Origin of the sequence: Aeromonas sp. R6-2 (assembly GCF_040908155.1) — a bacterium.
GTDB lineage: Bacteria > Pseudomonadota > Gammaproteobacteria > Enterobacterales > Aeromonadaceae > Aeromonas > Aeromonas schubertii.
In genome coordinates, this window is record NZ_JBFODE010000055.1 from 1 (window position 1) to 110642 (window position 110642).

Genomic DNA, 110642 nt, shown 5'->3' on the forward strand with positions numbered 1-110642 from the left:
GGGAATATCCCTAAGCGGGTGGCGGAGTTGGAGAAACAAGCGGGGCAGTTTGTGTTACCCGATAGGATGGAGCGAAGTTACCCCCGCTGCGTGAAGCCAAGACCACAGAAGTACAGCGTAAAAAAATCCAATAAAAACAATGCCAGTCAGTCTTAACTGACTGGCATTAGAGCCTGGCTCCCCTCTTTTTTATGTGGCGTCACAGATACTTCTTGGCGCCCTCTCGGGCGCCTGTTATTCTCCGCGCCATCAAGGGGAGTAACTTCTTTGCCGGTCTATCGTCAATTCGATGTGCTTAGCACATCCGGTAACCGGGCGGACACGAGTCCGTAAGTGAGACCTTGCCGAAAGGCGAGGTCTATCTGCTCCAAATGCAAACCCACGCCTTTCGGACGTGGGTTTTGTCGTTTTGGAGGACTGAAAAATGGAACAAATGTGGTTGTGGGGCGGCTTCTTCGCCATCGTCCTGATCCTCTTGTGGGTGGATATTCGCTTCGTCGGGGGTGGCAAGGCGCACAAGGTTTCCCTGAAAGAGGCCGGCATCTGGTCGCTGGTGTGGTTTGCCGTGGCCATGCTGTTCAACCTTGCCATCTGGTGGTGGTATCAACGCAACGGGGGAGAGGCCGTCGCTCATCAGAAGGCGGTGGAGTTCTTCACCGGCTACCTCATCGAGAAGGCGCTGGCGGTCGATAACGTCTTCGTCTGGTTGATGCTGTTTGGCTATTTCGCCATCCCGGCCGAGCTGCAGCGCCGTGTGCTGCTCTACGGTGTGCTGGGGGCTATCGTCATGCGTGCCGGTATGGTGTTTGCCGGCAGCTGGCTTATCAGCCAGTTCCACTGGATCCTCTATCTGTTCGGGGCCTTCCTGCTGCTGACCGGTGCCAAGATGTTGTGGGCGGCGGACAAGGAGCCGGATCTCGAGAACAACGCCCTGCTCGGCTGGATGCGCCGCCGCTTCAAGGTGACCGAGACCCTGGAGGGAGAGAAGTTCTTCGTGATGCGTGACGGGGTGCGCTACGCCACGCCACTGCTGCTTATCCTGGTGCTGGTGGAGGTGAGCGATCTCATCTTCGCGGTGGACAGCATCCCGGCCATCTTCGCGGTGACGACCGATCCCTTCATCGTGCTCACCTCGAATATCTTTGCCATCATGGGGCTGCGGGCCATGTATTTCCTGCTGGCCGGCGTGGCCGAGCGCTTCGCCCTGCTCAAATATGGCCTGGCACTGATCCTGATGTTTATCGGGGTGAAGATGTTGCTGCTCGATGTCTTCAAGATCCCGACCGGCATTGCGCTGGGAGTGGTGGCCGCCATTCTGGCGCTCTCCATGGGGCTGAGCCTCTGGGTGACGCGCAAGCAGAAGACGGCCACAGCCGAGTAATGAGAAGGGCTCCCGCGGGAGCCCTTGTTGCATCAGCGCTTGATGATACGCGGATTGGTGTAGCCCCAGATGGTGTACATGTCCGCCAGGAGGGCGCCGTTGTACTCCTCGAGATCGGACTGCTTCACCTCGGCGTTGCCCTGGCGGCCAAACAGCACCACCTCGTCACCCGGTTTGACCCCCTTGATGTCGGTCACGTCCACCATGATGGTGTTCATGGATGTCTTGCCCACCACGGGGGCCTTCTGGCCATTCACCAGCACATAGGCCTTGTTGCTCAGCGCCCGGCGGTAGCCGTCGGAGTAGCCCAGCGGCAGGTTGGCGAGCCAGGAGTCGCGTGCCAGGGTGAAGGTGCGGTCATAGCCGACGCTATTTCCCTTCGGGTAGTGATTGACCGAGGCGACCCGGGTCTTGAAGGCCATCACTTTCTTGTATTCGGTGTAGGAGGGAATGGTGTCGCCATAGATGATGCCGCCCGGGCGGACCATGTCCAGATAGGCCTCGGGCACCTCCAGGGTGGTAAAGGAGTTGGCACAGTGCAGGGTCAACTTGCTGCGATCCAGACGAGCGGCCTCGATGAGCCACTGGGTGTCGAGCTGAAACTGGGCGAAGCCCATCTTCACGTCCTCTTTCTCCTCTACCGGGAAGTGGGTCATGATGCCGACCACCTGCAGCCCCTTGAGCTTCATCAGGTCGAGTGCGTCGCGCTTGGCGTCGGAGAGGCGCAGATCCAGGCCGTTGCGGCTCATGCCGGCGGAGTTGAGCCCCAGATGGTACGCAATGGTGGTGTGGTGACGCAGGGCAATCTCCGACATCAGACGGGCGCTCTCCAGGCTGCCGACCAGCTCCTCCATCTTGTAGGGGAGGGCGGCTTCCACCTCTTGCGGGGTGGCGGCGCGCACCCGCATCAGACGGCCTTCGAAGCCCTTCTCACGGGCGACGCGAGCCTCTTCGTTGCTGGCGATGCCGATGCAAGGAATGCCGGCCTTGATCACGGAGGGGACCAGCAGATCGATGCCGTGGCCGTAGGCGTCGGCCTTCATGATGGCGCAGATCTGCGGGCCCTTGTCGCCCAGGCGATCCTTCAGGGTCTGGATGTTGTGCTCGAAGGCGGCAACATCCACCTCGAGCCAGGCGTTGGCGGCGGCAAACTCCTGGCCGTTGCGATGGTCGCTGTCGAGGGGGAGGTAGGGGGCGGCCATGGTGGGGGCGGCAAGAGTGCCGAGGATCAGGCTGGCCAGCAGCGTCTTCTTGTTCATTATTGTTCCTGTTATTGTCGTTGAGGTGGATGCATCACCGGAGTCATCAAGAGGCTAGCCGAAGTGCGGGCCCTGTGTATGCCCGAGGCCAGCTCAACGCTGGGACCCCAGTGAGGAGCTAAGTGTAACTGCCTAAAAGAAAAGAGAAAATGAAGCAGATCAGGTTTTCAATAGAGGCTGTTTATCACGGTCTGGCTCGGCTTCCTCCTCCGCTGATCTTCTTGTTCAGCCTGGGTGTGATGTTCCTGTCCGGTGGCGTGGGCCGCGACCGCGGCATCCCCTGGCTGCTGCTGGTTGTCGGCCTCTTCTCGGTGGGCCTGTTGATCGCACTCTGGGCCTTGTTGGGCCTCAGGTTGCACCACACTACGCTCGACCCCATTCATCCGGAACAGAGTCGTACTCTGGTCACCACCGGGGTCTATCGCCTTAGCCGCAACCCCATGTACCTCTCTTTGCTGCTGTGGTTATTGGCCTGGGGCTGCTGGCTACAAGGGGGATGGTGGGGTGTGCTGCCGTTTTGGCTGTGGATGGACAAGGTGCAGATCCCCAGAGAGGAGCGTGCACTAGGGGCACGCTTCGGTCACGATTACCGCGACTATTGCCGCCGGGTCCGCCGCTGGTGTTAAAAGGGGAGTAAAAACAGCAGCTCGGCCAGATCCGGCTGCCACTGCCACTCCTTGAGCCGGACGCGCCCTCCCAGCACCACAACCCCCTCCTGTTGCAGTCGCCCCACCTGCTCTTCGTGTGCGGCTGAGCCGATGGGTAGCGAGATGCGGCCACTGGCCCCCACTATTCTGTGCCAGGGAAGCTCGCGTTCACTGCTTTTGAGCACCCTGCCGACCAAGCGGGCCCGCCCGGGAAGGCCGGCGAGATCGGCCACCTGCCCATAGGTGGCGACCCGACCCACCGGGATCAGGGTGATGAGGGTTTCGATGCGCTGCGCGGGTGTCATGGGGTGGCTCCGGCCAAAAGCCCATTGTGATCTGCGTTGCCGGGAGAGACAAGAGAAGGGGAGAGTATCGCCTCTCCCCCGGAGCCGCTTAGCCGAAGGTGCGGGTCAGCTCCTTGAGCTGGTTGGTGCGCCCCAGCAGGGAGGTGCTGCTTTGGGTGACCTCCTCTATCTTCAGGCTGTTGTCGTGGGAGAGAGAGGAGATTTGATTGACGTTGCGGCTGATCTCCTCGACGACGGTCTGTTGCTCCATGGCGGCGGCCGAGATCTGGGTGGAGAAGTCCGAGATCTTGTCGATCTCCTCCAGCATCCGGTGCAGATTGTCAGAGCCGGCCCGGGTGGTTGTCAGGCAGTGGGCGGTCTGCTCCAGATTGCGGTGCATCACATCGCGCCACTCGTTGAGGGTCTTCTGGATATGGCCGATGCTCTCCTGGATCTGCTCGGTGGCGCCGTGGGTCCGGGTCGAGAGGCTGCGTACCTCGTCGGCCACCACCGCAAAGCCACGCCCCTGCTCTCCGGCACGGGCCGCCTCGATGGCGGCGTTGAGGGCGAGCAGATTGGTCTGATCGGCGATGCCCTGGATCTCGCTCATCACATGGCCGATGCGGTCGGCCTCATTGGCCAGGGCGACGGCCGAGTCGAAGGCATCCTTGGCCTGAGTGGCCAGCTTGTCCATCTCTTGACCCACCTCACCCAACTGCCCATCCGTCTGTTGGCAGTGACGGCGAGCCTCGTCTATCTGGGAGCTGGTCTCCTGGATATTGCGGGTGATCTCGTTGGCGGTGCTCGCCATTTCCGTGATGGCGGTGGCTACCTGCTGGATCTGCTGGTCCTGATCCGTGATGGCCTGGCTCGCGAGTCGGGCCGAGCCGGTCAGATCATCGGCCAGTCCTTTGAGGGAGTAGGTGGCATCGTCGACGCGGCCCAAGACGGTGCGGATGCGGGCCTGCCACAACTTGATATGGAAGTCGGCGATGCTGTGAGGGGAGTTACCCGAGAAGATAAGGCGGCTGACGCTGTCATATTCTCGGCTCAGGCTCTGCAAGAAGCGTGGGATGGTGATGAGGGAGTCACGCATTAGCACAATGCCGGCCACGAGGGGCAGCAAGACCCAGAGTGCGGTGAGGGGGCCTGCCAGCCAGAAGAGGGCCCCTGCCGAGGCGGCCATGAGGCCCTTCGCCAGCCAGGGGGAGAGGGTTTTCAGCAGGCCGGCCCCACGTTTTGTCTGACGCTCCTGACGCTTGAGATCTCCATAGAGGCGGGTTGCGATCGCCTTGCTCTCGGGGGTGGTTCGGCAGCGCACCGACTGGAAGCCGCAGATAGTGCCGTTTTCATAGATGGGGGTGACATAGGCATCCACCCAGTAGTAGCGACCATCCTTGCAACGGTTCTTGACCAGCCCGCGCCAGGGCTCTCCTGCCTTGAGATGGTGCCACAGGTCGCCGAATGCGGCCTTTGGCATATCCGGGTGGCGTACCATGTTGTGGGGCTTACCGATCAACTCCTCCCGGGTGTAGCCGGCAACCCGGCAGAAGTGATCGTTGGCGTAGGTGATGATGCCGCGCAGATCCGTGGTGGATACCAACTGTTCGTCGTCGGCAAAATCCACCTCTTGATCCACCAGTGAGCTGTGTCCAATGCTCATGTTTGTCTCCCTGATTATCCCGTTTGTTGTTAAGGCCGTCGGTACCCGCTCCATGGGGTCAAACGGCTCGAGGATCAGTGTAGACAAACTGGAGAAAGTGATAGATTTGACAGTTGCTCAACCAAAAGTGTGGCCGAGCCCGGCCAGTTGCCCAGCCCGCCGCTGCAGCTCTTGCCCTGTGTCGCGTACCTCGCCGAGCTTGGCGCTGTTGAGGCTGCTGTGGTGGGAGACCTGTTGCAGCGCCTCGCACATCTGCTCGATCACGCTCTGTTGTTCGGCCGTATTGACACTGATATGACCGGCGCTGCGGTTGACCTCCGCCAGTGAATGTTGCACCTCCTCCAGGGTATCGGCCCCCTCCCGGGTGAGCTCGGCGCAGTGACGGGTCTGGGCCAGATTGGCCTGCATCAGACCCTGCCAATGGAGCAGTGTCTGCTGAATACCTTCCATGCGCTGCTGGATCTGTACGGTGGCATCCTGGCTTCGCTTGGAGAGTGCCCTCACCTCCTCAGCCACTACCGAGAAGCCGCGTCCGTGCTCCCCGGCGCGGGCGGCCTCGATAGCGGCGTTGAGGGCAAGCAGGTTGGTCTGCTCGGCAACGGCGCCGATGGCTCCCATGATGTCATCGATGCGGCGTGACTCCTCGCTCAGGCGCTGGGCCATCTGGTGTGCCTCCTGCGCTTGATCGGCCAGGGCCTCGACTGCCTGGCGTGTCTGGCGCAGGGTCTGGGTTGCCTGCTCACTGCGCCGGGTAATCCCCTCAATCTGGGTGGCGCAGTGGTGGATATGGCGTGTCACCTCGGTGGCACCACTGCCGAGCTGGTTCATGGCCGCTGCCAGTTGGCGGGTCTGATCCTCCTGTTGGCGCATCGCCTGGCTGGCCGCTTCGCTGGAGTGATCGAGCCGCTCTGCCAGTCGGTGCAGGCTGGCGGTGGCATCGTCGACGCGTCCCAGCACGGTGCGGATCCGCGCCTGCAGCATCTTGATATGAAAGTCGGCCACGGCCCCGGGTCGTTTTCCCGAGTAGATGAGGCGGGTCAGGCTGTCATATTCCCGGGCCAGATGGCGCAGGTAGCGTGGCAGGGCGAAGAGCTCGTGTCGGCAGAAGATGGCGACCAGCAGCAGAGGGAGGAGCAGATAGGGCAGGGCATCGATCCCTTCGTGAAAGGTACCCAGCGCCAGACTGGTCAGCAGCAGGAGCGGGAGTAGCCAGGGGCGAAGCCGCTGCAGTGAGAGGGGAGGACGCCGCCCATCCCGCTCCATGGCGAGCAGCAGGCGATAGCTCTGCTCGGCCTTTTGCACCAGCTCCGGTTCCGGTTTGCTGCGCACCGATTGATAGCCGACCACCTGGCCTTCCTCCATCAGGGGGGTCACATAGGCATCGACCCAGTAGTAGCGGCCATCCTTGCAGCGGTTTTTGACCACGCCACGCCAGGGCTTGCCCTGCTTGAGCTGTTGCCAGAGATCCCCGAAGGCGGCCCTGGGCATATCGGGATGGCGCACCAGATTATGGGGCTGACCGACCAGCTCCTGGGGGGCATAGCCGGCGATCTGGCAGAAGGCATCGTTGGCATAGGTGATGTTACCGGCAAGGTCCGTGGTAGAGACCAGTTGCTGACTGGCATCGAAGGTGACCTCTTGGTCGAGCAGGGGGGCGGCGCGCAGCATGAACCGATTGAGAACCATTTTGTGATGGAAATGGGGCGGGATTGTGCCAAAAGTTGTCGCAAAGTGGCATTGCATGTAGCGGCAATGTTGTCATTATTTTTGTGATTATGTGACGGCCATGACAAAAAAGGCGGCCAGAGGCCGCCAACAGGAAAGGACAACATCAGGTCCGAAGCGGGCGATAGCCAACCCCCAGTCGGTCGAGCATCTTCAACTGGCCCGGCAGCCGGGCACACAGCGCCTGCCAGGAGCGTTGTGGCATCATGCTCCAGGCCACCTCAGCCGCGGCAAGCAGGCGGGGGTAGAGCATGTAGTCCAACCGCTCCCGGGAGGTGATGTGCTCGCTCCACAGGGGGCTCAAAATGCCGAGTATGTTGTCATGGGCATGGAAATCGGTAGGTGCGGGATCGCAGCCATAGAGGGTGCGCAGATCCAGGGTGCCGGCCCAATAGAGACCCGGTTCGTCGATCTCTTCGCTCCAGGCCAGATCCAGGTAGAGGTACTGTGCCGGGGCCATGACGACCGGATAGCCTGCCGAGGCCGCCTCCAGGCCAGCCTGAAACGAGGTCCAGGCGCAGACGGTGGCCTGCTGGCTCACCTTATCCCCGTGCAGGATCTCCTCCCACCCCATCATCTGTTTCCCCTTGCCGGCCAGGTAGCGTTGGCAGTGGCGCAGCAGGTGTCCCTGTAACTCCCTGGTATCCAGATACCCTTGGTCGCGCATCAGGGCATGGCAGGCCGGGCTGTCGCGCCACACCCCTTCCGGCACCTCGTCTCCCCCCATGTGGATCCAGGGGCCGGGGAAGAGCTCGCACACCTCGTCGAGCACGGCCTCGAGGAAGGTGTAAGTGCCGGGGAGCGCCGGGTTGAGCACATTGTCCTCAAAAAACTGGACCGAGCGGTAGCGGGAGCCGTCGGCGGGCTCGGTCAGCAGCTCGGGCAGCGCCTTGATAGCCGCATGGCAGTGGCCCGGGATGTCGATCTCGGGGATCACGGTGATCCCGAGCGTCGCCGCATGGGCCACCACTTCCCGTACCTCGCTCTGGGTGTAATAACCCCCGTAAGGGCCCGGACCGCCGCTCAGTTGGGGGGGGATCGGCAGATCGTGGCCGCGCCAGGCTCCCACCTCGGTCAGGGCCGGAAAAGCTTGGATCTCCAGGCGCCACCCCTCGTCATCGGTCAGATGCCAGTGAAAGCGGTTGAACTTGTAGAGCGCCATCTGGCCGAGCAGCCGCTTGATGGTCTCTACCCCGTGGAAATGGCGGGCGCAGTCGAGAAAGAGGCCGCGAAAACCAAAGCGCGGCGCATCTTCCACCTCGATGCAGGGCAGTGACTCTCCGTGTTGCAACACCCATTGGGCCAGGCTCATCAGGCCGTGACGCCAGCCCAGGCTCGAGGCGGCGACAATGTCGATACCGGCCGGAGTGATACGCAGGCGATAAGCCTCCTCGGCCATGGGCTCGAGGCTGAGCCGGATCAGGGGGTCATGATCCTGACGCAGGGAGAGGCCGGTCTGCTCGTTGAAGGGGCGCAGCAGAGCGGTGACCGGCTCCGGGGCCGCCACATGGGCCTGTTTGGGCAGGCGAAACTCCCCGTCGAGCAGCCGCCAGTGGCGGGGGGCGGGCACCAGGCCGGCCTGCTCCTCGGCGGGATCCAGGTCCGGTATGGTGCGTGTGGTGGGAGGGAGCCTCAACTCCCGCTGGCCTATGGTCAGGGGCAACATGGCCGAGTGTGAGTCGGCGCCGCAGTAGCCGAGATAGCACCCTTGCGGCAGATCGGAGAGGCGCTGGAGGGGGGCATCCGGGCAGCAAAACTCGACGCTGAGGCTGTTCGGGGCGAGGGCGATCACCTTGTAGCTGCCCACCTGGCGCTGCAAGGTACCCCCTTGCACACTGTCTGGCGCCAGGTAGCGGGCCAGGCAGAAGTGGAGCGTGGCGTCCAGCGGAGGACGCTCGGTCAGGGTCATGCGTAGCCAGATATCGCGCCCCTCCCGGCGAATCACATCCAGATCGATCAGGGGTGCAGACATGGCAGCTCCTTGTTGTTGATAAAGAGAAGAGCCCCCTCCAGGGCATCGGCCCGGGGGGGAACCAGCAGGTCCGGGCAGCTCCGGGCGAGACGCGGGGCCATGGCCTGCCCTATGCCTCCGAGCAGGGCAATGGCGGGGGCTCCCAGCCGCTGCATGCCGCGCAGCAGGGTCGTCAGGGTGGCCAGCAACTCCTCCTCCAGCCCCTGAGCCAGTTCGTCTCCATCCCGTGCGGCTTCGATGACCCAGGGGGCAAAGCGGCCATAGTCGGCAGGAATGGCCTGGCTTGCCCAATGCACGGCCTCTACCTGATCGCGACCGAAGTGATCCATGATGCGCACCGCCAGCAGGCTGGGCGGTAATATGCCGTCGTGGCTGAGCAGGGCACTTTGCAGGGCCCGCAGGCCGAGCCAGGCACCGCTGCCGAGATCCGAGATGGGGAAGCCGCGACCCGAGCAGGTCCTGATTTCCCCCTTGTGATAGATGAGTCCCACTGAGCCGGTCCCTGCGATAAGGATGGCTCCCTCTTGGCCTCCGAAGGCGCCGAGGCAGGCACCGAAGGCATCGGAGGTGAGGCGCACCTCGGCAAAGGGGAGTGGCTCGGCCAGGAAGGCGCGGTAGCAGTGGGGCAGTTCGGCCGAGGCCAGCGCCAATCCGGCATGGAGGCGCCCGTAGTCATGCGGGCCCAGGCCCGCCTCGGCCAATGCGCCGTCGATGGCGGCCATGACAGCCCCCTTAGCGGACTCGATACCGAGTTCCAGATTGCTGCCGCTGGCTCGCCCCTCACCGAGCAGTCGTCCGGTCACATCGCGCAGGCGAGCCCGGGTGTGGGTGCCACCGCCATCGACCCCGATGAAGAGCTTACTCATGAGGCACCCCCTGCAGGGTGATCGCCAGAGCAAACCAGGCGGCGTGAGGGATCCACTGCTCACCCCAGCGCCAGTTCTGATCCAGCCGCTCCCGGTAGGGCTCGGGAATGAAGGCGATATCCGCCTCGTCGTCAAACCCTGAGGTGATACCGTTGCAGATCCCCCCGGCGGCGTTGGGCCAACCGGCGGTATAGGCCGGGTTGTTGATGCCGTGGCCGTCCAGCATGCAGGCATTGAACGGGTTGGCGCCGAGGATCCAGTCGAGCTGACGCTGGCCGTGCGCCTCGAGACGTGCCGCCAGTTGCGGCAGCAGGGGACGGGCGGCGAAGGCGAGGGCCGCGAGCGAGGCGAGCCGCGCGTTCTCCCCCTGCCACCAGTAGCCCGACTCGTTGCGATGGGGCATGAAGAAGGCGAGGCGGGCCTGCTCATCGACCCCCTTCACATACTGGCGAGCTAGGGCAAAGGGGTTGCCCGGCGCCGCACACCAGGCCAGCTCGCTCATGAGCGAGCGCTCAATGGTGCGCAGTGCCCCCTGCAGGCGCTCGTGTTCCGGCTCTATGCCGAGGTATTCGATAAGTGCCAGTGCCGGCAATCCCGCTTCCACCGCGTGGTAGTAGGGGCGCGAGCCATCGTCGTTGGCGCTCCAGTAGTGGCCCCCGTCCGGATGGGGCCGCAGGCGCCGCTCCAGCCGGGTAGCCCAGTGACGGGCCTCTCCCAGCCAGTCGCCGCCGAGGGTGCGGGTCAGCTCGACGGCGGCCAGCAGGGCGCAGTACTCGTCGATGATGTTCTCCCGCCCGTCATCGAGATAGTGGAGGTTCATCTCGCGCAGATGGCGATAGCCGAGCTCGGCTGCGGCGGCGTAGTGGGCATTGGCAAACTCCCCCGGCTCACTCTCGCGGGCGGCCCGGGCAAGGGCGGCGATGGCCATGCCGCCCCCCTGGCGAAAGCCCGCCTGCCAGTTGGTCGACTTGTGCCCCTGTTGGGTGGCGTAGGCGCACAGCTCCCGCTGCTCGGGGTCTTTGCTCCACTTGTCGAACAGGGTCATGTAGAAAAAGCCCGACTCGTGTTGCATGCGGCAGAGAAAATCGGCCCCGTGCAGCGCCTCGTCCGTGAGGCGCTTGCACAGGTGCTGACTGTCGATATCCCCTTGGCGCGCCAGCAGGGCACGGCACTTGAGCAGGGACCAGACCACCAGGGGGGTCTGCTGGGGATTCATGTAGTTGGCGTAGGAGAGGTGGCTCAAGTACTTGCTCACATCACCACTGGCGTCATACCAGCCGCCGTGCACGTCGCGGCGCTCTTCACTGCCCAGAATGCGGGCCGCGCGATCGGCGCGCTCGAAGCGGCCGCTGCAGCGCTGCCCCTTGAAGTAGTGGATAAGATCCGAGAGGCAGCGGCGGCGCAGCAACTGCTCACCGACCCGAAAGCGGGTCGAGCGGAGTATGCCGTGGCGGGTGACCGCCTCGAGGCGATACTCCCCCGGCGCGCCGAGGGCCGAGAAGTCTCCTTGCCAGAAGAAGCGTCCCTGCCACCCCGGGACGGTGCCTGCCGGCTCCAGAGGCACCTCGAGGACCACGGCGTCGTCATCGAGACGGCGCACCCGCAGGGTGCCCTCGAGAGGGGCATCGCTCGCCTTTTGCAGCAGTGCCCGTTTGAGAGCACTGCACTCATAGCCAAGCTGGTTGATCAGCAGCTCCATGGGGCCCTCACTCGAACAGATAGCAGCGTACGAAGTGGTTGTCGGCGAGTCGGGTCACCGGCGGCAGGGCCGTCCTGCAGCGCGGCTGGGCCGAGTTGCAGCGTCCGGCGAAGGGGCAGCCGCACGATTCGGGCGTCCACAGCGGGATCTCTCCCTTGCGCCCCCCCTCCAGGGCCGAGTGGATACTCTTCTCGGGGTCGGGTACCGCCGAAATAAGCAGCTGGGTATAGGGGTGTTGGGGGTGGTGCAAAATTTCGTCCACCTCGCCCCACTCCACCATGTGACCCACGTACATCACCGCCAGGTCCTCGGCTACATAGCGGGCGGTGGCGATGTCGTGAGTGATGTAGAGCATGGAGATGCCGAGCTCGTTCTTCATCTGCTCCATCAGGTTGAGGATGCCGATGCGGATGGAGACGTCGAGCATGGAGGTGGGCTCGTCGGCCAGCACCACCTCGGCCTCCACCGCCAGGTTGCGGGCGATGTTGACCCGCTGGCGCTGACCGCCGGAGAGCTGGTGGGGATACTTGGCGGCGGTCGCCTTGGCCGGGGTCAGCCCCACTTTTTCCAGCAGACCATGGACCATGTCAGGCAACTCTTTCTTGTCGACGACTTTGCTGTGGAGCAGCAGGGGGCGGGCGATGTGGTGGTAGATGGTATGGGTGGGGTTGAGCGAACCGAACGGGTCCTGCCACACCATCTGCACGCTCTGGCGGTAGTCGAGCAGGGCGGTGCCCTTGTTGAACTCTTCCAGATCGCGTCCCCGGTAGAGGATGCGGCCGCTGCTCGCCTTGTACATCTTGGCAATGATCTTGGCCACCGTGCTCTTGCCCGAGCCCGATTCGCCCACCACCGCCAGAGCCCGCCCCTTGGAGAGGGTGAAGCTGATGTCGGAAAGCGCCCGCATCTTGTCGCTCTTCAGGGCGTTGGAGTTGATGGGGAAGTCCTTGTAGAGGTGCTGCACCTCGATGATGGCTTCCTGTCTGTGTGCAATCGTCATGGCTTACATCCTCAAGCGCCAGCGGCCCGACTGAAGTGAATGATCTGATCCTCTGCCTGGGGGTGGAGGTGGCAGGCGGCGAGCTGTCCCGGCCGCACCTCGTGCAGGGCCGTGTACTCCTGCTTGCAGCGGTCGTGTACCCGGTTGCAGCGCGCCTGGAAACGGCAGCCGACCGGCACCTCCAGCAGGTTGAGCGGGGTCCCCGGGATCCCCTCCAGCACGGTTTTCGGGCCATGCAGGGGAGGGAAGGAGTTACCCAGCCCCCGGGTGTAGGGGTGCAGCGGCGCAGTCAGGATCGCCTTGGCCGGGGCCACCTCCACCAGCTCGCCGGCGTACATGATGCCGATGCGATCGCAAAACTCGACCATGAGCGAGAGATCGTGAGTGATGAAGAGGATAGAGAAGTTGAACTTCTCTTTGAGCGCATAGACCTTCTGCAGGATCTCCCGCTGCACCACCACGTCCAGGGCCGTGGTCGGCTCGTCCATGACAAGCAGCTCGGGGTTGAGGGCGAGCGCGATGGCGATCACCAGGCGCTGGCGCATGCCGCCGGAGAACTGGTGCGGATAGTCGAGCAGCCGGCTCGGGTGGATGTCGACGATCTCGAGCAGCTCCTGGGCACGCTTGATGGCCTCATAGCGGGTCATTCCCGGGTTGTGGGCCAGCAGCACGTCGCAGAACTGTTCCTCCATACGCAGCACCGGGTTGAGCGCGTTCATGGCGGACTGGAACACCACCGACACCTGTTGCCAGCGGTAGTCGCGCAGGCGGCGCTCGCCGTAGTGCAGTATGTCTTCCCCCTTGAACAGGATCTGGCCACCACTGATGTAGGCGGGCGGCTTGTGCAGCCGGGCTACCGAGAAGGCGACGGTGGACTTGCCGCAGCCCGACTCGCCGGCGAGGCCGAAGATTTCGCCGCGCTGGATATCAAAGCTGACCGAGTTGACGGCGCGCACGTCGCCGCTCTCTGTGATGTAGTCGACGCAGAGGTTTCGCACCGACAGCAGGGGTTGGGGGCTCATGCGGTCTTCTCCTCGGTCAGGACTGGGGTGGGGGCAGCCAGCTTCTTCCAGCGGGCCAGCCCCTTGTGAGAGCGCAGCTGCGGGTTGGCTATCTCGTCGATGGCGAAGTTGAGCAGGGCAAGGCCGGCACCGAGCGTTGCAATGGCGAAGCAGGGGGCCAGGATCTCCCACCAGGCGCCGACCAGGATGGCGCTCGAGGTCTGGGCGTTGTAGAGCATGATGCCCCAGCTCACCACAGTGGGGTCACCCAGGCCCAGGAACTCCAGGGTCGCCTCGGTGACGATGGCGTAGATGATGGAGCCGATGAAGCTCACCCCTATGATGGAGATGAGATTGGGCAGGATCTCTACCAGTATGATGCGCCAGGCCGGCTCGCCCAGCACCTCGGCGGCGATGACGAACTCCTTCTCGCGCAGGGCCAGGGTCTGGGCGCGGATGACGCGCGCCCCATAGGCCCAGGAGGTGAGCCCTATGATGAGGGCGATGACCCAGGGGGAGGCCTCCCCGATAAAGCTGGCGAGCACCAGTAGCAGGGGGAGGTTGGGGATCACCAGCACCACGTTCATCAGGAAGGTGAGGCACTCGTCCACCAGACCGCCGAAGTAGCCGGCGGTGATGCCGATGGCGACGGCGAGAGCACACACCAACAGGCCGGCGCTAAAACCCACCATGAGCGAGATGCGGGCACCGTTGGTGAACTGGGCCCAGATATCGTGCCCCATGCGGGTGCTGCCCATCACATGCTCGGCGCTGGGGGGCTGGTGGGGGCGGGCGACTCGCTTGGTGGGCTCATGGGTGGCGAGCAGCGGGGCGAACAGAGCCATCAGCACGAAGGTGAGAACGATGATGAGGCCGCAGGTCGCCTTCTTGTTGCCGAGCAGGATCTTGACGATGGCAGGCATACGCATCTTATTTGCCTCCTTTGCGCAGACGCGGATCGAGGAAGACGTAGAGCACGTCGGCGAGGAAGTTAAAGGTCAGCATGGTGATGGTCATGATGAGCAGTTGCCCCTGGATGAGGGGGTAGTCGCGCGCCAGGATCCCCTGATAGAGGGTGAGGCCCAGGCCGGGGTAGTTGAACACCACCTCGGTGATGAGGGAGCCGCCGATGACGTAGCCGAGTGCCATGGAGAGGGCGGTGACGCTCGGCAAGATGGCGTTGCGCGCCCCGTAGTTGAAGATGACCCGGGTGGTGGAGAGCCCCTTGGCCTTGGCCATGGTGATGTAGTCCTCACCGAGCAGGTTGATCATGTTGTTGCGCATGGTGATGAGAAAACCGCCTATCTGCACCAGCGCCAGGGTCCCCACCGGCATGATGGCGTGGGTCAGGACGCTCTTGATGTGCTCCCATCCCCAGTCGGCCGGGATCTCCGGGCTGTAGGCGTAGCCGATAGGCAGCCACTCCAGGCTTACCCCGAACAGGAAGAGGGCCATCAGGGAGACCACCACGGGGGGGATCGCCTGCATCACCAGGGTGAGTGGGGAGAGCACGCTGTCCATGCGACCGCCCCGATACCAGGCGGCGAAGATGCCGATGACAGAGCCGATGGCAAAGCTCAGCACGGTGGAGGTACCGACCAGAAACAGGGTCCAGCCCAGGGCGCGGCCCAATACGTCGGCTACCGGCTGCGGGTAGAAGCGCACCGAGGTACCAAGGTCCCAGGTGAAGACGCTCTTCACATAAGTCAGAAACTGGGTGCCGATGGGGCCATCCACGAAGCCGAAGGTGGCCTTGAGGGCCTCGAGAGCGGCAGGCTCCATCATGGCGCCGGCGCGGGCAAACATGACCGAGACAGGATCGCCGGGCATGGCGCGAGGCAGCAGAAAGTTGATGATGGCGGCCACCAGGAAGGCGACCAGGTAGAAGGAGAAACGTCTTAGTACGAAGCCCATGATGACACCTTTTTACAACCGATCCCCTGGCGGCCGGCAACAGCAACCCAACCCATGGGGATGGGGAGAGGCCGGAGAGGGGAAGAGGCCCCCCGCAGGGGGCCGGGTGTGGTTTAGCTGTTGGGTTTGAGCGACAGGACGTGCAGCAGGCGCTCGGGGGTGTCCGGGTGGACTTGCGGCTTGGCAACCGGGTTGTCGGCACTGAACCAGCCGCTGAAGCGCTTGGTGCTGTACTCATACCAGGTCGGGTTGTTGAACACAGGGATGATGGTCTGGTTGGCGCCGACCTTCTCCTGGATGGCGAACATGATCTCCTTCTGCTTGGCGGCGTCGGCCGTCTGGGTGAAGGCGTCGATCAGCTTGTCCAGCTCCGGATCCTGATAGCGGCTGGCGGCGAAGCGGTTGCCACGCTCACCCATGTTGCGGGAGTGGAAGGCGGTCTCGAAGTACTTGTGCGGGTTGGCACCGGCAAAGTAACCCTGCAGGGCCGCGTCGAAGTCGCCGGTTACCAGGGCTTCGGTCCAGACGGTCGCCTCCGGGGTAGAGGTCTTGGCATTGATGCCAAGGGCCTGCAGACCCTCCACACCGATCTGTACCGTGTTGACCCAGTCGGTCCAGCCGTTTGGCACCAGCACCTTGAATTCGATCTTCTTGCAGCTCGGGGTGTCGAGGAACTTGTCGCCGTCACAGTCCTTGTAGCCCGCTTCCTTCAGCAGCGCCTTGGCCCCTTCCAGATCGAACTTGTTGAACTTGCCGTACTGCTTCTCCACATCCGGATTGTCCCAGGTCTCGAAGGCCCGGCCCAGGCCCGACGGATATTCGTTAATGGTCGGGTAACCGTAGCCGGCGATGTCCACCATGGACTGGCGGTCCATGGCCATGGAGAAGGCCCGGCGGAAGTTAACGTCGTTAAAGGCCTCGTGGTTGCCCGGGTGCTTGGTCTTGAAGTTGACGTTGAAGGCCACGGTGCCGGAAGCGGGGAACCAGTACTTGTTGTTCTTGGGATCGTTGCCCACGTAGAGGCGCTCGATGTCCGGCACGAAGGAGCCGAACCAGTCGACATCGCCCTTCATCACGGCGGCCAGCACTTGGTCGTTGGTGGCCATCTGGGGCATGCGCAGACAATCGATGGAGAGGCTGGCGTTATCCCAGTAGTGGGGGTTGCGGCACTGGGTATAGAGCTGGGCCGAGAAGTTCTCCACCTCGGTGAAGGGGCCGGTACCGACCGGCTTGTCGTTGGTGAAGGCCACCGGATCTTTCACCGATTTCCACTGGTGCTCCGGCACTATGGGCACCAACACCAGATCGTTGACCACGTTGGTGTTCACTTCGCTCAGGGTGAACTTCACCTTGTTGGGAGCCAGCTTCTCGACGCCGGTGATCTGGGTCCAGATGGAGCGTTCATCCAGGGCCTTGTTGGCCTTGACCAGGTTGAAGGAGAAGAGCACATCGTCGGCATCAAACTTCTCGCCGTCGGACCACTTTACCCCGTCGCGCAGGTCAAAGGTGACCGACTTGAGGTCATCGCCGAAGGTGTAGTTGGTCGCCAGACGGAAGACAGGTTTGCCCCCTTGCATGTCATTGAAGATGACCAAGGGTTCGTAGATGAAGTGACGGGTGGTGTGCAGCAGACCGGCCTGCAGGAAGGGGTTGAAGTTCTTCACCCAGGCCGTTTCCTGCTGGGCCACCAGGGTCAGCACGGTTTTATTGTCGGCCGCCATGGCGGTGCCGGCAGTACCGGCCACCATCAGGGTACCCAGCATGACCGAGGCAGAGAGTTTGGACAGTTTGGCAAGCATAGTTATTCCTTTCTTCTTTTATTCCTTGTTGGGGTGAGCACCGAGCCTCGCATGCTGGTGAGGTCGGCCCTCTGTCGTTGGTGTGGTCTTGCGCCACATTTGCTATCCAACGTCTCTAGCAAAGCAGAGGTGAGGGCAGAACCCAAGTGGCGAGATCGTCGTTTTCGTAAAAAACACCATCGCTTCGTCAAATTCGTCAAATAATCTTTTTATTCTTTTAAAATCATGATGTTAAATTAATTCATTTGGCGTAATAAGCGTCGGTAAAAAGCCGGTTTTTACAAAAATGTGACAAGGGTCCTGCGGTCGGAAGGGGGCTTTCCCGGGGCTTGTTTTTTCCGTGAAAAAAAAGAGCCCCCCAAGGGCTCAGGGACGTCGTCCGGCGAGCTGGCGCAACTCCTGACTGCACTGATGCAGCCGCTGGCGGGAGGCCTCATCGAGGGGGCAGTGATGGAGTACATACTCGGCGGTGGCCACCACCGTCTTCCAGCGTGGCGTCTGGGGCAGGGTATCCAGATGCAGGTACTTGTCGAGGGTGCGGGTCTGGGGGCTCGACTTGTCGAGATAGACGCGCCACAGCTTGCTCTTCTCGGCCAGCGCCACCTTGCCCTTGCCGGTGGCGCTCTGCCATGCCTCCAGTGAGAGCTGCATGGTATCGACCAGGGTGCGGCGCAGGGGGTCGTCATCCTGCTGGCGGATCAGGGTGTCGGCCAGGGTGCGGAACTCGCCGCCGAGGCGACTGAGCTCACCCAGCAGGTGCGGATCTTCGATGATGGCCTGGCGCGACAGGGTGCGCAGGGCATTCTCCAGAGCCAGCACCCGCTCCGGGGTGGCCGTCTCCTGGGGCAGCAGGCAGAGGGCAAACGCCTCCTGCCCCTGGAACCGGGTCGCCACAAGATGTGCTGTCACTGGCGTCGCTTGCCCGGCCAGGGAGAGAGTGAGGGTCTGCTCCCCCTCCTCAAGCTCGGGAACAGGGGTGACCAGCAGCTCCCCCAGAGGCAGGGGGTCGGGCAGTGTATCAGGCAGGCCGAGCAGCTCGCTGGCAGCCCGGGAGGCGAAGAGCACTATGCCGTCCGGGTTGACGAACAAGAGCGGGTCGCGTCCCTGGGTGAGCAGGCTTAGCAGTTGACGCTGGTCCTCCTGCAGGGCCTGCTGCAGGGAGAGCCGGCGCTCGACTTCGCGTTTGAGCAGATCGTTCTCCACCAGGGTGTCGCGTCCACGCTTGGCGTCGAGCAGGGCGTTGACCCGGGCCAGCAGCTCCTCCCGGGCGAAGGGCTTGACCAGATAGTCATTGGCCCCGGCGCTGAACCCCTCTTCGATATCCTTGGGGGCGCCGAGGGCGGTGAGCAGCAGCACCGGCAGGCGATCCCGGGGGATCTGCTCACGCAGGCGGCGGCAGACATCAAAACCCGACAGGGTCGGCATCATGACATCGAGCAGCAGCAGATCCACCGGCTCCTCCTCGAGGCGGCGCAGGGCGTCGTGGCCATCTCCGCTGGTCAGGATGCGATAACCGCAGGGGGCGAGCAAATGCTGCAATATGTGCAGGTTGATGGGCTCATCATCGACCACAAGCAGGCAAGGGGCATCCTCGGGGAGGGGGGCCGCTTCGTAGTCGGGGAGCGGCGCCGGTTGGTGGCGCAGCAGCTGATGCTCCATGGGGCGGGCATCCGGCGTCGCCGGGCTGGCGCCGGCGCGGGCCAGGGGAAGGGTGAAGGAGAAGGTCGAACCCACGTCCCGCTCGCTGGTGACCTCCAGGCTTCCCCCCATCAATTGCACCAGCTGGCGGGTGATGGTCAATCCCAGACCCGATCCTTGTTTCACACCCTCCAACTGTACCAGGGGTTCGAAGATGTGCTCCAGATGCTCCTGTCCTATGCCTATCCCAGTGTCTGTGATGCGAAAACGCAGCCGATCCCCCTCGATGGCGGCGCTTAGCACCACCTTGCCCTCCGGGGTGTACTTGATGGCATTGCCCACCAGATTCCAGAGTACCTGCTCCAGGCGCTGCTCGTCCGCCATGACGGCGGGGAGATCCGCTGGCGTCAGGTCCACCAGACGCAGGGGTTTGGCCTGCACCAGATGGTGGCAGAGGTCGAGCACCAACCGGATCACCCCCTTGGAGGAGACCGGGGTGGTATGGATATCGAGCTGGCCATGGCGCATGCGGTGGTAGTCGAGCAGATCGTCAACCAGGCGGGCCAGGCTGTCGGCGCTCTTGATGATGAGGTTGAGCTGATCCTGCTGGCGTTCGCTCAGGGCGTCCTGTCGGGTGAGCATGGCTTCTGCCATGCCTCTGATGCCGTGAATCGGGGTGCGCAGCTCGTGGGAGGTGTTGGCCAGCAGCTCGTCTTTGAGCCGGTCGGCCTGCTGCAGGCTTAAGTTCTGGTGATGCGTCAGCTCGACCTGCTCCTGCAGCGCCTCCGTCTGGCGGGCAATCAGGGCCAGCTTCTCCCGAAGGGAGGATTGCATATGGGCGAAGGCTAGGGAGAGGGTGGCTATCTCGTCATCTCCTCTGGGTGGGGAGATGGGATGATCCAGATCCCCGTTGGCTACCCGTTCTGCCGCCTGGGCCAACTCCCGCAAGGGGGCCGTGATGGTGCCCGAGAGCCAGCGGGAGAGGAAGATGGCGAGTATGATGGAGCCCAGAGCCAGGGTAATGGTGAAGGTTTCGAGCTGGCGGATCCGGGCATAGGCCTCCCGGGTCGAGATCTCGGCGATCAACGCCCATTCGGAGCCAAACACCCTGACCGGAGTGTAGGCGGCCAGCACCTCGTCTCCCAGGTAGGAGGTAAAGAGTCCAACCCCCTGCTCTCCCGCCAGGGTTCGCTCTACCAGCGGCGTGTTCATGGGGCGCGCAGCCGGGGAGAAACTCTGGGCCACGCTGTAACGGGGATCGAGCCAGGCATCGGCACGCATGCGCCGATCCGGCCCCACCAGTATGGTCTCGCCGGTCTCCCCGAGCCCCTCACGCTCCCCCATGATCTCGCTGATCTTGTCGGTGCGCAGCTCGAAGATGACCACGCCACGCACATAGTCGTATTGCATCACGGGCGCGGCCAGATAGGCGACGACCTCGCCGCTCAGGGGATTGAGACCGAAGTCGCTGAATTCAAAGATCTGTTGGGGAGAGAGCCCCCCGTCCAGGCTGCGTTTGACCCGGCGAAAGGTACTGGCCAGGGCGCTGGTTTGATAGGGGCCCGAGAGCAGGTTGGTGGCAAAATTGGGGCGCTTGGTCACCGAATAGACCACGTCACCGCTGAGATCGACCAGATAGATGTCCGAGTAGTGGCTGCTGCGTACTATGTCCGCATAACCCCGGTGGAAGCGCTGATGGACCCGGCCGTACATCTCGTCGGCGAGGATAAGGGCGCTGATCTCCGGCAAGGCGGGGAGTTCGGGATCGGGTTTTTGCAACTTGTCCCAACTGCCGGCCTGATAGCGCTGGGCTGCCCGTTGGCGTGCCTCTTCCGGGGTGGTGCCGAGTTTTTCAAAGGCGCCGGTAAAGCCGTAGAAGCGCCCTATGCTGTTGCCGGCAAAGTCCTGGCGGGCGAAGGTGACGATCTGCTCCTTGAGATTGCCAAAATAGTCCTCGAGTTGGGATTTCTTGATGTTGCGAGCCGAGACCAGATGGTTGGAGGTCTGCTCGGTGAGATCCTTGCCGTGAGAGTGCAGAAAAAGCATGGAAACGGCCAGGAATGGCACCATCCCCAGCAGGAAGAAGACCAACATCAGTCGAGGCCGAAGGCCGGTTGCGCGCGAAATCCCTGTCATGCCAACGATTGCATTGAGTCGATTTTGAATATCTAGCCACATCTTGACCAAAAATGTCGGTTTTTCAATGTACTTAAGCCTAAATCGCCCGCCGGCTCACAAACAGGAGTGCTCTTTTTGGACGCTTTGCGTGAAGTGTGAGCAAACGAGTCGAAAGGGAAGGATTCGAGCTAAAAAACACTTGTCTCATCCCGTCGCACCCGTATAATGCGCCTCGTTGTCAGGCAGCTGTCTGCACAAGGCGGGAATAGCTCAGTTGGTAGAGCACGACCTTGCCAAGGTCGGGGTCGCGAGTTCGAGTCTCGTTTCCCGCTCCAAACTCTCTTCGAGAGCATGGCGCGTTAACAAAGCGGTTATGTAGCGGATTGCAAATCCGTTTAGTCCGGTTCGACTCCGGAACGCGCCTCCATTTTTCAACAAAAAGCCCGCTCATCGAGCGGGCTTTTTGTTTTATTCCTGCTATTGCAGTGTCATATCACATGCCTTCTCCCGCCACTGTTTCAACAGATGGTGGCTCACCTCGTCGAATGTCCGGCGATCCTTGACCCGGGTTGCCGTTGCCATCAACTCCTCGATGTCGGCCATCCGGCTCTTGAGCACCCCACATTGCCACATGGTGCCATTGATGGGGACTCTGTCACTCAGTTGAACCAGGTCGTCGTGATTGGTTCGCCAGTCTTGAGCTTCGGGCCACAGCAGCAGACCGGCGATCAGGATCAGTACAAGCTCGCTCAGATGCATGACTCCTCCCTGTGTCAGAAAGCAGGACACCTTAACTGTGGCCAGCATGTGGTGAGAGGGCAATGTGTGTTTTTTATGTAATTAAATTGTGTTTTTGACTTTCCTTTTTTGATTTACAACTCAGTAAATAGGGTTTTTTACGATTTTATGTAGTAAAAGAACATTGATGGCGCTATGCTAACTCAAGTGGTCCAACCAGTGAGGTGTAGAGTCATGTTCCAGCCTTTTACTCTGACCCGGATCGTACTGCGTCGCTGCTTCGTACTGCTTATCGGGTTGTTGGCATTTCCTGTCATGCTGTTTCGTCGTGACAGGGCTCGTTTTTATAGTTATCTCCATCGTGTTTGGTGCAAAACCAGCAGCAAACCGGTCTGGCTTAAACAGAGCGAGCGTGCCGAGCGCATCTTCTACTGATGTGCCGCCCATACAAACAATCCCGCCATGGCGGGATTGTTTGTATGTACAGCGCAGGAAAACGTGAGGCCCGGCAGATGCGGGCCTCGTTTCGAATAAAGCTGACAGTCGTTACGCTGCCAGCGGGGCGGGGAGCAGGAAGTCCGAGCGTTGTCTGCGGTGACGCTGGCGTTTCTCGGCACTGAGCTTCAACCGGCGTCGTTGATTCCAACCACTCTTGATTTTGCTGCTCACCAGGCTTGCTCGTCTGCGTCTTGGCATCCTGACCTCCTAGTGGTGCAGGGCCTGAATTCTGGTGGAACTGCTTGATTTAAAAAGTGAACCCTTCAGGCCATGGGTCGATACTAACAGAAGAAGGCGAGGAGTAAACAGCTTAGCCCGAGAGGGCCGTCAGCAGCGTATTGGCAGCGGAAGTCGATTTGACGGGTTCGGCCGCCAGTGCCTCATCCTGATCCAGCAGGCTCTCCCGCTGCCTGAGCTTCTGCTGCTCGTTGTCGAGCCAGAGCAGGCTCTGGTAGTACTGGCGCACGTTGTTGACGTAGTTACGTGCCTCACCGCCGCGGGCGTAGCCATAGCGCACCTTGCGGTGCCAGCGGGACTCTTGCAACAAGGGCAGCACATCCTTGACGTCGCTCCAGCTGTCGGGGTTTTTACCCCGCATCTTGGCCAGCCGACGAGCGTCCATCATGTGTCCGTAGCCTATGTTGTAGGCGGTCAGTGCAAACCAGAACTTCTCATCCTCGGGGACCGAGTCCGGTACCTGTTCGATAAGCTGGTGCAGGTAGCGGGCACCTCCGGCGATGCTCTCTTCGGGATGGGTTCGATCCTTGACTCCCAGAGACCTGGCGGTATTTTCGGTCAGCATCATCATGCCACGCACCCCGGTGTAGGAGCGGGCATCCGGGTTCCAGTGAGACTCCTGATAGCTGAGGGCCGCGAGCAGACGCCAGTCGAGCTTGCCGGCATGAGCCTTGAAGAGCGACTGATACTTGGGCAGCAGTGTCTTGGCACGCTTCAAGAAGGTGCGAGTGTCGACGAAGTCGAAGTTCTGCACGTGGCCGAAGTACTTCTCGTCGAGCTGGGCTATGGTGCCGTCGAGAAAGCGCTGGCCAAAGAAGTCGATGACGCTGGCGTAGAGAGTGTCATCGGGCAGCTTGGCCATGGCCCATCCCACCTGATAATCGTTCTCCAGGGTCAGCCCCTCGGCGAGATCGGGATAATAGCGCTGGATCCGCGCCAGTATAGTGTCGTGGACTATGGTGTAGTCGATCTTGCCCTCGGCGACCTGGCGCAGCAGCTCCTCGTGGTCGGCAGTTCGGCTCACTTCCCAGGTGAGATTGGGGTAGCGAGCCTTGAGCTGGCGCAGCTGCTCTTCGCTGGCCGAGCCGGCGGCAATCACCAGCCTGCCCTTGAGATCGGCAAAACTCTTGGGTTTGGCCGTGCCCTGGCGATAGACCAGCTTGGGTGACACCTGATAGTACCCCGGACCGAAGCGCATCCCCTTGCGACGCTCGGGGGTGATGGCGATGGCCCCGGCGGCCAGATCCAGGTCCCCGTGACGGAGCCCCTGCTCGATGGCACTGGCAGAGTCCATGGGACGCATGTCGAGCCTGACGCCCAGCCAGTCGGCATAGGCTTTGGCCAGCTCGTAGTCATACCCCTGAGCGATATTGTCACGTTGATAGTAGGAGGTGGGCCCGTAGACGGTGCCGACTCTCAGCTCCCCTCGGGCGCGGATCTGCTCCAGCTGGCTGGTGGGTTGGCTGAGGTTGCAGCCAGTCAGCAGCAGGGCAATCGACAGAATGAACCATTTGGCTAGTAGTCTCAAACAGACCTCTCTGGTTGTCTAAAAAATCAGCACTAGTCAAAAAAGAAGCACCTTTATACCAGAGAGTGTGCGCCCTGTCACATCGACGGAGGGGTGAAAAACGTTTGTCCGTGGTCGGGCCCCTCCCTATAATACGCGCGTCTTCAACCCCCCACTCTTGATACAAGGTGAGAAAGGCCATATGGAAATCTTGCGCGGTGCTCCCGCTCTGTCTGAGTTTCGTGTCCAGAAATTGATGCAAACCCTGGCAGAACGAGGAGTCGAGATAACGGGCATCTATGCCGAATTCATGCACTTTGCCGAGCTTGTCGACCCCCTCTCACCGGATGAGCGAGCGACCCTGGACCGGCTTCTGCGCTACGGTCCCACCATCCCCGAACATGCTCCCCAAGGTCATCTCTTCCTCGTTACTCCCCGCCCCGGCACCATCTCCCCCTGGTCTTCCAAGGCCACTGACATCGCCCACAACTGCGGCCTGACCAAGGTCAAACGCCTCGAGCGCGGCGTCGCCTATTATGTCGATGGGCAGGTGACCGATGCCAACCGGAGCCAGATCGCCGCTTTGTTGCACGATCGCATGATGGAGACAGTCTTTGACGCGATGGAGGCCGCTTCGGCTCTGTTCGCTCATCATGAGCCCCGCCCCTTCACCCAGGTGGATGTGCTGGGCGGTGGTCGCGCTGCCCTGGCGCAGGCCAACCTGAGTCTGGGCCTGGCCCTGGCCGAGGATGAAATCGACTATCTGGTGGCGAACTTCCAGCGTCTGGGTCGCAACCCGAACGACATCGAGCTCTACATGTTCGCCCAGGCGAACTCCGAGCACTGCCGCCACAAGATCTTCAATGCCGACTGGATCATCGACGGGGAGGCCCAGCCCAAGTCCCTGTTCAAGATGATCAAGAACACCTTCGAGCAGACCCCGGACTATGTGCTCTCCGCCTACAAGGACAATGCCGCCGTGATGGAGGGCAGCCAGGGGGGCCGCTTCTTCCCGAGCTCGGCCAGCGGCGAGTATGACTATCACCAGGAGCAGGTCGATATCCTGATGAAGGTGGAGACGCATAATCACCCGACCGCCATCTCCCCCTTCCCGGGGGCGGCGACCGGCTCCGGCGGCGAGATCCGCGACGAAGGCGCCACCGGTCGCGGTGCCAAGCCTAAGGCGGGCCTGGTGGGCTTTAGCGTCTCCAACTTGCGTATCCCCGGCTTCGAGCAGCCCTGGGAGCAAGACTTTGGCAAGCCGTCACGTATCGTCAGCGCTTTTGACATCATGCAGGATGGGCCGCTCGGCGGCGCTGCCTTTAACAACGAGTTCGGTCGCCCGGCCATCCTCGGTTACTTCCGTACCTTCGAAGAGGAGGTGGAGAGCCACAACGGCCGCGAGGTGCGTGGCTATCACAAGCCCATCATGCTGGCCGGCGGTATCGGTAACATCCGTACCGATCATGTCCAGAAGGGGGAGTTCCCGGCGGGATCCGCCCTCATCGTACTGGGTGGCCCGGCCATGAACATCGGTCTCGGTGGCGGCGCGGCGTCGAGCATGACCTCGGGCCAGTCGGCCGAGGATCTCGATTTTGCCTCGGTGCAGCGCGACAACCCGGAGATGGAGCGCCGCTGCCAGGAGGTGATCGACCGCTGCTGGCAGCTCGGTGACGATAACCCCATTCTCTTTATCCACGACGTCGGTGCCGGTGGCCTCTCCAACGCCATGCCGGAGCTGGTGAGTGACGGGGGGCGCGGTGGTCGTTTTGACCTGCGTGCCATTCCGAACGACGAGCCGGGCATGAGCCCCCTCGAGATCTGGTGCAACGAGTCCCAGGAGCGCTACGTGTTGGCGGTCGCCCAGGACAAACTGCCCCTGTTCAAGGCCTTGTGCGAGCGCGAGCGTGCCCCCTATGCGGTGATCGGTACCGCCACCGAGGAGCCGCACCTGACCCTGTCGGACAGCCACTTTGACAACCAGCCTATCGATCTGCCGCTCGACGTGCTGCTCGGCAAACCGCCCAAGATGCTGCGTGATGTGACGACTCAGCAGGCTGACGGGCAAGCCCTGCGCCTCGACGGCGTCACCCTGGGTGAGGCGGCCCTGCGGGTGCTGCGCTTGCCGACCGTGGCCGAGAAGAGCTTCCTCATTACCATTGGCGATCGCAGCGTGACCGGTCTGGTTAACCGCGACCAGATGGTCGGTCCCTGGCAGATCCCGGTGGCCGATTGCGCCGTCACCGCCGCCACCTACGACAGCTACCATGGTGAAGCCATGTCCATGGGCGAGCGCACCCCGCTGGCCCTGCTTTCCCATGCCGCCTCTGCGCGCATGGCGGTGGCCGAGGCCCTGACCAATATCGCCCCGACCAACATCGGTAGCCTCAAGCGCATCAAGCTCTCCGCCAACTGGATGGCGGCCGCCGGTCACCCGGGGGAGGACGCCGGCCTTTACGAGGCGGTCAAGGCGGTGGGCGAGGAGCTCTGCCCGGCCCTGGGACTGACCATCCCGGTTGGCAAGGACTCCATGTCCATGAAGACTCGCTGGCAACAAGATGGCGAGGAGCGCAGCAACACGGCGCCCCTCTCCCTGGTGATCTCCGCCTTCGCCCGGGTCGAGGATGTGCGCAAGACCGTCACCCCCCAGCTGCGCAACGATCTGGGCGAGAGCGATCTCATCCTCATCGATCTCGGCAACGGCAAGCAGCGCCTCGGGGGGTCGGCTCTGGCCCAGGTCTATCGCCAGCTTGGGCAGAGTGCCCCGGATCTCGATAACCCGGTGCTGCTCAAGGGTTTCTTCAACGCCATCCAGGCTCTGGTTTCCGATGGCCGCCTGCTGGCCTACCACGATCGCTCCGACGGCGGCCTGCTGGTGACCCTGCTGGAGATGGCTTTCGCCGGTCACTGCGGCCTCAACATCGAGCTCGACCGCGTCGGTGGCGAGGTGCTGCCGGCCCTGTTCAACGAGGAGCTGGGGGCCGTCATCCAGGTGCGCCGCGAGGACAAGGAGGCGGTGATGACCCTGCTGGCCGGTCATGGCCTGGCCACCTGTGCTCACGTCATCGGTACCGTCACTGTGGGGGATGACATAGTGCTGCGCCGCGCCGGCGATGAGCTGTGGCGCGAGAGTCGCACCCACCTGCGTACCCTGTGGGGCGAGACCAGCTGGCAGATGCAGCGCCTGCGCGACAACCCCGAGTGCGCCGACAGCGAGCATGCCGCCCGCCAGGACGCCACCGACCCGGGCCTACAGGCCACGCTGACCTACAATCCGTCCGATGACGTGGCCGCCCCCTACATAGCCCGAGGGGCCTCACCCCGTCTGGCGGTGTTGCGCGAGCAGGGGGTCAACTCCCACGTGGAGATGGCGGCGGCGTTTGACCGCGCCGGCTTCATCGCGGTCGACGTGCACATGAGCGACATCCTCGGTGGTCGCATCACCCTGGATGGCTTCCAGGCCCTGGTGGCCTGTGGCGGCTTCTCCTACGGCGACGTGCTGGGAGCGGGCGAGGGTTGGGCCAAGTCTATCCTGTTCAACGACGCCGCCCGCGAGCAGTTCCAGCGCTTCTTCGAGCGTGGTGACACTCTGTCGCTTGGGGTGTGCAACGGTTGCCAGATGATGTCCAACCTGCGCGAGCTGATCCCCGGCGCCGATCTGTGGCCACGCTTCGTGCGCAACCGCTCCGAGCGCTTCGAGGCACGTTTCAGCCTGGTCGAGGTGCAGGACTCGCCGTCCGCCTTCTTCGCCGGTATGAGCGGCTCTGTGATGCCGATCGCCGTCTCCCACGGGGAAGGGCGGGTCGAGCTGCGTGACGAGGCGCATCTGGCGGCCCTCGACGCCTCCGGTCTGGTGGGACTGCGCTTCGTCGACAATCGTGGCGGTGCCACCGAGCGCTACCCGGCCAACCCGAACGGCTCGCCGCGCGGCATCACCGCCGTGACCACCGCAGACGGCCGCGCCACCATCATGATGCCGCACCCGGAGCGGGTGTTCCGCACCGTCGCCAACTCCTGGCACCCGGATAACTGGGGCGAGGATGGTGCCTGGATGCGCATGTTCCGCAACGCCCGGGTGGCTCTGGGCTGATAAGGGACAAAAGAAGAGGGAGGCGCAAGCCTCCCTCTTCTTTTATGTGGGCTTGACATCGCCAGTGGGAAAAGAGGCCGGTTTGAGGTGCGCGTCCAGGCTCTCTGGCTCCCGGTTACTCATCCACTCCATCAAGGCTTCCAGCTTCATCGGCCTGGCAAAGAGATACCCCTGCATCAGATGGCATCCGAGCGCCAGCAGGCGGCTCATCTCCTTGCTGGTCTCGACCCCTTCGGCGATCACCTCCATCTTCATCTCCCGGCTGATCCAGATGATGGCCCGTACCAGCCGTTCATCACCTCGTTCCAGAGTCTGGGTGAAGCTGCGATCGAGCTTCAGCGTATCGACCGGGAGATTGAGCAGGCGCTCTAGCGAGGAGTAGCCGGTGCCAAAGTCATCCAGATGAACCTTGAAGCCAGCCTCGGTGAGCTGACACAGGTGCTGCACCAGCACCTCGTTTTTCTCGGCAAACAGGCTCTCGGTAAGCTCGAAATGAACCGCATCGCGGGGCAGGCCACTGGCGTCGGCCAGTTGACACAGACGCTCGACCAGTGCGGTCTGCATCAGCTGGAGTACAGAGAGATTGATGTTGAGCTTGAGCTCGGGGTTGAGGGTGCGCAAGGTGGGCAGGTCGGTCATGGCCTTCTGGGCTATTTGATAACCGAGGGGAACGATGAGTCCGGTATCTTCGGCCAGGGGGATGAAGTCATTGGGCATCACGTACCCCTCATCGGTCGGCCAGCGCACCAGCGCTTCGATCATATCGACCCGTTGGCTGCGTACATCGATAATGGGCTGGTACCACACCTCGAGCCTGTCGTCGGCAATGGCCTGACGAAGCTTATGCTCCATATGAAGTCGGTTGCTGACGTTCTGATGCAGATTGTCCGAATAGGTCTGGATACCGTGTTTGCCGTGGCGTTTGGCCTCATACATGGCCAGATCCGCGTTGCGGATCAGGTCATTGCTCTCCAGTTGCCCATGGTTGTAGGCGATACCGATGGAGGCACTGAGCTGGACCTGGACCCCGTCGACATCCAGTGCTCTACCGAGTCCGCTCAAGATCCGGCCCGCCAGTCGCTCGGCACCCTGGCTGCCACGAGGCAGTATGCACAAGACGGCAAATTCATCTCCCCCCAGTCGAAACAGCACATCGGCGCCCCTGGCCAGTGCCGTCAATCGCTCGGCCACGCACACCAGCACCTTGTCTCCCCGTTCGTGTCCCAGGCTGTCATTGATGACCTTGAACTCGTCGAGATCGATGAGAATGAGGGCGAGATCCAGATGATGGTGCCGGCACAAGAGCGGTGCATAGCGCTCGATCAGCTCCAGCAGCAGGGTCCGGTTGCCGAGGCGGGTCAGGGGATCGCGGCGTGCTTCGTTAAAGAGGCTCTTTTGGGAGAGTTTGAGCTGATTGACCATATCATTGAGGGAGCTGGCCAGGTTATCGAGTTCATCTTTCCCCTCGACCGGCCAGAGGGGGGATGTTTCAAGCAGATCTTTGGGATGCTGTGCCAGCTGGGAGAAGCGGCTGAGCCGACGCATGACCATGCGGTCAAACAGAAAGGCCACCACCAGAAAAGAGATGATGACCAGGGTGACGACGTTACCGACCAGCACGCGTTTGGCCAATATGCTCTCCCTGGGCAGGGAGCTCTCATCCACCACCGAGAAGTGAACGCCCGAGGGGGCCCCCATACTCTGAAGCGTACCGACGGGGGGGGCTGATGGGTATTGTCTGCGGCACGAAGGAAGTGGACCTCGCTCTTGAGCATGGTCTGCAAGCGCTCAAGGTTGCCTGCATTCATCAGGCGTCCCATGGCGAGCCAGCCATTGGCGGTGGCACGATCTTCCCCATCCCAGACGGGCTCTATGGCCAGCAGAAGCGGTGTTCCATCTAGCCAGAGCGCCAGGTTGCCTCCTTCCTTACCATGGGGCCAGTAAGCCTCCAGGGCGCCAGAGATGGTATGCCAGGCGACGAGATCATTGGAGGGGGCCACGCCGGTCTCTCCAAGTTGCAGCGCTAGCTTCAGCTGGCGCGAGTGATCGATAAAGAGCACCAGATTGACATTTAGGTTTTCAAGAGAGTCCTTTGTGTAGTTTGTATTGAGATAGTTCTGTCCCCCCTGCTCCATAAAGGTCCAGGTATCCAGCCATGCGGCATAGTCATTGGCCATGGTGCTAAGGGCTTGCTGCTGCGAGGCAAGGTAGAGGCTGGCACGATCCAGACTCTCCTGATGATGATGCGCCTGCCACCGGGAGAACTGGAGGTCGATAAAGGTGCTGCTGAAGTAATAGGCGACCCCGCCCGACAGGGAGACCAGCACCAATAGATAGAGTGAGACCCTGGTTCTCAAACTATTGATATTCATTATATATGGTCTCGTTTGTGAATCCCGTTGGGTAAAGGATAGGTTCCCCCTTGGTGGGGGGCAAATGAGTAATGACTGAATAGGGGGAGGGGCAAGGTGTGACTTGACTCAAGATTTTGTATCGAGAGAGGCAAAACTAGGAAATATTCCTAACCCCTCTAGGCGTCAGTCCCAGGCCTGCACGCGCGCAGGTCCCTACAATGCCAGCCATTATCGCCGGGATCGCCTGGCGACAGTTCAGGCATTGTAATAGGAGACTAAAATGCTGGCTTTCCTGAACCAGGTGCGCAAGCCGACCCTGGATATCCCCGTCGAAGCCCGGCGCAAGCTGTGGTTCAAGCCGTTTATGCAGTCCTATCTGGTGGTCTTCATCGGCTATCTGACCATGTATCTGATCCGCAAGAACTTCAACATTGCCCAGAACGACATGATCTCGACTTACGGGCTCAGCATGACCGAGCTCGGCATGATTGGCCTGGGTTTCTCCATCACCTACGGGGTGGGCAAAACCCTGGTCTCCTACTACGCCGACGGCAAGAACACCAAGCAGTTCCTGCCCTTCATGCTGATCCTCTCGGCCATCTGTATGCTGGGCTTTAGTGCCAGCATGGGCACCGGCTCGGTCAGCCTGTTTATGATGATCGCCTTCTACGCCCTGAGCGGTTTCTTCCAGAGCACCGGCGGATCGTGCAGCTACTCCACCATCACCAAATGGACTCCCCGCCGCAAGCGTGGTACCTACCTGGGTCTATGGAACATGTCCCACAACGTGGGTGGGGCTGGCGCGGCCGGTGTGGCACTGTTTGGCGCCAACTACCTGTTCGATGGCCATGTGATCGGTATGTTTGTCTTCCCCTCCATCATCGCCCTCATCGTTGGCTTCATCGGCCTGCGCTTCGGTAGCGATTCGCCGGAATCTTATGGCCTGGGCAAGGCCGAGGAGCTGTTCGACGAAGAGGTGAGTGAAGAAGATCTTGAGACCGATAACAACGAGATGACCAAGTGGCAGATCTTTGTGGAGTACGTGCTCAAGAACAAGGTGATCTGGCTGCTCTGCTTTGCCAACATCTTCCTCTATGTGGTGCGTATCGGTATCGACCAGTGGTCCACCGTCTATGCCCACCAGGTATTGAACCTGCCCAAAGAGGTTGCCATCCAGGGTTTCACCCTGTTTGAAGTGGGCGCCCTGGTCGGTACCCTGATGTGGGGCTACCTCTCTGATCTGGCCAACGGTCGCCGCGGCCTGGTGGCCTGCGTGGCGCTGGGTCTCATCATTGCGACTCTCGGGGTCTACCAGCACGCCAGCAACCAGTATGTCTATCTGGCCTCCCTGTTTGCCCTGGGCTTTCTGGTGTTTGGTCCGCAGCTGCTCATCGGTGTTGCTGCGGTGGGCTTCGTGCCGAAGAAGGCCATCGGTGCCGCCGACGGCATCAAGGGCACCTTTGCCTACCTCATCGGTGACAGCTTTGCCAAGCTGGGCCTGGGCATGATTGCCGACGGCACCCCTGTGTTTGGCCTGACCGGCTGGGCCGGCACCTTTGCCGCCCTCGACACCGCCGCCATCGGCTGTATCTGCCTGATGGCCATGGTGGCCGTGATGGAAGAGCGCAAGATCCGCCGCGAGAAGCGTGCCAAGTTGATTCCGGCTGGTGCCGAGGCGTAAATCGACCCCATGAAGAAGGCCACCTTGCGGTGGCCTTTTTTGTGTCTGCTTACTGGCGGTAGCCTTTGAGGAAGCGGGCGAGGCGGCCGATGGCCTCCTCCAGCTCTTCCTCGCGGGGCAGGAACACCAGTCGAAAGTGATCCGGTGCCGGCCAGTTGAAGCCGGTTCCCTGCACCAGCAGCAGTTTCTCCTGCTGCAGCAGGTCGAACACCATCTTCTGGTCGTCCTTGATGTCATACACCTTGGGGTCGAGGCGCGGGAACATGTAGAGCGCCCCCTTGGGTTTGACGCAGGAGACGCCGGGGATCTCGTTCAAGAGCTCCCACGCCTTGTCGCGCTGACGGCGCAGGCGGCCGCCCGGCAGGATCAGCTCGTTGATGCTCTGGTAGCCGCCCAGCGCCGTCTGGATGGCGTGCTGCATTGGCACGTTGGCGCACAGGCGCATGGAGGCCAGCATCTCCAGCCCCTCGATGTAGCCGCGGGCTCGTCCCTTGGGCCCGGTCACCACCATCCAGCCCTGGCGGAAGCCGCAGGCACGGTAGGCCTTGGAGAGGCCATTGAAGGTGACGACGATGACATCGTCACACAGGGTGCAGACGCTGGTGTGGGCGATGTCGTCGTAGAGGATCTTGTCGTAGATCTCGTCGGCGAAGATGATGAGGTTGTGCTGACGGGCAATCTCGATCACCTCCAGCAGAAACTCGCTGCCGTAGACGGCGCCGGTCGGGTTGTTGGGATTGATGAGCACGATGCCGCGGGTGCGCGGCGTGATACGGGCGCGGATGTCGTCGAGATCCGGATACCAGTCCGCCCCCTCGTCGCAGCGGTAGTGCACGGCGTGGCCACCGGAGAGGGTGACGGCCGCAGTCCACAGGGGATAGTCGGGGGAGGGCACCAGCATCTCGTCGCCGTTGTTGAGCAGGGCCTGCATCGCCATCACGATGAGCTCGCTGGCACCGTTGCCGATGTAGATGTCGTCGATGTCGACGTGGCGCATCCCTTTTTGCTGGTAATACTGCATCACCGCCTTGCGGGCGGAGAAGAGCCCCTTGGAGTCGCAGTAGCCCTGGCTTTGGGGCAGATTCAGGATGACGTCCTTGATGATCTCTTCGGGGGCGTCGAATCCAAACGGCGCCGGGTTGCCGATGTTGAGCTTGATGATGCGATGGCCCTCGTCTTCGAGACGACGGGCCTCCTTGTGCACCGGGCCGCGGATGTCGTAGCAGACATCGTCGAGCTTGTGCGACTTGTCGATGGTGGACATGGTCGGGATGAATCCTTGCCTGTTGTGGCTTATGGGGCGGGAGTGCCCATTTAGAATCAAATCTGTTTTACCCTATTCTTCACAGAATTCAATTCCACCACAATCCTATTTTTAGAAGATCCGGCTAATTCTACCTGGCCTGGCAGAGTTTCCGGATAACTCGATCTAGCAGGATTGTTTGTCTGAATATGCCTCACCAGAAGATTCTCATGCGCTCCCCCTGAAGTGGCCCATGCTGCACCACATTCGTCGTGGAAGATGGCATGAAACCCTCGTCGTAAAAAAGTGTGGAGTCCCCGTCAGGGCGGTGGCACAGTGAGCCCCTTGCCACCGGTTTTGAGCACAGGAAGGAGGAGAGGGTGGTTGGAAAACCCTTGCGCACCGGGTTGTGGCGCCACTACAAGGGGGGCCTCTACGAGGTGCTGACCGAGGCGCGTCACTCGGAGCGGGACGAACTGTTGGTCATCTATCGCAGCGTGGAGGACGGTACCTGTTATGCCAGACCCAAGCCCATGTTTGTGGAGTGGGTTCGTCACGATGGACGCCTGATGGCCCGCTTCGCTCCCATTGAGGAATAACAAAAAGCCCTGATCACTCAGGGCTTTTTTCATTCATGTCGACTCAGTGGAGGATCCGGGCGCGGATGGTCCCTTCGATATCCTTCAGCTTGGCCAACGCCTTGTCGCTGTGCTCGGTCTCGACGTCGATCACCACATAGCCGATTTCGCTGCTGGTCTGCAGGTACTGGCCGGCGATGTTGATCCCCTCTTCGGCAAACGCCTGGTTGATCTTGTTCATCACACCGGGTTGGTTACGGTGGATGTGCAGCAGGCGGCTGGCATCGCGATGGCCCGGCAGGGAGACCTCGGGGAAGTTGACCGCCGACAGGGTTGAGCCGTTGTCGGAATACTTGATGAGCTTGTTGGCCACTTCCAGGCCAATGTTCTCCTGGGCCTCCTGGGTCGAGCCGCCGATGTGAGGGGTCAGGATCACGTTGTCAAAGCCACGCAGCGGGGTCATGAACTCCTCCTCGTTGGACTTGGGCTCGACCGGGAAGACATCGATGGCGGCTCCTGCCAGATGGCCGCTTTTGAGCACATCGACCAGGGCGTCGATATCGACCACGGTACCACGGGAGGCGTTGATGAAGATGGCGCCCGGTTTCATCATGCGCAGCTGCTCGGCACCGATCATCTCCTTGGTGGAGGGGGTCTCGGGCACATGCAGGCTGATGACATCGGACATGTTGAGCAGCTCGGCCATGGTAGGAACCTGAATGGCGTTACCCAGAGAGAGTTTGTTCTCAATGTCGTAGTAGTAGACCTTCATGCCGATGCTCTCGGCGATGATGCCGAGCTGGGTGCCGATATGGCCGTAGCCTATGATGCCAAGCTTCTTGCCGCGTGCCTCGACACTGCGGTTGGCCAGTTTCTCCCAGATACCGCGATGGCATTTGGCACTCTTCTCGGGCACACCGCGCAGCAGCAGCAGGATCTCGCCCAGGACCAGCTCGGCCACCGAGCGGGTATTGGAGAAGGGGGCGTTGAAGACAGGAATGCCGCGGATCTCGGCCGCCTTGAGTTCGACCTGGTTGGTACCGATGCAGAAACAGCCGATAGCCACCAGCTTGCCGGCGGCATCCAGCACCTTCTCGGTCAGCTGGGTGCGGGATCGAATGCCGATAAAGTGCACGTCACGAATGCGCTCGGCCAGCTCCTCTTCGGAAAGCGAGCCCTTGAGATACTCCACGCTGGTGTATCCGGCCGCCCGAAAGGTCTCCACCGTATTGGGGTGAACTCCCTCGAGCAGCAGCACCTTAATCTTGTCCTTGTCCAATGAAAACTTGACTGTCATGACGATCCCTTTGCGTTACTGATGGTGCGAGAAGAGTTTGTAAATTAACAAAAACCCGAGGCACAGGGAATAAGTGTGATGAAAGTCAAATTTTTTGAAGTTTTCAACGAATTACACAAGCAGAGTGGGGGCCGGAGCGGGAGCATCACGGGCAAATAAAAGGCGCCCGAGGGCGCCTTGTTCCGCATAAGATATTGATCAAATCACTTCAGAGTGACGACCCCATCGGGGGTACCCATCACCACCACATCGGCACCGCGGGCGGCAAACAGGCCGTTGGTCACCACGCCGACGATGGCGTTGAGGCGAGCCTCGAGCTCCTTGGGGGTCGTGATGGCCATGCCGTGTACATCGAGGATCTGGTTGCCGTTGTCGGTGACCACCCCTTCACGCCAGACCGGGTTGCCACCGAGAGCACGGATCTCGCGGGCAACATACTCGCGTGCCATGGGGATCACTTCGACCGGCAGGGGGAAGGTGCCGAGCACCTCGACCGTCTTGGTGTTGTCGATGATACAGATAAACTGATCGGCCACGGCGGCGACGATCTTCTCGCGGGTCAGGGCGGCGCCGCCTCCCTTGATCATGTCGCGGCTGGCATTGATCTCGTCGGCACCATCCACATAGACGGAGAGGCTGTCGATCTCGTTGAGATCGAAGACCTTGATGCCGAGGGCCTGCATACGCTCGGTGGAGGCGATGGAGCTGGAAACGGCGCCCTTGATCCGATCCTTGATGGTGCCGAGGGCATCAATGAAATGGTTGACGGTGGAGCCGGTACCCACCCCGACTATGGTGTCGGGAACCACGTATTCCAGGGCTGCCCAGCCGGCGGCCTTTTTCATTTCATCTTGAGTCATGAGTGATCCTTGGGAACAAAAGCGGGCGCATTATAGCCAAGCCAGCCGCTCGGGGCGACCGCCTGGCGTCGGTAGGATGAGGGTTATCTCACGTTTTTTCAAAGTGCCAGTGGTGTGACGGGGTGAGCAGCTCGGGCAGAGGGACATCCCACTCTTCGCGGGGGATCTGTTCCACCAGTTGGCAGTCGTGGGCGACGCCTATGGGTTTGGGACCGAGCCTGTGCTGCTGCCAGCAGGCCAGGGTTCGGTCGTAATAGCCTCCGCCCATGCCGAGCCGGTTACCGTCGGCATCGAAGGCCACCATGGGGGTGAACATGAGATCCAGACCGCTATAGGGGAGCACGCGCTCCATATCGAGCTCGGGCTCTTCGATATTGAACTTGTTGCGCACCATGGGAGAGGTGGGGGTGTAGTGCAAGAAGAGCAGATGACCCGGGGTAAAGGGGTGCACCACCGGCAGGTAGATCTCTTTCTTCTGAGCCCAGAGCCAGTGAATGGTCGGCAATGGGTTGATCTCGCCGTCGTTGGCCAGGTAGAAGGCGATGCGGCGGGCGCGGGCCACATCGGGATGGCTCTTGATGCGCTCAAGCAGGGCCTGGGCCGCCAGATGTTGTTGCTCGGCACTCAGCGCCCGGCGGCGTTCACGGATCTGCTGACGCAGGGTATGGCGTTCTGACATGGTAACTCCTTGTGACTACCGGAGCATATCACTGCGGGGCCAGCCTGTGCATGGCCCCGTGTGCCGGGATCAGCGGGCGCGCATCTGGTGTTTGACAAAGACGGCCAGGATGGCGGTCAGGGCCAGGGCCATGGGGTAGAAGCTCATGCTGATGACGGCCAGCGGCGACAGGCCGAAGATGGAGCCAAGCAGCAGCGCCTGGGCACCCCAGGGGATGAGCCCCTGTACCACGCAGGAGAAGATGTCGAGCAGAGAGGCGGCGCGGCGCGGCGTGACCCCGTGTTGCTCGGCCAGCTCTCTGGCCACCTTGCTCGCGACTATGATGGCCACCGTGTTGTTGGCGGTGCAGGCGTTGGTGAGGCTCACTACAGAGGCGATACCAAGCTCGGCGGCTTTCTCGTTCTGGTCTGTGTCATGGCCACGACTGAAGCGCTGGATAAGGGCGGCGATATGACCCGTGATCCAGGCCAGACCCCCCTGGCGCTCCATCAGGGCACCAAGACCACCGATCAGCATGGAGAGCAGGAAGATCTCCTGCATGGAGGTAAAACCCTTGTAGATATCCTGGGTAAATTGACCCAGCTGATAGCCACTGCCGGCCAGCCCGACCAGACCGGCGGCCAGGATACCGGTGCCCAGTACCAAAAAGACGTTCATGCCCGAGAGCGCCAGCCCCAGGATCAGCAGGTAGGGGAGCACCTTGACCCACTGGTCCAACTGCTGCGTCGGTACTTCTGCCACGTGGCCGAGCAGCAGATAGCCCATCATCACCAGCAGGGCGGCCGGGGCGGCGATCATCAGATTCTCACGAAACTTGTCCTTCATCTCGCACCCCTGGCTGCGGGTCGCCGCTATGGTGGTATCCGAGATGATGGAGAGGTTGTCGCCAAACATGGCGCCGCCCAGCACGGCGCCGGCCACCAGCACGGGATCGAGTCCGGCGCTCTGGGCGACCCCCAGGGCGACAGGTGCGACAGCGCCAATGGTGCCCATGGAGGTGCCCATGGCGGTGGCAATAAAGGCAGAGATCAGGAACAGACCCGGCAGCAGGGCCCAGCCCGGTATCAGCGACAGGCCCAGTGCGACGGTGGCATCCACTCCGCCGGTTGCCTTGGCCACGCTGGCAAACGCGCCGGCCAGCAGGTAAATGAGGCACATGGCCATGATGTTGCTGTCGCCCACCCCCTTGAAGAAGGTCTCGAGGTTCTTGCTCAGCCCCTCGCGGCCGATGAACAGGGCGAGTACGACGGCAGGCAGTGCGGCAACCGGGGCGGGCAGTTGATAGAAGGCGAACTCGACCCCTTGCAGGGTGAGCCAGGTGCCGGTACCGATAAAGAGGGCAAGAAAGAGCAGCAAGGGCAGCAGGGCCCGGGCGCTGGGTTGGGTCTGGATCATGTGTTCCTCTGAAATTGAACAATGACCTCCTGTCGTGAACTGCTTTGTGCCTTTATCGGGTCGGGATAGGGGAAAACAGGGCGGGCATCCTGCCGCATTGGGGGGCCCACAGTAGTGAGTCAACTCATTGGGGTCAAGATAGCCGTCCAGATGGATACGCCTTTTTATGGTGTGATTTCGAAGTCATAGATTAATCCGTCATATATTCGTTTATATCTGAAAAATCCGGGTAATATTCGATTTGCTGTGGGGTTTATATGAGACCCAGGCTGTTGGCCTCGGCCGATTGATAGACCACAACTTGGGCCTCGTTGTCTTGGTTGGTATTCATTTGAGTTGTGGCTCGGCGCTATCCCGGTGTTGGGGATGGGCTCGCAAGGAAATCAAATGACTCCTGTTATGGAAAGGTGTATCGAACGCCACTACTGCGCCTATTGCGGGATGTAGACCGACCATATTCTGGTATTGGTCAGAAAACCCAGCCCGTTTAAGGATGCGCCAAACCGCTCTCGCAAGGAATTTATCGCCGGCTTGATCAAGGGCTGGGCGGTGGGGCCCTTTATCACCTCAATGGATGAGTTTTCACGGCACCTTATCTGTGAAAAGTGCGGTAACACGCAAATCGAGGAGTAGGCTCGGGGCTTTGCAAACCGGGAGCCGGCTGGTAAAACAGAGAGCTTCTCAATGCATAACGAAAGATGAGGATGGCGATGGAGACTCCGATCCGCGTGGCCGTGATGGGCTGCCAGGGACGTATGGGCAAGGTACTGCTGGAGGCTATCCAGGAGCAAGAAGGGGTGGTGCTGGGGGCGGCGCTGGAGCGTCCCGGCTCGACCGTGACAGGCCTCGATGCCGGTGAGCTGGCAGGGCTTGGCAAGCTTGGCGTGGCCATCACCGACAACCTGGCATCATGTATCGATGCGGTCGACCTTATCATCGACTTCACCCGCCCCGAGGTGACCCTGCAAAATCTCGCCGTCGCCCGTGCCCATGGCAAGATGATGGTCATCGGCACCACCGGCTTCGACGAAGCCGGTAAAGCCACCATCGAGCAGGCGGCCCGGGAGATCGGTATCGTCTTCGCCTCCAACTACTCGGTCGGGGTCAATCTGGTGTTCAAGCTGCTCGAGCAGGCCGCCAAAGTGATGGGGGAGTACACCGATATCGAGATCATCGAGGGGCACCACAGGCACAAGGTGGATGCGCCGTCCGGCACCGCCCTCTCCATGGGTGAGGTGGTGGCCAAGACGCTGGGCCGGGATCTGAAAGAGTGCGCCGTCTACGGCCGCGAGGGGATCACCGGCGAGCGGGATCGCAACACCATCGGGTTTGCCACCATTCGCGCCGGCGATCTGGTGGGGGAGCACACCGTCATGTTTGCCGATATCGGCGAGCGGGTGGAGATAAGCCACAAGGCCTCGAGCCGTCTTACCTTTGCCAATGGCGCCGTGCGCGCGGCCCGTTGGCTCAGGACACAACCAGCCGGGCTCTATAACATGCAGGATGTGTTGGCGCTTAACTGAGCTAAAACATATGAAAAAAGGCGGCTTTGCCGTCTTTTTTATTGAGTGCATCAAAATTGGCTGAGTTGTCCATCCCTTCCCGTCACCTTGTTAATCTTATCGTCTGATCCCTGTCATCGCGATGTTATCAAACGGCCAACAAACAACCATCAACCCGGCGGTGCCAAAAAGATTAAAAATGCATAACCAGTAAAACGTTTTTCTTCTGTTTTATAAATTTCCAGTGCCTTTGTGGGCTGTTTTTTGGTTTTGTTTTCGTGTTTTTGTGTTTTTAAGTGCATGAAAAAAATGAATTAAATCGAATTTGTTTTTGTATTTGTGGCGCATGGCTTCATCTGTGTTTGTGGGTGGCAAAAAAGTTTGGATGTGGGGGTTGTATCGTGTCCAAATGCATAGATAATGACTGAAGTTGCTTTTTTATAGAATTTTAATGCATTGCCACTGAGATTGTTGGTTGAAATGCCACAAGTTTTCAGTAGAATGCGCGCAATTTGCCCGAAATCTGCCGGCCCAGGCGGGTCCCACAGACCCGAAGGAAGGCCCGCAACACCCAGGTAAATTGCTGAATTTAAAGCTAAAAAACTGGAGGTTGTCTTGAGTCACACTGCATTGTTAGTGCTGGAAGACGGAACTGTCTTCAAGGGCGTATCGATTGGCGCCGAGGGATGTTCCGTTGGTGAGGTGGTGTTTAATACGTCGATGACGGGTTACCAGGAAATTCTCACCGACCCCTCCTATTCTCGTCAGATCGTCACCCTCACTTATCCCCATATCGGTAACACCGGTACCAACGCAGAAGATGAAGAGTCCACCCAGATCCACGCCCAGGGCCTCATCATCCGGGATCTTCCCATCCTCGCCTCCAACTTCCGCAATCAGCAATCCCTCTCCGACTATCTCAAGGCCCACGGCATCGTGGGGATCGCCGATATCGACACCCGCAAGCTGACCCGTATCCTGCGCGAAAAGGGTGCCCAGAACGGCTGCATCCTGGCCGGCAAACAGCTCGACGAAGCCCACGCCCTGAGCCAAGCCCGTGCTTTCCCGGGTTTGAAGGGGATGGACTTGGCCAAGGAAGTGACCGTCGCTGAGACATACAGCTGGACTGAGGGGAGCTGGCAGCTTGGCAAGGGGCATGTCACCCCGGATGCCGACCAGCTCAAATACCACGTGGTGGCCTACGACTTCGGCGTCAAGCGCAACATCCTGCGTATGCTGGTGGATCGTGGCTGCCGCCTGACCGTGGTGCCGGCCAAGACCCCGGCTGCCGAGGTGTTGGCGATGAACCCGGACGGCATCTTCCTCTCCAACGGCCCCGGCGACCCCGAGCCGTGCGACTACGCCATCAATGCCATCAAGGCCTTCCTTGAGACCAATACCCCGGTGTTTGGCATCTGCCTGGGTCACCAGTTGCTGGGCCTGGCCTCCGGCGCCAAGACGGTGAAGATGAAGTTTGGCCACCACGGCGCCAATCACCCGGTCAAGAGCCTCGATGACAATACCGTCATGATCACCGCCCAGAACCACGGTTTTGCGGTGGACGAGAGCAGCCTGCCGGAGTGCCTGCGCGCCACCCACGTCTCCCTGTTCGATGGGTCGCTCCAGGGCATTCATCGCACCGACCGTCCGGCCTTCAGCTTCCAGGGTCACCCCGAGGCGAGCCCTGGCCCGCACGACTGTGCCGGTCTGTTCGACCACTTCATTGAATTGATTAAGCAGTATCGCGCCTAAGGAATAAGAGGAAAGAGTTTCATGCCAAAACGTAACGACCTTCAGAGCATCCTGATCCTCGGCGCCGGCCCCATCGTCATCGGCCAGGCCTGCGAATTCGACTACTCCGGCGCCCAGGCCTGCAAGGCCCTGCGCGAGGAGGGGTACCGCGTCATCCTGGTCAACTCCAACCCGGCCACCATCATGACCGACCCGGAGATGGCCGACGCCACCTACATCGAGCCCATCACCTGGGAAGTGGTGCGTGAGATCATCAAGAAAGAGCGTCCGGACGCCGTACTGCCTACTATGGGTGGCCAGACTGCCCTCAACTGCGCCCTGGATCTGGAGCGCCACGGGGTGCTCAAGGAGTTCGGTGTCGAGATGATCGGCGCCACTGCCGATGCCATCGACAAGGCCGAAGACCGTCACCGCTTCGATCAGGCCATGCGCAAGATTGGCCTGGAGTGCCCGCGCGCCGGCATCGCCCACAACATGGAAGAGGCGTGGAAGGTGCAGCAGATGGTCGGTTTCCCCTGCATCATCCGTCCCTCCTTCACCATGGGCGGCTCCGGTGGCGGTATCGCCTACAACACCGAAGAGTTCGTCGAGATCTGCGAGCGCGGCCTGGATCTGTCGCCGACCAAGGAGCTGCTCATCGACGAGTCGCTGATCGGTTGGAAAGAGTACGAGATGGAGGTGGTGCGCGATCGCAACGACAACTGCATCATCGTCTGCGCCATCGAGAACTTCGACCCCATGGGCATCCACACCGGGGACTCCATCACGGTCGCACCGGCCCAGACCCTGACCGACAAGGAGTACCAGATCATGCGCAACGCCTCCATGGCGGTGCTGCGCGAGATCGGCGTCGAGACCGGCGGCTCCAACGTTCAGTTTGGTATCAACCCCAAAGATGGCCGCATGGTCATCATCGAGATGAACCCGCGGGTGTCGCGCTCCTCTGCGCTCGCCTCCAAGGCGACCGGCTTCCCCATCGCCAAGGTCGCGGCCAAGCTCGCCATCGGTTATACCCTCGACGAGCTGATGAACGACATCACCGGTGGCCTGACGCCGGCCTCCTTCGAGCCGGCCATCGACTACGTGGTCACCAAGGTGCCGCGTTTCAACTTCGAGAAGTTTGCCGGCGCCAACGACCGTCTGACCACCCAGATGAAGTCGGTCGGTGAAGTGATGGCCATCGGGCGCAACTTTCAGGAGTCCCTGCACAAGGCGCTGCGTGGCCTCGAGACCGGCAAGAGCGGCTTTGACCCCATGGTGGATCTCAACGCCCCAGACTCCCTGACCCGCATCCGCTACGAGCTGCAAGATGCCGGCAGCGATCGCATCTTCTACATCGCCGATGCCTTCCGCGCCGGTCTCTCCATGGATGGCGTGTTCCGCCTGACCAAGATTGACCCCTGGTTCCTGGTGCAGATTGAAGAGCTGGTCAAACTCGAAGAGCAGGTGAAAGAGCGCGGCATGGCCGGCCTCGATGCCGACTTCCTGCGCAGCCTCAAGCGCAAGGGCTTCGCCGACGCGCGTCTGGCCAAGATCCTGGGCGTGGCCGAAGGGGAAGTGCGTAAATTGCGTGCCCGTCACAACATCTTCCCGGTCTACAAGCGGGTCGATACCTGCGCGGCCGAGTTTGCCACCAACACCGCCTACATGTACTCCAGCTATGACGAGGAGTGCGAGGCCAACCCCACCAACCGCGACAAGATCATGGTCATCGGTGGCGGCCCGAACCGTATCGGTCAGGGCATCGAGTTCGACTACTGCTGCGTGCACGCGGCCCTGGCCCTGCGCGAAGACGGTTACGAGACCATCATGGTCAACTGCAACCCGGAAACCGTCTCCACCGACTACGACACCTCCGACCGTCTCTACTTCGAGCCGGTAACCCTGGAAGACGTGCTGGAAATCGTGCGGGTCGAGCAGCCCAAGGGGGTCATCGTCCAGTACGGTGGCCAGACCCCGCTCAAGCTTGCACGGGCATTGGAAGCCAACGGCGTGCCGGTGATTGGCACGAGCCCCGATGCCATCGACCGCGCCGAAGATCGCGAGCGCTTCCAGTCCGCCGTCGAGCGTCTGGGCCTCAAGCAGCCGGAAAACGGCACCGTCACCGCCCTGGAGCAGGCCGTCGCCCTGGCCTCGCGTATCACCTACCCGCTGGTGGTCCGCCCCTCCTACGTGCTGGGTGGCCGCGCCATGGAGATCGTCTATGACGAGCAGGACCTGCGCCGCTACTTCGCCGAGGCGGTGAGCGTCTCCAACGAGTCTCCTGTGCTGCTGGACCGCTTCCTGGACGATGCCACCGAGGTGGACGTGGACGCCATCTGCGACGGCGTGGACGTGGTCATCGGCGGCATCATGGAGCACATCGAACAGGCCGGCATCCACTCCGGTGACTCCGCTTGCTCCCTGCCGCCCTACACCCTCTCCAAGGCCATTCAGGACGAGATGCGCGAGCAGGTGCGAAAATTGGCCCTGGAGCTCGGCGTAGTGGGTCTGATGAACGTGCAGTTCGCGGTCAAAGACAACGAGATCTACCTCATCGAGGTAAACCCCCGTGCCGCCCGTACCGTGCCGTTCGTCTCCAAGGCTACCGGCGCGCCGCTGGCCAAGATCGCCGCCCGCGTGATGGCCGGTCAGAGCCTCAAGAGCCAGGGCTTCACCACCGAGATCATCCCGCCCTACTACTCGGTGAAGGAAGTGGTGCTGCCATTTGCCAAGTTCCCGGGTGTCGATCCGCTGCTGGGGCCGGAGATGCGCTCTACCGGCGAAGTCATGGGGGTGGGTGCCACCTTCGCCGAGGCCTATGCCAAGTCCCAGCTGGGTGCCGGTCACCAGGTGCCGCGCGAAGGTCGCGCCCTGCTCTCGGTGCGTCACGGCGACAAGGAGCGGGTGGTCAACCTGGCCGCCAAGCTGCTCGAGCTCGGCTACGATCTCGACGCCACCCACGGCACTGCGGTGACCCTGGGGGAGGCGAGCATCAACCCGCGCCTCGTTAACAAGGTGCACGAGGGGCGCCCGCACATCTTGGATCGCATCAAGAACGGTGAGTACACCTACATCGTCAACACCGCCGAGGGGCGCCAGGCCATCGAGGATTCCAAGCAGCTGCGCCGCGGCGCCCTGCAGCACAAGGTGGCTTACACCACCACCCTCAATGCCGCCTTCGCCGCCTGCATGGCCATCACGGTCGATGCTACCGCGAGCGTCGCCTCGGTGCAGGAGCTGCATCAGCAGGTCAATGCCCGTTAAGCGAGCCTGAGCGTCACCAACACCCCGCCCCGGCGGGGTGTTTTTTTATCGGTGCACGCCTGAGGGGGCAGAGGAAGGGTGCGAAAGAGGCTCCCCTTCCACTACAATGGCACGATTTGTTTCTCGCACCCTTCGTCGGTGCCTGACAGGGAGCCCCCGATGATCCGATTGCCACGCCTGCCGCTGGCTGCCCTCTCTCTTGCCTTGTTGCTCGCCGGTTGTGCCAGCGAGCCGCCGGCACCGACCGCCCCTGTGACGCCGGCGGGACGCCCGACTCCCAAGGCGATGCAGCCGCAAAAGCCGGCCGACATGAAGAGCCGCATCGTCAAGTTCCTGCCACGCAATGTGGCGGACAAACCGGGCTGGGCCAACGATGTGGTGACGGCCCTCACCACCCAGGGGTTGACGGTGAGCGATCACAACGTCTGCACCGTGCTGGCGGTGGCCGAGCAGGAGGCCACCTACCAGGCCGATCCCGTGGTATCCAATTTAAGCAAGATCGCCTGGAAGGAGATCAATGCCCGCGCCGGCAAGCTGCTCATCCCTGAATTCATGGTGCGCACCGCACTCTCCATCCAATCTCCAACTGGCAAAACCTATGCCGCACGCATCGATGCGCTTCGCACCGAGCGGCAGATGAGCGAGATTTTTGAAGACATGATTGGAGAGGTACCGATGGGCAAGCAGCTCTTTGGCAACATGAACCCGGTGCGTACCGGCGGTCCCATGCAGGTGAGTGTGGCCTTTGCCGAGGCCAATGCCCGCGGCTACCCCTATCCGGTCAAGGAGTCCATCCGTCATGAGGTGCTCACCCGCCGTGGCGGCATCTGGTTTGGCACCAAACACATCTTCGGCTACCCGGCCGACTACCCCGATACCCTCTATCGCTTCGCCGACTTCAACGCGGGCTGGTATGCGAGCCGCAATGCTGCCTTCCAGGCCGCAGTGAGCCGGCTAAGTGGCAAGACCCTGGCGCTGGACGGGGACCTGATTCGTTACGACTCCGACAAGCCCGGCAACACCGAGCTGGCCGTCTACACCCTGGCCGGCCGGCTCAAGATGAGCAAGACGGCCATCCATCAGAGCCTCAGGCTTGGCGATAGCAGCGAGTTTGCCCAGAGTGCCCTCTATCACAGGGTCTTCACCCTGGCTGACCAGAAGGCCGGCAAGCGGCTGCCGCGCGCCATCCTGCCCGGCATCCAGCTCAAAAGCCCCAAGATCACCCGCAACCTCACCACCGCCTGGTTTGCCAAACGGGTGGATGAGCGCGAACAAGCTTGCGTCAGGAAGATGGCGACGATTCGCTGACCCTGTCTGGCCGCTATTTCAAGCGGGATAGCGGCTCACTGTTTTCCCACGATCTCGGCCTTGTCACCAGTGACCACAATGGCTTGGGCGTTGCTGAAGGGATAAAGCGCAATGTCATCTGATAGCGTGTTGATAATCTCTTCCACCACCTCTTTAAACGGGAAATCGGTGTGATGGGGAAGAGGATAAAACGAGACGAGAGCCAGTGATGCAAGAGACCCTAAATCGGGCGCGGCACGGATATCATCCATCGCCTTGATATAGGAAATATCGGGAGAAAGCACGATAGCCCCTGCGGACTCGCCGATGTAACACTTTCCTGCCTCTATCTGGCGGATGATGAGCTTGTCAGCACCACTCTTTCTGAGCTCTTGCAGTAGGAAAAAGGTATTTCCACCAGAAACATAGATATAGTCACACCTCTCGAGTGCTTCTGACATTTCGGCTTCTGTGGCGGTGGCTATCTCCAGCTCGCAGACCTCCATCCCCATGGCGATGAACGCTTCTCTTGCCGCGGCGACATAGAAGTTGATCTCCTCATGAAGGCTCGCCGTGGGAATAAATGCCACGGTGTTACCCTTGCCCTCACCCTGTGAGAATTGCGCGAAGATGTCGGCGACATCGGCGAATGATGAGGCTAAAAAGAGTCGTTTCACTTTCCTTTCCTTGTAATGAGCCAAATGGCTATCTGTTATTCCTTGCTGGTGGAATAGGGGGCCCTGTATTTGCACCTTGGATAGGCATGGCATCCCCAAAATGGGTTGCCTTTATTCTCCCCTCGCTGAGCCGTACGCAGCACCAGAATATTGCCGCATCTGGGGCATGCCGGGGTCTCACTCTGGTTGGTGGACACCATGGCCACAGGCGGTGTTGGGTTGGCGGAGACCGCAGAGTGGGGAGAAGTCTGATGGCGTTCCCTCAGCTGGGCCACATGCCGTCTGTGGGTCTGCCAGTTGGCGGCTAGCCGCCCTTGCTCAATGGTGTCGATAACCCGGGTGAGTTCGGCAGGTGTCAAAACCGGTGTGGTTTTGCCTTTGATATGACGAATGAGCCCGCGGTTCATCACGTTGTCCGGCATAGGGGTCTTGAAGGTGCAGTCGCCAATGAAGTAGATGACGGAGTGAAGCTGGTGATCCGCCAGCCCCAGCAGGGACTTGAGCGTCATCACATGCAGGTAGTTCTGATGCAGGGGATTTTGAAAACTGTGCCGGCTGCGATAGATCTGTTGGGTCCAGCGCTTGTGATCCGGGTGGCCGAAGATCCATCCCCTCATGTTCTTCGTCTCGATGACAAAGACCCCGAAGCGCGACACCAGCACATGATCGATCTGGGTCGTGCCCTGCGGGGTGGGCAGGGTCACGTCCTTGAGCAGGTGATATTCCTGTTTGTCGAGAAAAAGGCGAATGCTGAGATTGATAAACCACTCCCCGATCATCCCCTTGAACCAGGGTGTTTTGATCAGAGTGATAATCAGCAGCAGAGGCAGCAGATACCAAAGCTGTGCCAGCAGCGGGGCCATCGCAGCAGTGATATCCATGTGATTTAGCCTTTACAGACCTGGGTCAAGGATGTGTTTCGATGGGGATGATGCTGCGGCATTTGGGATAGCTGGGACAGCCCCAGAAGCTGTTGCCCTTGGTATCTCCCCGTTTGCTGGTCCTCAGTACCATGGTTGTACCGCATTTGGGACAAACCGGTGCGGGACCTGCATGAGTGGCCACGGTGTCATGCTGGTCACTGTCGCTTGCGACGCGTTCCAACGTGATGCGCACCTCCTCGCTCACCCGGATAATGCGCTGGGCTTCATCGTAGGCATCGCGGTACAGGTCGCTGTCTCCCGAACGCTGGATCAATACCCCCATCTCGTTGTTATTCACCTGGCTGAACTCATAGAGGTTCAGGCTGGTGATGATGCACATCTCTTCATTGAGGTAGCACTTGGCATGGAGGTTTTTGCAAAAGCTGGTGCGGATATAGGTGAGCTCCTTGAGCCAGCTGATCTCTTCCGGCTGAAGCTCACTTTTGCCATAAACGATCCGCACATCGATCTTGAGGCGGTTCTTGTCGGTCAGCAGCTCCTTGATCCTGTCATTGAGCTTGAGGAAGGGACTGATCAGGATCAGTCGTTCCTTGGCGTCCTTGATCAGTTCTTCAAGAAAGTAATTGGTTGCACTGGTATTGAGGAACTTGGCCATGGTGATGTCCTTGTCGATCTCTTCCGTCTTGGGAGCCCCTGATATCCATGGTTGGTACAGCAGACAAGGGTATTTTCTTTTTATACAGGGTCGTCTGGCGATGTTAAATCACTCAATGATGAAAAGTGCGAGCAGGATCAAGCGGTTGGTAGTGACAGCCTGGCGTGGGGAGCAGCGTTGAGAGAGGCCCCTGTGCTATGCGATGAAAACTGGTTAGGATTGCCACCCTTTATGAAGCAAGAGCGGGTTGCCTGCTGGCAGCCCGTTTCCCTTGTGCCACGGCAATACCATATGAACCGGGAAGGAAGTCATCATGACAAACGCCATACTCTTTGGCCTGCTGCTCGCTGGCGCGAGTGCGACGGAATTGACCGTGCAGCCACTGTCAGCGCAAAGCCGGTACATCGAGATCCCCGCCGAAGGGGGGCCGCTGTGGAAGTTTGAGCAGGGGGACGAGTGGGTTGAGGTGAGGCGCGACGGCAAGGAGCCCAATCAATATAAGATCACGCTGTTGCAGCTGGATAAAAAGGGGGGCTACCGAACGCTGACCAACAGCGTGTATCTCGAACCCGGCGAGATTCAATCGCTCGGTGGTTCGTGGGATCACAAGCGCGGAATGACCGTCTATCTGGTCTCGGTAGCCTCTCCCTTTCCAGAGAGAGGCGATGAAGGGGCGCAATGAGCATGCCGATCCCGTGCCAGGGAGAGGGGGGATGCTAATCTTAAAAAGCGATTGATGTGAGCTTTTTAATTCAATGTTCAAGGTATTTTAGCGGGCGTAGGCTAGTCTCATCAGCGAAGCGAAGGGTTTCGCCGTTATGACGACCACATGAGGATCTGATAGATGGACAAACACGCCAGCGGGGCCGGTCAATGCCCCATCGCCCACGGTGCCGCCACCTCTGCCAGCCAGGAGACCCCAATCTGGTGGCCCAATGCCCTCAATCTCGACATCCTGCACCAACACGACAGCAAGACCAATCCGATGGATGAGTCTTTCAATTATGCTGATGCCTTTAGCAGCCTCGACTACGATGCCCTCAAGGCCGATCTCCATGCCCTGATGACCGATAGCCAGCCCTGGTGGCCGGCCGACTGGGGGCACTACGGCGGCCTGATGATCCGCATGGCCTGGCACTCCGCAGGCAGCTATCGCGCCACCGACGGCCGTGGCGGTGCCAACACCGGCAACCAGCGCTTCGCCCCCCTCAACAGCTGGCCAGACAACGGCAACCTCGACAAGGCGCGTCGTCTGCTGTGGCCTATCAAACAAAAATACGGCAACAAGATCTCCTGGGCCGACCTGATGATCCTGGCGGGCAACGTCGCCTATGAATCCATGGGGCTCAAGACCTTCGGCTTTGCCGGCGGCCGCGAGGATATCTGGCATCCGGAAAAAGACGTTTACTGGGGCTCCGAGAAGGAGTGGCTGGCGCCAAGCGGCGGCGAAGGGAGTCGTTACAGCGGCGAGCGGGATCTGGAAAACCCGCTGGCGGCGGTGATGATGGGGCTGATTTACGTCAATCCGGAAGGGGTGGACGGCAATCCCGATCCCCTGAAGACGGCCCAGGACATGCGCGTTACCTTTGCCCGCATGGGGATGAATGACGAAGAGACCGTCGCCCTCACCGCCGGTGGCCACACCGTCGGCAAGGCGCACGGCAACGGCAGCGCCGCCCGTCTGGGCCCGGCCCCGGAGGGCGCCGATCTGCACGAGCAGGGGCTGGGGTGGATGAACCACGAGACCCGTGGCATCGGCCGCGATACGGTCACCAGCGGCATCGAGGGGGCCTGGACCAGTAATCCGACCCGTTGGGACAACGGCTACTTCAAGATGCTGCTGGGCCATGACTGGTGGCTCAAGAAGAGCCCGGCCGGCGCCTGGCAGTGGGAGCCCGTCGTCATCAAGGAGGAAGATCGCCCGGTGGACGTGGAAGATGCCTCTATCCGCTGCAACCCCATCATGACCGATGCCGACATGGCCCTGCGCTTTGACCCCGTCTATCGGGAGATCTCCGAGCGTTTCGCCGCCGATCAAGACCTCTTCTCCGACGCCTTTGCCCGCGCCTGGTTCAAGCTGACCCACCGTGACATGGGGCCGCGCAGCCGCTACCTGGGGCCAGAAGTGCCGAGCGAAGTCATGGTGTGGCAGGATCCGGTGCCGGCGGTGAATTACCAGCTCTCCGAGCAGGAGGTGAGCGAGCTCAAGGGCAAGCTGCTGGCCTGCGGCGTGGCGCCAGCCGATTTGATCGCCACCGCCTGGGACAGTGCCCGCACCTTCCGCGGCTCCGATTATCGCGGTGGAGCCAACGGTGCCCGTATCCGTCTTGTGCCGATGAAGGCGTGGGAAGGCAACGAGCCCGCTCGCCTCGAGAAGGTGCTTAATGCCCTGCTTGCCTTGCAGGCTACCCTCGGCAAGCCGGTCAGCATCGCCGACCTGATTGTGCTGGGCGGCAGCGCAGCGGTAGAGCAGGCGGCCAAGCTGGCCGGCGTTGATATCGTCGTTCCCTTTGCACCGGGTCGTGGCGATGCCAGCGCCGAGCAGACCGATGCCGAGTCGTTCGCCTTCTTGGAGCCGCTGCACGACGGGTTTCGCAACTGGCAGAAGGGGCACTACAAGGTGCAGCCCGAAGAGATGCTGCTCGACCGCGCCCAGTTGCTGGGGCTGACCGCTCGCGAGATGACAGTGCTAGTCGGCGGCATGCGGGTGCTTGGCACCAACCATGGCGGCTCGGCCCACGGCGTCTTTACCGACCGGGTCGGGGTGCTCAGCAACGACTTCTTCGTCAACCTGACCGACATGGCCTATAGCTGGCAACCGACTGGCCGCAACAGCTACCAGATCGTGGATCGTCAGAGCGGCGCCGTGAAGTGGACCGCCACCCGGGTTGACCTGGTGTTTGGCTCCAACTCGGTGCTGCGTGCCTACGCCGAGGTCTATGCCCAGCAAGATGGCAAGGAGAAGTTCGTGCGCGACTTCGTCAAGGCCTGGGTCAAGGTGATGAACAACGACCGCTTCGACCTGAAATAAGCCCCCCAAGGGGAGAGCGCCAGCCGCAAGGCTGGCGTTTTTTATAGTGCAGGCTAGAGCCAGCCCTCCGCCAGGTAGAGGAGCTTGAGCTGGCTGGGCGCCCCCGTCTCTTTGAGGGCCTCAAGTTGCTCCTGGCTCAGCCGGGGGCTCTTTTCCAGATAGACGGTCCCGTTTTCTGCCTGCAGGGGAAGCCGGTAGGCAAGCTTCTGGTTAAGGTCTTCCCCGGTTCCCTTGTCGAGCACGCTCACCGCAGGCAACAACCAGTGGTAGTCCTCATCGAGTAGCTTCTGATAGGCCTGATGGCTGAGTTTGAGCGCCTCGGTGGGGGCATTCTCCTCGTGGCGACCGGGGAGTAACTGCTCATCGGGAGGGGAGCCGAGTTGTCCCTTGAGGGCCAGCCTGGCCTGCTCCATCTCCCTGAGATTGGCCGGAGCCTCTGGAGTGAGCAGTGCAGGATCTGCTGCCGGTCCCAGATAGGTGAGCAGGGCGCGCACTGACCCCTTGTCCAGCATGCTGAAACTAAACGCGCCCATCTCGTTACTCACCTCGAGGCGTGGCAAGACATCCGAGAGTCGTTGGTCTGTCAGTGTGTCGTCCGCCTCCTCTCCGATGAGATAAGCGGCCCCCTGATTCACGGCGGTGGGCAGCGCCGAGGTGAGGGCCTTGCTGGCAACCATGGGCAGAGCCTTGGCGGCTATCTTGGCCACGCCATGGGTCGCAACACCACTCACCCCGAAGTTGCCAATCCCCGAGAGGGCGACCCCCAGGGTCGCGTTGGTCGCCCCCTTGGTGGCGATCAGGGCATGCTCTTTACTGAGCACATCGCCGCTGATGTGCCCCAGGCGGCTGCCCCTGCCGGGGAGTTGACCAATCTGTTGGACCTGGTGGTGATGGGCTTCCCTGTCACATGCCTTGGCGACCTGATAAAACTCCCGACCGGCGGCAATCATGGCTCCAATCCCGGGTAGCAGCATGCTGATGGTCACGTTGACCCCGGTGGTGCGTGCCGTCTCTTTGGCCTGGTGCAGCAACGCCTTAAACAACCCGTCCATCTTGCCCGGATAGTGCAGCTCGAGACAGGCTTGCAGCCTGGGATCCTGACTCACCTTGTCGAAGCGCTGTTTGAGCTCGGCGTAGCTCTGGCTATCGAGTTTTAGCTCCTCGAGCAGGGTGGTGACCTCAAGCAACGCCTCTCGGGTGAGAGGTTCACCGCGATAGGCCGCCGGGCTCAGCAGGGAGAAGGCCTGCAAGGCGATCTCGAGTGGTGCGGCCTGTTTCAGTGCCTCCTTAAGGTCTAAATGAGTCTTTGTGTTCTCCTGGGCAAAGCGTTTGAACTCGGTATGAAGCAGGTGTTGGCTCAGCAAGGCATATTTGTGGCCACGGTGTAGCAGGCCGGCCGTCGTGACCTCTCCTTGCTTGCTCAGGATACGTTCGTCACCGGGGGCCGCTTTGGCCGCGAAGCGGGCCAGATCCGGGATGGAATGAAGTGAGGTGGGCATGGGACTCTCCTAGATTCGGATGGCGTCGCGTTGTGCCGGGGCGGGGGGCTCGGCCGGGATCTGCTGTTCCTGCATGGCGAGTCTGGCTTGCCACTCCAGGGCTTGCCCGGTCAGTTGCTCGAGCCAGGCACCCAGTGCCCCGGCACTCAGTTGTGACAGAGGACGCTTGCCAAAGAGCACCAGCTGGCGGCCATCCGGCGACAGGGCAAGGGTCTGTCCCCCGGTGGCGATGCCGGCATAGTTCCCCTGGGCCAGCAGTTCCAGGGTCTGCAGGCGTCGGGCCGGCTCGCGAGAGAGTATCCCTATGCTGGCCATCAACATCAGGGTCGTCTCGTCATCGGATTCCTGTTCGAAGAAGAAGAGCGGCAGCTTGTCGTCGACAAGCAGTTGGCAGCGCCTCGTCTCATCGAGTCGCAGTGGGGGAAATCCCCAGCGGGTGCTGAAATCGTCGAGCACGGCTTGTAGCGTCATCGTCTACTCCTTATTGGGTGTGGCTCTATTGGGAACCTATCTCACCCTCTACGCTGTCACTGATGGTCGTATTTTTGTCAGCCATCACGGGAGGAGAGTGGGAGTGTGAGCCGACGCATATGGAGAGCCGGAAGTGGCAATCCTTGCCGCCCCGGGGATAAGGCTGCCGCCTCCTGGAGTGGCGGGTGACGGGAGAGTGGCGATGACACGCCCCGTGAGGCGGTATGTTGAGGTGCAGATAAATTGGCCTGTTTTTTGCTCAGCATGGTTGGGTCCGTCAGAGACCCGGCGTCGGCCAACGATGCACTAAGCTCAGGAGAATGATGACAGTGGTCATCAGAGGAGGGGACCCTTGGGCCTTCTCCCCGGATACCGGCCTTCGGGCCGGTATTTCTTTATTTTCTCAAACCATGAGGTGGCTCATGCAGAACATGGATACGGTCGCCTAATCTGTTAGTTGACCTTTCGGTAAGTTAATGAGGTGAGGGATGAAAAAGCTTGGGCTGACCGGCAAGATGCTGCTGATCGTCTGTCTTCCACTCCTGGCGCTGCTCTTTTTCTCGGGCCGCTTCGTGTTGGAGCGTTATCAGAGCGGCGAGCGGATGGGAGAGGCATTGGCACAGCTGGCGATTGTACAGGAGACGGCGCAACTGGCCCACGAGCTGCAAAAAGAGCGCGGCATGTCGGCAGGATTTGTCGGCTCGAAAGGGAGCAAGTTTGCGGGGGCCCTGCCCGAGCAGCGCGCCCGGGTTGACGCCCTGCTTGGCCGCTTTGCCAGCGAGCCCTCCCTGCGGGCCCTGAGCGAGGTACAGCAGGCCTTGCAAGGGTTGACGGCCATGCGTGAGCGGGTTTCGGCCCTCTCGGTGCCGGTCGGAGATATGGTCTCCTTTTATACCGGTCTGATTGGCCATCTGCTGGGGGCTGTCGATGGGGTCAGTCAGCGTAGCGAAGATGCGGATCTTGCGCTGCAGACCAGCGCCTATGCGGCCTTCTTGCAGAGCAAGGAGCGCCTGGGGCTGGAGCGTGCCACGTTAAGCAACGTCTTCGCCAGTGACGCCTTCACTCCCGTGCTGCTGCAGAAGTTTATCGCCTTGCTATCGGCCCAGCAGACCTATCTGGAGCGATTCAATGCCCAGGCCACCGAGGCGCAGCGCACCCTGCTGGCCACTACCTTGCAGAATCCTGTGGTGGGCAAGGTAGCCGAGCTGGAGCAACTGGCCCTCGGCAAGGCCAATGAGGGGCAGTTCGGGGTCGATCCGGAGCTGTGGTTTGCCCTCAGCACCCAGAAGATAGAGCTGCTCAAGGGGGCGGAGGATAGCCTCTATCGGGAGCTCAATCAGGGGGTGACCCGGCTCTATGAGGCCACCTGGCGCCAGTTCTGGTGGGCGGCAGGGGCCGTGCTGCTCTGCCTGCTGGTGACCATGGTGGTGAGCTGGAAGATAGTCACCGACCTGCATCAGGGCTTTACCCGTCTGCACCGTACCTTCCGTAGTCTGGTTCAAAACAACGACTTGAGTGTGCGGGTGAACTGGCACTCCGGTGATGAGCTGGGGGCCCTGGCCCGGGATCTCAACCATTTCCTCGAGCATCTGGAGGGGCTGATGGTCGAGGTGCGTCGCTCCTGCCATGTGCTGACGCGCAGTGCCGCCGATTCGGCCCGGGTGATCGCCGAAGTCAATGAGGGGGTGGCTCGCGGCTTTGGTCAGGTCGATCTGGTGGCCACGGCGGCTACCGAGATGGCCAGTACGGTCACCGAGATAGCGCGCAATGCGACCGAAACCTCCCAGGCGACCCAGCAGGCAATCGGGCGGGCCCGTCAGGGCGACGAGGAGGTGGATCAGACCATCGCCGCCATTCAACGGGTCTCCTCGACCCTGGCCGAGACCCAGTCTCTGGTCGACAGCCTCAATGCGGAGACCGAATCGGTTGCTGCGGCGCTGGATCTTATCAAGCAGATCTCCGATCGCACCAACCTGCTCGCCCTCAATGCCGCTATCGAGGCGGCCCGGGCCGGGGAGTCGGGGCGTGGTTTTGCGGTTGTCGCCGAAGAGGTGAGAGCGTTGGCGGCACGCACCCAGCAATCGGCCGATGAGATAGAGCAGATGCTCACGAGATTGCGCAGTGGCGCCCGTCAGGCGGTGGCGGCCATGCATTCGGGCAGTGAGCAGGCCGATCGCTGCGTGCATGAGGCCAAACGGGCCGGCGGTGAGCTCTCCGGGATCGTCAACGAGGTTCGCCGGGTCAGCGACATGACGGCCCAGGTGGCCACGGCGACCGAAGAGCAGCGTTATGTGACCGATGATATCCAGAGCAATGTGCTCGGAATAAGGGAACTCTATGAAGCCCATCGCCAGCACTCTGCAACGCTGGAGCAAAGCAGTATGGAGCTCGATGCCCTGGCCCGTGAGCTCTCGAGCCGCCTCGAGCGCTTTCGCCTTCGCGACGAAATGACGCCCCACTAAAGACCAGAGGCCATCGCAGACGCGGTGGCCTCTTCCTTTACGGGGTCGACTCCTGCTGCCGTCCCTGGCTTCGGGTGGCTCGCCACAGTTTGCCGGCGGTAACCCAGAAGGGACGCATGATCAGATTATGCAGGCGCATATAGCGCTCATTGTCTTTGGGGCCGACGCCGAACTCCAGCGATTCCGGCACCGGCGTCGTGACATAGAGGGTGCCGAACATCCAGTCCCACAGGGAGAGATTGGTGCCAAAGTTGCGGTTGAAATGCCTGGGGTCCCGACTGTGGTGGATCTGGTGCTGGGCCGGGCTGTTGAGGATGTGTTCGATGCGGGGGCCGAAGGAGAGCCAGATATGGGTATGGCGCAGATTGGCGGCCAGGGAGTTGAAGATAAGCACCATATAACTCACCCCGAACAGGGTGTATTTATCCACCTCACCGCCGCATAACCAGTAGACCCCCCCCGCATAGAGGGCGAGCAGGGTCCCTTTGAGGATCATCTCGCACAGCTTCTCCATCACATGGATACGGCTGGCGGTTGGCGGCACCATGACGGTGGCGCTGTGGTGCACCTTGTGAAACTCCCATAGCCAGCGGCCATGGAAGGCGCGATGCAGCCAGTAGTGGGCAAAGTCGCTCACCAGGAAGGCCCCCAGGCCATAGAGTGCCATGAGAGTGAGATTCTCCCCAAGGCGCGGGCGGGCACCCCACAGTCGCTCCAACAGTGCCTGCACATCCCCGCTCTTGAGCAGCAGGGGATCGAGCCAGCCCAGGACAGGGAGGATGAAGACGACATGGAGGATGGCCCGCACGAAGTAGTATTGGTAATCGACCAGCGCCGAGCGGTGTAACCAGATTCGCCGCCCTCCCAGAAAGGCACCGAAACTGTGCGCCTGGCTATACCCTTTGCGTGTCTGGTGGCGATAGAGCAGGAAGGCGACCAGCAAGGAGATGGCCAGAAAGGGGAGGCCGAGACGACCGTTAAAGTCGAGCAATCCCTCGGCCTTGCGCCAGAGCGGGGAGAGGAAAAACTGGGTCAGACTATCCATATTGGGGTCCACTACGGCATTGGGATGCCATTTTAAATGCTAATGGAAATCACTTCCACACGTCTCTCGCCCCCTGTAAACGGGTAAGTGCCAGGCGCGGCGCGCAGTGCTATGGTGGTGTTTTAGACTCAAGGTGCCACCCTCTGCCGGAGCTCACCATGAAGATTAGCCGCCGAATCACCCTCTCCATCCTGTTGGTGCTGCTGTTGCTGCTGACCTCGGGCTATCTGGGGCTGCATCTGCTGGTCGAGGAGCGCTTCGCCGAGCTCGAGCGCGGGGCCATTGACCGCAACCAGAATCGGGTGGTGCAGGCCATCGGTGGTGAGGTAGGCAATTTGCTGCGCCTGACCCGGGACTGGGCCGAGTGGGACGACACCTATCACTATATGGCCGCTCGGGATCCCCGCTATCTGGCCTCGAACATCAATGCCCGTACCTTTGAAACACTGGGGTTTGACCATATTGCCATCTATGACGGTGCTCGCCACCTGCTGTTTGCCCAGGGTTATGAGCAAGGGCGCGTTGGCCCCCTGTCTGCCGAGCAGTTGGCACGGCAGGAGCGCCTGCTGGCCCGTCAGCCCGTGGGGCGGGAGTTCTCCGGCCTCTGGCTGGATGGAGAGGAGCGTCTTTTGGTTGCTGGCGCCCCCATTCTCACCAGCGAGGGGGAGGGGCCCAGCCGTGGCATCTTGTTGCTCGCCAGGCATCTGGACGATCCCTTGTTGGTGCAGCTGAGAAAGCGCCTCTCCCTGACTCTGGCGCTACCCGATGAACAGGCCCTGGCTTCGGTCCTTAACGAAGAGCAGAGGCGCAACCTGATGCTGGGAGAGCGGGCCCTCAAGGTGGCGGGGCAGGAGATCACCGTCTTCGGGGCTCTTGAGGGGCTGGAGGGGCAGATGATCCCCTTCTCGGTCACCCAGGGGCGTATGTGGCGGGAAGAGGGACGCGCCATCGCCAATCGCCTGATCCTGTGGGGAGGGGGAGCCGTGCTGCTGTTTGGTGCCCTGGTGCTGCTCATCCTCAATCAGGGGGTCACGGCCAGGCTGGAGCGGCTGGCCGCCAACCTGCGGCTTATCACCAACGAGGGGACGGTGCGACGGGTGTTGGTGGAGGGGAGAGACGAGTTGGCGCAGGTTGCGCTCGACTGCAATCAGATGCTCGATACCCTGGAAACGCTGCGCGAGGAGCAGCTCATGGCCCAACGGCGCCTGCGCGGTCAGCTCGATGCCCTGCTGGCCCTGGCGAGCAGCGATGCCCTGACCCGGGAGGATGCCAGATGCGCCGCCGGAGTCGTGACCCGTGCCATCTGTGAAGGGACGGGGGCGGTGCGCGCCAGCCTCTGGTTTTGCACCGAAGGGGAGGAGCGTCTCTACTGCCAGGATCTCTATCTCGCCTCCAAGCAGGAGCATCAGCAGGGTTTCTCTATGCCCATGGCCATGTTGCAGGGGCGCTACGAGCAGTCCCGTCAGGGGGATGAGCCCTGCCTGGTGCTCAGTGACCCCTATGACCTCGCCCGCTTCAGCGCCATGCTCACCCAGCTTGGCCTCACCCCCTTTGCCGGTCGTGTCCTGATGGCCCCCTTGCACCATGAAGGGGAGCTGCTCGGCTTTATCATTGCCGAGCATGAACGTCCCCAGCAGGCCTGGCAGGCAGACGAGCTCACCTTCGTGCTCTGCGTCTGCGATTTTTCCACCCAGACCTTGCTGACCTTGAGCAAACTCATTCGTCTCAACGGACATTAAAAAAAAGTTTGTTGGGGTGAAATTTATCGGCCGTGATCCCGGTTTTATCTGTGAGCGTGTCATGAGGGCACGTTAACCACAGTAAAAAAGGAAACTGATCATGAGCAAATCTATCGCAATCGCCTCCGTCGTTACCGGTCTGCTGGCCCTGGGTGCCCAGATGGCAGCTGCCCCCGCCTTTGCCGCAGACGAGAAAGAGAAGTGCTATGGGGTGGTCAAGGCCGGCAAGAATGATTGCGCCACCAAGTCCAGCTCCTGCGCCGGTACTGCCAAGGAAGATGCCATGAAGGATGCCTTCGTCGTCGTCCCCAAGGGGCTGTGCGAGAAGCTGGCCGGCGGTAGCCTCAAGCCCATGTAAGCGGAGGGCAGGGGGCCTGCGCCCCCTGCCGTCTCAGGAGCGACCGATGAATAGCGCGTATCACCCTCTGGTCGGCATAGGCTGGCGTCCCCCCCACTACCAGGCTCTGCTCACCGAGCGTCCTGCGCTGGGGTGGCTGGAGGTTCATAGCGAAAACTACTTCAACCCTCACGGCGAGGCGCGGGAATGGCTGCGGCAGGCCGCTCGCCACTACCCGATCAGCCTGCACGGAGTCGGCATGTCGCTGGGATCGGCCGATCCCCTCGATCGCCATCATCTGCGTCAGCTACAGCAACTGATCGACGAGACGAAGCCGATCCGGGTCTCCGAACATCTGAGCTGGAGCTCGGTGGATGGCCGTTTCTTTAACGATCTCTTGCCCATGCCCTATACCCGGGCGGCGCTGGCTCACTTTGCCGACAAGGTGAGCGCGGTACAAGATGCCCTGGGGCGCCGCCTGCTGATTGAGAATCCCTCTTCCTACTTTATGTTTGCCGCACCGGAGCTGACCGAGTGGGAGTTTCTGGCCCGCTTGCAGCAGCTGACCGGATGCGGGCTCTTGCTCGATCTCAACAACCTCTATGTGAGTGCCCATAACCACGGTTTCGACCCGGAATGCTATCTGGCGGCCCTTGACCCGGATACGGTCGAGGAGATCCACCTGGCCGGATATACCGAGAAGGTGCTGCCCGAGGGGCGCATCTATATCGATACCCACAGTGCCCCCGTCGTCGATGGCGTGTGGCAACTCTACCGCCAATGGGTTGCCCACCACCCCGTGCTGACCCTGATCGAATGGGATCTCGAGATCCCCTCCTTCGATGTGCTGCTGGCTGAGGCTGGCAAGGCCGCCACCATACTGGAGGCATCGCATGAGCGCGCTGCATGAGTGGCAGCAAGGGGTCGCCAGAGCCCTGCTGACCGAGGGCGATGAGGTGGCGATGACCCTGCAGCAGGGGGCGATTCCGGCCGAGGCGCTGCTGCAGATCTACCGCAATCACTTCATCTTGAGCCTGAGTGAGGCACTGGCGGCAACCTATCCGGCGGTAGCCGCCATGGTGGGGGAGGAGTATTTCGCCGCCGCCGCTCGCGGCTTTGTGTTGGCCACCCCCCTCAACCACGGGGCGCTGCAAGATTACGGAGAGGGGTTTGACGGCTGGTTGGCGAGCCTGCCGACGACGGCTCATCTCCCCTGGCTGGCCGACTTGGCGCGGTTTGAATGGGTGCGCGAGCGCTGTGCCTTGCGCCCTCACGATCCCCGCCACTTCGATCCCGACTCGCTGGCGGGCCTGGATCCCGTCCTCATTGGCAAGGGACATCTGGTGCCGGTGCAGGATCTCTGTCTGTTTCGGGCAGAGGCACCGGTGGCGGCACTCTGGGCGATGGCCCTCTCTGACGGGGCGGCACCGGATGCGCTGGATAGCCCCTGCTGGCTGGCTTTGCGCAAGGGGGCGGATCACCGGGTCGTGGGGATCCCCCTCACCCCCGAGCAGTGGCAACTGCTGGTCAGCATTGAGGCCGGCGACACCCTGGATACCCTGGCCAGTGAGCAGAGCGACCTGCTCGCGACTCTGGCCACCCTGCTGCCCCATCGACTGATTGCGGGGTGGCAACCAAATAATAAGGAGTCCCTTGATGAATCCCCTATTTGAATCGGCCCTGCGTTGGCAGGCCCGCCTGCAGCCGCACCTTCTCGATCTGCTCCTGCTGCTGGCCAGAGTGACCGTCGCCGCCGCCTTCCTGCGGGCCGGGATCCTGAAGATCAGCAGCTGGGAGAGCACCCTCTACCTGTTCGAGTTTGAGTATCAGGTACCTCTGCTGCCCTGGCAGTGGGCCGCCTGGATAGGTACCGGCACCGAGCTGCTGCTGCCCCCCTTGCTGTTGCTGGGGCTGATGACGCGCCCTGTGGCTTTGCTGCTGTTTGGCTTCAATGCCATGGCCGTGCTCTCCTACCCCGCCTTGTGGGAGCAGGGTTTCTACGATCACCGCCTGTGGGGATGGCAACTCTTGACCCTGGTTATTCTGGGAGGCGGCCGTTGGTCGTGGGACCGTCTGCTGTGGCGCGGCAAGGGGATTTTGCAACCGGGTCATTAATGGTTTATTCAGTTGCCTTACCCTATAAGGGAGCCCGGGAGCCGGGCTCCCTTCATCTTTTTTCCCATTCGGAGTCGCAGTAGATGCAGGAGATGCTGGTCGCCATCTGGCAGCAGGATTATGAACAACTGAGCCATCTTGGCGCCGTCGGCCTGCTGGTCACCTGCCTGGTCGTCATCCTCTTTCTCGAATCGAGCTTCGTCTTTCTCCCCCTGCCGGGGGACAGCCTGGTGTTGCTGGCCGGTGGCCTGGTCGGCCTTGGGGTGCTGGGTCCCGAGGTAACCCTGCTCTATCTGCCGCTGGCTGCCGGGTTGGGGAGCATGGTGGCTTATTGGCAGGGGCATGCGCTGGCCGGTACCCGCTTCATGCACCATATCGAGCGCCTCATTCCCGAGGGGAGTGTGGAGCGGGCCGGCGGCCTGCTCAAGCGCTATGGCTTTCTGGCCATGTTTCTCTCCCGTTTCATCCCCTTTGTGCGCGTGCTTACCCCCATGCTGATGGGGGTCTCGCGGCTGCACCTGCCCCGGGTGGCGCTGGTCAGCTTCGCCAGCGCCTTTCTCTGGAGCCTTGCCCTTAGCCTCATCAGCAAGGGGATGATGCAGGTGCCATTGCTGGCCGAGTACCACCATCTCTTCGCCAAGTGCCTGTTGGTCACCTCCCTGCTGCTCTTTATGGTGGCCATCATCACCATAGGGCTGCGTCTCTATCGGCGCCGGCAACTGGGGCGGGCGGCCAACCCCGGTGAGTAAAATCGGGTCGAAATTGGAGCATCCTCACGTCTTGACGGGAATTTGGCTTCCAATGGGGCTGTTCATGGGGGCCGTAGCGCGGTAGGCTTCTGCCACTGTGTTTGATTGGCCCCGGGGCCAACCCTTGCTTGCGTTGGCCCTCTGGTCGACGGGGGCCGGCATGACGAGGAGCGATAGCGCATCATGCATGAGTTGCTGGTGGCCATCTGGCATCAAGACTACAACCAACTGATCCATATGCAGGCCATGGGGCCCCTCATCGCCTGCCTGATGGTGATCCTCTTTCTCGAATCGAGCTTCGTTTTTCTCCCCCTGCCGGGGGACAGCCTGGTGCTGCTGGCGGGGGGGCTGACCGGCCTCGGTGTGATGGGGCCTGAGGTGGCACTGTTCTACATGCCCCTCGCCGCCGGTCTCGGCAGCCTTATCGCCTATTGGCAGGGGCACGCCCTGCACGGCACCTCCTTCATGGGGATGATAGAGAGAGCCATCCCCGACGAGAGCCTGCCCAAGGCCTCCCGGCTGCTCAACCGCTACGGCTTTCTCGCCATGTTCTCTTCGCGCTTTATCCCCTTCGTGCGGGTCCTGACTCCCATGTTGATGGGGATGTCGCGTCTGCGTCTTGGCGGCGTCATGGTCTCGAGTTTTGCCAGCGCCTTTCTCTGGAGCATGCTGCTGGCGCTGTTTGGACGGGCCGTCATGACCATCCCCTTCTTCGCCCAGCATCAGCAGCTACTGACCAAGAGCCTGCTTATCTGCTCCGGCACTCTCTTTATTGCCGCCATGGTGGCCATCGGCCTGCGCCTCTACCGTCGCCGTTACGGTTAACCATGCCTCCCACTGCCGGCGGGTGCGGTGCTTGCCGGGGAGGGCGGGTAAGTGGCACCCTGTCGTACTCTAATGAATACGGCAGGGAGGCCAAATGCGAATTGCCATTCTCGATGACTACCAGCTCAGCAGTCAGACCATGGGGTTGCCCGAGCCCCACCGGTTGACACGTTTTACCCGTCCGGCACCGGATCGACAGACCCTGATCGAGCGGCTCTTGCCCTTTGATGCGTTGATCCTGATCCGCGAACGCACCCGGCTCGACGGCGCGCTGCTCGCCGCCTTGCCCAATCTGAAGGTGATAAGCCAGACCGGACGCGTCAGTGGCCACATCGATCTGGAGGCCAATCCATGACTCTTGAAGCCCTCAAGCGAGAGCTGGAGCTCTTTGGTGAACGCCACGACGCCGAGACGGCCCATCATGGCCAGCGAATGCTCAACATCACCCGGGACACGGGGGAATTTCTGGGGGTACTGGTACGCGCTACCGGTGCCAAGAGGGTGCTTGAGGTGGGTACTTCGAATGGCTATTCGACCCTCTGGCTGGCCGAGGCGGTGCGTGATGCGGGCGGCAAGGTGATGACCCTGGAGCTACAGGAGAGCAAGCGCATGCTGGCGCTCGCCAACGTCGAGCGGGCCGGGCTCTTGCCCTGGATTGAGCTGGTGGGGGGCGATGCTGAGGCGACGCTGGAGAAGCTGGCCCCGGGGAGCATAGACCTGCTGTTTCTCGACGCCGACCGCAGCCGTTATCAGGGCTGGTGGCCGCAGTTGCAACGCCTGCTTGCCCCGCGGGGTCTGCTGGTGGTCGATAACGCGCTCTCCCACGCTCATGAGCTGGCCGACTGGCGGGAAGAGGTTGAGGCCGACCCCCGATTCGCCACCAGCCTGGTGCCGGTGGGAAAGGGGGAGTGGCTGGTGACGCGCCGTTAGGGGAGCGTGAGGGTAAAGCGGGCACCGCCGAGAGGGGATTCGTCCACTCTGATGGTGCCGCCGTAGGAGTCGACTATCTCGGCCGCGACGGCGAGACCTATCCCTTGTCCCCCCGAGCTGTCGGCGCGTACCCCGCGCTGGAAGATCTGCTCGCACTTGCCCGGCTCGATGCCGGGGCCGTCATCCTCGATAAGGATCAGCAGGCGCTTCTCCTTGTAGCGCAGGGTCACCTGCACCTGGGAGATGGCGAACTTGCAGGCGTTGTCGAGCAGGTTGCCCATCAGCTCCATCAGATCGCCCTGATCCCCGGAGAAGAGGGCATCGTCGTCGAAGTAAAAACGGGTCTGCAGCTTCTTGTGGCGATAGACCTTGGCCAGACTGGCGAGCAGCTTCTCGATGAGGGGCACAGGCTCGGTACCGCGTTTGGAGAGACCCTGGCGACCGGTCACGGCGCGCCGCAGCTGATACTGGATGATCTGATCCATGGTGAGGATCTGGTCGTTGAGACTGTCGTTGGCCTCACGTCCAATCCCCGCATCCTGCGCCGTGATCTGGATGAGGGCGAGGCGGGTCTTGAGGCTGTGGGCGAGATCGTTCAGGGCGTGCTGATAGCGCAGGGTCTGCTGGCGTTCGTTCTCCAGCAGCTGGTTGACCGATTCGGTCAGCGGCAGTAGCTCACGTTCATATCCGCTCGAGAGGGCCTCACGCTTGCTCTCCCTGATCTCGTCTATCTCCTGGCGCAGGGTGTAGAGGGAGCCGAGAGTCCAGCGGGTGGTGAGCAGCAGCAGGCCAAACAGCAGCAGGTAACCGGCCACTGCCTGGCGGATCCGCTTGCCGAGGTAGGCGCGGGTTGCCTCCAGATAGCGTTTGGCCGTGTCGATCATCACCACATAGTAGGTGACCGGCAGCCCCTGCTCACTGCGGGAGAAGCGCATGCTGTAGATGAAGTAGTTCCCCTTGGTCAGCGCCAGATAGCGAAACAGGTAGTCCTTGTCCTCCTTGCCCAGGTAACGGGTGAGATCGTCACAGATCTTCTCTTTGACGGCCAGCACCTCGGGCATATAGAGATTGGACCAACTCATCTGGCCATCGGCACGGCAGATCAGGGTATCGAGGGAGGGATCGATGGCCTCCCGGTTGATCAGGATGGCATCGGGATCATTGCCCTTCTCCTTGAGCCCGCTCGCCGAGAGCAGCCGGGAGAGGTTCTGGTTCATCCGGGTGCTGTACTCCTGGGTCAGCTCTTCCGAATAGGTGCGATAGAGGGCGTAGACGGCCACGGCGGTGATGAGACCTATCACCACCATGGAGCTTAACAGCAGCTTGAGATGCAGGGAGCGGCGGATCAGTTGCATGAGAGGTTAAAGATATAGCCCTGGCGCCGAATGGTCGAGATGGGCTGGATATCGCCACTGGGGTCGAGCTTCTTGCGCAGGCGGCTCACCATCACCTCTATGGTGTTGGGATCCCCCTCGCCATCCCCGTAGAGCTGGTCCAGAAGCTGTTGCTTGGAGACCACCTGGCGGGCGTTGCGCATCAGGTATTCGAGGATCAGGTACTCGAAGCTGGTGAGGGTCACCACCTCGCCCGCGACTTTCAGCTCCTTGCGTGACAGATCCAGCTCATAGTCGCCGGCGCACACCCGCGGGGAGATAAAGCCGGCGCTGCGGCGCACCAGGGCATTGAGTCGGGCCAGCAGCTCATCTTTTTGAAACGGCTTGACCAGATAGTCGTCGGCCCCCGCCTCGAGCCCTTCCACCTTGTCCTGCCAGTTTCCCCGGGCGGTGAGAATGATGATGGGGAAGGGGATCTGCTGTTCGCGCAGGCGGCGGATCAGGGTCAAGCCATCCATGCCGGGCAGGCCGAGATCGACGATGCCCACATCGATGGGATAATTGTCCGCAAAGTGGAGCGCCAGTTCACCGTCGTGGGCGTTGTAGATCTGATTACCTGCCTCCCCCAGCACAGTGGTGAGGTGGTGGTTGAGCAGCTTGTCATCTTCAACGAGAAGGATCTTCATCTTGGTATCCAGCGAATCGGTTTGGCGTCTATCTTATGCAGACTCGGGGGGAAGGGGTCAATCCGGAGGGTATCAAACAAGCCTGAACCGTGACTGGACGCAAACAAAAAGCCCTGCACTTGCAGGGCTTTTGGCTTATTCCAGCTCGGAGAGGCACATCTCTTCGTGCAGTTGCTTGCACCACTTCTGAACGCGCTCGGCGGTCAGTTCGGGCTGGCGATCCTCGTCGATGCCCAGACCCACGAAGTGCTTGTCGTCGACCAGCGCCTTGGAGGCCTCGAACTCGTAACCTGCGGTTGGCCAGTGACCGATGATAACGGCGCCGCGTGTTTCAACCACGTCACGCAGGGTTCCCATGGCGTCGAGGAAGTACTCGGCGTAGTCCTCCTGATCGCCACAACCGAAGATGGCCACCAGCTTGTTGTTGAAGTCGATCTCTTCGAGCTCGGGGAAGAAGTCGTCCCAGTCGGCCTGGGATTCGCCGTAGTACCAGGTCGGGATGCCAAAGATCAGCAGATCGAAGTTCTCGATATCTGCCTTGCTGCTCTTGGCGATGTCGTGGACCTCGATCAACTGCTTGCCCAGCTCTTTCTGGATCATCTTGGCGACAGCTTCGGTATTACCGGTATCGCTGCCAAAAAACAGACCTACACTTGCCATGGTGTCTCGTTACCCGTTTGTGGTGTTGATTCTGGAAATCATCAGACGGCCGCCTCGGGGAGGAGGGCATCCATCTGCTGCTTCAGGATAGATTGGATCAGCTCGGCACGGCTGACATTCTGGCGCTCGGCCAGCTGGTTCAGGCGTTCCAGCAGGTCGGCCTCCACCTTCAACTCGACTCGCTTGAGCCCATTCTCGCGATCGCGCTTCAGCTGGTTGCGCTTGTTGATCTTGAGCTGTGCCTCGCGGGGGAGTGGGTTGGTTTTCGGCCGGCCCGGGCGTTTTTCGTTGGCGAACAGATCCAGAGTGGTGCGATCAGCTTGCTGCTTGGCCATACAACTTCTTTTTTAGCCGATCCCTGCGCCTTCCCAGCTCAGTTCGATCAGCCCCTTGGCGACAAAACCCGCGCACCCCAGAAACAGTACCAACCAGACGATAAAGCGGCCAAACTTGGGCACGTTGCCCCGTTTGAGCACGTCATGGATGGCGAGACCGATCAACAGAAATACGGCCAGAAAGAAGATCTTTAGGCCGAGACTTTCAATTAAATCAATATGTTCACTCAACATGGGATGCGCACACTCCTTATGACCGGCGCACTATAGCATAAAGGCCTTCGTACTGTTAACCGCCTGTCGACAGGAAATCCACAACCAAGCGGTTGAACAGGGAGGGTTTTTCCGCGTGCAGCCAGTGCCCCGCCGGACTCACCACCCTGGCCCTGGCCGCCGGGAACTGGGCCGTGACCGATGGCTGATGGGCGGGCAGCAGATAATCCGACTCCGACCCCTTGATAAAGAGGGTGGGGCCGTCGAAGCGGGAGAGGGGATCCGGCCAGCCCATGATATCCCCGTAGGCCCCTATGATGGCGTTTACGTTGAAGCGCCACTCCCAGCCATGCTCCCCCTTGGCGAACGACTTGAGCAGAAACTGGCGCACCCCGGCCTCTTCCACATGGGCGGCGAGGATGGCATCGGCCTCGCTGCGCCCGGCAGGCGTCGCGGCGTTCACCGCCTGCAGGCCGGCGAAGACATGCTGGTGGCGAGCATGGGGATAGGCGACCGGCGCCATATCCACCACCACCAGGCGGCTCACTCGTGCTGGTGCCTGCTTGGCCACCTGCATGGCGATCTTGCCCCCCATGGAGTGGCCGATAAGGGTGGCCTGAGCCAGCCCGAGCGCATCCATCAGGGCGAGGATGTCGTCGGCCATCTCCGGGTAGCTCATGCTCTCTCGATGAAAAGAGGCGCCGTGGTTGCGCACGTCGACGCTGATAACATCGAACCCCTCGCTCAAGGGACGGGCCAGCAGGCCGAGGTTGTCGAGGCTGCCAAACAGGCCGTGGATCAGGATGACCGGCTCACCGGTGCCCTGACGTTTGAAATTAAGTAGCAAAATTACCTTCCTGCCGCATGTTCATTGATTCGATGATTGTTGTAATGTGCTGAAAGAAAACAGTTTCGATCAACTTTTAGGTAAATTGATGTGGTAATGTTCCAACAAAATACCCCAGAGGGTGCACAGGATCACATACCGGCCTCGCCATTATGCCTTATTCTTGGCCCATTGCCGCGCATGCCCCTTCCCTTGGGCTGGCGGGGCTGCCTATGTATAATCGCCGCATCCGTTTTCCCATGAGCCCAGTGCCAACCCTATGAAAACCATCGAGCTTGATGACGATCTCTACCTCTACATCGCCAGCCAGACCCGCCATATCGGTGAGAGTGCCTCGGATATACTGCGCCGCCTGCTCGCCCAGCCGGTCGCCACTGGTGAGACCGGGGCTGCGGTGACCAGAAAGCCGGCCCAGGCGAGCGCCTCGGCCAGCGGTCTGCTCGCCCTGCTCGAGGGCGGTGAGTTGGCCCAGGAGGAGCGCTCCATCCAGCGTTTCATGCTGATTCTGGCCAGCCTCTACGGGGAGAACCCGGTGGCCTTCACCCAGGCTGCCGAGATCAAGGGGCGCAAGCGGATGTACTTCTCCCGCGATCCCGAGGCCCTGCGCGCGAGTGGCAGCACCACCAAACCCAAGCCGGTACCCGGTACCCCCTTCTGGGTGATCACCAACACCAACACCAGTCGCAAGCAGAACATCATCGCCCAGCTGATGAGCAGCATGGGTTATGAGGAAGAGCTGACGACCCGGGTATGTGCCGCCATCTGATTCATCGTTAGCAAGGAAAGACGACATGGCCCTTCATTCTCACGCCGGTCAACCGGCTCGCGCCGAAGACCTGACCAACATTCCCCGTCTGGTCAGCGCCTACTACCTCAACAAGCCGGATATGAGCCGTCCCGAGCAGCGGGTCGCCTTCGGGACCTCAGGTCATCGGGGCAGCAGCTTCGACGGCGCCTTCACCGAGTCCCATATTCTGGCGGTGACCCAGGCGCTGGTGGAGTATCGCCAGCAGGCCGGCATCCGTGGACCCCTGTTTGTGGGCATGGATACCCACGCGCTCTCCGAGGCGGCGCTGGCGAGCGCCGTCGAGGTGCTGGCAGCCAACGGCGTCGAGGTGCGTATTCAGGCCGGTCTCGGCTACACCCCGACGCCGGTCATCTCCCATGCCATTCTGGCCTACAACGGCGCCGGTCACGCCGAGCAGGCCGATGGCGTGGTGATCACCCCGTCCCACAACCCGCCGCGCGATGGTGGCTTCAAGTACAACCCGCCCCACGGCGGTCCGGCCGAAGGGGAGATCACGGCCTGGGTCGAGGCTCGCGCCAATGCCATTCTCGAAGCGGGCCTGGTGGAGGTGAAGCGGGTGCCGTTTGCACAGGCGCTGACCCTGGCCAACGTGGTTGAGCACGATTATGTGACCCCCTATGTGGACGATCTCGAACAGGTCATCGATGTGGAAGCCATCAGGAAGGCAGGCATCAAGATAGGCGTCGATCCGCTCGGTGGCTCCGGCGTGGCCTATTGGGATGTGATCGCCAAGCGCTATGACCTCGATATCGAGGTGGTCAACTACCGGGTCGACCCCACCTTCTCCTTCATGACCCTGGACAAGGACGGCAAGATCCGCATGGATTGCTCCAGCCCCTATGCCATGGCAAGCCTGATTGCGCTCAAAGACAAGTTCGACATCGCCCTGGGTAACGACCCGGACTACGATCGTCACGGCATCGTCACCAAGGCCGGGTTGATGAACCCGAACCACTATCTGGCGGTGGCGATCCAGTATCTCTTCACCCATCGTACCGGCTGGCCAGAGGCCGCCGCCGTGGGCAAGACGCTGGTCTCCTCGTCCATGATCGATCGGGTCGCCGCCGATATCGGCCGTACCCTCAAAGAGGTGCCGGTCGGCTTCAAGTGGTTCGTCGATGGTCTCTTCAGTGGCGACTTCGGCTTTGGGGGTGAGGAGAGCGCCGGCGCCTCCTTCCTGCGCAAAGACGGCCGCGTCTGGACCACCGACAAGGATGGCTTCATCCTGGCGCTGCTGGCCGCCGAGATCCTGGCGGTCACCGGCAAGGATCCCCAGGCGCACTACGACGCCCTGGAGGCGCGCTTTGGTCGCTCCAGCTATCGCCGTATCGACGCCCCGGCCAACACGGCCCAGAAGGCGGTGCTCTCCAAGCTCGATCCGAGCCTGGTCGAGGCCTCCAGCCTCGCCGGCGAACCCATCCTGGCCAAGCTCACCGCAGCCCCCGGCAACGGGGCGGCCATCGGTGGTCTCAAGGTGGTGACCGAGAACGGCTGGTTCGCGGCGCGCCCCTCCGGCACCGAGTCTATTTACAAGATCTACATGGAGAGCTTCCGGGGTGAAGAGCACCTGGATCTCATCCAGAAAGAGGCCCAGGAGATCGTCTCCGCCGCCCTGGCCAAGGCCGGGGTCTGAGCCTCTTGCATCTCGGGGCCGCCTGCGGGCGGCCCTCTTTTTTTCTCCCTTAAGGTCTTCTTAAGTTTGCTGCGGCACCCTCACTCCATCCTTTTTGATGGGGAAGTTCCATGCCGTTTCGTCTTTCCATGTTTCGTCTGCACCTCTTGCTGGTGCTCTACTTTGCTCTGGTGCTCAACTGGCCCGTGTTCTTGCACATGGCCGATATCCTGCAGCGTCTGGACCATGTCAAGGTCGGCTTCGCAATCTCAATTCCGCTGTTTCTGGTCGCGGCCCTGAACCTGGTCTTCTTGCCGTTCTCCCTGCGTTTCGTGCAAAAACCCTTCTTTATCCTGATGCTGTTGACCGGCTCTCTGGCGAGCTTCGCCATGCTCAAGTACGGGGTCCTGTTTGACAGCTCCATGGTACGCAACATCATAGAGACCAACTCGGGGGAGGCGGGCTCCTATTTGAGTCTGCCGAGTACCCTCTGGTTCTTGCTGACCGGTCTGTTGCCGGCCCTGCTGCTGCTGCTCACCCGGATCGAATATCCGCAGGACTGGTGGCGCGGTGCGGCCATGCGTTTGGCGGGGGCGGCTCTCTCTGTGGTGGTGGTGGCGGGTATTGCCGCACTCTATTACCAGGACTACGCCTCGGTGGGGCGCAACAACAAGATGCTGACTCACCAGATCGTCCCCTCCAGCTATGTGCATGCCACCTGGAAGATAGTGCGGGATCGCTACCTGACGCCTCCCATGCCCTATCGGGAGATAGGCAGCGACGCCCGCTTGCAGGCCAACGCGGGTGAGAAACCGACCCTGCTGTTCCTGGTGGTGGGTGAGACGGCGCGTGCCCAGAACTATGCCCTCAACGGCTATGGTCGCGATACCAATCCCTATACCCGCAAGGAGGGCGTCATCTCGTTTGCCAAAGTCTCTTCCTGCGGCACCGCCACCGCCGTCTCTGTGCCCTGCATGTTCTCCAACCTGACTCGTGAACACTATGACGATCGGGTTGCCTACAGTCAGGATGGCGTACTTGACGTACTGCAGCGCGCCGGGGTTTCTGTGCTGTGGAAAGAGAACGACGGGGGCTGCAAAGGGGTGTGTGACCGGGTGCCCACCATAGAGCGTGATCCCAAACAGTATCCCGAGTTGTGCCGGGGTGAGGCCTGTCTCGACGCGGTATTGCTCGACGGTCTCGAGGGGCAGATCGACAAGATGAAGGGTAACAGCCTGGTCGCCTTCCATCTGATGGGGAGTCACGGTCCTACCTATTTCCGCCGTTATCCACAAGGGCAGCGTGCCTTTACCCCCGATTGCGCCCGCAGCGACATCGAAAACTGCTCTTCAGAGGCGCTGGTCAATACCTATGACAACACCATCCGCTACACGGACTGGTTTCTGGGGCAGTTGATCGAACGGCTCAAGGGGCTCGAGTCCCGCTATCGGGTCGGTCTCATCTATCTGTCGGATCACGGGGAGTCCCTCGGTGAGAAGGGGCTCTATCTGCACGGCACCCCCTATGCGCTGGCACCGCAAGAGCAGACCCATATTCCTATGCTGATGTGGCTCTCGCCCGAGTTTTCCCAGAGCAAGGGGATCGATCAGGGATGTTTGACCCGGGAGGCCAGGGAGGGGAGCTTCTCTCAGGACAACCTGTTTGACACCCTGCTCGGTGTCATGGATGTGAGCACCAAGATCTACCGACCCGGGCTCGATCTCTTTCGCAGCTGCCGCGCCTCGTAACCGGCGAGCAGAAACAGTGAGGCCAGGCATTTGCCTGGCCTCACTCATAGCGGGGGGATTACTCGACCAGTGCCGGCTGCGCCGACTTGTCGGCCCGCCACAGGCGATAGCGCACCTCGTACTCTTGGGGAATGTAGATGACGAAGGGGAGCCTGGAGTTGTAGTTCAGGAAGTAGCCCTGGCCGTAGACCTGGACGAACGACTCCTTCTTTTGGGGATCCGGGCAGGCCATCAGGGTCGAGATGGGGTCGGAGACCTGGCCAAGGGAGAGGTAGTTATAGCCCCATCCCTTGACACTGTGCTGCTCCAGGTTGCCCGAGAAGCGGGGCAGGTTGCAATCGACCATCATCATCTTGCCCACCTGGAGCTCGACCATCATGTCGGCCTCGTTCTCCACTTCCGGCAGGCGGATCACCACACGTTCCTGGTTTGGCTCGGCCGCCGGGAACATGCTGATATCAAATTTTTTCGGCTCGTCAGCAAAGGCGTGACCACCCAGCATCAAGGCGCCCAGCAGGCTGAAACGCACTATGGTTTTCATCGGTACCTCACGGGGATTGCATTAACGCCGCTAGACTAACCGTTTGTCCACCCTGATACCAGCGCCGCAACACTGCTGCATCATAGGGTTAGCGACAAATTGAGGCGAGATCGCACAAGGGTTCGCCAGCGGGTACAAAAAAGGCGCAAGGGTGACCCTGCGCCGTCTCTGTCCGGTGGCCATGGCGTGGCCGTGGGACCGGTTAATCGGTGCCGGTCATCGCACAGTGAGATAACAAAGACCGACCCGCTCTCATCAGGAGGATTTGCCGCTGCGCACATCCTTGATAAAGGCCTTGAGAGAGGCCAGATCGCGCGGGGCGCCGCGCAGCACCTGATCGCCGACGATAAAGGCGGGGGTTCCGCTGATCCCCAGGGCCTCGGCCAGGGCCCGGTTGGTGCCCAGGCTCTTGCTGATGGCGGGATCCTCGAGCTTGGCCTTGGCCTTGCTCCAGTCTACCCCGGCCTCTTTGGCCAGCTTCTCCACCTGAGCTTGATCGCTGAGGTGGCCCTGGAAGGCGACCAGCTTGTCGTGGAACGCCTGATACTTGCCCGGCTGGGTCAGTTGCACCGCCAGGGCGGCGCGAGCGGCATAGAGGGAGGTCTCGCTCAGGATGGGGAACTGCTTGTAGATGTAGCGAATGTCCTTGTCTTCCTTGAGCAGCTCGGTGATCAGCGGATGAGCACGTTTGCAGTAGCCGCAGTTGTAATCGAAGAACTCGACGATAGTCAGGCTCCCCTTGGGGTTGCCGATCTCGGGATCCTTGTTGTCGTAGAGCTGCTTGGCGTGGGCCTTGATGAGATCCTTGTCGTTGGCGGCCTGCATGCTCTCCTGCTTGGCACGCAGCTCGTTGGACATCTCGACCAGGATCTCCGGGTTCTTCAGCAGGTAGTCACGAACGATCTGCTCCACGTCGGACTTGGTCAGCTCGGCAGCCTGCAGTGGCAGGCCCATCAGGGTGGCGCCAGCCAGGGCACCGATCAGAACGGATTTGATACGCATGATACTCGTCATCGCAGGATTGGGTCGCCCTATAGTGGGAGAGTGGTCAGAGATGTCAAGGGAGGGGAGGGTAAAAGGACCATTTTGCTACCATGTTCGTCACTTTGTCGATTTAATCGGCAAACGAAACCTTGAGGGATTTACAAGGGGAAACGCCACGGTTAGTATTCACGCCACTGCTGCGGAGGGGTGGCAGAGCGGCTTAATGCAACGGTCTTGAAAACCGTCGATGGGCGACCATCCGTGGGTTCAAATCCCACCTCCTCCGCCATCTACATAGCCCAACCGATGTAATCGGTTGGGCTTTTTCGTTTTCGTCTGCCACCTCCCCTCTTGGGATCCTCTGGGCTGCGCTGCTTATTCGGCGTAACGATCGCGCAGGGTCCTGATCGCCTCATCGAGCTGATTGCGCTGCTCTGTGTCTCCGAAGCACTCGTCGGGGAGCAGCTGGATCAGCTTGCCCAGGGCGTGCAACAGCCGATAGTGCTCCAGCGGCGACTGGGGGGGCAGCATCTCCTCGAGGGAATCGGCGTTGACCCAGATCTGTTCGACAAGCTGCACCACCATGGCCATCAGCCCCTCTCCGCTAATGGCGGGCATGCCGAGCGCCGTGGCGGCCTGATCGCAGTAGGCTTCCAGCCCGAGCAGGCGAAGCAGCTGTCTGAGATCGCCGATCACGGCGGCCAGATGGCTGCCGACTATGGGTTGACCGCTGGCCGAGAGCTCATAGGCGATCAGACGCAGCAGGGTGCGGATCTTGCGTTGCCGCTGCCGCCGCTCCCCCAGTTGCCCCAGCCACTGGGAGAGTTTCTGGCGCGGGGCGCTGGCTCTTTGATAGAGGCGCACCAGCTCCTGGCGCAGACCGGGCGTCACGACCCCGAACTCGAGGGCACCAAACAGCGAGAGAGTCGTCTCCTCCTCTCCCATCAAGGAGGTCAGCGCCTGCTCCATGCGAGTGCGCAGTCGTCCGTCGGGCTTGCCGTGGGCGAGCCAGAGTGCCAGTTGCAGCGCCGCCGCACCGGGCTCGGGATGTTCGGCCTGAAGGGCCGCGAGGAGCTGGGGTGACTGCTGCCAGGTACCGTCATCGAGCAAATCTTCCAGCTCGCTTGGCTCGACCAGGGCCACCTCGGCGACCAGCTTGTGCATCAGCACGCGGCTGCGCCCGCTCACCTCTTCCTCCTTGCTGCGGCGTATATCCTTGAGGCGTCCCCCCAGAGCGAAGCCGAGATCTTCCTGGGTCTCCTCCAGGGCGTCGCTTTGAAATTCCGAGAGCTCGGCCTGGGCCAGGGCGAGTACCGAGGGGGCATTGCTCTCGTGGGGTGTCAGGGGCTGGGCCTGACTCTGGCTCTCGGTGGGGACCCGACCAATCAGATTGATGTTGAGCATATGGGCTCCTTGCGATGGGGCCGTCAGGCCTGTTGTCGGGTGGCGGGGGCGTCGATGAAGCGCGCGAGCACGCTCGCCTGTTGCACCGGATTGTCCAGATGGATGCGAACCAGTCCGTTATCCAGGATGGCTTGTCCCTCGCTTAAGTCTGGATCGGCCTGGAGCGTGACCTCGTTAACCTCGCCCCAGCTCGCGCTGGCGGCCCCCATGGCGGCAGGGGGGAGCAGCAGGGTGACTCTGCCACCGGGTAGCAGCTCGGTGACACGGCGCTCGATGCGGCGCAGCAGCAGCGCATTCTGATCCTGCTGCCCGAGCAACTCCTCCAGGGCTTGGGCGGTGAGGTGTCGCCACCGTTGGCTCACTTCACGGGCGATGAGCTGCTCCATCTCCTGCTCACCACAGAGCCACTGCACCGCCTCCTCGGCGGCACTGGCACGGGCTGCCAGGGCCAACGCTTTGGCTTCACACCTGGCGGCGTCGAGCAGGCGAGCCGCCTCTTCCCTGGCCTGGGCCAGGCAGACTTCCCCCTCGGCGCGCAGGGCCGCCGCTGCCTCATGGCCCTGAGCCAGGATCTCGTCCAGACGCTGGCGGGTCTGTTCCCGCTCGGCCAGCAGATCCTGCGTCAGTCGCTCCCGTGGGCAGGGCCCTGGCAGGGTTCCGATGACGAGATTCAGCGGATTGTTCATAGCCACCTCACGAGTTTTTGCAGCACAGGGATCGGGCACTCCCCGGGGGGCGGTTGCCCGCCGGGGGCAAGGAGCAACCGGCAGGCACGCAGGGCCGGATCCTGAGTGTGGGCGAGCCAGGCTGCCCCCAGGCCCATGGCCGTCTCTGGCAGCGCCTCGGGGTCGAGCTCGGGCAGGGGGCCACTGGGGAGCAGTGCCTGCAACTGACCCAGACTCAGGCCGTCGAGGCGCTTGGCCAGGCTCTCCCGATAGGGGCGCAGCAAGAGCAGGGCCCCTCCCTGCATGGCCCAGAGACCGAGGGCCAGCAACAGGGTCTCACGGCGCCCTTCCTGCAGCAGTTCGTCGGCGAGGGGGGTCAGCACAGGGGGCTTGCCCTCCAGCGCCAGCTGCTGGCGCAGCAGGCGGTCGAGATCCGGTCGGGTCAAGGGATAGCGCTCATAGGTGAAGCGCCACCTGTCGAGCCCTGTATGGGCCCACCAGGCGGGATCCATCACCTGACCCGGGCAGTGCCACAGGCGGTAGAAGGCTTGCAGGGAGGGGCTCATGCCGCCCTCCCGGTCCGGCGACGCCACCAGATGGCCAGGGTCGCCATCATCCCCAGCAGGGCGGTGGCTGCGGCGGCCCCCAGGGCCTGCCAGGGGAGCGTCTGCCCATAGAGGGTGAGGCCATGGGACGCCTGCTCGGGGGCGGCCGGGGGCTGATAGCGATATTCGGCCCGCTGCAGGGTGAGGCTGATGCGATCCGGGGTGAGGCCGGGTATGCCATTGCGGATCAGGGCACGGATCTCGGCCTCCCGCGCCGGCAGGTTGACCTCGGGGCTGTATTTGATGAAGACGGCGGCCGAGGAGGGGGCGGGGGGCTCACCCTCCTGGGATCTGGGCTCGGCCACCGACACCTCGGCGGTGATGACCCCGTCCATGCTCCCCAGCATCTTCTCGAGTTGCTGACTCTTGAGGTAGTTGAGCTTGGCCTCCTCCTGCTCGGGAGAGGAGACCAGCTGGCCGCTTGGGAAGAGATCCTGCATGGTCACGGTACGTCGGCGCGGCAGGCCGTTTTGCCGAAGCACCTCGACGGCATCCACGAAGCGATCCTGATCCACCCTCAGGGTAACCCCCTCCTTCTCGACACTCTTGTCGGCCGGGATCCGGTTGTAGATGAGCAGGGCCAGCATCTGGTTGGCCTCGGCCTCATCGAGTCGGGTATAGAGCTCGCTCTTGCAGCCTCCCAGCAGCGGCAGCACGCAGAGCATCAGCAGCACGGCTCTCATGACAGGTTCACCAGTTTGTTGATGGTCTGGCCGAGGGAGCCGGCTACCTTGGCGGTGAGGTCGACGCCGACGGCCAATTCGGTGAGGGCACTCTGGGCCCCCATCAGCCCGTTCGGCGAGTCGCTGGTCTGGGGGCTGTTGAGCAGGGCGGCGAAGCGCTGTTGGGTAGGCAAGTCGACCTCGGCAGGGTTGGGCTGGGCGAGCGGGGTGACCGGCGCCAGGGCCTGGGCGATGGCGTGAATGGCATCGATGGTCATGATCTTTTCTCCTCAGACGGGGGGGTGAGCAGGGCTCGCAGGGGCAGGCACTCCTCGGCCGGCAGGCAAGCGAGACGAGCGCTGGCGGCCCGGCGACGGCCCAAACCAAAGAGCAGGATGGCCTCGCATTGGGCCAGTTGAGCGGGGTCATCCAGCCAGTCGGGCAGGGCGGCCAGGATGTCGTGCAACTCGGCGCGCAGGCCGTGGTTGACGGCGGCAAAGCCGGCTTCGACGATGAGACGGGGAAGGGGATAGTTCATAGGGTCACCCTATTTTGCTGATGATGCCCATCATCATGTCTTTGACGGCCTTCATGACCGAGCTCTCGTAGCCGATCATGACCGAGTACTGCTGCATGGCGTACTGGGACCGCAACATGGCCTGGGGATCGTTGTTGATGTCGCTGGACGCCATGGCGGTCTGGGCATCGTTGGCGGTGCGCGAAACCTGGCTGCCCAGTTGGGCGACGATGGCATCGATGTTCATGGGCTCTCCTTAGGATTGTCTGGCCAGCGACTCGCTGGCATCACCGCGCCGTACTTCGCTCGGGGTCTGGCTGAAGTGGCGCCGAAAGCTGTCTGAGAAGTGGGCGGCATTACAAAAGCCCGACTCCAGCGCCACATCGATCACCTTCTTGGGGGTGGTTTCGAGCAGCGCCCTTGCGTGCTCCAGTCGCTGCTGTTGCAACCACTGTTTGGCGGACATGCCGAACTTCTCCCGAAACAGCTGGTTGAATTTGCGCTGGGAGAGGCCGAAGAGATCCGCATAGCGGGCCACCGGCCAGGGCTCCAGGCGATAGCGGTGCAGCATCTCGAAGAGGTCTGCATCGGCGGCGACCAGAGGGCGCAGCAGCGCCGAGCAGCGGCGGCGCTCCACCGTCAGGGCATAGGCCAGCACCAGGCGCAGCATCGCCTCGTCATCGGCCTGACCCAGCCGGATCAGGGTTTGCAGCAGGGCGGGCTCCATCGGAACTGGCAGGGCGGGTTGAGTGGAGGGGTGATCGCAGCCGCCCTCCATCAGATGCTGCAGCTCCCGGCAGATGGGTTGCAGCCGCTGACCGCGGTAGCTAAAGAGGTGTCCCTCCTCGGGCACGGGGCCCGTGGTCAGCAACACGCCGGGCTCTTTGAGTGCGCTGCGGCTCTGCAAAGAGGGGACGAGCAGTAGGTGCAGAGTTGGCATGGTGTGCTCCTGTCTGGGATCCTGGATTCATCATGGGGCCGTCAGGGCATTCCCCCCATCAGGTCATCACCTGAATTGGCGCGGCTGACCCCATATCATCGACCCCGGGAAGCGCTGTGTTGGGCGCGCAGCCAGAGGGTCTCGATCACGGCGCGCGCCGCCAGGCAAGATTGGCGCTGGCGCTCGAGGCGGGCGTACTCCTCCGGGGGCTGGGGTTGGCGCAGGGCCTGGGCCAGCTGGTGAGCTCCGGCCTCAAGCTGGTCGATCAACCGGTGTCTGAGCAGCCCCTGGGGGTCGTGGGCGAGGCGCTCTTCGAGGTGGGTCAGGGTATCCATGGAATCCTCTCAACTGTGCAAGGGAAGAAAAACGAGGCGCTGGCGGCCGGCCAGAGAGACGCCGTCTGGCGCCACGGCGACCACCCGCATCCCCTGCTTGACCGGCGTGCCGGGCAGCAGGCGCATGCCGTTGGTCAACTGCAGATAGGGAGCGCTGGCGTTGCCACCGATCCCCGCCATGGGGGAGGGCAGGTAGTCGAGCTCGGTCACGCTGCCGGCTGCGCCGATAAAGCGCAGAGGGCGTTCGGTTCGGCCCTGGTTGAGCCGCTCGAGCAGAGCCTCGAGCCGAACCTGCTGCTCGGGGTCAAGCTGTCCCGAGAGCAGCCAGGCGTGCTCGGTGCGTCGGGCGCTGAGGCCATCGAGCAGGCTGCCTTGTGACAGGGCCGTGATGAGGCTCTCCAGCTCCTGGGCTCCGTGATCCGATAGCTGCCAGCCGCGCAGCCCGGGTAGTTGATCCAGAGCCCGGGCCAGATCGCTGGTATCCCCCTGAAAGGCCCCGTCGATCTGTGCCTCTCCCTGGGGGTCAAGCGTGACCGTCATATCCGGATAGCCGTAGCTGGCCAGCAGGGCCTTGACCGAGCGCTGCAGATCGTCATCGCAGATGGCCTCCTGCTGCAGGCGAACACCGGCCGCCTGCAGCCGTGCGGTGAGCGCCATCAGGGGGCGACTGGCGCGGCAGCGGCCGCTCAATACCAGGGAGCCGTCGCCCTGCCAGCTCCCCTGCAGGCCGGGCTCGGCGGCCAGCGCCGCGGGCAGCCAGTCGCGGGGGGAGGGGGTCGCTATCGGTGGGGCGGGCCACAGCAGGGTGGCAGCCCCGGCCGAGAGCGCCAGGGTGGTCAGCAGAGCCCACAGGGGGAAGGTCTGCTTGCCGCGGCGGCGTGCGATAAGGGGCGCAGGGGGCTCCTCATCGGAGTGGGCCAGCACGAAGTGGACGCCGGCCAGGTCGATCCCCGCGTGGATCGGGAGTACCCCCTCACCCTGGCGGCGACCCGCGACCCAGCAGGGGGTATCGGAGCAGAGAGCGACGCCGCTCGGGGTCACCTCCAGCCTGGCCTGTTCGCCCCGCTCGAGAGGGAGCAGCAGGTCGCTCTCTGCGGCCCCCAGGGTAAAGGGGCCGGGGGGAAGGCGGAGCTCCTGGCCCTGCAGAGGGCCGTTGAGCAGCTTGAGTTTGAAGCTGGTTTCCATGGCGACCTCACATCTGACGGGGTTCAGCCTTGATCAGGAAGAGGCGGACCACGCTGTGCTCTTTCTGGGTGGTGCTGCGAAACAGCGCGCCGATGAGCGGCAGATCACCGAGCAGGGGGATCTTGCGCACCCCTTGGGTGTGCTCATCCTGTACGAACCCCCCCAGCAGCAGGGCCTGACCGAGATTGAGGGTGGCCTGGGTGGCGATCTCCGCATTCTGGATCTGGGGCAGTGACTCGGTGCGGCTGATGGGTTCCCCCTGACGGCCATCCTCGATGTTGAGGGTGAGCAGCACCTTGTTACCGCTCGCCTCGTGAATGAGGCGAGGGGTGACCCGCATCAGGGCGCCGGCGGTGACCGACTCGAGCTTGGGGTTCTTCTCGCTCTCGAGCTTGGTATAGAAGGTGATACTGCGATCGAGCACCGCCTGCACATTGTCCAGGGTCACCACTGAGGGGCGCGAGACGATGCGCGCCTTGGATTGCTGCTCCAGGGCGGAGAGGCGGACCATGAAGTTGCCCGAGTTGGAGATGAGAGAGGAGAAGCTGTCGGAGCTCAGGCCACCGTTGTTGAAGCTGACGCTACCGCCACCGATGCGGGCCGAGGCGGACCAGTCTATCCCCAGCTCGTTGATGTCGCCGGCATCCACATCGATGATGGCCACCGAGATCTCCACCAGGGTCGGACGCTGGTCGAGCTGGGGGATCAGGCTCTTGTAGAGCCCCATATTCTGCTGGCGATCCCGCACCAGCACGGCGTTTTGACGCAGGTCGGCCGAGAAGGTGGGCAGGCCGCCGCCATCGGTGGGGACCGGGCTCTTGTTGTCGGGCAGGGGAAGGGATCGCCCCTGGGCCATCTCCCGCAATACCGACACGACCCCGGGAACCACCACACTCTGATTGCGATAGCTGTAGCTGGTGTCGCTGGCACTGGCGTATTTGAGGGGGAAGACGGCCACCGTCTCCTTGTTTTGCTCTTGATTAAGGTCCTGCTCGTCGAGCTGCTTGGCGAGGGTATTGACCTGGTTCAGGCAGGCCGGCACCCCGTTGACCTGCAGACTGTTGGAGCTGCCCACCTGGCGCACCTGGCAGGCGGCCCCGTCGAGCAGGCCACTGTGGCGCAGCAGGCGCGCCATGGCACCACCGCTCAGGTAGGCCGGCGAGAGCACCGCCTGCTCCATCTCCTGAGCCTTGTAGACGTAGAGGGTGTTGCCATCGTAGTAGGGGAGCAGTTGGTAGAGACGGGCCAGCTCGCTTAATACCCGGCCCCGGGGCTGGTCTTGCAGCTCACCGGCATAGGCCTCGGTGATGCGCGGACTGACCACCACAGGCAACCCTGAGTTGGCCCCCAGATCCCGCAGCACAGAGGCGAGCGGGGTATTCTGGCTGGAGACGAAGTAGGGGGCGCCCCGCCAGGGGATCGGCTGGGCCAGGGTCTGGGCGCAGAAGAGCCCGGTCCAGAGCAGGTGTAGAGCCTTGTGTTTCATGCAAACCTCCCGATGAAGGGGCGTGGTGGGGGCGAAGTGCGGGCCGCGGGGACCAGCAGTGCCGCCATGGCCAGTTGTTGCTTCAAAAGCAGCGCCAGCTCCACCTCGGTCAAGATCGCCGGATAGCGCCGTAGCAGCCATAGCACCCCCTCCTCCATATAAAGGGCGTCGTCACACGCCTCTGGCGTCGCCGCCAGCAGCAGGCAGGCCTGACGGGCTTGCTCGGGTGGCCAGGTCAGCGTCATGGCGATGCAGGGGCCGGTGGCAAAGTCGCGCCCCTTGAGGCGCCGTCCTTGCAGGGTGCCGGTGAGAGTCCGGTTACCCTGACTCCAGACGGGATTCGCTATCATCCTGGCCAGCCGCTGCAGGGCTTGTGGGGGAGTGAGGTCTCTGTTCATGGGATCATGATGGGAGGCAGGGGCCCCTTTTCGTATCGGGTGCACACCTGAATTGAGGCGAGAAAAAGGCCGCGCATGGCGCGGCCTCGGGATCAGGCAAAGCTAAAACTGTGTCGCCGCTCCAGCGGGGCCTGCTGATTGGGCAGGCCGTTTCTCAGTGCCTGCTCCAACAGCCCCTTCAGCCTGGTGACCTCCTGGGCAAACTGGGCCGCCTCCTGGGTTTTCACTGCCAGGTTATCGCTGACCTGGTGGAGTTGTTGCCGAGTCTCTGCAAGCGCCTTGTCTTGCTGTTTGATGGTTTTTTGGGTCTGGTCGAGCTGATCCTGCAGGCCGAATTTTTGCCGCAGCTCTTCGCCCCGCTGGGCGCGTGCCTGATCCAGCTTGGGCTGCAGTTGATCGACGGCTTTTTTCTGTCCCTCAAGCTCACGCCCCGTGAGGGCCTGGGCATGCTGCTGGGCTCCCTTTCGGGCTGCGTCGGCACTGACCAGACCCGCAACCGTCTCGACGCCCACCTTGCCTACTGTGATGGCAGGCATGGCATGGGCGAGGGCGGCCGGGGCGGCAACAGGCAGGAATCCACCGATGGCGACCGTGCCGACGGCCAGGGCTCCGCGGGTCAGCAAAGAGGTCACATTGGCAATCTGTTTGGCTTTTTCGTCCGAGGCGCCACAGTGTTTGCCCAGCCAGTGGATGGCGTTGCCCAGGGCATCTCCCCCCATGGCGAGCCCTTCTCCCCCCTGTTTCTTGCTCTGCCAATCCTTGTAGGCACAGGCCACATCGCCCACCGCCATGGCAAAACCGACGCCGGCCAGTGCCAGCAGTGGGATGCCGGCGCCGCCGGTGAGACCGGTCACCAGGGCGGCGGCTACCAATACGGCGCTGGCGGCGACCAGGGTCAACACCTTGGCGACAAAGCTGCGCTTGGCCATATCGACCCCGCACTGCTTGGCTGCGCTATCGGCAACCTTGGCTTTTTCTTCCAGGGTCGATGCCTTGAGTTCGTCACCCGACGGACCGGTATGGCTGAGGGTGATACCCATATCGTCAGCCGACAGGCGGCGATTGGCCGGCTCATGGGGGAGACGGTCGCTTTGATCGACATGGGAGAGGGATAGGGAACGGCTAATGTGTTCCATCGTTGGCTCCTGTTAGTGATTAAGGCTGGCCAGCTGGATTTCTGCCCGCTGGCGCAGCGCGTCGTAGCGCGGGTCCTGCTCTGCCTGCCCGAAGCAGAGGGCGATGACCGCATCGAGGGCATCGCGGGCCGCATCGGTTTCACCGAGTGCCTGCAGGCACTCGGCAATATGGAAAGGGGCGAAGGGATCATTGGCCTGCATCGCCAGGGTCTGGGAGAAGAGCGTCAGGGCATGGCGATACTCTCCCTGCTCCTTGAGGGCGCAGGCGAAGGCAAAGGGAAAGCGGCGATCCAGAGGTTGTTGCAGGGCGAGAAAGGCGAAGAGCTCGGTCGCCTCATCACACTCGCCCCGATTCCAGGCGTGATAGGCGCGCTCGTAGAGGCGCTCAAGCTCATCAGGAGGCGTCTGGTTGAGGGTCGCCAGGGTGGTGTTACCCTCCAGCAGTGCGAGGCAGTGCCGGAGTATGGTGTCGGTCTGTTCCTGCCGATCTGACGGGTTCATGGTAAGCCTCTCCTCAGGATGGTAGTGCCCATCCTAATCACTTTGGCCGGGCACCCTTTTGGCAAAATGGCGTTTTCTTTCTGGTTTACGCCTTTGGCCGCGTTATTTCAGGAGCGTCTGATAGACGCTGTTAATGGAGTCATAACCGGCACTGTGGTAGGCCGCGTGTACACCAAACACGGCGTCTTGCAGAGCGTGGTTGCTGATGTCGTATCCCTGTCGGGAGAGGTTGTCCAAGAGGATGCCCAGTTGTTTGATCCCCTCCCTGTGGTAATCACTCTTGACGAAGCCTGATGTGAGACGGTTGACGGCATCGGCGATGGCCTTGTTGTCAGGGTTGGCGGTTGGGGGGCCCGGTTGTATCGCCACAAAGGCAGCCTGATGTTTGTCTCTTTGGTAGCGGGCATCTCTCAGGGCGCGCTCCTCATCGTCACTACGGGGTGGCAGAGGGGGAAAGATCTGGTCAAAGGTCTGTTGCCGCTGCGTCTGCGGGTTGGGTTGGAGGGGCTGAACCTGCTGCAGGGCGGGCGGCGACAGGGGTTGTTGGCGCTGTGGTTGGGGCAACTGGCTTTGGATGTAGGTGGCCAGCGCCCGGGAGGTCTTGCCGTCACTAGAGCCTTTACCGAACAGATAGTTGCGGCTGACGTCTGCGTGATACTGCGCATCCGCACCCTGGCTGATGGTGACGTTATAGGTGTGTGAAAAACCGTTGTTACCCTTGGCGCCAAGGGTAAAGGTGGCGGGCATCTGCTGGTGTTGCAGTGTTGCGAGCTGTTGGCTCAGTTGGGCACGTGCTGATTGGGAAAGAGACTCCATGATGCACCTCTCGGTTGTCAGTAGAAGGGTTAAGCCATCAGGCCATGAATAAAGGGGCTTTGGTTGGGCGCGAGAGGGATGCTTGTCGCCTCGAGCAACCGCGAGTCCCACTGCTCGGCGAGATCAAGCATGGAGGCCATCTCGTCGGCTAACAGGATGGGCGTGCGAAGATCTCGCGTCCGGTAGAGGGTCAGGCGATCGCTGTCGGGATAGATGCCGATGCCATCACCGCCACGCATCGGCTCGAGGGCCTGATGAGCCAGATGCACAAAGAGGGGGCGAGTCAGCACATCGGGCAGCGGCTGACTACAGCGCACCGTCAGGTGAAGCCTCATCCCGTCGGGATCCCTCAGCACGGTGACGAGATAGGTGGTGCCATCGTCCCGTTCCAGGGTCAGGGTTTCGACGCCACTGTGTTCGAAGCGGGTGTGGATCCCCATGTTTGCGAGCTGCTGATCAATATCGGTATTCATCGATGGCTCCTTGGGTCAGTAACCAGTGTTCGCCTGGCGCTCTCTGAGTCGGGTCATCGCACAAGAGGCCATAGGCACAGATGTCATGGTGACCTTGCTCATTACGAAACAGCCCGCGCAAGGTCCCCTCATGGCGAAAACCGAGCCGCTCGAGCAGGCGCCGAGAGCGGTGGTTGTCGGCCTGAACCCAGCTTTGGACCCGGTGCAGGGGATGGCCCAGGGCACCGGCAAACAGGGATGGCAGCAGGCCTGAGAGGCAGTTTTGCATCAGCCCCTCTCCCCACAGGCGTGGGGAGAGGGCATAGCCCAGGGTGATGATGCCAGCCCCTTGCTCCCAGTCGGTCAGACGCACGACACCGCACAGGGCGCTCTCCCCCTCCTGGCGCAGGGCACTGATCCGGCCCTGCCCGGCGGGAAGGGCCAAGGCGTTGTCGAACCAGCGCCGGGCCGCGCTCTCCTCCATCCGGGCGGGGAGCCCGGTGAGGAGGGCAACCCTGGGGTCGGCGTAGAGCGCCCGATAGGCCGGGTAGTCCGCTTCCACCAGGGTGTCCGGGTAGAGGGGGCGGCGGCTCAATGACAGCGGTAGCGCAGCCATAGCTCGTCGTCCAGTCGCACCGGTTGCGCCCCCTCGGCCAGCATCAGTTCACTCAGGCGTCGCCGGGCCAGATCGAGTTGCCGATCGTGGGAGGCCGGCAGGATCATGGCGTCGATATAGCGCAGGAGTGGCACCGAACGAGTCAGGCGGCGCAGCAGGGTCATCAGGGCCAGCACGGCCTGGCCGTCGCTCTCGCGGGCGGCAAAGTCGCACAGGATGAGACGCTCACCTTCCTGGCGGTAGACCAGCTGGAAGCGGGGCGTCTCGATCCGTTGCCCGGCCAGAAAGTCGCTGCCGAGGAAGTGCTCCGGGGCCGGGTGCAGCCCCTGGGTCTGCATAAAGCGGGTGACATCATCCATCTTCTTCTCTCCCTTAGGACATGCGCACGCTGCTGGAGAGGCGCTCATGGGCCTGGGTCAGGGTCGTCAGGATCTCGCGCAGGTCGCTGGAGACCTTGAGCGCCTTGTCCAGTGTCTCGTCGGCGCGCTTGAGTTGCTGCTCGGCCAGACCATGCTGGTAGTCGGCCAGGGCCTGCCCCTCCTGGGCCTCGCGGCTGGCCTGATTACCAAAGCTGACGCCGGCAATCCCCTGGGCGATGCTGTCGATCCCGTGACCGACCCCACCGATGCCACTCAACCCCTCGGACTTGGCACTCAGAGCCCCAAACACCCCCTGGGCAACACCGCCGACAATCTGGGCGATGGCCTGGGATTGCTTGGCATCAAAGTCTTTCTCGATGGCATCGAGGCGGGTATTGAACGAGGTCTTCTGCATCTGGAAGGCGTTGTTTTGTTGGGTCTGCTGGTACTGGCGCAAGACGTCGCGCAGCTTGCCAAAGAGTTGCCCCAGCTGGACCATCAGCTCGTTGAGTTGGCCGATGGCATCCCCCCCCTGATCCCCGGGGGTGGAGGTCAGGGAGCTCAGAGAGCCGACGGCGCTGGTGCTGTTATCGATGGTGTTCATGTTACTCTCCTTTGTCTCAGGCGATATTGGCGGCAATGCTGCTGAGCATGGCGCCGGTCTTGAGCTGGGCATCGGATCCGGCAGAGAGGGCCTTGCCGGCTCCGTCCATCAGGTTGCCGATATCCTCTTTGGCCCGTTTCTTGATTTTTTCGAACTCGTCGAGCATGAACTGCATGAAACTGCTCTCGTTGATCAGCTCCTGCACTATCTTCTGCAGCTCGGCCCGCTCCTTGGCGATCTCGCCCTGGAATACTCCATTGGCACCTTGCACACTGGCGCGGGTGACGGCCTTGGCGATATTGGGGGCACTCTTGAGGCTGGCGGAGACGGCGGCGTGAATCACGGCCCGCTGCACCTCCTTGACCACCTGTTTGGTGAGCTCCTCGGCCGTGGCTTTGGCGCCCGACTCCATCGCCTTCTTGGCGGCGGTCTCGACAGCCTTGGTGACCATCTGTTCGATGGCCTGTTTGCTAAAGGCTTCCAGCAGGTGTCCCTGTCCCAGGAAGCGGGTGGTCTGCTCGGCGATGTTCTTGGCCACCTGCTCGGAGACCTGCTCTGCCACCTGCTTGCCCACTTCGGCGGCGGCGGTCTTGACGGCGGCCTCGCTGCCCTGGGCGACGGCCGTGTGGACGGCTTGCCCCGCGGCGCCCTCCATCACCGTCTCCGAGGTCTTGGCTATTGACTTGGCGGCCATGACGCCACGGCCGACGCTCACCAGATCCACCATCATGCCGGCGATCTCGAAGGCGAGTTGAACCTTGCCGGCCACATCGGCGATCGCCTTGTACTTGTCGGCGTTGGCGGTATCGATAAGGGCCAGGGTCTCGCACGCCGCCTTGACCAGACCGGCGCAGCCGGCCGCCAGATCCATGGCTCCCCCGGCGTAGTCGCCGACGACCAGCTTGGCGACACCGCTGATCACCTCGGCGACCGAGACAATCCAGTCGACGATGGCGGAGAAGATGCCGGCCTTGTGCGCCTTCTGTTGATCCTCGATGGCCTTGTCGACCTGCTTGCGCAGGTCCTCGTTTTGGCGCAAGCGCAGGTTCTCGGCCCCCTGGGTGCGGATCTCCAGCGCCAGGGACTTGAGGTTGGCGTTGTCACCGAGGGATTTCACCCCCAGCAGTGCCGCCGCCAGGCTCATCGCCTCCATCGGCGTGCGCTCGATATCGGCCAGGGTGATGGGTTTGTCATCGACCCGGGGACCAAAGGCCTCCAGGATGCGGTTCAGTGCCCCTTCGGCCAGGCGCAGGGTCACCGGCTGGCGGGGAGGCGGTGGCGCATTGAGGGGGTCACCACGGCCATGCTCCCGCTTGGGAAGCGGTGGTGCCAGGGGATCGAGGGCGCCGGCGCCGACCGGCGGCTGGCTGGCTGTCGGTGGCTCCAGCCCCTGCGGGTTGACCCCGAGCTGGGTGTTGCCATAGCGGGTCTCGGTGATGCTGTTCATGGCTGAACCTCCTGTACCTGTGCCGAGAGTTGGCGCTGGATCTCGCCCTTGATAGCGAGGTGTTGCGGCTTGTCGGCGCACCACTTGAGCGCCGCCTGGAAGGCCTTGGCCGCCTGCTCCGGTTGGGCACTCTGGCGATAACTGAGGCCGGCCAGGTAAGGGGGCTTGGGATCGTCGAGCCTGAGCAGTCCCGCCTGACCGAAGCAAAAGAGGGCCTGATCGTGCTCCTCGAGGCGCTGACAGCAGAGCCCCAGTGCCAACCAGTAGTCGTATTGCCAGTGGGAGAGGCGCGAGAGCAGCATGTAAAAGCGCTTGGCCCCGGCATAATCCCCCGCCTCAAACAGCTGGCAGGCGTAGGCATAGACATGGTCCAGGTCGACCGGATCCAGATTGATCAGGGCCTGCAGCGTCCCCCCCTGATGGAGAAAGTCGCGCACCGTGGCCAGATCGTCTTGTTCTGTCATCTCATCCTCCTTAGCGGATGTTCTGGGCGATGGACTTGTTCATCTCGGCCAGCAGGGTCTGCATGCTGTTCACCAGGCTGACGCAGACGTTGTAGGACTGCATGGTCTTCTGGATCTGGAGCTGAGCCTGGGTGACAAAGTCGGAGCAGCGGCCGGAGTCGGTTTCGAGCGCCCCCTTGATCATGTCCAGCTGGCCCTTGTCGAGTTTTACCTGGCCCGGATTGGCCATCTCCCGGTCGTAGATGTAACTCAGGGCCTGGCGCCAGACGGTTCCTTGCCACTTGTCGCGAACAAAGGGGAGGTTGCGCAGCTCGTCGGGTGAAGCACGCTCGGCCCAGTCGGGCAGATCAAAGGCATCACTGGCACGGCAACCGGGGATGTAATCATCCGGACGGGTACGCTCAACCTGGGCACGCAGCCAGCCATCGATATCGCTGGTGGAGTTCTTGCCGTCGTTTTGCACCGTGATGGCGATATGGTGGTCGCGCAGGTACTGGACGACGTCGGGCGGCAGTGCGGCCTTGTCGTCGGCCTTGGCCAGTTTGGAGAGGATGGCATCGACCTGGTTGGCGGCCTGCTGGGAGTCCCGTGCGCGGTCGGCCTTGGCACTCATCTGGTCGTAGCGGACCTGGGCGAGATCCGAAAAGAGGGTCATGAACTTGTAGAGGACGCTGATCCCCTCGGACATCAGGTTGTCTCCCTCCCCGGCCTTGCGATCCACGTAGGCGTCGTAGTCGGGGCTGGCGGCAACGGCCGCAGTGCTGGAAAAATGGGTGGCAATGCTCATGATGTGGCCTCTTAACGGATGTTCTGGGCGATGGACTTGTTCATCTCGGCCAGCAGGGTCTGCATGCTGTTGATGAGGCTGACGCAGACGTTGTAGGACTGCATGGTCTTCTGGATCTGGAGCTGGGCCTGGGTGACAAAGTCGGAGCAGCGGCCGGAGTCGGTTTCGAGCGCGCCCTTGATCACGTCCAGCTGACCCTTGTCGAGCCCCTTGCCATCCGGGTGGCCGATGCTCTTGAGATAGCTGTCGATATCGCTGGTGGAGTTTTTGCCATCGTTTTGCACCGTGATGGCGATATGGTGATCGCGCAGGTACTGGATCACCTCGGGGGAAAGGTCTCCCTTGTCATCGGCCTTGGCCAGTCTGGAGATGATGGAGTCGACCTGATTGGCGGCCTGTTGGGAGTCCCGGGCACGGTCGGCCTTGGCGCTCATCTGGTCATATTTACCCTGGGCCAGGTCCGAGAACAGGGTCATGAATTTATAGAGGACGCTGATCCCCTCGGACATCAGGTTGTCACCCTGGCCGGACTTGCGGTCCAGGTAGGCGTCATAGTCGGGAGAGGAAGTAACAGCAGAGGCGGTAGAGAAATTAGTGGCGAAGCTCATGATGATCTCCTCGATCAGGGGTTAGATAAAACGGCGCCCAAGGGAAGGGGCCGCTTTGGCTGTGGTGCCAGCAGGCGATCCACTGCCGGGTTGCTTGAGGGAAGCCTCAAGGGAAGTGAAATGGGTCTGCAGTCGTCCCATGCACTCTCCCAGCTGCTCGCGCAGGGGACGCAGCTCCTGCTGCATGGCACGGGAGAGACGCTCGAGACGCTGCTGTGCCTCGGGGTCATGGGGAGCCTTGGTCTTGAGGTCGGCGATCTCTTGTTGCAGGACCTGGAAGGCGGCCATCTGCTCACCGAGCTTGTGCTGGCGAAGCTGCAGATCCTGCATCAGGTGTTGCAGGGGATGGGTGGATTGCTGGCTCATGGATATGACTCCTTTTGGTTGCCGATGGAGGGGATGCTAGGCCCCTCCCGGGGGGGCGACTTTCGAGAAACTGCGCCCTCTTTGCTGTTTGGACGCGTGGGTTCCTGGTCTGTCTGATGGCCTCATTCTTGGCGCTTTGCTGTCGGGGCGGCATAGGGTGAAGACCTGAAACGGTCCTCAGGGGAGAGAAACGAGACGAGCCGCCCAGGGGGCGGCTCGTCGGTGAGAGACAGGCAAGGTTATGGCTGAGTGGTCAGACGCACGGCCCAACCGTCGTCCATGCGCAGCAGCTCCCCTTCGGCCCACAGCTCGGCGCCTCGCAACAGACGCAGTGTCGGATAGGCCTGAGGCGTGACGGCGCACTCGAGATCCGGTACCCAGCTTGCCAGGGTGGTGGCATCCAGGCTGATCTTGCCCACCTCGACCATCAGTCGGATTGTGCCGGGCGGCGGGGCACAGAGCGGTTTACCGGGCAGCGCCCGCCCCGACTGCCCATCGATCAGTTGCAGCCGGGCCCCCCCCAGGGGATGGAGCCAGAAGCGATCCGGCGCCTCATCCATGCCGTGCAGGGGCAGAACGTCCCCCAGGCTCAGGGTGGTGAGCTCCGCCTCGGGCAACTGGCACCAACCCAGTTGCAGGCCAAGCTCGTGGATGCGCTCCGGGCTGGGGGTGAGGGCGCTGAGCCAGCGGTGGAGCAGTGCTGGCGGGACCGATTCCAGGCACAGGGGGAGTTGCCGCCCCTCGCTGTCGAGGGTAAGGCGCCAGCACAGGGCCGGCGCCTCGGCACGGCAGAGAGTGGCCGGAGCCAGGGGCGGCAGTCCCTGGGCCTGCAACCACTGGTCGAGGGGGGCCAGGGTCCAGCTGGCCAGCAGGGGGTAGAGGCTCTCCTCTATCTGCGCCAGTGAGGGGGTGGCCAATCGGGGATCCAGCCAAGCGCACCAGGCGGCCTCGCTGATCCAGAGGTGCAGCTCACTCCCGTCGCTGCAGGTGCTCAGACGCAGGCCCGGGCCGGTCGGGCGTGACAGCTCCGCCTCCAGCTCGAGTTCACCCAGGCGCGAAGTGGCGCCAATCCGGCTGAGACGAAACAGGGGGGCCTCGCTACCCCAGCGGCTAGTTGTCATGATCGACCTCCACGGTGACCGGTATCTCGAGCAGGGACGAGAGCGCCTCTTCCAGCCCCTTGCCTCGCCCGCAGAGGCGCTGCGCCACACTGGCTGACGGTGCCGTCAGGCGCATCACCAGCCGCCCCCCTTGCCAGCCTGCGTTGATCATCAGGCCTGCGAGGGGACCGCTGGCTGCCCTTAATTGCAGTGTCTCGGGCAGGGGGGGGCGCGCACGAGCCGGCTCCTGTTCCCGGGGCGCCGGTGCCGGCATAGCCTTGGCCGCCCTATGGGGGTCATGGGGGGGGGCGGCGCGCAGGGGCGGTAGCGGTATATCCCCGAGCAGGGCCTGAAAGCGCTCGACGGACTCTTCCTGCGGGCGTTGCTCTTCGTCTCTTTGCTGCTGACGACGGGTGGGCAGGCAATGGGTGGGTGTGATCATGGAGCCTCCTCCAGCAGTTGTAATTTTTCCTGTTCGCGCAGGTTTAGCCTGAGTCGGGTCTCCTGCTCTGCGCGCAGTTGGTTCAGTCGTCCCTGCTCGGCGATCAGGGCATCCTGTTCGTGGGCCAGCCGCTCGACCTCGCTCTCCAGAGTACAGAGGGCGGCGCGCAGACGGCCCAGGGTCGCCTGGTTCATACACCCGGCCTGCTGGGTCAGCTGGCGCCACTGCTGACGCAGGTCCGCCTGGCGGCTGGTCAGTTGTTGTTGGCGCAGCCGCAGGCTCTGCAGTTCTTCGCCCAGCCGCGCCAGTGTGGTGCGCAGTCCTCGCTCCCGTCGCCGTTTGATATCGAGTAACTGTCTCAGCATGGGAGCCCCACGGCGTCAGAGAGGGTAACCAGGGTCTGGGGCAGGGCCGTCGGTTCGTCGACCCGCTGACAGAGCAGTGCCGTGATGGCCGGCCGCCGGGCGATGGCATCGTCCGCCTCCGGGTCCTGTCCTTCCTTGTATTCTCCCACCCTGACCAACAGCTCCACCTCTTGCCAGGCGGCGAGCAGGTGGCGCAGACGGCCGGCCGCCTGCTGATGGGGGCGCGCGGTGACCTGATTCATCACCCGGCTGATGCTGGCCAGTACGTCGATGGCCGGATAGTGGTTCGCCTCGGCCAGACGACGGGAGAGCACTATGTGCCCGTCGAGCAGGGAGCGAACCTCTTCGGCCAGGGGATCGCCCTTCTCCTCCATCAGTACGGTATAGAAGGCGGTGATACTGCCTTGCGCAGCCGGACCGGCTCGCTCCAGCAGGCGCGGCAGGCGGGCGTAGAGACTGGGGGGGTAGCCCGAGCCCACCATGGGTTCGCCGGCGGCCAGCGCAATTTCGCGAATGGCCCGGGCGTAGCGGGTCAGAGAGTCCACCAGCAGCAGCACCCGGCGACCCTGGTCGCGAAAGTACTCGGCGATGGTGGTGGCGGTTGCCGCCGCCTTGAGGCGCTCCAGCGCGGGGCGATCCGAGGTGGCCAGTACCACCACGCTGCGCTCGCGCAGGGCCGGGGTCATCACCTGCTCGAGAAACTCCCGCACCTCGCGTCCCCGCTCGCCGATGAGGGCCAGCACCACCACCTCGGCATCGCTGTTGGCGGCCAGCATGCCAAGCAGGGTGCTCTTGCCGCAGCCGGCCGGGGCGAAGATGCCGAGGCGCTGACCCACCCCGACGGTCAGGATGGCATCGATGGCGCGCACGCCCATGGGCAGAGGGGTGTCGATAAGGGTGCGGGCCAGCGGCTCGGGGGGCTCGGCCTCGAGAGGTTGCCACCCCTCGATGTCGGGGACGGGGAGCCGATCGGCGGGGCGTCCCAGGGCATCGACGACCCGTCCGAGCAGGGCTGGGCCGACGCCGATCCGGGCTCGCTCTCCGGTGGGGGAGACCAGCATGCCGCAGGCCAGCCCCAGGGGCTCCCGATAGGGGGAGAGCAGGGCCTGCTCCCCCTCCAGGGCCACCACCTCGGCAGGGCTGCCGTCTGGCAGGGTGCAGAGTTCCCCCAGGCCGACGCCGGGCAGATGGGCCCGCAGCAGGGTGGTGCCCACCGTGAGGATGCGCCCCTCCAGGCGCTCCTGGGGCGCAGAGGTGAGGATGGGGTGGGGCAGCGCTCCCAGGATCTGGTGATAATCAGGCAGCCGCATGGGTCTCTCCTATCAGCTCTATGTGTCCCAGTACCTTGAGTTCGGCTTCGTCATCGATCTCCTGAAACGAGAGGACCGGGGTAGTGAAGAGATCCTTTTCGATGAGCTTGCGGATAAAACGGCGCACGTCGATGGCGGTCACCAGGGCGGTGCCAGGACCGCCCGTGCGAGCGAGTGCGGAGCGGATCTCGCCGAGGATGGCCTGATTTTCCTCCGGGCTCAGGGCCGAGTAGGAGCCGGCCGATGTCTGGCGAATCGACTCGCGCATCAGTTGCTCGATATGGCCGCCGACCAGCCAGGCCCGCACCCAGGGCTGGCCCCGGCGCTGGCGACCGACAATATGGCGGCGCAGGGCCAGGCGGGCATATTCCGCCAGCATGACCGGGTCTTTCTCCCGGGGGGCCCACTCCACCAGGGCCTCGAAGATGGCCCGCAGATCGCGCACCGAGACCCCCTCCGCCACCAGGCGTTGCAGCACGTCGGCAACCCGGGCCACCGGCAGCTGGCGCTGCAGCTCCTTGACCAGCTCCCCGTAGCGCTGCTCCATCTGATCCATCAGGTAGCGCGCCTCTTGCACCCCGATAAGTTCGGCCCCGTAGCGGTCGAGGGCGACCGACACCAGGTGGACGATCCGCGCCTGCCCCTGATGGCACTGCAGCCCCATGCCGGAGATGGTGGCGACCTGATCCGGACTGACCCACTGCAGGGTGAGTCCACCGAAGGGGAGGGGATCGCGCTGGCTCACCTGTTTTATCTCCGGACTGGCGAGATCGAGCAGTGGCAGGGGCGGCAGGGCCAGGGAGAGGATGGGCTCCTGATAGAGCAGCAGCGAGAAGTGACCGGGAGCCAGAGAGGGATCCCCTTGCAGCTGGATATCGGGCAGCGGCAGCCCCAGTTGCTCGAGCTTGTCCAGACGCAGGGCCGAGAGTGCCTGGCGCAGCTGCCCATCGCGCGCCTCATCGGGGGACAGGCGCAGCAGCAAGGGGGTGGCACCTATGGTCAGGGGGGCACTGTCGGCACTCGCCTCATCCCCGTGCAACTGGGCTGCTGCGGCGCTGTTGCCCCCTTCGCGGCTGAGCCAGTAGGTGATGCCGGCAACCAGGGCGGCCAGGGAGAGAAAGACCAGGGTGGGGAAACCGGGCAGGCAGGCAAAAAGCACCAGCACGGCCGAGACGATCCAGAGTGCCTGGCGCTGGCGCAGGATCTGCTCGGAGAGCTCGCTGGCCAGGTTGCGTCTCTGCTCCCCGGGCACCCGGGTGACGATGATGCCGGCCGCGATAGAGATGAGCAGGGCCGGGATCTGGGCGATCAGCCCATCCCCCACCGAGAGGATGGCATAGGTCGAGGCGGCCTCGCCGGCGCTCATGTCGTGCATGAAGACGCCGACCCCGATCCCGCCGAAGATATTGACCAGGATGACGATGATAGAGGCGATGGCATCCCCCTTGACGAACTTCATCGCCCCGTCCATGGCCCCGTAGAGTTGGCTCTCCTTCTGGACCATGGCCCGCTGACGGCGAGCCTCGTTGGCATCGATGATGCCGGCCCGCATGTCGCCGTCGATACTCATCTGCTTGCCGGGCATGCCATCGAGGGAGAAGCGGGCACTGACTTCGGCCACCCGCTCCGACCCCTTGGTGATGACGATAAACTGCACGACCGTGATGATGGCAAAGACGATGAGGCCCACCGCCAGGTTTCCCCCCACGGCGAAGTTGCCGAAGGTGTAGACGATCTCCCCGGCATCGTGTTGCAGCAAGATGAGACGACTGGTGCTGATGGTGAGGGCCAGCCGGTAGAGGGTGGTGATGAGCAACACGGCAGGAAAGGCAGAGAACTCCATCGGCTCGCGGATATAGACCGCCATCATCAGCAGGGTGATCGAGAGAGTGAGGTTGATGGCGATCAGCACATCCACCAGCAGGGTGGGCAGGGGCACTATCATCATGAAGATGGCCAGCAGCAGCATGGCGGCCAGGATCACATCCTGCCGTGCGGCGATCCCCTGTAACCAGCGATTGAGCGTTTTCATCTGTGTGCTCCACAACGTGATCTTGTCAGGGGTTATCTTGCGTGCGGAGGCGGGGAGTCGGTATAGGGTCAAGACCTGAATCGGTGAATACAATAGCGGTGAGGTGGCCTGAGCCACCTCACCATCCTCTCGACATTATTTCGTCACTTTGAAACGGGTGACATCTAATTCAGGATGCCGCTCAACATGTCGCATCTCTGAATAGGTGATTGGCTCATTGTAATCAGGGGCTCTCGTCATGCCTGATTTCCATGGTTTGGTGTGCAGATCCCTGCGCTCCACCTCCCTCCCGTCAAAATCTTGCCAGGCGAATGCCACCTTGGCTCCCGTGGATTGGAAAAACTCCAGCCCGAGCTTACTGGTTTGCCTAAAAAAAGCAGTGTTAAGCATTTTTTCTACAGTATAGGCATCCCCCAGGTTAGCCAGTGCAGCACGCCGATCATCGGGGGACGGCATGGCCGAAATATCCTTGAGTTCCTTGGCAAGGGTAGTGATTTCTTGTGGGCTCATTGGCTCCAATAAATAAGGTGGGACATTTTTAGTGAGAAACGATTTTATCTCATCTTCACTTTTGTTTTTCAGTTTTCCTAATATATCGATTCTGTCGTGATTCTGATGTAAAAAGTCAGCCCATTGGGTCACTCTCTCCCGTTGCCACTCAACCTTTTTATCCTGTGTATGCTGACTCGGGTATCCGCTGGCAAACTCCCCCAGCTCCTTGGGCTTGATGTGATTGGAGAGGAGCCCTTTAGCCGCATTTTCCTGGGTTGAGAAATAGCTGTCTATGGTGAGAGGCCACGCAATGCCCAGTGCGCTGTTGTATTCATCGATGGTCTCAAGTTTTATATCCTTGCTAACACCGAGATGAGAGAGTGCGTCACTCATATCGCCACGAATATTGGTTCCGCCGTACAGAGCACAGCGGATGGGCTCTCCTCCATCTTTATTCGAGAGGGCTATGTCACGCGGTAACATCTGGGTAATTCTGGTGGTGCGATGAGAGAACAGACTCTTATCTTCCCATGCTGTCGTACAAAACTCTTTGATGCGATCGAGATAACCAAGATTGGCGTCACGACGAACAGAAGGTTGCGAGTCGTGATAGTCAACCCTGTAGGTCAAACCATTGATGTCCAAACGGCCTATTTTTTCAAAACCGGGAAAACTGGCGGCGTGTCCAACCTCTTGGAGGGAGTTCACTTTGATAGAAAGCTCCATATTCTCTCTCCTATCAGACCAGGTTGCCATGAGGCATGGCTGTAGTAGGGGCATTTTTCGAACTGTTCAGACGTGCTTGCCAGTGCTTCATCAGCTCCAGAAATTGTGAGAAGTGATCACAGAAATCGTGCAGGCTTGTTTGAGTGAGCGCCAGGCTCCAATAAAGAATCAGGCTATTGGTTTTGGGCTCGATACCGAGACCAGGACCATGTCGTAACGGATTGAGCGCTTCAACAAGCAATTCATGCATCAGGCTGCTATCCAGCGCTTCGTCCACCCCCGTGGATATGGTTCCAATCAAGGTGATGACCTCGTCACTGTCATAACGAAGAGCGATCTCTTCCTTTTCATCTATGGTCAATTGGCAGAGGCCAGCTGAATCGAAGCGTGCGTCGGGGATACCTATGTGTTTGGCAAAATGAGCGAGCATATGTTGAGTTTGCATTCTATTTCCTCTCAGATTATTTCCACTGCCGATGATGGACTTCCAGTTGCGATCCCGGCTTTGGTAATTGGTTACTATCTTTAGAAAAGCACTCTGATGTTGGAGGCATGGGATGTGTGCTTTGGTGTGTCGTTCGGTTTCCGTTGAGTGATTACCGCGTTGTTGTTGGATCTGTGATGGACGCCCGATCGAGCAGCAGACGTTGGCGGCGCACCAGCTCGGCCCACTGCTCGGCGCCGCTGTCGGGGGGGGCCAGGGCCGAGAGCCAGAGGGAGGCGCCGCTAAGCCAGGCCCGCAGCGGGATGCCGGCTCCCGCATCCGGTTGCAGTAAAGAAAGAAGACGCAGCAGGGTCTCTTGCCTATCCTGCCGGGCGAGGGGGCGGCACAGGCTGACTCTGGCCCGGCCCTGGCTCTGCTCCAGATAGAGGGTCTCGCCGGCCCGCGGCAGAGCGAGGCGCAGGGCCGCGGCCTGCCCCTTGGCCCCCATCAGCCTTAGCCAGAGCTCGGTCTGACGTTGCCATTGCAGATCCATCAGGACACCTCCCCCGGTACACACTTTGGAGCGTGTCGACAGCGGGTCACGTCGCTCTCATAGGCTGGGGTCAGGCGGGCTTGCAACTCGCGCAATTGCGCCAGCATCGGCTCTCCCCGGCGTGCCCGTCTGGCCAGTTGCTCGAACTCCTGATGCAGGGTGAGGGGGGAAGAAGTGGAGGGGACTCTGCCCTGGGCATCTTGATGGTTCATAGGGACTCCGCAGATCGGCGATTGAGTCACAGTATGAGGAGGAGTCTGTCTTGCGGGGATAGGGTGAAGACCTGAAGTGAGTGGACGCTTTGGTTCAGGTCTTCACCCTATGGGGGAGAGGAGATGCGGGGATCACAATGGGGTCATACCCTGGCGGAGAACCCATCATGTCCCTGACAGAACAACCTGCCGAGCTGATTGCCCTGCTGGCCACCCTCTCCCTGCTGCCCCTGCTGGTGGTGATGGGAACCTCGTTTCTCAAACTCTCTGTGGTGTTTGCTTTGCTGCGCAATGCCCTCGGGATCCAGCAGATCCCCCCCAATATCGCCCTCTACGGTCTGGCGCTGATCCTGACCCTGTTTATCATGACGCCGGTGGGGACGGCGGTGCAGGAGCGGGTGGCGGCCTCGCCGGCCGAGCCCGGGGCCGGGTTGCTGACGCGCCTCTCCGACAACACCCTGGACCCTTATCGCCACTTTCTGCGCCAGCATACGGCCCCGGCCCAGTTGCGTTTCTTTCGCGATGCGGCTCGCAAGAGCTGGCCTGACAGCATACGGGAGAAGGTCAGTGATGACTCACTGCTGCTTCTGATGCCGGCCTTCGCCGTGAGCCAGCTTATCGAGGCATTCAAGATTGGCTTGCTGCTCTTTCTCCCCTTCATCGCCATCGATCTCATCGTCTCCAACGTGCTGCTCGCCATGGGGATGATGATGGTCTCACCCATGACCATCTCCATGCCCTTCAAGCTGCTGGTGTTCGTGCTGGTGGGAGGGTGGGACCGACTGCTCGGCCAACTGCTGCTCTCATACCACTGAGGAGGTCATCATGGGTGAGGCGCAAATCGTTCAACTGGCCGGCGAGCTGCTCTGGCTGGTGCTGGTGTTGTCACTGCCTGTGGTGCTGGTGGCCTCCCTGGTCGGCATCCTGGTTGGCCTGGTGCAGGCACTGACCCAGATCCAGGATCAGACCGTCGCCTTCGTCATCAAGCTGGTGTGTGCCTGCATCACCCTGGCCCTGACCCATCACTGGATGGGGGAGGCACTGCTTGGGTATGCGGCAAGAACCCTGGATCTGATTGGCCAGATGGGGAGCTAGCATGGAAGAGCTCAATCACTGGTGGCCGCTGCTCGGGGTGGCCATGATGCGCCCGCTCGGGGCCATGCTGATTCTCCCCCTGTTTGGCCCTGCCATGCTGGGGGGAACCTTGATCCGCAACGCCCTGGCCCTGATGGCGACCCTGCCGGTGCTGCCCCTGCTCTCGACCCTGGTGCTGCCCAATCCGCTGCAGGCTCCTGTGCACTATGCCCTGGTGCTGGCGGCAGAGCTCGGCATCGGCGTGATGCTGGGGTTCTCTGCGGCCATCCCGCTCTGGGCACTGGATATGGCCGGTTTTGTCATCGACACCATGCGCGGGGCCTCCATGGCCGGTGTCTTCAACCCTCTGCTGGGGGGGCAGTCCTCCCCCATGGGTTCTCTGTTCTCCCAGTTGGCGGGAGTGCTCTTCATGGTGTTGGGCGGCTTTCATGCCCTGCTCAGCGCCCTGTTTGCGTCTTATACGTGCCTGCAACCGGGTCAGGGATGGCACTGGAGCAGCGGTTTCTTGCCCCTGCTCGAGCAGTTGTGGCACCAGCTCTACACCCTGGCTCTGGGCTTTGCCATGCCGGCCATGGTGATGATGGTGCTCATCGATCTGGCCCTGGGTCTTATCAACCGCTCGGTTCAGCAGCTCAACGTCTTCACCCTCTCCATGCCTATCAAGAGTGCCATGGTATTGCTGATGCTGATCATGGCGCTCCCTTTCGCCCTCTCGGGGGTGCTGGATCACTTCATACAGTTTGACGGTGGCCTGATCTTGCAACTGGGAGCACGGCCATGAGTGAAAAGACCGAACAGCCCACCGCCAAGCGGATCCGCGATGCCCGTGAGGAGGGGCAGGTCGCCAAGAGCCAGGAGATCAACGCCCTGGTCCAGCTCGCGGTCATCCTGCTCTGGATGGTGGCCGAGGGGCCCATGCTCTATCAGGCGTTCGGGGATCTCATCGTCTCGACGGTGGGGGTGGTCAATCTCTCTCTCTCCTCGGCCATGAGCGTGCTGGTGGGCAAGTTGGCCACGCTGGTGGTGCGCTTCGTCTTTGGATTGGCCGACCTGCTGGCGGTGTTGTTGATCCTGACCGGTCTGGTGCAGAGTGGTTTTCTGTTTGCTCCCAAGGCGATTCAGCCCTCCGGGCAGCGTATCAATCCCCTGTCCAATGCCAAGCAGATGGTGTCTGTGGTCAAGCTCTTCGAACTTGGCAAGATGCTGCTCAAGATGGGGATCCTGGCGCTGACCTTCAGCTACCTCATCGAGCGCTATGCCGCCTCCTTTACCCATCTCTCCCAGGCCAGCGTGGTGGCCGGCATCCTGGTCTGCAGCAAGATGGCCCAGTGGATGTGGGCCATCTTGCTGATCCTGACCGCCCTCTTTGCCGTCGCCGATTACGCCATGCAGCATCATCAGTTGCGCAAGCAGCTGATGATGTCGAAAGAGGATATCAAGCAGGAGTTCAAAAATGCCGAGGGGAGCCCAGAGATCAAGCAGCGGCGTCGTGAGCTCCATCGCGAGGTGCAAAGCGGCAGCCTGGCCGAGAAGGTGGCCGATGCCTCAGTGGTGGTGCGCAACCCGACCCATATCGCCGTCTGCCTGCGCTATTGCGAAGGGGAGACACCCCTCCCCAGAGTCCTCGAATATGGTCGTGACGAGCGTGCCCTGCACATAGTGGCGCTGGCCGAGGCGCGTGGCATTCCTGTGGTGGAAAACATTCCGCTCGCCAGGGCGCTGGTGGCTTCCACCCAACCGGGCGACTTCATTCCCGAGGAGCTCTTTGTGGCGGTGGCCCAGGTGCTGCGGCTGTTGCGGGAAGAGAGTGAGGAGGAAGGCGATGAGGAGTAGGGTGTGCTGGTTGCTGCTCTGCCTGCTGGCGGGCTCTCTTTGCGCCGAGCCCCTGCGCTGGGTCCGGGTTCCTGCCGATGGCCGCATCCCCGAGGTCACGAAGGCGACGCCCGGGGCCTCGGTGCCGGCCGGGGATCCGGCCCGGTACAAGGCGCTGATCGCCGAAGTGGCCGGCCAGCACCGGCTCGATCCCCTGCTGGTGCAGGCAGTGGTCGCCGTGGAGTCGGCCTACCGCCATGATGCGGTGTCGGAGAAGGGGGCCATCGGACTGATGCAACTGATGCCGGCCACGGCCGCTCGTTATGGCAAGCATGCCCTGACGGTGCCAAGAGAGAATCTGGAGGCCGGCGTCACCTATCTGGGGGAGCTGCTGCAGCGATTCGGTCGACTCGATCTTGCCCTGGCCGGTTACAATGCCGGTGAAGGGGCCGTCGATCGTTACGGGGGGCGCATTCCTCCCTATCCGGAGACCCAACGTTATGTTCAGAAGGTGCTCGATAACTACCGGAGCCTGAAACAGGGCTCTTCCGACGAGATACCGTCTGCCTCGACCCCTGCCCCTGGTCTCGGCGATATGGGACAATTATGGCGCCTCCTGACCGGAGGCTCGTCGAATGCAGCCAACCGATGAAGGAGCTACCATGATCCGCCTGCCCTGGCGCACGTCACTCTCACTGCGCCTCGCCCTGACCCTCAGCGGTGTCATCGCCCTGTTTTGGCTACTCAGTACCAGCGTCGCCCTGTTGCTGGACTTCGAGCAGACCAAGGGAGCCTTGCAGCGGCAGCTCATCTCCCGGGTCGAGGAGAGTGTCTATGAGCTGAGCGTGGAGCTGCTGGATGTGGAGCGTGATGTGGCGACTCTGCTGCGAAGTTGGCAGGGATTGGGCGACCAGGGACCCAGGCCCGAGCACTATCTGGCTGCGCATTATATTGCCGATGGGGAGGGGGTGGTCGATGAGCGGGACCGAGTCCAGCGAGCCCTGGCCTTCGTCGAGGCTTATGGCAGCGGGGGGCTGGGGGATTTTGTCGATACGTTCGTGCTGCTCGACGGCGGTGTGGTGCTCTCCAGTGCCAGCGGCCGGCCAACCGATACTCCTCGCCATCTGGCCCAGTTGAGGGCACTGCGTCAACAGGCTCACAAGGGCACCATCTGGAGTGCCCCCTATCACAGCCGGGATGGGGATTGGCATGTGATTGCCGCCCGGCGTGATCCGGCGAGCGGAGCCCTGATCGGGGTCACCGTTCATCTTCCCCCCTCCTTTGGCACCGAGGAGCGGCGCTCGGATGAGGAGATCGTCTGGCTGGGGAGCGACGGCGCGGCTATCACCGCCTATACCACCCACAATCTGGTGTCGCCTCAGGGGTGCCTCGGCCAGGATGGGGTCGACAGGGATGGCCGCTTCGCCATCTGTCGCGAGGTGATACCTGTGAGTTGGCAGATGCAGCTCTTTACCCCCAGCAGTCAGATCAGGGAGGCGGCCTTTGCCGCCCTGCATCGCCATCTGCCGGTCGCCCTGCTGCTGTTGGTCACCCTGGTGGGGCTGCTCTATCTGGTGCTGCAGCGAACCCTGGGACGCAGTCTGGATGGCGTGATGCGAAAGCTCAACCCCCATGTCCCTGTCTCCCTGCTCCCCCCCCTGGAGGTCGAGGGAGAAGATGAGTTGGGGCGCATCGCCCAGACCTACAACCGCTTGCTGGAGGCGGTCAAGGCACAGTATGCGGTGCTCGAGGCCAGGGTGGCGGAGCGCACGGCCGAACTGGAGTTGGCACGGCGTCAGGCCGAGCAGGCCAGTGCCAACAAGAGTGAGCATCTCAACAGCATCAGCCACGAGATCCGAACGCCCCTCAACGGCATCATCGGTGCTCTGACCCTGCTCAGCCAGGGTGAGACCAGCGGCGAGCAGCGGGATCTGCTCGATACCGGCCTCAAGTGCTCCAGGCACTTGCTGGAGATCATCAATAACCTGCTCGACTTCTCGCGCATCGAATCCGGCCAGATGGTGGTGATGGCCGAGCCGCTCGATCCGTTGCCGCTTATCGATCAAGCCATGTTGACGGTCCAGCTGCCGGCCATGGAGAAGGGGCTGAGTCTGCACTGCCTGCTGGAGGCGAGTTTCCCCCGCCGGCTCAACACGGATGGGCTGCGCCTGCGCCAGATCCTGATTAACCTGTTGGGCAACGGGGTCAAGTTCACCAGCGGGGGAGAGGTGCGCCTGCGCGGCTGGAGCGAGGGGGGCAAGGTCTGTTTTCGTGTCACCGACAGTGGCCCCGGGATCCCGACGGCACGCAGTGATGATGTCTTTACCCCCTTCCACCAGGTCGATAGCCACAAGGCGGGGAGTGGGCTGGGACTGCCCATCGCTCGCAGTCTGGCTCGTCTGCTCGGCGGGGATCTCTTTCTCGAGCCGGTACCCCGTGGAGCCAGTTTCCGCCTCGAGTTACCCTTGGGGGAGGGGGCGCTGGCCGAGCGGGAAACCCGGGGCCCCATCATAGCCCCGGCCATCCTGCATGCTCAGCTGCTCGCCTGGGGCTATGAGCCCGAGACGGGAGAGAATCCCGAGCTGGAGGGGAGGGAGCTGTGCTACCTGCCGGAGCGGTTGCACCACTGTCTGGAGGGGCGACCCCTCGACAATCTGCTCGAAGAGCAGATGCCCACCTCCCCCTGGTCACTGCAGATCCTGCTGGTCGACGACGTGGAAACCAACCGGGACATAGTGGGGCGCATGCTGCGTCAACAAGGTCACCAGGTCTATCTGGCAGCCAGCGGTGCCGATGCCCTGCTGCTGGGGCGTGAACATGTGTTCGATCTGGTGCTGATGGATATGCGTATGCCAGGCCTTTCCGGTGAGGAGACATTGCACCTGTGGCGGGATGAGGGGAGCGGCATGCTGGATCCCGATTGTCCCGTCATGGCCCTGACGGCCAATGCCCAGCCGGGGGAGCGTCAGCGACTTCAGCAGGTGGGCTTTAACGAATATCTGACCAAACCCGTTACCCCCCTGATGCTGTCACAGGCGTTGGAGTTTGCCGCCGATCTGCAGTTGGAGCGAGGGGTCGAGCTCGCCTTTAACCAGGGGGGGGCGGTACTGGGCGAGGATCCGCAGCTGCGCGAGCGTCTGGCGGCGGATCTCGAGACTCACTTAGTCTCGCTGGAGGAGGCCCTGGCGAGGGGAGAGGAGCAGACGGTACGCCATCTGCTTCATACCCTCAAGGGATTGGCCGGACAGGGGGGGCTGAGCCTGGTGCACGAGGCGTGCCGCCACTGGGAGGAGTGCCTCGAGGAGGGGAGTGAGGTTCCCCCCCTTGCCTTGAACGATCTGCGCCGTCTGGTGCGGGGGGAGCTGGGTTAGAACTCCAGCAACCCCAGCCGCCGGGCCCAGTTACTCAGCTCGGCGGCGTTGTGGGCATCGAGCTTGCGCATCAGATTGAGGCGGTGGGTCTCTACGGTTTTGAGGCTGATGGAGAGCAGCTCGGCAATGTCGCGGTTGCGCTTTCCTTCTGCCACCAGCTTGAGGATCTGCCGTTCACGCAGGGTGAGAGGCGTCTCGGCGCCACCGCTCTGGGCGCTCTCCAGCGTCTCCAGCTTGAGGGCCGGATCGACGAAGCGCTTGCCGATGGCGGCGTGCTGCAGGGCGGCGAGCAGGGTCTGTTGCGGGCTCTGTTTCAACACATAGGCAAGCGCCCCTGCGGCGAGCGCCTCCCGTCCCCGACGCTCTTCGCTGGAGGCGGTGACCACCACGATCCGCAGCGATTCCCAGCGACGTCTGAGCTGGTGGATCACATCGATCCCGTCCATGCCGGGCAGGCCAAGATCCAGCAGAACCATGTCCGGTGTCAGCCTTTGGCAGGCCTCGTAGACGGCCAGCCCGTCGCTGACGGCGCCCACCACGTCGTAACGGGGCTGATTGGCCAACAGGTTGCGAATGCCATCGATTAACAGAGCATGGTCTTCGACGATCAGGACTCTCAGGGGAGAGGTGGAAAGGCTCATGCTGACTCCCAATAATTCAACAGCTTCTAATTATATTCATCCGGCCACTACGAGGCTATGCGCTCCCCCTCATATGGACTCTCTCACCGGGCGGCGCAGTGTGCCACTTGGCCATCACCCAGATTGATGTGGAGTTCATCACCCCCGGCGAGGGCCAAACGGTAACCGATCACGGCGGTGTGGCTCATGCCGTTGCAGTCGAACTCCTGGGTGATCCGGGTGAAGGTGAGCACCCGGCTCTGCTGAGTGCCGCTGTCGAAGTTGAGGGGCGCATCCAGCAGGGCAGGGCGCTGATCCAGAAGTTGGGCCAGCAGTGCGGCCGAGCCAGTGGTAAAGGTGATCATCACGCTCTCCTTGGGGCGGGGAGAGGCTCCCCGTAAAAAAGGGGCGTAGCATACGGGCTTGCGGTGGGAGGGGCTGTCGTGAAACGGCGCAAAATTTTGAATTCTGGCCGTTTTCAATCAGGTCGGATGAGGGAGCAACGCATCTTCTTCCCAGCCCAGAGGCAGGGCGAGCAGGGCGTCGATGAGCTCGCGTCGTTCCGATTTTTCCAGATAGGCGAGATAGAGGGGACGGCTCAGGGGTTGGCCATCCCTGACCGGGTGCAGTTGGCCCCGGCCGATGTAGCCGCTCACCATGCGTCTTGGCAGGTAGGCCGCGCCCCCGTTGGCGAGGAGAAAATGGAGCGCCATGCTCGCCGAGCTGGAGTGGAGCACCGGGGTCTTCTGCAATCCCTGCAGCCGGGTGGGCTGCGGCTCGAAGCTGCTGCCCCAGTCGAGGTGAATGTGGGGCATCTGGGCCAGCCGGTCGTCGCCCACGTCGGGGTCCCGACTCACCAGCTCGAACACCAGCTCGCCGATGGGATGCAGGGCGATCTCGTCGATCTTGGTGGGCTCGGAGAGCAGGGCGATATCGAGGGAACGTTCGAGCAGCTGGCGACAGAGGTGCTCGCGCGAGGCGGTCTCGATTCGCACGGCCAGACCGGGTGCCATGCCATAGATATGGTGTAACCAGTCGTTGAAATCGAGCTCCCAGAAGACCGGCGGAGCACCGATAGCCAACTGCTGGCTAAAGCCCGGGGAGAGAGCAACATCCTGCTTGGCGCGTCCGAGCGTATGCAAGATGGCGTCGGCATAGGGGAGCAAGCGTTCGCCCGAGGCGGTGAGACGGATGTTGTTACGATGGCGGGCAAACAGGCTGACGCCCAGTTGCTGCTCCAGTTGGCGGATGCGAAAGCTGACCGCCGACTGGGTGAGATAGAGATTCTCGGCAGCCCGGCCGAAATGCCGGGTCTTGCTCACCTCGATAAAGGTCCGAAGCAGTTCGGTGTCCATTAATCGAGGGACTCGTCGCCGCCGCCACCGCCGCCGCCACTGCTCTCGAAGCTACTGCTCTCCTCGCTGCCACCGGCCACGGTGCAGAGGCGATGAACACGTTTGGGACCGATGACCTTCAGGTACTTGAACCAGACCTTGGCATGGGGGTTACCGCCGGCTTCTCCGCTCTTGACCTGGTTGATGAAGGCCGCTTCGACCTCATCGCGGGGCTCGTGAGTGCCCTGGTAGAGGGCCAGCATGGCGGTGCCATACTTCTCCAGCGCATCGGCCTCGGCGACGGTGAACTCACCGCTGCGGCGCAGGCCACGGGGAAAATGTTTGAAGTCGTTGAAACGCTTATCAGATTCGAAGCTCATAAGTGATCTATTTCTGGTTATGGTTACCTTCGCGGGCAAGTATCATCAGGCTTGGAGAGAGTGCAAAATCAATTTACTCGCCATCTTAATGAAAAATTTTTATCAAAGCGAACCAGGCAGGCCCGCGCCGAAAGAATCGACAAAAAAAGGGCCATAAATGGCCCTTATTGCTGATTTTTCACGTCTTTTTAGCGGGTCTCCCCTCGACTGCCCGGCGCCTATTTCTGCTCCATGATCACCTGTAGCAGATCCCCTTCCAGCAGGGCCCGCTTGACCAGCGCCACGCCCCCCATGGTCGGCTGGTTCTGAAAACGGGCCTTTACGATGGGCAGACCGCGGTGGAAGCTCGGCAGGGACTGATGTTCCACACAGCGGCGGATGGCCGGCATCAGTACCTCTTCGGCGGCGGTGATCTCACCGGCCAGCAGCACCTTCTGAGGGTTGAAGAGGTTGACCGTGATGGCGATGGCACGCCCTAGATGCTCGCCCACGTGCTCCAGCACGCTGCGCGCCAGCTCGTCGCCAGCCAGGGCCGCCTTGCACACCTCCTCGATGGTGATGTGCTTCTCCTGCAATCGGCTGTGGTGGCCGCGGCTGATGAGCTCCTTGACCCGTTCGATGATCGCCTCGTTGGAGGCGATGGTCTCGAGGCAGCCGAAGTTGCCACAGTGACAGCGCTTGCCCAGCGGTTCGACCTGGATGTGGCCTATCTCGCCCACGTTGCGGTTTTGACCGAGGAACACCTGACCCTTGGTGATGATCCCCGAGCCGGTCCCCTGATGCACGCTCACCAGGATCGAGTCCATGCAGTCCCGGGACTCACCGAAGAAGTGTTCGGCCAGTGCCAGGGAGCGGGTATCGTTGCCTACATAGCTCGGCAGGTTGAAGTGGTTCTCCAGCAGCTTGGCCAGTGGCAGGTTGCGGATCTGGTATTTGGGGGTGTAGATGACCATGCCGGTTTCGGGGTTGACCAGGCCGGGCATGGTCAGGGCGATGGCGATCAGCTGGCGATAACGCTCGCGGTTCTGATCGATAAAGGCCCCGATTTCCCGCAGCAGCATCTCGACGACGGGCTGCTGATCGATCTCGTTGACCTCGGTGATGTGGTGATCCAGGGTCTTGCCATCGAGATCGTAGAGGGAGAGGTGCAGATAGCCCCGTCCCAACTTGGCCGAGACGAAGTGGAAGCGGTTCTTGATGGTGGTCAGGGAGATGGCGCGACGCCCCCCGGTCGAGGCCTGGGGGGCACTCTCCTTGATCAACCCGTGCTCGATGAGCTGACGGGTGATCTTGGTGACACTGGCGGGTGCCAACTGGCTCAGTTCGGCAATCTTGACCCGGGAGATGGGCCCCTGCTGATCGATCAGCCGATATACGGCCGCACTGTTGACCTGTTTAATGAGGTCTACGTTCGCAATTTGTCCACCAGTCATTGTGTCGTGCTTATTGGTTGTAGTGTCCGTTAACCACCGTCCCGAGGACCTTGAAGTCATCGTTGAAGACGGTGAGGTTGGCTATCTTTCCGACCTGGATACTACCGAGACGTGAGTCCCATCCAATGGCGCGGGCAGGATAGAGAGCGGCCATGCGCAGGGCCTCATCCAGGGGCAATCCTACCTGCTTGACCAGATTTTCCACGCCCTCAATCATGGTGAGCGCAGAGCCGCCGAGTGTACCATTCTCGTCGATGCATTGACCATCGCGGTAATAGACGGTCGCGCCACAAAAATCGAACTGCTCAAAGCCTTGCGGCGCACCGGCCGGCGCGGTGGCATCGGTGACCAGCACCAGACGTTCACCCAGTATCTTGTGAGCCAGGCGTACATTGGCGTAATGGACGTGATGGCCGTCGACGATGACGCCGGCATAGACATCGTCTCTGTCGTAGATGGCCCCCACTACGCCGGGCTCGCGGCCGTTGATGGTCGGGGTCATCGCATTGTAGAGGTGGGTGGCGAAGCGGATCCCGGCATCGAATCCGGCCATCGCCTGCTCATAGCCAGCGGCGGTGTGGCCGGCCGAGACCAGGATGCCGGCCTCCACCAGGCGACGGATGTGGGCCGGGTCGTTGCGCTCCGGTGCCAGCGTGATCTTGCCAATCACGTCGTGGTTGGCGCAGAAGAAGTCGATCATCGCCTCGGCGGGCTGACGGATCTGGTCAGCGGGATGGATCCCCTTGCGCTTGACGTTGGTATAGGGCCCCTCCAGATGAACGCCGAGCACCTCGTTGGGGCGTGCCGCCATGTAGTCGCGGGTGACGGCCACCGCCTGCTTCATGTCCTCGTCGGGGCTGGTGATGAGGGTGGGCAAAAAGCTGGTCGTACCGGACTTGAGGTTGGCCGCCTGCATGATGGTCAGGGTCTCGACCGTGATGGCGTCGTTGAACATGACGCCGCCACAGCCGTTGAGCTGCAGATCGATAAAGCCGGCCGTCAGGTTGGCTCCCTGCAGATCGTGGCGTGCCATCCCGGTCGGGATCTCCCGCTCATCCACGATGGCGGCAATGGTGTCTCCATCGATGAGCAGTGCACGCCCGGTGAGGATGGCCTCACCGGTATAGAGAGTGCAGTTGTGCAGTGCGTACATAGGCTCTCCTTAGAGGCGGGTGATATTGGCCGCTTCCAGCTCCTGGAAGTAACGCACCGTCTTGACCTTGAGCTCCATGGTGGAGGGTTCGTCGCACACGACGATGCCCTTGGGATGGAGCTGCAGGGTGGAGATGGTCCACATGTGGTTGACACTGCCCTCGACGGCGGCCTGCAGGGCCAGTGCCTTACCGTGACCGGTCACCAGGATCATGATCTCTTCCGCATCCATCAGGGTACCCACACCCACGGTCAGGGCCAGCTTGGGCACCTGGTTGATGTCGCCGCCGAAGAAGCGGGAGTTGGCGATGCGGGTATCTTCGGTCAGGGTCTTGACCCGGGTGCGGGAGGAGAGGGAAGAGGCGGGCTCGTTGAAGGCGATATGACCGTCGTTGCCGACCCCGCCCATGAAGAGGTGGATCTTGCCGTAGGACTTGATTTTCGCCTCATAGCGCTGGCACTCGGCCACCGGATCCGCGGCGTTGCCGTTGAGGATGTTGATGTTCTCGGGGCGAATGTCGATGTGGTTGAAGAAGTTGTTGTACATGAAGCTGTGATAACTCTCCGGATGATCTTCCGGCAGGCCCACGTACTCGTCCATGTTGAAGGTGACCACGTGCTCGAAGCTCACTTCGCCCGCCTTGTGCAGCTCGATCAGGCGCTTGTAGGTGGAGAGCGGGGTGCCGCCGGTGGGCAGGCCCAGCACGAAGGGGCGATCGCTGGTCGGCTTGAACGCATTGATGCGATCCACGATGTAGCGGGCGGACCAGAGGCCGACTTGACTGGCGGACTTCAGCGGAATCAGGCGCATGACTTACCTCTATATTGATGCTCTCTACCGGAGTAGCAGGGTGTTTCTTGAAGTTGTTTTATAGCGTAAATAAAGATTCCGATCCGTGCCACACAATTCGCAGGGCCACATCTCATTTGGGTGATTTGGATCACGATTGTTGGTTTATTAATTTGCAGGGCGAAATAAAAGCCATAGACTGCAAATCAAGCCATACAGGCTTATGCCAAGACGCATTAAGCACTTAATTTGAACCTGAAATCACTAAGGAGAGGGAACCGTGAACATTCTCGGTTATATGCAAAAGATCGGCCGTGCGCTGATGGTACCGGTAGCGGTACTGCCTGCCGCCGCGATCCTCATGGGTGTAGGATACTGGATCGATCCGAATGGCTGGGGCGGTGGTAGCCCGCTGGCCGCCTTCCTGATCAAGGCTGGCGCCGCCATCATCGACAGCATGCCTATCCTGTTTGCCGTCGGCGTTGCCTACGGTATGTCCAAAGACAAGGACGGCTCTGCCGCCCTGGCCGGCCTGGTCGGCTTCCTGGTGGTTACCACCCTGCTGAGCCCGGGGGCGGTTGCCCAGATTAAAGGTATCGCCGCGGACCAGGTTCCGGCTGCCTTTAACAAGATCAGCAACCAGTTCATTGGCATCCTGTGCGGTGTCATCGCGGCCGAGCTCTACAACCGCTTCAGCAGTGTCGAGCTGCACAAGGCGCTGGCCTTCTTCTCGGGTCGTCGCTTGGTGCCAATCGTGACCTCTGTGGTGATGATCGTCGTCTCCTTCATCCTGATGGCCGTCTGGCCGGTGATCTACGGTGGCCTGGTCTCCTTCGGTGAGTCCATCGTCAGCCTGGGTTCCACCGGTGCCGGTATCTACGCCTTCTTCAACCGTCTGCTGATCCCGGTGGGTCTGCACCACGCCCTGAACTCCGTGTTCTGGTTTGACGTGGCCGGTATCAACGACATCCCGAACTTCCTGGGTGGTCAATCCTCCCTGGATGCCGGCAAGGCCGTGCTGGGCGTGACCGGTATGTACCAGGCTGGCTTCTTCCCCATCATGATGTTCGGTCTGCCGGGCGCCGCGCTGGCCATCTACCACGCCGCCAAGCCGGAGAACAAGGAGAAGGTTGCCTCCATCATGATCGCCGCCGCGTTCGCCTCCTTCTTCACTGGCGTCACCGAGCCGCTCGAGTTCTCCTTCATGTTCGTGGCCCCGGTACTCTACGTACTGCACGCCCTGATGACCGGTATCTCCGTGTTCATCGCAGCCTCCATGCACTGGATTGCCGGTTTCGGCTTCAGCGCCGGCCTGGTGGACATGGTGCTCTCCAGCCGTAACCCGCTGGCGACCAACTGGTACATGCTGATCGCCCAGGGTCTGGTCTTCTTCGGCCTCTACTACACCGTGTTCCGCGTAGTGATTGCCAAGCTGAACCTGAAAACCCCGGGTCGTGAGGATGACGAAGCCGTCCCGGTTGCCACCACCAAGGCCACCGACAAGACCGAACTGGCCAAGCAGTACCTCGAGGTGCTGGGCGGTCACGAC

The 110642-nt window shown here is 61.9% G+C and carries 107 protein-coding genes, 3 tRNA genes and 2 pseudogenes (1 of these 112 running past the window's edge); 36 read left to right on the forward strand and 76 right to left on the reverse strand.

All coding sequences use genetic code 11. From position 1 onward, the window contains the following. Positions 1–156, forward strand: a pseudogene (locus AB5Y48_RS13760) (IS4 family transposase); the annotation flags it as partial. A 268-nt stretch (positions 157–424) separates the two neighbouring features. After that, positions 425–1381, forward strand: a complete 957-nt coding sequence (locus AB5Y48_RS13765; RefSeq protein ID WP_050667029.1) for a TerC family protein — start codon at positions 425–427, stop codon at positions 1379–1381. 32 nt (positions 1382–1413) lie between these two features. Here AB5Y48_RS13765 and alr read toward each other — a convergent pair whose 3' ends face one another. Continuing rightward, the gene (gene alr / locus AB5Y48_RS13770; RefSeq protein ID WP_368164836.1) at positions 1414–2640 is read right to left on the reverse strand and encodes an alanine racemase; all 1227 of its coding nucleotides are present in this window, start codon (positions 2638–2640) and stop codon (positions 1414–1416) included. 149 nt (positions 2641–2789) lie between these two features. On the opposite strand from alr, the gene AB5Y48_RS13775 reads away from it, so the two are divergent. Continuing rightward, complete coding sequence (locus AB5Y48_RS13775) at positions 2790–3266, forward strand: isoprenylcysteine carboxylmethyltransferase family protein (RefSeq protein ID WP_368164837.1); 477 nt, start codon at positions 2790–2792, stop codon at positions 3264–3266. Here AB5Y48_RS13775 and AB5Y48_RS13780 read toward each other — a convergent pair. From AB5Y48_RS13780 to AB5Y48_RS13835, 12 genes are all read right to left on the reverse strand, one after another. Continuing rightward, complete coding sequence (locus AB5Y48_RS13780; RefSeq protein ID WP_050667032.1) at positions 3263–3592, reverse strand: MGMT family protein; 330 nt, start codon at positions 3590–3592, stop codon at positions 3263–3265. The genes AB5Y48_RS13775 and AB5Y48_RS13780 overlap by 4 nt on opposite strands. Before the next feature lie 88 nt (positions 3593–3680). Further along, complete coding sequence (locus AB5Y48_RS13785; RefSeq protein ID WP_368164839.1) at positions 3681–5234, reverse strand: methyl-accepting chemotaxis protein; 1554 nt, start codon at positions 5232–5234, stop codon at positions 3681–3683. Positions 5235–5351: 117 nt separating this feature from the next. Beyond that, positions 5352–6902, reverse strand: a complete 1551-nt coding sequence (locus tag AB5Y48_RS13790; protein ID WP_050667034.1) for a methyl-accepting chemotaxis protein — start codon at positions 6900–6902, stop codon at positions 5352–5354. A gap of 163 nt (positions 6903–7065) precedes the next feature. Beyond that, the gene (locus tag AB5Y48_RS13795; protein WP_368164841.1) at positions 7066–8931 is read right to left on the reverse strand and encodes a beta-N-acetylhexosaminidase; all 1866 of its coding nucleotides are present in this window, start codon (positions 8929–8931) and stop codon (positions 7066–7068) included. Next, on the reverse strand, positions 8916–9797 hold the full coding sequence (locus AB5Y48_RS13800; protein WP_136613143.1) for a BadF/BadG/BcrA/BcrD ATPase family protein: 882 nt from the start codon (positions 9795–9797) through the stop codon (positions 8916–8918). The genes AB5Y48_RS13795 and AB5Y48_RS13800 overlap by 16 nt, the downstream gene beginning before the upstream one ends. After that, on the reverse strand, positions 9790–11496 hold the full coding sequence (locus AB5Y48_RS13805) for a glycoside hydrolase family 9 protein (protein ID WP_368164844.1): 1707 nt from the start codon (positions 11494–11496) through the stop codon (positions 9790–9792). Before AB5Y48_RS13805 ends, AB5Y48_RS13800 begins: the two co-directional genes overlap by 8 nt. 7 nt (positions 11497–11503) lie before the next feature. Continuing rightward, positions 11504–12496 carry an ABC transporter ATP-binding protein gene (locus AB5Y48_RS13810; RefSeq protein ID WP_050667038.1) on the reverse strand — a complete coding sequence of 331 codons (993 nt, stop codon included), beginning with the start codon at positions 12494–12496 and terminating at the stop codon, positions 11504–11506. Between the two features lie 11 nt (positions 12497–12507). Then, positions 12508–13518 carry an ABC transporter ATP-binding protein gene (locus tag AB5Y48_RS13815; protein ID WP_136613145.1) on the reverse strand — a complete coding sequence of 337 codons (1011 nt, stop codon included), beginning with the start codon at positions 13516–13518 and terminating at the stop codon, positions 12508–12510. Next, positions 13515–14426 carry an ABC transporter permease gene (locus tag AB5Y48_RS13820; RefSeq protein ID WP_136613146.1) on the reverse strand — a complete coding sequence of 304 codons (912 nt, stop codon included), beginning with the start codon at positions 14424–14426 and terminating at the stop codon, positions 13515–13517. The genes AB5Y48_RS13815 and AB5Y48_RS13820 overlap by 4 nt, the downstream gene beginning before the upstream one ends. A 1-nt stretch (position 14427) precedes the next feature. Continuing rightward, complete coding sequence (locus AB5Y48_RS13825; RefSeq protein WP_050667041.1) at positions 14428–15411, reverse strand: ABC transporter permease; 984 nt, start codon at positions 15409–15411, stop codon at positions 14428–14430. A 113-nt stretch (positions 15412–15524) separates the two neighbouring features. Continuing rightward, on the reverse strand, positions 15525–17210 hold the full coding sequence (locus AB5Y48_RS13830; protein ID WP_136613147.1) for an ABC transporter substrate-binding protein: 1686 nt from the start codon (positions 17208–17210) through the stop codon (positions 15525–15527). A 366-nt stretch (positions 17211–17576) separates the two neighbouring features. Then, a complete protein-coding gene (locus tag AB5Y48_RS13835) occupies positions 17577–20942 on the reverse strand; it encodes an ATP-binding protein (protein WP_368164846.1) in 3366 nt (1121 codons plus the stop codon). Between the two features lie 283 nt (positions 20943–21225). Between AB5Y48_RS13835 and AB5Y48_RS13840 the strand changes: the two genes are divergently transcribed. Beyond that, a tRNA-Gly gene (locus tag AB5Y48_RS13840) sits at positions 21226–21301 on the forward strand. 18 nt (positions 21302–21319) lie between these two features. Continuing rightward, positions 21320–21393, forward strand: a tRNA-Cys gene (locus AB5Y48_RS13845). Positions 21394–21443: 50 nt separating this feature from the next. On the opposite strand, the gene AB5Y48_RS13850 is transcribed toward AB5Y48_RS13845, so the two are convergent. Next, positions 21444–21725: a hypothetical protein gene (locus AB5Y48_RS13850; protein ID WP_060584877.1), complete on the reverse strand. Its 282-nt coding sequence runs from the start codon at positions 21723–21725 to the stop codon at positions 21444–21446. A gap of 213 nt (positions 21726–21938) precedes the next feature. On the opposite strand from AB5Y48_RS13850, the gene AB5Y48_RS13855 reads away from it, so the two are divergent. Beyond that, the gene (locus AB5Y48_RS13855) at positions 21939–22139 is read left to right on the forward strand and encodes a YbfA family protein (protein WP_050667044.1); all 201 of its coding nucleotides are present in this window, start codon (positions 21939–21941) and stop codon (positions 22137–22139) included. Positions 22140–22512: 373 nt separating this feature from the next. On the opposite strand, the gene mltF is transcribed toward AB5Y48_RS13855, so the two are convergent. Then, entirely contained in the window at positions 22513–23967 is a 1455-nt protein-coding gene (mltF, locus tag AB5Y48_RS13860) for a membrane-bound lytic murein transglycosylase MltF (protein WP_050667045.1), read from the reverse strand. Positions 23968–24148: 181 nt separating this feature from the next. Between mltF and purL the strand changes: the two genes are divergently transcribed. Beyond that, positions 24149–28036 carry a phosphoribosylformylglycinamidine synthase gene (gene purL / locus AB5Y48_RS13865; RefSeq protein WP_368164847.1) on the forward strand — a complete coding sequence of 1296 codons (3888 nt, stop codon included), beginning with the start codon at positions 24149–24151 and terminating at the stop codon, positions 28034–28036. Between the two features lie 42 nt (positions 28037–28078). On the opposite strand, the gene AB5Y48_RS13870 is transcribed toward purL, so the two are convergent. Next, a complete protein-coding gene (locus AB5Y48_RS13870; RefSeq protein ID WP_368164848.1) occupies positions 28079–29734 on the reverse strand; it encodes an EAL domain-containing protein in 1656 nt (551 codons plus the stop codon). 65 nt (positions 29735–29799) lie between these two features. Next, positions 29800–30408 (reverse strand): annotated as a pseudogene (locus AB5Y48_RS13875) (CHASE4 domain-containing protein); the annotation flags it as partial. Positions 30409–30670: 262 nt separating this feature from the next. Here AB5Y48_RS13875 and uhpT point away from each other — a divergent pair. Continuing rightward, the gene (gene uhpT, locus AB5Y48_RS13880) at positions 30671–32071 is read left to right on the forward strand and encodes a hexose-6-phosphate:phosphate antiporter (RefSeq protein WP_060584883.1); all 1401 of its coding nucleotides are present in this window, start codon (positions 30671–30673) and stop codon (positions 32069–32071) included. Positions 32072–32120: 49 nt separating this feature from the next. Here the strand turns inward: uhpT and AB5Y48_RS13885 are convergent, their stop codons facing one another. After that, positions 32121–33335 (reverse strand): pyridoxal phosphate-dependent aminotransferase, encoded by a 1215-nt coding sequence (locus AB5Y48_RS13885; RefSeq protein ID WP_050667049.1) that lies wholly within the window; start codon positions 33333–33335, stop codon positions 32121–32123. A 359-nt stretch (positions 33336–33694) separates the two neighbouring features. On the opposite strand from AB5Y48_RS13885, the gene AB5Y48_RS13890 reads away from it, so the two are divergent. Beyond that, positions 33695–33913, forward strand: a complete 219-nt coding sequence (locus AB5Y48_RS13890) for a DUF1653 domain-containing protein (RefSeq protein ID WP_224159665.1) — start codon at positions 33695–33697, stop codon at positions 33911–33913. Between the two features lie 43 nt (positions 33914–33956). Here the strand turns inward: AB5Y48_RS13890 and serA are convergent, their stop codons facing one another. The 4 genes from serA to AB5Y48_RS13910 all read right to left on the reverse strand — a co-directional run bounded on the left by serA (position 33957) and on the right by AB5Y48_RS13910 (position 38123). Next, entirely contained in the window at positions 33957–35189 is a 1233-nt protein-coding gene (gene serA / locus AB5Y48_RS13895) for a phosphoglycerate dehydrogenase (RefSeq protein ID WP_050667051.1), read from the reverse strand. 203 nt (positions 35190–35392) lie between these two features. Beyond that, positions 35393–36049 (reverse strand): ribose-5-phosphate isomerase RpiA, encoded by a 657-nt coding sequence (gene rpiA, locus AB5Y48_RS13900; protein ID WP_368164851.1) that lies wholly within the window; start codon positions 36047–36049, stop codon positions 35393–35395. An 88-nt stretch (positions 36050–36137) separates the two neighbouring features. Continuing rightward, entirely contained in the window at positions 36138–36728 is a 591-nt protein-coding gene (locus AB5Y48_RS13905) for a 5-formyltetrahydrofolate cyclo-ligase (protein WP_050667053.1), read from the reverse strand. A gap of 69 nt (positions 36729–36797) precedes the next feature. Then, positions 36798–38123, reverse strand: coding sequence for a Na+/H+ antiporter NhaC family protein (locus AB5Y48_RS13910; protein ID WP_368164853.1), 1326 nt, complete (start codon positions 38121–38123; stop codon positions 36798–36800). Between the two features lie 710 nt (positions 38124–38833). On the opposite strand from AB5Y48_RS13910, the gene dapB reads away from it, so the two are divergent. The 4 genes from dapB (at position 38834) to AB5Y48_RS13930 (ending at position 45931) form a co-directional block, all read left to right on the forward strand. Beyond that, a complete protein-coding gene (gene dapB, locus AB5Y48_RS13915) occupies positions 38834–39646 on the forward strand; it encodes a 4-hydroxy-tetrahydrodipicolinate reductase (protein ID WP_050667055.1) in 813 nt (270 codons plus the stop codon). Positions 39647–40240: 594 nt separating this feature from the next. Next, positions 40241–41377 (forward strand): glutamine-hydrolyzing carbamoyl-phosphate synthase small subunit, encoded by a 1137-nt coding sequence (gene carA / locus AB5Y48_RS13920; RefSeq protein ID WP_136613154.1) that lies wholly within the window; start codon positions 40241–40243, stop codon positions 41375–41377. A 21-nt stretch (positions 41378–41398) separates the two neighbouring features. Continuing rightward, positions 41399–44623: a carbamoyl-phosphate synthase large subunit gene (gene carB, locus AB5Y48_RS13925; protein ID WP_050667057.1), complete on the forward strand. Its 3225-nt coding sequence runs from the start codon at positions 41399–41401 to the stop codon at positions 44621–44623. A 159-nt stretch (positions 44624–44782) separates the two neighbouring features. Further along, the gene (locus tag AB5Y48_RS13930) at positions 44783–45931 is read left to right on the forward strand and encodes a DUF1615 domain-containing protein (RefSeq protein WP_368164854.1); all 1149 of its coding nucleotides are present in this window, start codon (positions 44783–44785) and stop codon (positions 45929–45931) included. 35 nt (positions 45932–45966) lie between these two features. Here AB5Y48_RS13930 and AB5Y48_RS13935 read toward each other — a convergent pair whose 3' ends face one another. The 3 genes from AB5Y48_RS13935 to AB5Y48_RS13945 are packed head-to-tail and all read right to left on the reverse strand — an operon-like array spanning position 45967 to position 48126. Continuing rightward, positions 45967–46587: a Type 1 glutamine amidotransferase-like domain-containing protein gene (locus tag AB5Y48_RS13935; RefSeq protein WP_368164856.1), complete on the reverse strand. Its 621-nt coding sequence runs from the start codon at positions 46585–46587 to the stop codon at positions 45967–45969. Between the two features lie 35 nt (positions 46588–46622). Continuing rightward, positions 46623–47468, reverse strand: a complete 846-nt coding sequence (locus AB5Y48_RS13940) for an NERD domain-containing protein (protein WP_368164857.1) — start codon at positions 47466–47468, stop codon at positions 46623–46625. Between the two features lie 25 nt (positions 47469–47493). Then, positions 47494–48126 carry a topoisomerase DNA-binding C4 zinc finger domain-containing protein gene (locus AB5Y48_RS13945; RefSeq protein WP_368164858.1) on the reverse strand — a complete coding sequence of 211 codons (633 nt, stop codon included), beginning with the start codon at positions 48124–48126 and terminating at the stop codon, positions 47494–47496. Between the two features lie 313 nt (positions 48127–48439). Between AB5Y48_RS13945 and AB5Y48_RS13950 the strand changes: the two genes are divergently transcribed. Then, the gene (locus AB5Y48_RS13950) at positions 48440–48808 is read left to right on the forward strand and encodes a hypothetical protein (RefSeq protein ID WP_368164860.1); all 369 of its coding nucleotides are present in this window, start codon (positions 48440–48442) and stop codon (positions 48806–48808) included. A gap of 162 nt (positions 48809–48970) precedes the next feature. Continuing rightward, on the forward strand, positions 48971–51157 hold the full coding sequence (gene katG, locus AB5Y48_RS13955; RefSeq protein WP_368164862.1) for a catalase/peroxidase HPI: 2187 nt from the start codon (positions 48971–48973) through the stop codon (positions 51155–51157). A gap of 53 nt (positions 51158–51210) precedes the next feature. Here the strand turns inward: katG and AB5Y48_RS13960 are convergent, their stop codons facing one another. Next, entirely contained in the window at positions 51211–52656 is a 1446-nt protein-coding gene (locus tag AB5Y48_RS13960; RefSeq protein ID WP_368164863.1) for a hypothetical protein, read from the reverse strand. A gap of 9 nt (positions 52657–52665) precedes the next feature. Beyond that, positions 52666–53127 (reverse strand): CesT family type III secretion system chaperone, encoded by a 462-nt coding sequence (locus AB5Y48_RS13965; RefSeq protein ID WP_050667061.1) that lies wholly within the window; start codon positions 53125–53127, stop codon positions 52666–52668. Between the two features lie 488 nt (positions 53128–53615). On the opposite strand from AB5Y48_RS13965, the gene AB5Y48_RS13970 reads away from it, so the two are divergent. Next, on the forward strand, positions 53616–55589 hold the full coding sequence (locus AB5Y48_RS13970; protein WP_368164865.1) for a methyl-accepting chemotaxis protein: 1974 nt from the start codon (positions 53616–53618) through the stop codon (positions 55587–55589). A 37-nt stretch (positions 55590–55626) separates the two neighbouring features. Here the strand turns inward: AB5Y48_RS13970 and AB5Y48_RS13975 are convergent, their stop codons facing one another. After that, entirely contained in the window at positions 55627–56634 is a 1008-nt protein-coding gene (locus AB5Y48_RS13975; protein WP_368164867.1) for a sterol desaturase family protein, read from the reverse strand. Between the two features lie 158 nt (positions 56635–56792). On the opposite strand from AB5Y48_RS13975, the gene AB5Y48_RS13980 reads away from it, so the two are divergent. The 9 genes from AB5Y48_RS13980 to AB5Y48_RS14020 all read left to right on the forward strand — a co-directional run bounded on the left by AB5Y48_RS13980 (position 56793) and on the right by AB5Y48_RS14020 (position 63329). Further along, positions 56793–58373 (forward strand): CHASE4 domain-containing protein, encoded by a 1581-nt coding sequence (locus AB5Y48_RS13980; RefSeq protein ID WP_368164869.1) that lies wholly within the window; start codon positions 56793–56795, stop codon positions 58371–58373. A 94-nt stretch (positions 58374–58467) separates the two neighbouring features. Continuing rightward, positions 58468–58731, forward strand: coding sequence for a DUF2282 domain-containing protein (locus AB5Y48_RS13985; protein WP_136613161.1), 264 nt, complete (start codon positions 58468–58470; stop codon positions 58729–58731). Positions 58732–58777: 46 nt separating this feature from the next. After that, entirely contained in the window at positions 58778–59620 is an 843-nt protein-coding gene (locus tag AB5Y48_RS13990) for a DUF692 domain-containing protein (RefSeq protein ID WP_050667066.1), read from the forward strand. Continuing rightward, the gene (locus AB5Y48_RS13995; protein WP_168929868.1) at positions 59604–60383 is read left to right on the forward strand and encodes a DNA-binding domain-containing protein; all 780 of its coding nucleotides are present in this window, start codon (positions 59604–59606) and stop codon (positions 60381–60383) included. Before AB5Y48_RS13990 ends, AB5Y48_RS13995 begins: the two co-directional genes overlap by 17 nt. Continuing rightward, positions 60367–60825 (forward strand): DoxX family protein, encoded by a 459-nt coding sequence (locus tag AB5Y48_RS14000; protein WP_082634773.1) that lies wholly within the window; start codon positions 60367–60369, stop codon positions 60823–60825. Before AB5Y48_RS13995 ends, AB5Y48_RS14000 begins: the two co-directional genes overlap by 17 nt. Positions 60826–60908: 83 nt before the next feature. After that, entirely contained in the window at positions 60909–61574 is a 666-nt protein-coding gene (locus AB5Y48_RS14005; protein ID WP_050667068.1) for a DedA family protein, read from the forward strand. A gap of 183 nt (positions 61575–61757) precedes the next feature. Next, complete coding sequence (locus tag AB5Y48_RS14010) at positions 61758–62399, forward strand: DedA family protein (protein WP_050667069.1); 642 nt, start codon at positions 61758–61760, stop codon at positions 62397–62399. Between the two features lie 94 nt (positions 62400–62493). Further along, positions 62494–62754: a hypothetical protein gene (locus AB5Y48_RS14015; RefSeq protein WP_050667070.1), complete on the forward strand. Its 261-nt coding sequence runs from the start codon at positions 62494–62496 to the stop codon at positions 62752–62754. Continuing rightward, positions 62751–63329 (forward strand): O-methyltransferase, encoded by a 579-nt coding sequence (locus AB5Y48_RS14020; protein WP_136613164.1) that lies wholly within the window; start codon positions 62751–62753, stop codon positions 63327–63329. Before AB5Y48_RS14015 ends, AB5Y48_RS14020 begins: the two co-directional genes overlap by 4 nt. Here the strand turns inward: AB5Y48_RS14020 and AB5Y48_RS14025 are convergent. The 6 genes from AB5Y48_RS14025 to AB5Y48_RS14050 all read right to left on the reverse strand — a co-directional run bounded on the left by AB5Y48_RS14025 (position 63326) and on the right by AB5Y48_RS14050 (position 67404). Next, positions 63326–64684, reverse strand: coding sequence for an ATP-binding protein (locus AB5Y48_RS14025; RefSeq protein WP_368164871.1), 1359 nt, complete (start codon positions 64682–64684; stop codon positions 63326–63328). The two genes, AB5Y48_RS14020 and AB5Y48_RS14025, sit on opposite strands and share 4 nt — an antisense overlap. Then, entirely contained in the window at positions 64675–65349 is a 675-nt protein-coding gene (locus tag AB5Y48_RS14030; protein ID WP_050667073.1) for a response regulator, read from the reverse strand. Before AB5Y48_RS14030 ends, AB5Y48_RS14025 begins: the two co-directional genes overlap by 10 nt. Positions 65350–65484: 135 nt before the next feature. Beyond that, on the reverse strand, positions 65485–66009 hold the full coding sequence (gene fldA / locus AB5Y48_RS14035; protein WP_050667074.1) for a flavodoxin FldA: 525 nt from the start codon (positions 66007–66009) through the stop codon (positions 65485–65487). 41 nt (positions 66010–66050) lie between these two features. Beyond that, the gene (gene ybfE / locus AB5Y48_RS14040; RefSeq protein ID WP_060584915.1) at positions 66051–66344 is read right to left on the reverse strand and encodes a LexA regulated protein; all 294 of its coding nucleotides are present in this window, start codon (positions 66342–66344) and stop codon (positions 66051–66053) included. A gap of 12 nt (positions 66345–66356) precedes the next feature. Beyond that, positions 66357–66578 (reverse strand): DUF2788 domain-containing protein, encoded by a 222-nt coding sequence (locus AB5Y48_RS14045; RefSeq protein ID WP_005347875.1) that lies wholly within the window; start codon positions 66576–66578, stop codon positions 66357–66359. A 55-nt stretch (positions 66579–66633) separates the two neighbouring features. Then, complete coding sequence (locus AB5Y48_RS14050; RefSeq protein ID WP_368164874.1) at positions 66634–67404, reverse strand: alpha/beta fold hydrolase; 771 nt, start codon at positions 67402–67404, stop codon at positions 66634–66636. A gap of 259 nt (positions 67405–67663) precedes the next feature. On the opposite strand from AB5Y48_RS14050, the gene seqA reads away from it, so the two are divergent. From seqA to AB5Y48_RS14065, 3 genes are all read left to right on the forward strand, one after another. Then, the gene (gene seqA / locus AB5Y48_RS14055) at positions 67664–68170 is read left to right on the forward strand and encodes a replication initiation negative regulator SeqA (RefSeq protein WP_050667077.1); all 507 of its coding nucleotides are present in this window, start codon (positions 67664–67666) and stop codon (positions 68168–68170) included. A 25-nt stretch (positions 68171–68195) separates the two neighbouring features. Next, positions 68196–69845, forward strand: a complete 1650-nt coding sequence (gene pgm, locus AB5Y48_RS14060; RefSeq protein ID WP_050667078.1) for a phosphoglucomutase (alpha-D-glucose-1,6-bisphosphate-dependent) — start codon at positions 68196–68198, stop codon at positions 69843–69845. A gap of 110 nt (positions 69846–69955) precedes the next feature. Next, positions 69956–71572: a phosphoethanolamine transferase gene (locus tag AB5Y48_RS14065; protein WP_368164875.1), complete on the forward strand. Its 1617-nt coding sequence runs from the start codon at positions 69956–69958 to the stop codon at positions 71570–71572. A 58-nt stretch (positions 71573–71630) separates the two neighbouring features. On the opposite strand, the gene eco is transcribed toward AB5Y48_RS14065, so the two are convergent. Then, a complete protein-coding gene (eco, locus tag AB5Y48_RS14070; RefSeq protein ID WP_050667080.1) occupies positions 71631–72113 on the reverse strand; it encodes a serine protease inhibitor ecotin in 483 nt (160 codons plus the stop codon). 255 nt (positions 72114–72368) lie between these two features. Further along, entirely contained in the window at positions 72369–73115 is a 747-nt protein-coding gene (locus AB5Y48_RS14075; RefSeq protein WP_060584921.1) for a DsbA family protein, read from the reverse strand. 183 nt (positions 73116–73298) lie between these two features. Here AB5Y48_RS14075 and AB5Y48_RS14080 point away from each other — a divergent pair. Next, positions 73299–73386: transfer RNA gene (locus tag AB5Y48_RS14080), tRNA-Ser, on the forward strand. Positions 73387–73472: 86 nt separating this feature from the next. Here the strand turns inward: AB5Y48_RS14080 and AB5Y48_RS14085 are convergent. The 33 genes from AB5Y48_RS14085 to AB5Y48_RS14245 form a co-directional block, all read right to left on the reverse strand. Further along, on the reverse strand, positions 73473–74501 hold the full coding sequence (locus AB5Y48_RS14085; protein WP_136613194.1) for a TyeA family type III secretion system gatekeeper subunit: 1029 nt from the start codon (positions 74499–74501) through the stop codon (positions 73473–73475). A 23-nt stretch (positions 74502–74524) separates the two neighbouring features. Further along, positions 74525–75187: a protein EsaK gene (locus AB5Y48_RS14090; protein ID WP_136613195.1), complete on the reverse strand. Its 663-nt coding sequence runs from the start codon at positions 75185–75187 to the stop codon at positions 74525–74527. Then, positions 75184–75732: a type III secretion system domain-containing protein gene (locus AB5Y48_RS14095; RefSeq protein WP_021229302.1), complete on the reverse strand. Its 549-nt coding sequence runs from the start codon at positions 75730–75732 to the stop codon at positions 75184–75186. Before AB5Y48_RS14095 ends, AB5Y48_RS14090 begins: the two co-directional genes overlap by 4 nt. After that, positions 75729–76454 (reverse strand): type III secretion system inner membrane ring lipoprotein SctJ, encoded by a 726-nt coding sequence (sctJ, locus tag AB5Y48_RS14100; protein WP_050667084.1) that lies wholly within the window; start codon positions 76452–76454, stop codon positions 75729–75731. Before sctJ ends, AB5Y48_RS14095 begins: the two co-directional genes overlap by 4 nt. Next, a complete protein-coding gene (gene sctI / locus AB5Y48_RS14105) occupies positions 76451–76711 on the reverse strand; it encodes a type III secretion system inner rod subunit SctI (protein ID WP_019840891.1) in 261 nt (86 codons plus the stop codon). Before sctI ends, sctJ begins: the two co-directional genes overlap by 4 nt. Next, a complete protein-coding gene (locus tag AB5Y48_RS14110; protein ID WP_019840890.1) occupies positions 76708–76971 on the reverse strand; it encodes an EscG/YscG/SsaH family type III secretion system needle protein co-chaperone in 264 nt (87 codons plus the stop codon). Before AB5Y48_RS14110 ends, sctI begins: the two co-directional genes overlap by 4 nt. Before the next feature lie 4 nt (positions 76972–76975). Then, on the reverse strand, positions 76976–77197 hold the full coding sequence (gene sctF / locus AB5Y48_RS14115; RefSeq protein WP_005356746.1) for a type III secretion system needle filament subunit SctF: 222 nt from the start codon (positions 77195–77197) through the stop codon (positions 76976–76978). A 9-nt stretch (positions 77198–77206) separates the two neighbouring features. Continuing rightward, entirely contained in the window at positions 77207–77890 is a 684-nt protein-coding gene (locus AB5Y48_RS14120) for a helix-turn-helix domain-containing protein (protein ID WP_021229300.1), read from the reverse strand. Between the two features lie 95 nt (positions 77891–77985). Beyond that, positions 77986–78225 (reverse strand): EscE/YscE/SsaE family type III secretion system needle protein co-chaperone, encoded by a 240-nt coding sequence (locus AB5Y48_RS14125; protein ID WP_021229299.1) that lies wholly within the window; start codon positions 78223–78225, stop codon positions 77986–77988. A gap of 9 nt (positions 78226–78234) precedes the next feature. Further along, a complete protein-coding gene (sctD, locus tag AB5Y48_RS14130) occupies positions 78235–79410 on the reverse strand; it encodes a type III secretion system inner membrane ring subunit SctD (protein WP_021229298.1) in 1176 nt (391 codons plus the stop codon). Between the two features lie 7 nt (positions 79411–79417). Then, on the reverse strand, positions 79418–80896 hold the full coding sequence (locus AB5Y48_RS14135) for an EscC/YscC/HrcC family type III secretion system outer membrane ring protein (RefSeq protein WP_019840887.1): 1479 nt from the start codon (positions 80894–80896) through the stop codon (positions 79418–79420). Further along, the gene (locus tag AB5Y48_RS14140; RefSeq protein ID WP_021229297.1) at positions 80893–81294 is read right to left on the reverse strand and encodes a hypothetical protein; all 402 of its coding nucleotides are present in this window, start codon (positions 81292–81294) and stop codon (positions 80893–80895) included. The genes AB5Y48_RS14135 and AB5Y48_RS14140 overlap by 4 nt, the downstream gene beginning before the upstream one ends. Before the next feature lie 92 nt (positions 81295–81386). Then, complete coding sequence (locus AB5Y48_RS14145; protein ID WP_227002185.1) at positions 81387–82430, reverse strand: hypothetical protein; 1044 nt, start codon at positions 82428–82430, stop codon at positions 81387–81389. A 12-nt stretch (positions 82431–82442) separates the two neighbouring features. After that, complete coding sequence (locus AB5Y48_RS14150; protein ID WP_019840884.1) at positions 82443–82931, reverse strand: SycD/LcrH family type III secretion system chaperone; 489 nt, start codon at positions 82929–82931, stop codon at positions 82443–82445. A 102-nt stretch (positions 82932–83033) separates the two neighbouring features. Then, positions 83034–83747, reverse strand: a complete 714-nt coding sequence (locus AB5Y48_RS14155) for a hypothetical protein (protein ID WP_231686275.1) — start codon at positions 83745–83747, stop codon at positions 83034–83036. Between the two features lie 29 nt (positions 83748–83776). Further along, positions 83777–84220, reverse strand: a complete 444-nt coding sequence (locus AB5Y48_RS14160) for a CesT family type III secretion system chaperone (protein WP_050667088.1) — start codon at positions 84218–84220, stop codon at positions 83777–83779. Next, the gene (locus AB5Y48_RS14165) at positions 84204–84815 is read right to left on the reverse strand and encodes a GNAT family N-acetyltransferase (protein ID WP_050576458.1); all 612 of its coding nucleotides are present in this window, start codon (positions 84813–84815) and stop codon (positions 84204–84206) included. Before AB5Y48_RS14165 ends, AB5Y48_RS14160 begins: the two co-directional genes overlap by 17 nt. Continuing rightward, the gene (locus tag AB5Y48_RS14170; RefSeq protein WP_019840879.1) at positions 84791–85174 is read right to left on the reverse strand and encodes a type III secretion protein; all 384 of its coding nucleotides are present in this window, start codon (positions 85172–85174) and stop codon (positions 84791–84793) included. The genes AB5Y48_RS14165 and AB5Y48_RS14170 overlap by 25 nt, the downstream gene beginning before the upstream one ends. A 13-nt stretch (positions 85175–85187) precedes the next feature. Then, positions 85188–85778 carry a type III secretion protein gene (locus AB5Y48_RS14175; protein WP_368164879.1) on the reverse strand — a complete coding sequence of 197 codons (591 nt, stop codon included), beginning with the start codon at positions 85776–85778 and terminating at the stop codon, positions 85188–85190. A gap of 16 nt (positions 85779–85794) precedes the next feature. Further along, positions 85795–87225 carry a type III secretion system translocon protein gene (locus AB5Y48_RS14180; RefSeq protein ID WP_368164880.1) on the reverse strand — a complete coding sequence of 477 codons (1431 nt, stop codon included), beginning with the start codon at positions 87223–87225 and terminating at the stop codon, positions 85795–85797. After that, positions 87222–87689 (reverse strand): SycD/LcrH family type III secretion system chaperone, encoded by a 468-nt coding sequence (locus tag AB5Y48_RS14185; RefSeq protein WP_136613198.1) that lies wholly within the window; start codon positions 87687–87689, stop codon positions 87222–87224. Before AB5Y48_RS14185 ends, AB5Y48_RS14180 begins: the two co-directional genes overlap by 4 nt. Before the next feature lie 10 nt (positions 87690–87699). Beyond that, positions 87700–88476: a secretion protein EspA gene (locus AB5Y48_RS14190; RefSeq protein ID WP_050667091.1), complete on the reverse strand. Its 777-nt coding sequence runs from the start codon at positions 88474–88476 to the stop codon at positions 87700–87702. Between the two features lie 11 nt (positions 88477–88487). Next, the gene (locus AB5Y48_RS14195) at positions 88488–89084 is read right to left on the reverse strand and encodes a secretion protein EspA (RefSeq protein ID WP_021229289.1); all 597 of its coding nucleotides are present in this window, start codon (positions 89082–89084) and stop codon (positions 88488–88490) included. Positions 89085–89105: 21 nt separating this feature from the next. Then, positions 89106–89450, reverse strand: a complete 345-nt coding sequence (locus AB5Y48_RS14200) for a hypothetical protein (protein ID WP_368164883.1) — start codon at positions 89448–89450, stop codon at positions 89106–89108. A 239-nt stretch (positions 89451–89689) separates the two neighbouring features. Next, on the reverse strand, positions 89690–90571 hold the full coding sequence (locus AB5Y48_RS14205; protein WP_050667092.1) for a hypothetical protein: 882 nt from the start codon (positions 90569–90571) through the stop codon (positions 89690–89692). Continuing rightward, positions 90561–90992, reverse strand: a complete 432-nt coding sequence (locus AB5Y48_RS14210) for a hypothetical protein (RefSeq protein ID WP_368164884.1) — start codon at positions 90990–90992, stop codon at positions 90561–90563. The genes AB5Y48_RS14205 and AB5Y48_RS14210 overlap by 11 nt, the downstream gene beginning before the upstream one ends. Then, entirely contained in the window at positions 90989–91357 is a 369-nt protein-coding gene (locus AB5Y48_RS14215; protein WP_050667094.1) for a hypothetical protein, read from the reverse strand. Before AB5Y48_RS14215 ends, AB5Y48_RS14210 begins: the two co-directional genes overlap by 4 nt. Then, on the reverse strand, positions 91351–92667 hold the full coding sequence (locus tag AB5Y48_RS14220) for a FliI/YscN family ATPase (protein WP_368164886.1): 1317 nt from the start codon (positions 92665–92667) through the stop codon (positions 91351–91353). Before AB5Y48_RS14220 ends, AB5Y48_RS14215 begins: the two co-directional genes overlap by 7 nt. After that, a complete protein-coding gene (locus tag AB5Y48_RS14225; RefSeq protein ID WP_224162631.1) occupies positions 92654–94699 on the reverse strand; it encodes an EscV/YscV/HrcV family type III secretion system export apparatus protein in 2046 nt (681 codons plus the stop codon). Before AB5Y48_RS14225 ends, AB5Y48_RS14220 begins: the two co-directional genes overlap by 14 nt. 135 nt (positions 94700–94834) lie before the next feature. Beyond that, positions 94835–95917: a hypothetical protein gene (locus AB5Y48_RS14230; RefSeq protein WP_060584964.1), complete on the reverse strand. Its 1083-nt coding sequence runs from the start codon at positions 95915–95917 to the stop codon at positions 94835–94837. 13 nt (positions 95918–95930) lie between these two features. Beyond that, on the reverse strand, positions 95931–96362 hold the full coding sequence (locus AB5Y48_RS14235; RefSeq protein WP_021229281.1) for a type III secretion system chaperone: 432 nt from the start codon (positions 96360–96362) through the stop codon (positions 95931–95933). 151 nt (positions 96363–96513) lie between these two features. Further along, positions 96514–96894 carry a hypothetical protein gene (locus AB5Y48_RS14240; RefSeq protein ID WP_050667098.1) on the reverse strand — a complete coding sequence of 127 codons (381 nt, stop codon included), beginning with the start codon at positions 96892–96894 and terminating at the stop codon, positions 96514–96516. After that, positions 96894–97106: a hypothetical protein gene (locus AB5Y48_RS14245; protein ID WP_134320764.1), complete on the reverse strand. Its 213-nt coding sequence runs from the start codon at positions 97104–97106 to the stop codon at positions 96894–96896. Before AB5Y48_RS14245 ends, AB5Y48_RS14240 begins: the two co-directional genes overlap by 1 nt. 167 nt (positions 97107–97273) lie before the next feature. On the opposite strand from AB5Y48_RS14245, the gene sctR reads away from it, so the two are divergent. From sctR to AB5Y48_RS14275, 6 genes are read left to right on the forward strand one after another with little or no spacing between them, the layout of a single operon-like run. Continuing rightward, entirely contained in the window at positions 97274–97921 is a 648-nt protein-coding gene (gene sctR, locus AB5Y48_RS14250; RefSeq protein WP_021229279.1) for a type III secretion system export apparatus subunit SctR, read from the forward strand. A 10-nt stretch (positions 97922–97931) separates the two neighbouring features. Next, complete coding sequence (gene sctS, locus AB5Y48_RS14255; protein ID WP_005356828.1) at positions 97932–98201, forward strand: type III secretion system export apparatus subunit SctS; 270 nt, start codon at positions 97932–97934, stop codon at positions 98199–98201. A gap of 1 nt (position 98202) precedes the next feature. Then, on the forward strand, positions 98203–98982 hold the full coding sequence (sctT, locus tag AB5Y48_RS14260) for a type III secretion system export apparatus subunit SctT (RefSeq protein WP_050667100.1): 780 nt from the start codon (positions 98203–98205) through the stop codon (positions 98980–98982). Continuing rightward, entirely contained in the window at positions 98979–100034 is a 1056-nt protein-coding gene (locus AB5Y48_RS14265) for an EscU/YscU/HrcU family type III secretion system export apparatus switch protein (RefSeq protein ID WP_224162623.1), read from the forward strand. Before sctT ends, AB5Y48_RS14265 begins: the two co-directional genes overlap by 4 nt. Then, positions 100024–100665 (forward strand): lytic transglycosylase domain-containing protein, encoded by a 642-nt coding sequence (locus tag AB5Y48_RS14270; RefSeq protein ID WP_031227429.1) that lies wholly within the window; start codon positions 100024–100026, stop codon positions 100663–100665. Before AB5Y48_RS14265 ends, AB5Y48_RS14270 begins: the two co-directional genes overlap by 11 nt. Positions 100666–100675: 10 nt before the next feature. Further along, on the forward strand, positions 100676–103384 hold the full coding sequence (locus AB5Y48_RS14275) for a two component system sensor kinase (protein ID WP_368164888.1): 2709 nt from the start codon (positions 100676–100678) through the stop codon (positions 103382–103384). Here the strand turns inward: AB5Y48_RS14275 and AB5Y48_RS14280 are convergent. The 7 genes from AB5Y48_RS14280 to nagB form a co-directional block, all read right to left on the reverse strand. Next, positions 103381–104025 carry a two component system response regulator gene (locus tag AB5Y48_RS14280; RefSeq protein WP_021229273.1) on the reverse strand — a complete coding sequence of 215 codons (645 nt, stop codon included), beginning with the start codon at positions 104023–104025 and terminating at the stop codon, positions 103381–103383. The genes AB5Y48_RS14275 and AB5Y48_RS14280 overlap by 4 nt on opposite strands. Positions 104026–104108: 83 nt before the next feature. Then, the gene (locus AB5Y48_RS14285) at positions 104109–104369 is read right to left on the reverse strand and encodes a hypothetical protein (protein WP_050667103.1); all 261 of its coding nucleotides are present in this window, start codon (positions 104367–104369) and stop codon (positions 104109–104111) included. Positions 104370–104486: 117 nt separating this feature from the next. Next, positions 104487–105359: an HTH-type transcriptional regulator HdfR gene (gene hdfR / locus AB5Y48_RS14290; RefSeq protein WP_050667104.1), complete on the reverse strand. Its 873-nt coding sequence runs from the start codon at positions 105357–105359 to the stop codon at positions 104487–104489. After that, positions 105359–105718, reverse strand: a complete 360-nt coding sequence (gene maoP / locus AB5Y48_RS14295; RefSeq protein ID WP_060584976.1) for a DUF413 domain-containing protein — start codon at positions 105716–105718, stop codon at positions 105359–105361. The genes hdfR and maoP overlap by 1 nt, the downstream gene beginning before the upstream one ends. Before the next feature lie 218 nt (positions 105719–105936). Then, positions 105937–107151 (reverse strand): ROK family protein, encoded by a 1215-nt coding sequence (locus AB5Y48_RS14300; protein ID WP_050667106.1) that lies wholly within the window; start codon positions 107149–107151, stop codon positions 105937–105939. Between the two features lie 10 nt (positions 107152–107161). Further along, positions 107162–108304, reverse strand: coding sequence for an N-acetylglucosamine-6-phosphate deacetylase (gene nagA, locus AB5Y48_RS14305; RefSeq protein ID WP_050667107.1), 1143 nt, complete (start codon positions 108302–108304; stop codon positions 107162–107164). Between the two features lie 9 nt (positions 108305–108313). Beyond that, positions 108314–109114, reverse strand: a complete 801-nt coding sequence (nagB, locus tag AB5Y48_RS14310; RefSeq protein WP_050667108.1) for a glucosamine-6-phosphate deaminase — start codon at positions 109112–109114, stop codon at positions 108314–108316. Between the two features lie 259 nt (positions 109115–109373). Here nagB and nagE point away from each other — a divergent pair, with 259 nt between their 5' ends. Further along, a protein-coding gene (nagE, locus tag AB5Y48_RS14315; RefSeq protein ID WP_368164891.1) for an N-acetylglucosamine-specific PTS transporter subunit IIBC crosses the window boundary here: on the forward strand, positions 109374–110642 show its 5' portion. 189 nt of this gene lie beyond the right edge of the window; only the first 1269 of its 1458 coding nucleotides appear in the window; it begins with the start codon at positions 109374–109376; its stop codon lies off the right edge, out of view.

Excerpts from the sequence above, each read along its gene's own strand:
- AB5Y48_RS13765 (WP_050667029.1), top strand. The coding sequence starts at position 425 with ATGGAACAAATGTGGTTGTGGGGCGGCTTCTTCGCCATCGTCCTGATC.
- alr (WP_368164836.1), bottom strand. The coding sequence starts at position 2,640 with ATGAACAAGAAGACGCTGCTGGCCAGCCTGATCCTCGGCACTCTTGCC.
- AB5Y48_RS13775 (WP_368164837.1), top strand. The coding sequence starts at position 2,790 with ATGAAGCAGATCAGGTTTTCAATAGAGGCTGTTTATCACGGTCTGGCT.
- AB5Y48_RS13780 (WP_050667032.1), bottom strand. The coding sequence starts at position 3,592 with ATGACACCCGCGCAGCGCATCGAAACCCTCATCACCCTGATCCCGGTG.
- AB5Y48_RS13785 (WP_368164839.1), bottom strand. The coding sequence starts at position 5,234 with ATGAGCATTGGACACAGCTCACTGGTGGATCAAGAGGTGGATTTTGCC.
- AB5Y48_RS13790 (WP_050667034.1), bottom strand. The coding sequence starts at position 6,902 with ATGCTGCGCGCCGCCCCCCTGCTCGACCAAGAGGTCACCTTCGATGCC.
- AB5Y48_RS13795 (WP_368164841.1), bottom strand. The coding sequence starts at position 8,931 with ATGTCTGCACCCCTGATCGATCTGGATGTGATTCGCCGGGAGGGGCGC.
- AB5Y48_RS13800 (WP_136613143.1), bottom strand. The coding sequence starts at position 9,797 with ATGAGTAAGCTCTTCATCGGGGTCGATGGCGGTGGCACCCACACCCGG.
- AB5Y48_RS13805 (WP_368164844.1), bottom strand. The coding sequence starts at position 11,496 with ATGGAGCTGCTGATCAACCAGCTTGGCTATGAGTGCAGTGCTCTCAAA.
- AB5Y48_RS13810 (WP_050667038.1), bottom strand. The coding sequence starts at position 12,496 with ATGACGATTGCACACAGACAGGAAGCCATCATCGAGGTGCAGCACCTC.
- AB5Y48_RS13815 (WP_136613145.1), bottom strand. The coding sequence starts at position 13,518 with ATGAGCCCCCAACCCCTGCTGTCGGTGCGAAACCTCTGCGTCGACTAC.
- AB5Y48_RS13820 (WP_136613146.1), bottom strand. The coding sequence starts at position 14,426 with ATGCGTATGCCTGCCATCGTCAAGATCCTGCTCGGCAACAAGAAGGCG.
- AB5Y48_RS13825 (WP_050667041.1), bottom strand. The coding sequence starts at position 15,411 with ATGGGCTTCGTACTAAGACGTTTCTCCTTCTACCTGGTCGCCTTCCTG.
- AB5Y48_RS13830 (WP_136613147.1), bottom strand. The coding sequence starts at position 17,210 with ATGCTTGCCAAACTGTCCAAACTCTCTGCCTCGGTCATGCTGGGTACC.
- AB5Y48_RS13835 (WP_368164846.1), bottom strand. The coding sequence starts at position 20,942 with ATGTTGGTCTTCTTCCTGCTGGGGATGGTGCCATTCCTGGCCGTTTCC.
- AB5Y48_RS13850 (WP_060584877.1), bottom strand. The coding sequence starts at position 21,725 with ATGCATCTGAGCGAGCTTGTACTGATCCTGATCGCCGGTCTGCTGCTG.
- AB5Y48_RS13855 (WP_050667044.1), top strand. The coding sequence starts at position 21,939 with ATGTTCCAGCCTTTTACTCTGACCCGGATCGTACTGCGTCGCTGCTTC.
- purL (WP_368164847.1), top strand. The coding sequence starts at position 24,149 with ATGGAAATCTTGCGCGGTGCTCCCGCTCTGTCTGAGTTTCGTGTCCAG.
- AB5Y48_RS13870 (WP_368164848.1), bottom strand. The coding sequence starts at position 29,734 with ATGGGGGCCCCCTCGGGCGTTCACTTCTCGGTGGTGGATGAGAGCTCC.
- uhpT (WP_060584883.1), top strand. The coding sequence starts at position 30,671 with ATGCTGGCTTTCCTGAACCAGGTGCGCAAGCCGACCCTGGATATCCCC.
- AB5Y48_RS13885 (WP_050667049.1), bottom strand. The coding sequence starts at position 33,335 with ATGTCCACCATCGACAAGTCGCACAAGCTCGACGATGTCTGCTACGAC.
- serA (WP_050667051.1), bottom strand. The coding sequence starts at position 35,189 with ATGACAGTCAAGTTTTCATTGGACAAGGACAAGATTAAGGTGCTGCTG.
- rpiA (WP_368164851.1), bottom strand. The coding sequence starts at position 36,049 with ATGACTCAAGATGAAATGAAAAAGGCCGCCGGCTGGGCAGCCCTGGAA.
- AB5Y48_RS13905 (WP_050667053.1), bottom strand. The coding sequence starts at position 36,728 with ATGTCAGAACGCCATACCCTGCGTCAGCAGATCCGTGAACGCCGCCGG.
- AB5Y48_RS13910 (WP_368164853.1), bottom strand. The coding sequence starts at position 38,123 with ATGATCCAGACCCAACCCAGCGCCCGGGCCCTGCTGCCCTTGCTGCTC.
- dapB (WP_050667055.1), top strand. The coding sequence starts at position 38,834 with ATGGAGACTCCGATCCGCGTGGCCGTGATGGGCTGCCAGGGACGTATG.
- carB (WP_050667057.1), top strand. The coding sequence starts at position 41,399 with ATGCCAAAACGTAACGACCTTCAGAGCATCCTGATCCTCGGCGCCGGC.
- AB5Y48_RS13930 (WP_368164854.1), top strand. The coding sequence starts at position 44,783 with ATGATCCGATTGCCACGCCTGCCGCTGGCTGCCCTCTCTCTTGCCTTG.
- AB5Y48_RS13940 (WP_368164857.1), bottom strand. The coding sequence starts at position 47,468 with ATGGATATCACTGCTGCGATGGCCCCGCTGCTGGCACAGCTTTGGTAT.
- AB5Y48_RS13945 (WP_368164858.1), bottom strand. The coding sequence starts at position 48,126 with ATGGCCAAGTTCCTCAATACCAGTGCAACCAATTACTTTCTTGAAGAA.
- AB5Y48_RS13950 (WP_368164860.1), top strand. The coding sequence starts at position 48,440 with ATGACAAACGCCATACTCTTTGGCCTGCTGCTCGCTGGCGCGAGTGCG.
- katG (WP_368164862.1), top strand. The coding sequence starts at position 48,971 with ATGGACAAACACGCCAGCGGGGCCGGTCAATGCCCCATCGCCCACGGT.
- AB5Y48_RS13960 (WP_368164863.1), bottom strand. The coding sequence starts at position 52,656 with ATGCCCACCTCACTTCATTCCATCCCGGATCTGGCCCGCTTCGCGGCC.
- AB5Y48_RS13965 (WP_050667061.1), bottom strand. The coding sequence starts at position 53,127 with ATGACGCTACAAGCCGTGCTCGACGATTTCAGCACCCGCTGGGGATTT.
- AB5Y48_RS13970 (WP_368164865.1), top strand. The coding sequence starts at position 53,616 with ATGAAAAAGCTTGGGCTGACCGGCAAGATGCTGCTGATCGTCTGTCTT.
- AB5Y48_RS13975 (WP_368164867.1), bottom strand. The coding sequence starts at position 56,634 with ATGGATAGTCTGACCCAGTTTTTCCTCTCCCCGCTCTGGCGCAAGGCC.
- AB5Y48_RS13980 (WP_368164869.1), top strand. The coding sequence starts at position 56,793 with ATGAAGATTAGCCGCCGAATCACCCTCTCCATCCTGTTGGTGCTGCTG.
- AB5Y48_RS13990 (WP_050667066.1), top strand. The coding sequence starts at position 58,778 with ATGAATAGCGCGTATCACCCTCTGGTCGGCATAGGCTGGCGTCCCCCC.
- AB5Y48_RS13995 (WP_168929868.1), top strand. The coding sequence starts at position 59,604 with ATGAGCGCGCTGCATGAGTGGCAGCAAGGGGTCGCCAGAGCCCTGCTG.
- AB5Y48_RS14000 (WP_082634773.1), top strand. The coding sequence starts at position 60,367 with ATGAATCCCCTATTTGAATCGGCCCTGCGTTGGCAGGCCCGCCTGCAG.
- AB5Y48_RS14005 (WP_050667068.1), top strand. The coding sequence starts at position 60,909 with ATGCAGGAGATGCTGGTCGCCATCTGGCAGCAGGATTATGAACAACTG.
- AB5Y48_RS14010 (WP_050667069.1), top strand. The coding sequence starts at position 61,758 with ATGCATGAGTTGCTGGTGGCCATCTGGCATCAAGACTACAACCAACTG.
- AB5Y48_RS14015 (WP_050667070.1), top strand. The coding sequence starts at position 62,494 with ATGCGAATTGCCATTCTCGATGACTACCAGCTCAGCAGTCAGACCATG.
- AB5Y48_RS14020 (WP_136613164.1), top strand. The coding sequence starts at position 62,751 with ATGACTCTTGAAGCCCTCAAGCGAGAGCTGGAGCTCTTTGGTGAACGC.
- AB5Y48_RS14025 (WP_368164871.1), bottom strand. The coding sequence starts at position 64,684 with ATGCAACTGATCCGCCGCTCCCTGCATCTCAAGCTGCTGTTAAGCTCC.
- AB5Y48_RS14030 (WP_050667073.1), bottom strand. The coding sequence starts at position 65,349 with ATGAAGATCCTTCTCGTTGAAGATGACAAGCTGCTCAACCACCACCTC.
- fldA (WP_050667074.1), bottom strand. The coding sequence starts at position 66,009 with ATGGCAAGTGTAGGTCTGTTTTTTGGCAGCGATACCGGTAATACCGAA.
- ybfE (WP_060584915.1), bottom strand. The coding sequence starts at position 66,344 with ATGGCCAAGCAGCAAGCTGATCGCACCACTCTGGATCTGTTCGCCAAC.
- AB5Y48_RS14045 (WP_005347875.1), bottom strand. The coding sequence starts at position 66,578 with ATGTTGAGTGAACATATTGATTTAATTGAAAGTCTCGGCCTAAAGATC.
- seqA (WP_050667077.1), top strand. The coding sequence starts at position 67,664 with ATGAAAACCATCGAGCTTGATGACGATCTCTACCTCTACATCGCCAGC.
- pgm (WP_050667078.1), top strand. The coding sequence starts at position 68,196 with ATGGCCCTTCATTCTCACGCCGGTCAACCGGCTCGCGCCGAAGACCTG.
- AB5Y48_RS14065 (WP_368164875.1), top strand. The coding sequence starts at position 69,956 with ATGCCGTTTCGTCTTTCCATGTTTCGTCTGCACCTCTTGCTGGTGCTC.
- eco (WP_050667080.1), bottom strand. The coding sequence starts at position 72,113 with ATGAAAACCATAGTGCGTTTCAGCCTGCTGGGCGCCTTGATGCTGGGT.
- AB5Y48_RS14075 (WP_060584921.1), bottom strand. The coding sequence starts at position 73,115 with ATGCGTATCAAATCCGTTCTGATCGGTGCCCTGGCTGGCGCCACCCTG.
- AB5Y48_RS14085 (WP_136613194.1), bottom strand. The coding sequence starts at position 74,501 with ATGCTCAACATCAATCTGATTGGTCGGGTCCCCACCGAGAGCCAGAGT.
- AB5Y48_RS14090 (WP_136613195.1), bottom strand. The coding sequence starts at position 75,187 with ATGAACAATCCGCTGAATCTCGTCATCGGAACCCTGCCAGGGCCCTGC.
- AB5Y48_RS14095 (WP_021229302.1), bottom strand. The coding sequence starts at position 75,732 with ATGAGCCCCTCCCTGCAAGCCTTCTACCGCCTGTGGCACTGCCCGGGT.
- sctJ (WP_050667084.1), bottom strand. The coding sequence starts at position 76,454 with ATGAGAGCCGTGCTGCTGATGCTCTGCGTGCTGCCGCTGCTGGGAGGC.
- sctI (WP_019840891.1), bottom strand. The coding sequence starts at position 76,711 with ATGACCATCGATGCCATTCACGCCATCGCCCAGGCCCTGGCGCCGGTC.
- AB5Y48_RS14110 (WP_019840890.1), bottom strand. The coding sequence starts at position 76,971 with ATGAACTATCCCCTTCCCCGTCTCATCGTCGAAGCCGGCTTTGCCGCC.
- sctF (WP_005356746.1), bottom strand. The coding sequence starts at position 77,197 with ATGAACATCGATGCCATCGTCGCCCAACTGGGCAGCCAGGTTTCGCGC.
- AB5Y48_RS14120 (WP_021229300.1), bottom strand. The coding sequence starts at position 77,890 with ATGCCAACTCTGCACCTACTGCTCGTCCCCTCTTTGCAGAGCCGCAGC.
- AB5Y48_RS14125 (WP_021229299.1), bottom strand. The coding sequence starts at position 78,225 with ATGGATACCCTGACCCACCTCGAAGAGCGCCTCGCCCACGACCCCCAG.
- sctD (WP_021229298.1), bottom strand. The coding sequence starts at position 79,410 with ATGGAAACCAGCTTCAAACTCAAGCTGCTCAACGGCCCTCTGCAGGGC.
- AB5Y48_RS14135 (WP_019840887.1), bottom strand. The coding sequence starts at position 80,896 with ATGAAACACAAGGCTCTACACCTGCTCTGGACCGGGCTCTTCTGCGCC.
- AB5Y48_RS14140 (WP_021229297.1), bottom strand. The coding sequence starts at position 81,294 with ATGAACAGAGACCTCACTCCCCCACAAGCCCTGCAGCGGCTGGCCAGG.
- AB5Y48_RS14145 (WP_227002185.1), bottom strand. The coding sequence starts at position 82,430 with ATGGAACACATTAGCCGTTCCCTATCCCTCTCCCATGTCGATCAAAGC.
- AB5Y48_RS14150 (WP_019840884.1), bottom strand. The coding sequence starts at position 82,931 with ATGAACCCGTCAGATCGGCAGGAACAGACCGACACCATACTCCGGCAC.
- AB5Y48_RS14155 (WP_231686275.1), bottom strand. The coding sequence starts at position 83,747 with ATGGAGTCTCTTTCCCAATCAGCACGTGCCCAACTGAGCCAACAGCTC.
- AB5Y48_RS14160 (WP_050667088.1), bottom strand. The coding sequence starts at position 84,220 with ATGAATACCGATATTGATCAGCAGCTCGCAAACATGGGGATCCACACC.
- AB5Y48_RS14165 (WP_050576458.1), bottom strand. The coding sequence starts at position 84,815 with ATGGCTGCGCTACCGCTGTCATTGAGCCGCCGCCCCCTCTACCCGGAC.
- AB5Y48_RS14170 (WP_019840879.1), bottom strand. The coding sequence starts at position 85,174 with ATGGATGATGTCACCCGCTTTATGCAGACCCAGGGGCTGCACCCGGCC.
- AB5Y48_RS14175 (WP_368164879.1), bottom strand. The coding sequence starts at position 85,778 with ATGAACACCATCGATAACAGCACCAGCGCCGTCGGCTCTCTGAGCTCC.
- AB5Y48_RS14180 (WP_368164880.1), bottom strand. The coding sequence starts at position 87,225 with ATGAACAGCATCACCGAGACCCGCTATGGCAACACCCAGCTCGGGGTC.
- AB5Y48_RS14185 (WP_136613198.1), bottom strand. The coding sequence starts at position 87,689 with ATGACAGAACAAGACGATCTGGCCACGGTGCGCGACTTTCTCCATCAG.
- AB5Y48_RS14190 (WP_050667091.1), bottom strand. The coding sequence starts at position 88,476 with ATGAGCATTGCCACCCATTTTTCCAGCACTGCGGCCGTTGCCGCCAGC.
- AB5Y48_RS14195 (WP_021229289.1), bottom strand. The coding sequence starts at position 89,084 with ATGAGCTTCGCCACTAATTTCTCTACCGCCTCTGCTGTTACTTCCTCT.
- AB5Y48_RS14200 (WP_368164883.1), bottom strand. The coding sequence starts at position 89,450 with ATGAGCCAGCAATCCACCCATCCCCTGCAACACCTGATGCAGGATCTG.
- AB5Y48_RS14205 (WP_050667092.1), bottom strand. The coding sequence starts at position 90,571 with ATGACAACTAGCCGCTGGGGTAGCGAGGCCCCCCTGTTTCGTCTCAGC.
- AB5Y48_RS14210 (WP_368164884.1), bottom strand. The coding sequence starts at position 90,992 with ATGATCACACCCACCCATTGCCTGCCCACCCGTCGTCAGCAGCAAAGA.
- AB5Y48_RS14215 (WP_050667094.1), bottom strand. The coding sequence starts at position 91,357 with ATGCTGAGACAGTTACTCGATATCAAACGGCGACGGGAGCGAGGACTG.
- AB5Y48_RS14220 (WP_368164886.1), bottom strand. The coding sequence starts at position 92,667 with ATGCGGCTGCCTGATTATCACCAGATCCTGGGAGCGCTGCCCCACCCC.
- AB5Y48_RS14225 (WP_224162631.1), bottom strand. The coding sequence starts at position 94,699 with ATGAAAACGCTCAATCGCTGGTTACAGGGGATCGCCGCACGGCAGGAT.
- AB5Y48_RS14230 (WP_060584964.1), bottom strand. The coding sequence starts at position 95,917 with ATGGAGCTTTCTATCAAAGTGAACTCCCTCCAAGAGGTTGGACACGCC.
- AB5Y48_RS14235 (WP_021229281.1), bottom strand. The coding sequence starts at position 96,362 with ATGCAAACTCAACATATGCTCGCTCATTTTGCCAAACACATAGGTATC.
- AB5Y48_RS14240 (WP_050667098.1), bottom strand. The coding sequence starts at position 96,894 with ATGGATCTGCAATGGCAACGTCAGACCGAGCTCTGGCTAAGGCTGATG.
- AB5Y48_RS14245 (WP_134320764.1), bottom strand. The coding sequence starts at position 97,106 with ATGAACCATCAAGATGCCCAGGGCAGAGTCCCCTCCACTTCTTCCCCC.
- sctR (WP_021229279.1), top strand. The coding sequence starts at position 97,274 with ATGTCCCTGACAGAACAACCTGCCGAGCTGATTGCCCTGCTGGCCACC.
- sctS (WP_005356828.1), top strand. The coding sequence starts at position 97,932 with ATGGGTGAGGCGCAAATCGTTCAACTGGCCGGCGAGCTGCTCTGGCTG.
- sctT (WP_050667100.1), top strand. The coding sequence starts at position 98,203 with ATGGAAGAGCTCAATCACTGGTGGCCGCTGCTCGGGGTGGCCATGATG.
- AB5Y48_RS14265 (WP_224162623.1), top strand. The coding sequence starts at position 98,979 with ATGAGTGAAAAGACCGAACAGCCCACCGCCAAGCGGATCCGCGATGCC.
- AB5Y48_RS14270 (WP_031227429.1), top strand. The coding sequence starts at position 100,024 with ATGAGGAGTAGGGTGTGCTGGTTGCTGCTCTGCCTGCTGGCGGGCTCT.
- AB5Y48_RS14275 (WP_368164888.1), top strand. The coding sequence starts at position 100,676 with ATGATCCGCCTGCCCTGGCGCACGTCACTCTCACTGCGCCTCGCCCTG.
- AB5Y48_RS14280 (WP_021229273.1), bottom strand. The coding sequence starts at position 104,025 with ATGAGCCTTTCCACCTCTCCCCTGAGAGTCCTGATCGTCGAAGACCAT.
- AB5Y48_RS14285 (WP_050667103.1), bottom strand. The coding sequence starts at position 104,369 with ATGATCACCTTTACCACTGGCTCGGCCGCACTGCTGGCCCAACTTCTG.
- hdfR (WP_050667104.1), bottom strand. The coding sequence starts at position 105,359 with ATGGACACCGAACTGCTTCGGACCTTTATCGAGGTGAGCAAGACCCGG.
- maoP (WP_060584976.1), bottom strand. The coding sequence starts at position 105,718 with ATGAGCTTCGAATCTGATAAGCGTTTCAACGACTTCAAACATTTTCCC.
- AB5Y48_RS14300 (WP_050667106.1), bottom strand. The coding sequence starts at position 107,151 with ATGACTGGTGGACAAATTGCGAACGTAGACCTCATTAAACAGGTCAAC.
- nagA (WP_050667107.1), bottom strand. The coding sequence starts at position 108,304 with ATGTACGCACTGCACAACTGCACTCTCTATACCGGTGAGGCCATCCTC.
- nagB (WP_050667108.1), bottom strand. The coding sequence starts at position 109,114 with ATGCGCCTGATTCCGCTGAAGTCCGCCAGTCAAGTCGGCCTCTGGTCC.